We start from the raw sequence: 109,750 nt of genomic DNA on the forward strand, positions 1-109,750 counted from the left end.
TATGGGTGAGGCCAGCCCCTTGGAAGCTGGGCACCGGCAAAGGTCTCAGGACAGGATTTCGGGTCTGGGGCGTGGACATGCGCGCCTCGATCAATGCCGGTGGGGCTCGGCGTCAATGCGGGTTTACCTGCCCCGCCTTTCCCCCGAAAATAGCTGTATTCAAACAATCGCCATGCTACTCTTTTTTCAGCATTCGAAAAACCTTTTTCCAAGGGAGGTGAATATGCTTTTGAGAACGACTTTGTTTTCCATGTCCTGTCTCTGCGCGCTGGCGATGCCGGCGCTCGCGCAGGATGAGCTTTCCGTCGACGAGCTGACCGAGATCTTCCAGCGCCAGAAGCAGGTCTTCGAAGAGGCCGAGACCAGCGGCCTCGGCCAGACCCGCGGTCTCAAGCTGATCACCGTGCAGGATGTCACCGCCGAGAGCGCGGCGCCCGAAGTGGCCGCGACGGAGCCGGCGGCTCCTTCCGCGCCCGAGCTGCAGCAGACCGCGCCGCAGGTGGCGACCACCGCGCCGGAGCTTGCCGCACCGTCGGGCAGCGGGCAGGGCGTGTCGATCTCCGCCTCGAGCGACAGCGCCCCGCAGCGCCCCGCCGATCCCAACAGGCCGCTTCTGGCGGCGGCCAGCGACGCGCCGATGGTGTTCGGCCAGCTCGCGCCCGAGCTGCAGGTCAACCTGCATATCGAGTTCGGCTTCGACAGCGCCGCGATCTCGGACGACCAGAAGCCCAAGCTGCAGACGGTCTGCATGGCGCTGATGGCGGCCGATGTCGGCAAGATTCGCATCGTCGGCCACACAGATTCCGCCGGTTCCGACGCCTATAACGAGACGCTCTCGGTGCTGCGCGCCAAGGAAGTCGCGCGCAACCTGATCGAGGAATGCGGCCTGCCGCCGTCGCGGCTCGAGACCGTGGGCATGGGCGAGCGCTTCCCGTTCAACGAGGCCAACCCGCGCGCCGACGAGAACCGCCGCGTCGAGTTCCAGGCGCTGAGCTGAGGATTTCGCGCGGGCGGGGCATCGACCGCCGCCCGCGTCAGCACACCGGAGCCGACAGGGAGGTCGGACAGATGCAGGTATCGGAGCGCATTCAGGGCGTGATCATCGGGCTGCTGCTCGGCTTCGAGGACGGCCTGCCGCTGGTGGTCTTCGCCGGCAATCCCGAAGACCGGGCGGTGCCGGCGCGCAGCCTTGCCCATCTTGGACCCGACGATGTCGGATCCGAGGTGGCGCTGCTCTACGAGGATGGCGACAGCGCGCGTCCACTGATCGTTGGCAAGATCGTCGAGCCGCGCCTGCGCGAGGATGCGCCCGAAGTTGTACGGGACGGCGAGCGGGTGAAGATCACCGCCAACGAGCGCATCGAACTGCGCTGCGGCAAATCCTCCATCGTGATGGAGAAGGACGGCCACATCACCATCCGGGGCACCTATCTTGTCAGCCATGCTTCGGCCTCGAACCGCATCCGCGGCGGATCGGTGAACCTGAACTGATGCCCGCACCGGTCCTGCCCGAAATGCTGCGTCAGCACGCCGAGCAGGCCGCGTTCCTGTGGTCGGTCTACGATCACGCGCTGCTCAACCCCGACGACAATCCCGACATGGATGCCGAGCGCATCGAGCGGCTGCTCGAACGGCTCGAGGCGCATATCGACGGGCTGAGGGTGGCGGGCTCCGAAGGGCTGAAGGTCGCCGAGGAGCGCTATATCGAGTACCCGGAGGCGGGCGAGCTCTTCGTGGTGCGGATGCTGCAGCCAAGCGCCGCCGGCCTGACCGTGGCGGCGCTTGATCTCGACAAGGTGCGCGCCTTCCTGCTGGGCTCGCTGCCGGCGTGAGGCCGGTCTGTGATCAGGCGAGATCGGCGATCTCGGTCAGCCGCCAGCGCCCATCCTTGAGCCGGAAGATGCCCTCCAGATCCGTGGCCCAGAGCACCGAGCCCGTGACCTTGAGATGGGTGAGATGCTCGGGCTCGCGCTCGCAGCCGGTCTCAACCGGCGCAAGCTCGCCATCCTCCAGAGTGAACAGGCAAGGGCCCTCGTGGTCGGGATCGAGCCCGGCGCCGATATAGCGCGTACCGCCATGCCGCGCGGTCAGGTGCAGCGCCGGGTTGTCGTCCTGAAACAGCTGCTCGAAACCCTCGTCGATGGTGCCGCGATAGATCCCGGCGACGGGATCGTCGCCGCACAGCACCGCCGCGCCGTCCTCGTCGAAGCCATGTACCAGCCGCGCGCCGGTCTCGAGCCACTGCTCGTCGGTGGCGCCGTCCTTCAGGCGGATGACCCGCCCCAGCGCGCCGCAGAAATAGCTCTCCTGTCCGACCGGGAATGCGCGGTACATGTCCGGAAATCGCCGGGCGTGGTCGTACATCCGAGGGCTGGTGCGGCGGGTATAGCTCTCGGCGGTCTCGCCGCCCTGCCGTGGCGGCAGCTCGGGGCGCGGCTCGGGCACCACCAGCGGCACCCACTCCTCGCGTGGGACATCGTAGTACCAGATGTTGGAGGCATTGCCGCAGACATAGTAGCGATCGCCGATCAGCGTCACGTCGAAGGGCACCATGCCCTCGACCGGCAGCGGCAGCGGCACCGCGATCTCCATCTCGCGCGAGGAGGCATAGAGCTGCCCGGCGGCGACGATCCAGGCCGCATGGCTCTTGGGGTTCACCGTCATCGCCAGCACCTGCCCGCCATGCGGCGTGCGATAGCTGTGATGGGCCGTCGGGTCGAACTCCACGAAATGAAAGACCCAGTCCTCGTCCTCGGAATCATCGATGGCGAGAACCAGCGTGTCGGTGACGGGCAGGGCGTACATGGGCGGTCTCCATCCGGGCGGGTGCCCGGCTCAGGTCAGCGAGGAATGGCGGGTCGGCATCAGGTTCTGGTTCAGCTTGCCATCGCGGCTCAGCCGTTCCTTGGCGTTGTCGAAGCGTTCGTTCGATTTGCGGGTGTTGGCCTTGCAGGTGGGCTGCGGATCCTTGGCGCAGGCATTCTCGAACTGCTTCTCGACGCATTCCTTCCCAGCCTCGGCACATTCCGTGTCGACCACCGCCGACTGGTAGGCGGCGCAGTTGGTCAGCGCCTGCTTTGCGATATCGACGGCGTCGCCGATCGGGCGGGCGTTGTTGCCGAAACTGGCGTCAAAGAAATAGTGCATGTAGCCGTGGCCGCGCCCGGTGCTGAGCGACTTGACCTTCTTGTCGGCGGCGTATTCGTCGGCCTTCTTGGCGATCTTCTTTCCGGTGTCGCTCTGTCGCTCGGCCTGCGACTTGCCGCTCGACTTGCCGCCGACGCAGATCGCGCAGGCATCGTCGATGGGCGGGAAGCTCTCGTGGGCGGGCTTCGACTCGTCGCGGGTGCCGTCCCGGAGATATTCGTCCGGAATGATGTGGTGGGCCTCGCCGCCGCGCTCGTTGCACTTGTCCTTGATCTCGCCATAGCTGCCCACGAGGCAATTGTCGGTGTCGCGAAAGCCCGGCATCCCCGGCTTGCCGACGATCAGCCAGGGCGCATCGTTGCCGGTGTTGCTCTGGTGGTTGGTGGTGGCGAGGTCGGTGAAGCGCACCACGCCCTTGCCCTCGGCCTTGACGTCCATCGACCATTTCTGGGCATAGGCCTTGCCCATGTTCTTCGAGGTGATGATGCCCTTCTTCGGGGCGCAGCCGGCCTCGTCGCCCGAGATCTTGGAGTATTTCGAGCTGTTTTCCTGGCTGATCTCCTTGCCGCCGATCTTCACCGTGCCGGTGCCGGAGGTGAGGTCGCTGTCCATGCCGAAATTGGGGTAGGGGATCGGAACGCCCGGCGGGGTGGCCGGGGTCTGCGGCGGGGTGAAGCAGGTGTCGGGGAAGGCGGCGATGATCTTGCAGCCCTGCGCCTTGGCTGAGATTTCCAGACAGTTCGCGAAGACCGTCATGCCGCTGCCCTCGCCACAAGTGCGCCACAGGCGCCGTCATCTCCAGAGGCCTCGATCAGCACCGGGCCCTGCGGTCCGTAGCGCTTTTCGGCGGCTGCCAGCGCCCAGCCCAGCATCAGGGGCACCACTGCCGCGCCGATATTGCCGAGGCTCGCACCCACCGCCCAGATTGGCTGCACCGCGCTGCGTTTGCGCTGGGTGCGCATCATCGCCAGCGCGGTCTGGCGGAACCAGAAGCTTTCGCCCGGCAGGTCGCCGATCTTGAGCACGATGTCGGAATGCGCGAGCCCCGCCTCGGCGAAGGCGTCGGTATAGGCGCGCACCATGCCGTCGCCGCGCAGCGGCAGGTCGAACCCGTCGCTGTCCTTGCCATTGTAGATCGGCGCCGGCTCGCGCGAGAGGCCGAGCCCGGTGATCGCCAGTCCGCCCGGATGGCGGGCCGAACACAGCACCGCCGCCGCCGCCTCGCCGGGGATGAAACCGTCGGGGGTGGTGGGGGTGAGCAGCCGCGACTGCGAGCGGTACTGGCCGACCGCGGGTGCGCTGAGGTAGCTGTCGACGCCGAGGATCATCACGTAGTCCGAGCCGTCCGACAGCATCCGCCGCGCGGTCTGCAGAGCCACGAAGCCCGAGGGACGGCCATGCGGAACCAGCCGCACGCGCTGGCGGTCGGACAGGCGCACGATCTCTGCGATCATCCGCACGAAGGCGGAACCGTCGTTGACCAGTCGGCCCTGCCGGCTGTCCTCGGCGAGGCAGAGGATCAGGTCGGTCGTGTCCGCGGCCTCGGGCACGCGCTCGAAGACCTCGCAGATCGCCGCGGCGCACATGTGGGCCAGCCGCTTGGTGCCCATCCAGTTGCGCGGCATCGGCACAGGCGCGCCGACCAGCCACTCGCCGCCACCACGCGGGAATCGGGTCTCCTGGAAGCCGTCGAGCCGGGCACGCAGCGCGGCGCAGGAGGAGGGCGCGTCGAGCCCGACCGCCGTCACCATGCCCGAGGTCAGGATTTGCAGCGCGCCGCTCATTCGGAGGCCTCCCCGCCATCGCCGGAGCCCACGGCGCGGATATAGCGACGGCCCTCGCGCTTGGCGCGCGCCATGGCCTCGGTGGGCGGGCCGACCCAGGCCTCGGAAAACTCGAGGAAACCGCGCCGCATCGGCAGATCGACACGCCAGACCAGCGCGAACTTGCGCGCATCGGTGTCGAACAGCACCGTGTCGGGCAGCACCTCGCGGTCGAGGGCGGGCTGCGCGCCACGAAAGATCGTGAGCGGCAGCTCGCAGTCGATGAGCCGGAAGGACTCGCGCCCGCGATCGGTGAGGTTGAGCAGGATGACCTCGGTGCCCGAGCGCGGCGGAGGAACCTGCTGGTCGGGCGGGGCGCTCTGGTAGTAGCGCTCGTCGAAATCCTTGGGCAGGAACGGGAAGACGTTGTCCTGCCATGCCTGATCGTAGGTGCCGGCGTAGCGCCGACGCTGCGGCCAGCCGCGGCCATAGGGGCCAAGCGCCATGGGGGTGTAGCTGCCGAAGGGCGAGGAGATGTCCTCGTCGGAGGCCTGCGTATGGGGCAGCCTCATGCCGTTGATCCGCAGGTGGTTGCGCCGCGCCGCCCAGCCGGTGCCCACGGGGTTGTCGTCATAGGCGCCGGGCTCGGGATCCTCGGGGTCGAGCCTGTCGGTGCCGCCGAAGGCGTGGTCATAGCTGATCGGGTGGCGGCGGAACGGCGCCGGATCGGTGGCGACGAAGGCAGGCCCCACCGCCATCCAGTGCCGCTCCCCGAAGACATCGAAGGATTTCGACCACTGTCCCAGCCGGATGCCGACGCGCAGCTTGGTCGCGACCTCGCCGCGCGGGGCATGGGCGGCGCCGTTCACGATGACGTCGCAGCGGGCCTTGCGGAAGGCGAAGTCGGTCTCCCAGCGGCAGGCAGAAAGCCCCGGCTCGCCGTGATACTGGTCGGCATGGACCAGCGGTGCCTGCGTCTTGCTGGGCACCGGGGCGCCGCCCGCGGTGTCGGGGAAATCGAAGGTCCGTTTCACCACGAGCGACAGGTGGTCCCGGCCCGCCGGGTCCTGTCCCATGGTGAAGTCCGCTTCGCAGGGGAGTTGTCGGTAAATCTCCAAGTCGCCCTCGGGCTCCGTTGTCAGAACATGCAAAAATCAGTCGGTCTTCAATCGTCTTCTGCCCTCGGGAGCTCCGCGGAGGCGGTTGGGCGCGCGCATCGGGCGGTGTGAGGGGCCGCCGCGCCCGGAGGTGTCTTGCGCGGCCCGCATGACCGGGCCGCGACGCTCAGTTCAGCGCGCTGAACTCAATGCGCCGGTTGCGCGCCTTGTTGGCGGCGCTGGTGTTTTCAAGCAGCGGCTGCGCCTCGCCGTAGCCCACCACCAGCATGCGGCTCTCGGGAATGCCCTTGCCCTGCAGGTACTCCTTCACCGATGCCGCGCGCAGCTCGCTCAGCCGCAGGTTGGCGGCATCGCTGCCGTCGCTGTCGGTGTGGCCTGCAATCTCGATCTTCAGGTCCGGGCAACGGCTGACCACGTCGTAAAGGTTCTCGAGCAGGGGGACGCTCTCGGCGCTGAGCCGGGCGCTGCCGGCGCCGAAATAGATGTTGCCCGCCCGGCTCAGGATCTCGAAGCGTCCGATGCAGGCCTCGCGGTCGAACGCGCCCTTGGTCTCGAGCGCCGCAGAGGCGCCGCCGCCGGCAGCAACCCGCGTGACCTCCGCCGTTGCTACCGGGGTGCCGGGGCTCGAGCGGTTGAAGACGAAGTCGAAGCTGACCATGCCCACCGGCACGATGGTGACCTCGGCGGCTTCCTGCAGCTTCTGCCGGCCCTCTTCGAGGTTGAAATCGGCGAGCTTCAGCGCGATCGGCTTGGTGGTCGAGACATTGACCCGGTCGTTGTCGATCAGGGCGACGGCGACCTCGGCGCTGCGCTCCACGGTGACGCCGTGCAGATCGAGAGTGAACGGCACCTCGACCATCTTGCGCCGGGTCTGGTGCAGATCCTGCAGGGTCGCGGGATCGAGCTGGGCGGTGATCAATGCCTCGGGGTACTTGAAGGATTCGAAGAACAGGAAGCGCATGCGCACGTTGCGCAGGTCGACATGGGTGTCGACCGAGTCCATCAGCACCCGAATCTGCGCCTTTCCATCCTCGGTGATCAGGCCCGACAGGGTGGCAAAGCGGCTGTCCTCGGCCACGTCGCCCTTCTTGATCGACATGAAATTCAGCTCGGAGCCTTCGGCATCGAGGGTCCAGCCGTTCTCGAACGGGTCGATGGTCTGGGGCGTGGCGAGGGTCGCAATAAAAAGCAGAGCGGCCACGGAAACTAGAAAATCGAGACGAAACAAACGGGTTTTGGTACGAAACATAGTAATGACCTTCCCTGCGTGACGATATGAATGCTAGTATAGGGTCGGTTAGCGAATAAGATTATTATCCTGAATATTGGTCGCTCAGGCAACAACGGTTATCGGAAGCCCTTCACTTTCGCATCTCGCGAGCTTTCGGACCTCTCAAATCACACCGCGCGGGGCAGGTGCGATCATGCGTGAGCGGCACCAGACACAGAGATGACTGCATGGTTCTACGCACGCTCGTTTTCCCGATTGTCACGCTGCTCATCACGATGACCGGGGCGCTCCACGCCGAGAGCCGCATCGCGCTGGTCGTGGGCAATTCCGAGTATCAATCGGTGTCATCACTCGACAACGCCTCGAACGACGCGGGGCTGATCGCCTCGACCCTGAGCGGGCTCGGCTTCGACGTCCACGACCTGATCGATGCCGACCGCGAAGAGCTCACCCGTGGCATCGCGCAGTTCGGGCGGGCGCTGCGACAGGCCGGGCCCGAGGCCACGGGGCTGTTCTACTACGCAGGGCACGGGGTGCAGTCGTTTGGGGTGAATTACCTCCTGCCGGTCAGCGCCGAGCTCAGCGATGCCGCCGATCTCAGCCTCGTGGCGGTCGAGGTGCAGTCGGTTCTGCGGCAGATGTTCTCGGCCGGCAACCGCACCAACATCATGATCCTCGACGCCTGCCGCAACAATCCGTTCAGCAACATCCCGGAATTCAACGACAATGGCCTTGCCGAGATGAAGGCGCCCACCGGCACGTTCCTGGCCTATGCCACGGCACCCGGCGCGGTGGCGATGGATGGGGGCGGCGAAAACAGCCCCTTCACCCGCGCCATGGCGGACCTGATGCCGACTCCGGGCCTGCCGATCGAGCAGATGTTCAAGCAGGTCCGTGTCGAGGTACTGCGCGAGACCGGCGGCCTGCAGACGCCGTGGGACAGCTCGTCCTTGGTCGGAGATTTTTCCTTTGCCGAGGGCGAGAAACTGACCGCGCGCGACCTCGAGGCGCAGCAGTTCTGGGAGTCGATCAAGGACAGCCGTGACCCGGTGCAGATCATGCTGTTCCTGCGCGGCTACGGCGACACCGCCTTTGCCGGCGAGGCGCGCGGACTGCTGACCACGGTCATGGAAGAGGAGCTCGCGGGCGTCACCTCGGCCCAGCCCGAGGCCGCCCCCGAGGAACCGCCAGCCGACGAGCAGGCCTTGTTCGAGGCGGCGCAGGCGGCGGGCACGGTCGCGGCCTACGAGCGCTACCTCGCGGCGTTTCCGAACGGTACCTTCGCCGAGTTCGCCACGGGCGAGATTGCGGCCCTGCGCGACGCCTCGGGGCTCGATCCGGATGGCGATGGGCCGGTTCAGCCCGAGCCGGTGAGCGAAGCGCCAGCCGTGGCGGCGGGGGGGCCCGAGAACGAGACCATCACCTTCACCAGCGCCCTGATTTCCGACGACCCTGCACTCAACGGCCGCTCGATTGCCAATCTCATCGAGGCGACGCCGTTTTTTCCGCCAATCGAGGATCTGCCCGAGGAGTTCTGGAAGGGGCAAAGCTGCGGCAATTGCCACAACTGGACGCAGGAACGCATCTGCACGCAGGCGCAGACCTATGTCGGCGCGGGAGAGGAGGCGCTTCAAAAGAAGCACCCCCTCGGCGGCGCGTTCAAGCGCAAGCTGCAGACCTGGGCAGCCGCTGGCTGCGAGTGAGGCCTGAGCCTCAGTCGAGCGCCTTGTCGCTGCCGCCGGCGTCACCACGGACCCAGTAACCGGCGGCCTTGAGATGCTGCGCCGGATGACCGCGCTCCTTGAGGAAGTGCTGCTTGAGCGTCCGCGCAACCTGAGCCTCGGCGGCGATCCAGACAAAGCCCTTGCCCTCGGGCAGGTCGAGCGCCCGGACGGCGTCGAGCAGGGTGCCGGCCTCATGGGCCTCGGCGATCGGGCGGTGCACCCAGTGGCTCTGCAACGCGGCGCCGGTCTCGAATCGCTGCTCGTCCTCGGCGCCGGGCACGGCGGCAAGCGTGATGATCCGCGGCCCGGCGGGCGTTTCCTCGACGCGGCGTCCGATGGCGGGCAGGGCGGTCTCGTCTCCGATCAGCAGCCACCAGTCGAAGACCGGGGCGATCACTGCAGAGCCGCGCGGCCCACCGATGTTGAGCGTGTCGCCGGGCGCGGCCTTGATCGCCCAGTCCGTCGCCGGACCGGCATCGTGCACGGCGAAATCGAGCACCAGCTCGCAGCGCTCGATGTCGAAGCGGCGCGGCGTGTATTCGCGCATCTCGGGTTTCTCGTCGGTGCCGGGGAAGATCAGCTTGATGTGGTCGTCCGCTCCGAGGCTGGTGAAATCGGCGAGCTCCTCGCTGTGCAGCACCATGCGGATCATGTGCGGCGTGAGGTAGCCTGTCTCGCGCACCGTGAGGGTGCGGCGTTTGAGCTCGTGGCGGTGCCTCGTGATGATTTGGTCCATGGGAATTCCTGTGTCTGAATGGGGGCTTGCGGCGTCTAGTTCGCGCCGCTGGCAATCTCATGCGCGGTCTTGCGCAGCGTCTCGGTCAGGGCCTCGATCACCGCGGCGTCGTTGCCGCAGGCCGCGAGGCGCTGGCGCAGCGCCAGCTTGATGTCGTCCATCGCGGCCACGATCTCCTCGGGCGCGTTGGCGCGGTGATTGGGCGGAATGGTGCGGGTCAGCAGCTCGTCGGCGGCGGTGCGGTTGGCCTCGATGAAGGCCGCGCCCTCGGCGGTGATGCGCGACAGCTTGCGGGCGTTCTCGTCGGGCTCCACGGCGATGTAGCCCATCTCCTCGAGCCACGACAGGCTCGGGTAGATCACGCCGGGGCTGGGGCAGTAGCCGCCGTTGAAACGCTCTTCGATGGCCTTGATGATCTCGTAGCCGTGGCGCGGGCTCTGGGCGATCATCGCAAGGATCAGCAACCGCAGCTCACCATATTCGAACAGCCGCCTCGGGCCGCGTTTCGCTGGTCCCTTGTGGCGCTCGGATGAGGGCTTGGCATGAGGGCGGGCAGGCCCGGAGGGTTTGCGTTTCATCGCACGGGGTCCATGGCAGACTGAACTCGATATATCGTGACTTTAGATATATCGAGATGTGCGGTTCACACAAGACCCGGGCCCGCGGTCAGCAAACTCAGGCGAACGGAGCTAAGTGACTGTTTGGACGTGTAAAAGATGTGCGATTCGACCCCGTGTCAGGGCGCACGTTTACGTGAGCCGCGGCGCGGCGCCGGTCGGCTGTCTTGCGGCCAGTCAGCGGGCCGCCTGTCGGGTCAGGCCGTGATCAGGTAGAGCTGCACCGGTGCGGGTCGCTGGCGTTCGGCCAGCCGCTGCTTGGCGGTGGCGAACTTCACCCGCGCGGCCTCGAGCCGGACAAGCGCGCGGGCCCGGGTCTCGTAGAGTTCGCGCATCCGCGATCCGGGATCGCCGATCGCTGCGCGGTAGGGCCGCGCCCCGGTCGGAAACCATCGCTTCATGTCCGAAAGGGCAAGCGCCCAGGCGCGGTCTGCCTCGAGATAGCGCTCATATGTGAGGCGCAGGACCCGGCGTCGGGTCATCAGTTCTGACTGCATCGTCTCCTCCCTGAGTTCGGATCCAGTACGGAGGGAGTATAGCAGGGCGTCGGCCTCGCGCAAAATCGCATCTCGTCGCAGATGGGCTCCGGACATGAAAACGCCCGCATCCCGAGGAGGGGGATGCGGGCGTCGGCGGCCGGTCTTGGGGAGGAGATCAGACCAGCGCGAGGGAGAGCGCGGGGATGAAGGTGACCATCATCAGCGCGACCAGCAGGGCCAGCAGGAACGGCCAGCCGCGTTTGACGAACTCGGCAAACGGTGTCTCGGTCAGGTTGCAGACCAGCAGCATCACCGTGCCGACCGGCGGGGTCAGCGTGCCGAGCGCGAGGTTGAGGATCATCACGATGCCGAAATGCACCGGGTCGATCCCGAGCTGCATCACCACCGGCTTCAGCAGCGGCACGAGGATGATCAGCAGCGCGTTGCCCTCGATGAACATGCCCAGCATCAGCAGGATCACGTTGACGATGAGCAGGAACAGCCACGGGTTCTGGGTCAGCGACATGATCCACTCGGCCAGCGCAACGCCGGCCTGCTCGAGCGAGAAGATCCAGCCCAGCGCCGAGGACATCATGATCACCAGCAGCACCGCTGCGGTCTGTCGCGCGGTCTGGCTGAAGGCGTCGGTCAGGTCGCGGAGCTTCATCTCGCGATAGACGAAGAGACCGATCACGATGGTCACCACGGTGGCGATGGCGCCGGCCTCGGTCGGCGTGAAGATCGCCATCCGGATGCCGCCGATGATCACCAGGATCAGCAGGAAGGCGGGCCAGGCACTGGCCAGCGTGCTGGTCGTCTCCTTGGCGGTGGGCCAGGTGGTGCGCGAGGGCTTGTAGCCCTCTTTCTTGGCGACCCAGTAGGTCGCAGCGATCAGCAGCGCGGCACAGAGCAGGCCGGGCAGGATGCCGGCGACGAACATCGAGCCGATCGAGACATCGGCCACCAGCCCGTAGATGATCAGCGCGATGCCCGGCGGCAGGATCGGGGTGATCAGCGCCGAGGCGGCGGTGATGGCGGCGGCGGTGCCGCGGTTGTAGCCGGCCTTGAGCATGTCCGGCACCAGCATCCGGCACATCATCGCGGCGTCCGCGAGGTTCGAGGCCGAGAGCCCGCCCATCAGGGTCGAGAGCATGATGTTGGTGTGGCCAAGCCCGCCGGTAAGCTTGCCGACCAGCAGGTCGGCGACCTTGAGCAGCCGCGAGGCGATGCCGGTGGTGCCCAGAAGCGTGCCCAGCAGGATGAAGAACGGGATCGCCAGCAGCGACGGGTTCTGCGTCGGCGCGATCAGCCGCTGCACCGCGATCTGGATCGGGATCTGCTGGAAGAACAGGAAATAGCCGAGGATCGCCGCGAACATCGCGAGGTAGATCCGCATGTTCAGGGCAAACAGCAGGAACATGATGGGGATGATGATGAACCAGTCCATGTCGCGCGCCTCAGCCCAGATCTTCGGAAGTGTCGTCGACGGGCGTGACGGGGCGGTTCAGGATCAGCATCCCGACCTTCCACAGCATCACGAGCGCGATGCCGATGGCGCCCACGGTCACGGCGATGTCGATCCAGTACCACGACATGCGCAGGATCTGCGTCTTCTTCAGCGCGGCACTGTCGGCCAGCCGGTAGCCGAGCCATGCCATGTAGCCAAGCAGGCCCACCGAGGCGAGCCCGACGACGATGCCGAGCCAGCGGTTGAGCGTCTCGGGCAGCATCATGGTAACGACGTCGATCTTGAGGTGATGGTCCTCGATCTCGCAGGCGATGGCGCCGAAGAACACGATCCAGATCAGCAGGAACGCGGACATCTCCTCGGTCCACTGGATCGGATTGCCAAGCAGGTAGCGGGCGATCACGGCGGCGGCGGTGATCGCGATCAGCGCGAAGACCAGCAGGCCGGCCAGCGCCGAGACGAGTTTGTAGGAAAGCTTCACGAGGGACCTTCGGAATAGGGGCGGCCCGCGCGACAGAAATCGCGCGGGCCGGGATTGGATTACTGGCCGAGTTGCTCCTGGATCTCTTCATAGAGACCCTCGGACCACTCGGGGAACTGGTCGTAGACCGCCATGGCCTTTTCCTTGAACGGTGCCGTGTCGGGGTAGGTCACGGTCACGCCGGCGGCTTCCATGTCGGCGAGGATCTGCTCGTCGGCTTCCGCGGCGAGTTCCTGGCTGTAGAGGCCTGCCTCGTAGCCGGTCTCGTGCAGCATCTCGACGACTTCCGGGTCGAGCGTGTCGAAATAGGCCTGACCGCCCAGCCACAGCGACGTGTTCTGCAGGTAGGAGATCATCGACAGCTCCTTGGCCTGCTCGTGCAGCTTCTGGCCGAACAGCACCGGGAGCGGGTTCTCGACACCGTCGATCACGCCCTGGGTCAGCGCCGGGTAGACATCGCCCAGCGGCATCGGCGTCGGCGTGCCGCCCATCGCCTCGATGGCGCGGATCTGCATGATGTTGTTGGGCGTGCGGATCTTCATGCCCTCGAGGTCCGCCGGCGTCTCGACCTTCTTGGTCGAGAGCAGCTGGCGGGTGCCGTAGAGGTAGTTCTTGATCACGATGTGGATGCCCTGCTCCTGCAGCGCGGCCTCTTTTTCCTTGAACCAGTCGGATTCGTAGATGTCGAACAGGCTCTGTGCGTCCTCTGTGAGGTACGGTCCGAAGAGGATGCCGAGATCGGGGTCATAGTCGGTCAGGAAGCCCACGTCGGCGATGGTGATGACGTTGACGCCGAGCATGCCCTGCTCGATCACGTCCTTCTTGGCGCCGAGCTGCGAGGAGGGGTAGAGCTCGAGCACCACTTCGCCGTCGGAAGCCTCGGCCACGAGCTCTTTCCAGCGGTTCATCACGAGGTCCGCGGGCTCGCCCGGGTTGTTCTCGTAGGCGATGCGCACGGTGGTTTCCGCCAGTGCCGGCATTGCCAGCATCATCGCGGTGGTGGCGCCAAGCAGGGCCTTGGTGAGAGTTTTCATGGGTCTCCTCCGTATCACGGTTGTTGGGTCGGATGGGGGGTGCGCTGAACCGGCCAGATGGTGATCGGTTCGGAACGCTGCTCGCGGGAGGTCAGCCAACTGGCCAGAACCTCGCCGGAATGCTGGAAATGGTCGGAAAGTGCTGCGCCGAGTGCCGCGGTGTCATGGGCTTCGAGCGCCGCGATGATGCGGTCGTGCTGAGCCTTGGCGGTCGCGGTGTTGAGCTCCTGCGACTTGCCGACCTCGAGGTAGTATTTCAGCGGCACCGAGAGCACGTCGTACATGCGGCTCAGCACCGTGTTGCCGGCGGCCTTTACCAGTCCGTAATGGAAATCGTAATCCGCCTGCGCGGCTTCGGCGGCGGTCAGCGCGCTGACCATGCGGTCGTTGGCGGCGCGGATCGCGGCGAGCTGGTCTGGCGTGACATGGCAGATCATCAGCGGCGCCGCGCCGGTCTCGTTGATGCGGCGGAAGTTCAGCACGTCGGTGAAGCTGCGCGCCGAGGTGTCGAAATAGTCGGTCAGTTCCTGGAACATGATGCCGAAATCCGGCGTCCGCACCTTGGCGCCGCGCTTGGTCTTTTCGATCAGGGAAAGGGCTTCGAGGTGGATCATGGTCTCGCGGATGGTGTTGCGCGACACGTCGAACCGCTCCGCGAGCTCGCGCTCGTTGGGCATGAGATCGCCGGGCCGATAGCCTTCGGCAATCTCGCGGCGCAGAACGTCGCGTATCTCCTCCACTGTCGATTTGGCCACCTGCTCCTCCCACAGATCGTGACTTTGGTTGGACCATAGGGCCACAGAAAAAGCGTCGTCAAGCGGTCATAATCCTGTTTGCGCAAACATCACGGGGAGGTCAGGACCAGTTGACCGAGGCGAGCAGGGTCTCTCGTGCGGTCTGCAGATGCTGGTCGAACGCCTCGCGCGCCTCGTCGCTGCGGCCCTGCAAAACCGCTTGAATGACAGCGAGATGCTCGCGGATCGCCTCGCGGTTCCGCACCGTCTCGTCGCGCTTGTTCCACTGGTAATGGTAGTGGACGATGATCGAGATCCGGTGCGCGAACTCATCGTAGAAGCGGTTGCGCGCGGCGGCGCAGACCAGCCGGTGAAACCGCGCGTCGAGGGCGGGAAACTCGGTCATCGCCGAATCGTCGCGGGCGAGAAGATTGATGTGCAGCCGCTCCATCTCGACCATGCGGGGCAGGGCGGGATGGTCGGGGTCGGCACAGAGCCGGCGCATCGCCTCGCGCTCGATCAGCTCGCGCATGTCGCACATCTCGAGCGCGTAGTCGCGGGTGAAACCGCGAAACGTCCAGTGTTTGTTGGGGTTCTTCTCGACCAGCCCGCTGACGCGGAAGTTCTGCAGCAGGTCGCGCACCAGCGCCACCGAGATGCCAAGCTGTCGCGCCAGCTCGCTTTCGTGGATCTGCGCATTGGGCGGCAGATCGGTGCGCAGGATCCATTCGTGGAACTGATGCTCGGCGCGCTCGGCCGGCAGCGCCACGTCTTCGGGCGGGAACCGGTCGGCCACGGTGGGCGCCCTCAGGAGCACCTTGCGGCGCCCTTCCCATTCGAGAATCCCGAGGCCTGCCAGATGCGACAGCACGTTGCGCGCGGTGGTGCGCGAGATCGCGAGCTGCTCGCAGAGCTCGGCCTCGGTGCCAAGCTCGCTGCCCGGCTCAAGCCCGGAAAACAGGTCCATCGCCTGGTTGGTGGCGGCCTTGAAGGTCTGGTTCTGTCGCGACATCTTGCGCGCCTTCCCGGATGATCCGTATTTCAACTTGAGCTGAATGTATTTTATTTATAAAAAACCGTAAAGGGGCGCGCGACTCCCTGATCGCTTCCGCGCGCCTTCAGCCGACGGAGGATTCCCATGACCGCGACCGAAATGAAGGCTCTGCTCTGCGACGAGCCGGGCAAACTGACCTGCGTGACCCGCCCGCGTCCCGAGGACAAGCCGGGCCATCTGCGCATCCGCATCGAGGCCATCGGCATCTGCGGCACCGATTACCACATCTACGGCGGCAACCAGCCCTTCCTGCAATACCCGCGCGTCATGGGTCACGAGCTCTCGGCCCGCGCCATGGCCGACAGCGCCGACGGTCGCATCAAGGAAGGCGACCTCGTGGTCGTGAACCCCTATCTCACCTGCGGCAAGTGCCGCGCCTGCACCATCGGCAAGCCCAATTGCTGCGAGAACATCGCGGTGCTGGGCGTGCACACGGATGGCGGCATGTGCGAGGAGATCGTCGTGCCCGAGGGCAACCTCTACCCGGCCGGCGACCTGAGCCCGCAGGCGGCGGCCATGGTCGAGTTCCTCGCCATCGGCGCGCACGGCGTGCGCCGCTCGGGGCTGGGTGAGGGCGTGACCGCGCTGATCGTCGGGGCTGGCCCGATCGGCGTGGGGGCAGGGCTCTTCGCCCACATCGCCGGCGCCGAGGTCACCCTGCGCGACACCTCGCCGGACCGGCTGGCGCTGGCCAAGGAGATCATCCCGGCCGCCAAGACCGAGCTGGTCTCGGAGATGGCCGACACGCTCTATGATAACGTCTTCGACGCCACCGGTAATATCGGCGCGATGAATGCCGGTCTGACCTATCTCGCCCATGGCGGCAACTACGTGCTGCTCTCGGTGGTGAAGGGCGACCTGAGCTTTGCCGACCCGGAATTCCACAAGCGCGAGACCACACTCTTCGCCAGCCGCAACGCGCTCAAGGTCGATTTCGAGCACGTCATGGACTGCATGGCCAAGGGGCTGGTCCCGGTTGACAAGATCGGCACCCACCGCACCACCATCGAGGGCGCGGTCGAGGATCTGCCGAAATGGGCCGAGGACCGTGGCAGCGTGGTCAAGGCGCTGATCGAGGTGACTGCATGAGCGACGTGAAAACCCCCATCGTGCAGTTCGGCACGTCGCGCTTCCTGCAGGCGCATGCCGATCTGTTTTTCTCCGAAGGCACGCCCGCGCGCGCCATCACCGTGGTGCAGAGCTCGGGCGATCCCGCCCGCGCCGCGCGGCTCGGAGCGCTGGCCGCCGAGGGCGGTTTCCCGGTGCGTGTGCGCGGCCAGCAGGACGGCAAGGTCGTTGATGAAGAGCGCCGCGTGACCTCGGTCAGGCGCACGCTCTCGACAGCCTCCGACTGGGCCGAGCTGTCGCGCGTTGTCACCGAGGAGGCCGAGGCCATCCTGTCGAACACCGGCGACTCGGGCTATGAGCCCAAGCCCGCCGACGATCAGGCGCGGCCGGATCAGGCGATGTCCTATCCGGCCAAGCTGTTCCACCTGCTGGCGGCGCGCCAGGCGGGCGGGGGCAAGCCGCTCACCGTCTTCCCGATGGAACTGATCCCCAACAACGGCAAGGTCCTGAAGGCGCGCGTGCTCGAGATCGCCGCCGGCCAGAAAGCCGACCCGCTGCTGATCGAGTGGCTGGACGCCTGTCTGTGGGTGAACAGCCTCGTGGACCGCATCGTCTCCGAACCCATCGATCCGGTGGGCGCGGTGGCCGAGCCGTATGCGCTCTGGGCCATCGAGGCGCAGGACGGGCTCGAGCTGCCGGTGGTACACCCCTCGGTGCAGCTGGTCGAGGATCTCGAGGAGATCGAGCGGCTGAAGCTGCACATCCTCAACCTTGGCCACACCGCGATGGCGTCGTTCTGGATGGCAGGCGCAGCCGATCCCGACGCCATCGTGCGCGATCTGCTTGCGGGCGAGGTCGGTGAGCAGGTGAAAGACGTGATGACGACGGAAGTGCTGCCGGGCTTTGCCCTGCGCGGACTGGGCGACAACGCCGAGGTCTATCTGGCAGTGACGCTGGAGCGCTTCGCCAACCCGTTCCTCGACCATCGCATCGCCGACATCGCGCAGAACCACGGCCAGAAGCTCGAGCGCCGCATCGGCGCGTTCCTCGCATGGGTCCGCGAAGTGCAGCCCGACTATGCCGCGCCCACGCTCGATGCGCTTTGTGCGCGCGAGGAGGCCTGACATGGGGGCTCCCACGATCATGGTGCTCGACCCCACGGATACCGTGGCCGTCGTGCTTTCCGACATGGAGGCCGGTGAGACCCGCGATGGCCTCACCGCGCAGGAGCCGATCCCGCGCGGCCACAAGATCGCCCGCAAGGCGATGGCCGCCGGTGAGCCGGTGCTGAAATACGGGCAGGTGATGGCGGTGGCGAGTCGCGACATTGCCGTGGGCGACCATGTGCACGTGCAGAACTGCGCGCTGCCCGAGGGAAGTCACGGCGTCAGCGCCGTGCAGGCGCGGCTGCCGGAAGCACCGGCGCGCACCACCTTCCAGGGCTTCGCCCGCCCTGACGGGCGGGTGGGCACGCGCAACTATATCGGGGTGATCGCCTCGGTGAACTGCTCGACCACGGTCTGCGACGCCATCGCCGCCGAGGCGAACCGCACGTTGCTGCCGAAATATCCCAACGTGGACGGCTTCGCGCCCATCGTCCACGATCAGGGCTGTGGCATGGCCAACCAGGGCGAGGGGTTCGACGCGCTTGTCCGCACCCTCAAGGGGTATCGCGACCATCCGAATTTCGGCGGCGTGCTGATCATCGGCCTTGGTTGCGAGGTCAACCAGCTGACGCTCTACAAGCCGACCGAGTGGACCAAGGAGCGCTTCAAGACCTTCAACATCCAGGAGGTCGGCGGGTCGCGCTCGGCGGTGAAGCGGGCGCTGGAACTGCTCGAGCCGATTGCCGCGATGGCCAACGCGGATACGCGCAGCGAGCAGCCGGTTTCGGCCCTGACGCTCGGGATGCAATGCGGGGGCTCTGACGGGTTCTCGGGGATCACCGCCAACCCGGCGCTCGGCGTGGCCTCGGACATGCTCGTCGCCGCGGGCGGCACCTCGATCCTGTCGGAAACGCCGGAGATCTACGGCGCCGAGCATCTGCTGATCGCGCGCGCCGACGAGGGCACCGGCCACAAGATCGAGGACATGATCGCGTGGTGGCGCGACTACGCCACCAAGAACGGCGCCTCGCTCGACAACAACCCCAGCCCCGGCAACAAGAAGGGCGGTCTGACGACCATTCTCGAGAAATCTCTGGGGGCTGTGGCCAAGGGCGGTCTCGCGCCTTTGGCCGGGGCTTATGCCTATTCCGAGAAGATCGACCGGCACGGCTTTGTCTACATGGACAGCCCCGGCTACGATCCGGTGGCGGCGACCGGGCAGGTGGCCTCTGGGGCGAACCTCATCGCCTTCACCACAGGGCGCGGCTCGTGCTTCGGTGCCAAGCCCGCGCCGTCGATCAAGCTGGCGTCGAACTCGGATCTGGCGCGCTCGATGCCCGAGGATATCGACATCGATTGCGGCGGCGTGGTCGAGCAGGGCGTGTCGCTGACCGAGATGGGCCAGCGGATCTATGACCTGCTGCTCGACACCGCCTCGGGCAAGAAGACCATGTCGGAAGAGTTCGGCTACGGCGACAACGAGTTCGTGCCTTGGAAGATCGGCGCGGTGCTTTAGGGCGCGACCAGACGGATGCTTTCGAGAGGCGCGGTGCGCGGAGCGCCGCGCCTCTTGCTTGTCGGTTTCCTTGAAGATTGGCAGATGCTGTTGCTGGGGGCTGAGCCCGTCGGGTGCGGACCCAAGCCGCAGGCGATAGGTGCGAACAAGCGTGACTGCGGACTATCGTGACGACGGTGACGCCCGACGCGCAATCGCCGGCTCGCGAGATGGCGATCCGTGCTTCGAGCCTTTCGATTTATCCCTGCCAAATCCGAAAGATCTCGACACGAGGCACCCGGTCCGACCAAATCGCCAGCCCGGGGGGCGGGTCATGCCAAAGGCATGCTTTCAGCATGACGATGGCGCGGCGGCCTGCGGCCTTGATTCCGCGCGGTCACGCACAGCAGACCGGGCAGATACGACCGTTGCGACATAAAAAGGGCCGCCCCGAGGGACGGCCCTTTCCACATCCAGTTCGCTCGGGCTCAGCCGAGCGCCGCGACGCCCGGCAGGACCTTGCCTTCCATCCATTCGAGGAAGGCGCCGCCGGCGGTGGAGATGTAGGTGAAATCGTCCGACGCGCCGGCCTTGTTCAGCGCGGCCACGGTGTCGCCGCCACCGGCGACCGAGACCAGCTTGCCCGAGGCCGTCGCCTTCGCCGCATGGGCGGCGGCGGCGTTGGTCGCGGTGTCGAAGGGGGCGATCTCGAAAGCGCCGAGCGGGCCGTTCCAGATGAGAGTCTCGGCCCGGTCGATGGCCTGCTCCACATGCGCCACGCTGTCGGGGCCCGCGTCGAGGATCATCGCGTCCGCCGGGCACTCCTCGGCCTTCACGACCTCGGACGGCGCGTTCTCGCGGAACTCGCGGGCGACGACCACGTCGCGCGGCAGCAGGATCTCGCAGCCGGTCGAGGCGGCCTTCTCGGCGATTTCCTTGGCGGTGCCGGTCATGTCATGCTCGCAAAGCGATTTGCCCACGTCGAGGCCCTGCGCCGCGAGGAAGGTGTTGGCCATGCCGCCGCCGATCACGAGGATATCGACCTTTTCGACGAGGTTGCCGAGCAGTTCGAGCTTGGTCGAGACCTTGGCGCCGCCGACCACCGCCAGCACCGGGCGCTTGGGCGTGCCGAGCGCCGCTTCCAGCGCCTCGAGCTCGGCCTGCATCAGCCGGCCGGCACAGGCCGGCAGCAGGTGCGCCAGGGCTTCGGTCGAAGCATGCGCCCGGTGCGCCGCCGAGAAGGCGTCGTTGCAATAGACATCGCCGAGCTTGGCATAGGTCTTGGCGAGCTCGGGGTCGTTCTTTTCTTCGCCCGGCTCGAAGCGGGTGTTCTCGAGCAGGACCACATGGCCCTTGTCGCAGGCGTCAATCACGCCCTCGGCCTCGTCAAGCGTGGCGAAATGCACCTTGGTGCCGAAGGCGGCCTCGAGCGCCGGCAGCAGCATCTTGAGCGACATCTCGGGCACCACCTTGCCCTTGGGGCGGCCGAAATGGGCCAGAAGCACCGGGGTGCCGCCGCGCGCGAGAATGTCCTGCACCGTGGCGCAGACGCGCTCGATGCGGGTGGCATCGGTGACCTCGCCGTTTTCCACCGGCACGTTGATGTCGACACGGGTCAGCACGCGCTTGCCGTCCAGTTCCATGTCGTCGAGGGTCTTCCAGGCCATCTTGTCCTCCTGTCAAAGCGTTGCCCAAGGTCTGCCCCGAAGCGCCGGCGGGGTCAATGTGCGCGCGTCCCTTGGCATTCGCGCAGGCGCGGATTAAGTCTCGGGGCGTAATATGATGCGCAGGGAGTGATGCGACATGGCCGAGATCAAGGACCCCGAAAACACCATCCTCATGGAGCTGAAAGACGGCACCGTGACCATCGAGCTGCTGCCCGACGTGGCACCCAAGCACGTGGAGCGGATGAAGGAACTGGCGCGGTCGGGCGCCTATGATGGCGTGGTGTTCCACCGCGTGATCGAGGGCTTCATGGCCCAGACCGGCGACGTGCAGCACGGCAACAAGGACAATGGCTTCAACATGGGCCGTGCCGGCACCGGCGGCTCCGATCTGCCCGACCTGCCGGCGGAATTCTCCAAGCTGCCGCATGACCGCGGCACGCTGGGCGCGGCCCGGTCGCAGAACCCGAACTCGGCCAACTCGCAGTTCTTCATCAACTTCAAGGACAACCATTTCCTCAACGGCCAGTACACCGTCTACGGCCGTGTCATCGACGGCATGGCGCATGTGGATGCCATCACCCGCGGCGAGCCGCCCGCGGATCCCGACAAGATGGTCAGCGTCAAGGTGGCTGCCGATGCGTAACCTGATCGCAGCGGCGCTTTGCACCCTCGCGGCACCGCTCTCGGCGGCGGGGCTCGACGTGACCGTGTCGGGCGAGGGCGCCAACGGCACCTTCCATATCGACCTGTTCGAGGACGTGGCGCCGAACCATGTGGCCCAGATCACCGCTCTGGCGGAAGAGGGCGCCTATGACGGCGTCGCCTTCCACCGGGTGATCGACGGCTTCATGGCCCAGACCGGCGACGTGCAGCACGGCAAGATGGGCTCGGACATGCGCATGGCGGGCATGGGCGGCTCGGACCGGCCGGATCTCGCGGCGGAATTCTCGGATCGCGACTTCGGTCGCGGCGTGGTCGGCATGGCCCGGTCGCAGAATCCGAACTCGGCCAACTCGCAGTTCTTCATCATGTTCGCGCCGGCGCCGCATCTCAATGGCCAGTACACGGTGGTGGGCGAGGTGACCTCGGGCATGGACGTGGTCGAGGCGATCAAGCGTGGCACCGGGCGCAATGGCGCCGTTGTGGGCCAGCCGGACCAGATGGCGACGGTCACCGTGACCGAGTGATCTCTTGCGGTGCGCGCCTCCTGGGGCGCGCGCTGGCTGAAGCCGGCCCGCGCCTCTGGCGCAGGCCGGCGGTTCAGGAGGGCGCTGCCCTCCTCTTGCCCCGGCAGGCCGGGGCAATTCACCTCCCGGGATATTTCTGGCCAGAAGAAGCGGCGGGCTCAGCGTGATAGCCGGTCCGGCAAGCGGCGTGCCAGCGGCGCGAGCATCGGCTGGTGCAGCCAGGTGCCGCTGAGCCGGTGCGGCTTTGCGCCGGTGCCGAGCTTGAAGCGGGTGAGGCCGGGGGCGGCGTCGCAATTCAGCATGCCGAGATCGAGCGTGGTGTGACCCTTGCGGGCGAGCCAGCGCATGGCGGCCCAGAGCAGGGCATTCATGGCGCTGCAGGCGCGGCCTTGGGCGCGTGAGACGCCGATCTGCCAGGTCGCGGTGGGGCCGTGGCGCAGGATCGCGATGGCGGCGGCGGGCTGGCCATCGTGGCGGGCTTCCCAGATCTGCGCGGCGCCGGGATTGGCCTTTGCGAAGGCGGCGACGAGGGCCGGGGGCAGGGCGCGGTAGCGTTTGCGGCGTGCCTGCTGCGCTTCGGCCGACAGCAGCCAATGGCTGGCGCTGAACGGCAGGCGGCGGATCTGCAGCCCGTGCGCGGCGCTGCGGTTCAGGCGGTTGCGCCATTTCCCGAGCATCGCGGCGCGCATCTCTGTCTCTGTCGAGAGCGGAAGCATCGCCAGCGTGGCCGGGGTGAGCAGCGGCCAGAAGCCTTCGGCGCGCAGCCTGTCGGGCGGCAGCCCGTCTGCGTTGAGCAGAAGCGGGCCGCGGCTCCCCTCGCGGCAGAGGGCGAGCCAGTCAGGCGGCAGCGCGGCGGCGCCGAGGATCGGGCCGCGGGAGATCAGCGAGACCGTGCCCACGAGCGGCAGGCGGCGGGTTTGCAGGAGCCAACGCATGCCGTGCCCCTCGCCACAGCGCAGCCCAAGGCCGAGCGCGCGCAGGGTGCGGGCATATTCCGGCGACTGCTGCAGCGGCAGGACGGGGACGATCATGATCTGGATTAAGGACTTGGAAAGTGAATCCGTGGTTAACTCGGGCCATGGCACAGAGATTTCCCCCGCGTCGCGAGGCGCCCCGTTCGATCGCCGTGGTGGCTCCGGCACCGCGGCCCACGCTCGCCGCGGCCCTGCTGCTCGCCACCGGCTTGTCGTTGCCTTTCGCGGCGCTGGCGCTGTTGCAGGCGGTTTTCTGACGCGTCGGGCGGGCATAGAAAAAGGGCCGGCGCGATGCCGGCCCTCCAAAGGTCGTGACGCCGTGCGGCGGCGCGCTTAGCCGAGCTTGACCAGGGCGTGGCGCTTCTTGCCCGCCGACAGCTTCACCGGGCTCGCCAGCGCTGCCGCATCAAGCATGAGCCCGGCATCGGTCAGCGGCGCGTCGTCGATGCGGGCGCCGTTCTCGGCGATCAGGCGCTTGGCCTCCTTGCCGGATTTCGCCAGGCCGGCGCGCACGATCAGCTGCACGATGGAGATGCCGTCGCCGCCCAGCTCCTCGGCAGAGAGCTCCAGCGTCGGCAGGTCGTCGCCCACGCCGCCCTTCTCGAACACCTCGCGCGCGGTGGCCTCGGCGGCGGCCGCGGCCTCGGCCCCGTGGCAGAGCGTGGTGACCTCGTTGGCGAGGATGATCTTGGCGGCGTTGATCTCGGAGCCCGAGAGCGCGCCGAGACGGTCGCATTCCTCGACCGGCAGCTCGGTGTAGAGCTTGAGGAAGCGGCCGACATCGGCGTCGGTGCTGTTGCGCCAGAACTGCCAGAACTCGTAGGGCGAGAGCATGTCGGCGTTGAGCCACATGGCACCGCCCTGGCTCTTGCCCATCTTGCGCCCATCCGAGGTTGTCAGCAACGGCGAGGTCAGACCGTAGATCTCGTTGTCGAGCACCCGGCGGGTCAGGTCGATGCCGTTGACGATGTTGCCCCACTGGTCCGAGCCGCCCATCTGCAGTAGGCAGCCGTAGCGGCGGTTGAGCTCGAGGAAGTCATAGGCCTGCAGGATCATGTAGTTGAACTCGAGGAAGCTCAGCGACTGCTCCCGGTCGAGGCGGGATTTCACCGACTCGAAGCTCAGCATCCGGTTGACCGAGAAATGCCGGCCGATGTCGCGCAGGAACTCGAGATAGTTGAGCCCGTCGAGCCATTCGGCATTGTTGAGCATCAGCGCCGGCGTCTCGGCGCGGTCGTAGTCGAGATACTTGGCGAAGACCTGCTTCATGCCCTCGATATTGTCGTCGATCTGACCGGGCGTCAGCAACGGACGCTCGTCGGCGCGGAAGGAGGGATCGCCCACCTTGGTGGTGCCGCCGCCCATCAGGGTGATCGGCTGGTGGCCGGTCTTCTGCAGCCAGCGCAGCATCATGATGTTGAGCAGGTGGCCCACGTGCAGCGACTTTGCCGTGGCGTCATAGCCGATATAGGCGGTGACCACCCCCTTGCTCAGCGCCTCGTCGAGGCCCTGGTAATCGGTGCAGTCGGCCAGATAGCCGCGCTCGATCATGACGCGCATGAAGTCCGATTTGGGATGGTAGGTCATGGGGCTTCCCTCTTATAGTCCGCACGTTCCTATAAGGGCGGGGCGAGCAGAGTTGAAGGACAAGTTGAAGGCGGCGCCGGTGTGGGCGCTTGGGGCGATGTCGGGGACATCGCTCGACGGGGTCGACGCGGCCCTGGTGCAGACGGACGGACGGCAGATCCTGGCATTCGGAGAGAGCGGCTACCGCGCCTATACGGGCGAGGAGCGTGCCTTGCTGCGCGCGGCGCTGGGAGGCTGGCCGGGGGACGATCTGGCAGCGGCGGGCGAGGTGGTGCAGCGTGCCCACGCGGAGCTTCTGGCGGGGTTTCCGCAGGCGGAACTGGTGGGGTTCCACGGCCAGACGCTGGCGCACGAGCCACGCGGGCGGGGCACGCACCAGCTCGGCGATGGCGACGCGCTGGCCGCGGCGCTGGGGCGCGACGTGGTGTGGGATTTCCGCTCGGCCGATGTGGCGCTCGGGGGCGAGGGGGCGCCGCTGGCGCCGTTTTTCCACTTCGCCTGCGCGCAGTGGACGGGGGCGACCGCGCCGGTGGCCTTCCTGAACCTCGGCGGGGTCGGCAATCTGACATGGGTCGATCCCACGCGCGCCACACCTGAAGCACCGGGCGCGCTGCTGGCCTTCGACACGGGGCCAGCCAACGCGCCTCTCAACGATCTCGTGGCCGAGCGGCGCGGCTGGGACTGCGACCGCGACGGTGCTCTGGCGGCGCAGGGCGAGGTCGTGGATGGCGCGCTCGAGCTCTTCCTCGACGAGTCATACTTCCGAAAGATGCCGCCCAAGTCCTTAGACCGGGACGACTTCTCGCTGATGTTGGACCTCGTGCGCGAGCTGGACGATGCCGATGCCGCGGCGACGATGACGGCGATGGCAGCCACCGCGGTGATGCTCGGGCTTGAACACTGCCCACAGCCGCCCGAGCGTCTGCTGGTCACGGGAGGCGGGCGCCACAACCCGGTGATGATGGCGATGCTGGCCGCCGGGATCGACTGCCCGGTCGAGCCGGTCGAGGCGGTCGGGCTCGATGGCGACATGCTCGAGGCGCAGGCCTTCGCCTATCTCGCGGTGCGCGTGGCGCGTGGCCTGCCGACCTCCGCGCCGGGCACGACGGGGGTCGCTGCGCCGGTGAGCGGAGGGCGCATCAGCCGGGTGTGACCGGCGGCCCGGACCTTGGGACACAGCGCCCGCGTCACCGTCCGGCCTGCCTCCGGCGGGAGTATTTTTGACGAAGAGAAGCCAGGGGCGCGGCGCTCCTGGCTTCTTTGGTTTCTAAATACCTCGGGGGTGAATTGGCGCACAGCGCCAAGAGGGGGCAGCGCCCCCGTCCGCCCCCTCCGCAAGCGCCTCGGTCACGCCGAGGACAAGCGCGTGCCCCCTTGACGCCGTACGCGCCGCCACATAGCGCGGGGGCATGGCACAGGCACCGCTTCTCCAGCTCTCCGACATCTCGCTGACCTTCGGGGGCGAGCCCGTCTTCGCAAATCTCTCGCTCATCGTTCAGCCCGGCGACCGGGTGGCGCTCGTGGGGCGCAACGGTTCGGGCAAGTCCACGCTCATGAAGGTTATGGCAGGCATGGTCGAGCCCGACACGGGCACCCGCGTGGTGCCGGCGGGCACCTCGGTGGGATACATGGAGCAGGAGCCCGATCTGAGCGGCTTCGAGACACTGGGCGAGTATGCCGCCCAAGGGCTCGGACCGGCGGAGATGTATCTCGTGGAAGCCGCGGGCGAAGGGCTGGGCTTCGATCCCGAGCGTCCGGTCGCCACCGCCTCGGGCGGCGAGCGGCGCCGCGCCGCGCTGGCGCGGCTGATGGCGCAGGATCCCGACGTGATGCTGCTCGACGAGCCCACCAACCACCTCGACATCGCCGCGATCCAGTGGCTCGAGGCCGAGCTCAAGCGCACCCGCAAGGCCTTTGTCCTGATCAGCCACGACCGCCGCTTCCTCGAGGAGCTGACCCGCGCCACCCTGTGGATCGATCGCGGCGCGGTGCGACGGCAGGAGCAGGGCTTCAAGGGGTTCGAGGACTGGCGCGACAAGATCTGGGCCGAGGAGGACGAGGCCCGGCACAAGCTCGACCGCAAGATCAAGGCCGAGGCGAAATGGGCGGTCGAGGGCATCTCGGCCCGGCGCACGCGCAACCAGGGCCGGGTGCGGGCGCTCAAGGCGCTGCGGCAGGAACGCTCGAACATGATCCGCCGGCAGGGCACCGCGGCGATGGAACTGGCCTCGGCGCCGGTCTCGGGCAAGAAGGTGATCGAGGCCGAGGGCTTGACCAAGATCTTCGGCGACAAGATCATCGTGAAGAATTTCTCGCTCACCGTGCAGCGCGGCGACCGGGTGGCCTTTGTCGGCCCCAACGGCACCGGGAAGACGACGCTGATCCGCATGCTGACCGGCGAGATCGAACCCGATGAGGGCCGGGTCAAGCTTGGCACCAATCTCGAGATCGCGCTGTTCGATCAGACCCGCTCGCAGCTCGACCCCGAGATGAGCCTCTGGGAGAGCCTCACCGGCGACAAGGACATGCGGGTTTCGGGCAAGGCCGACCAGGTGCTGGTGCGCGGCCAGCCCAAGCACGTGGTGGGCTATCTCAAGGAGTTCCTCTTCGACGAGCGCCAGGCGCGGGCCAAGGTCGCCTCGCTCTCCGGCGGCGAGAAGGCGCGGCTGCTGCTGGCCAAGTTGATGGCGAAGGAATCGAACCTGCTGGTGATGGACGAGCCGACCAACGATCTCGACGTCGAGACGCTGGACCTGCTGCAGGACCTGCTGGGCGAGTACGACGGCACCGTGCTGATCGTCAGCCACGACCGGGACTTCCTCGATCGCATTGCCACCACCACCGTGGCGATGGAGGGCAACGGCCAGGCGGTTGTCTATGCCGGTGGCTGGAGCGATTACCGCGCCCAGCGGGCCGAGACCGCCACCGCCACCGCGCCCGCCGAAAAGACGGCGAAGCCCGCCAAGGAGGCGCGCGAGGCGTCCAAGCCCAAGCCGCAGCAGGCGGGGCTGAGCTTCACCGAGAAGCACCGACTCGAAGAGCTTCCCGACGTCATCGCGCGGCTCGAGGCCGAGATTGGCAAGCTCGAGCAGCTGCTCGCGGATCCCGAGCTCTTCACCCGTGAGCCGGTGAAGTTCCGCAAGGCCACCGAGGCCCTGACCGAGCGGCAGGACAAGCTCTCGGCGGCCGAGGAAGAGTGGCTCGAGCTCGAGGAAAAGGCCGAGGCCGCCGGCTGACCGACGCGCGCGCGTGGCGGGGTCAGTCGCGGCTCAGGTCGAGACGGCGTTCCGCGAGGCCCATGAAGACCACGGTGAACAGGATGCGCACCACGTGGTGCAGGCTGACCAGCGCCGGGTTGGCGGCAAGGCTCAGCGCGATCACCGACATCTCGGTCACCCCGCCGGGCGAGTAGGAGATCATCAGCTGCAGGAAGGGCAGACCGGTGGCGAGGCTGAGCCCGGCGGCAAAGCCCGCGCCGAGGATCAGCATCCACAACACCGAGATCACGCTCAGCCCGGCGCAGCGCCGCAGCATGGCGCCGGTCATGCCGGAAAAGCGCAGCCCCAGCGAGCAGCCCACCACCACCTGCGCCACCGCGATCAGCCAGAACGGCAGGTGCAGGTCGACGGCGCCTGTCAGCGTGACCGCGCCGGCCAGCAGCAGCGGGCCGGTGATCTGGCCCGCGGGCAGGCGGATGACCTTGGCGATGCCAAGCCCTGCGGCGGCGGCGAGCGCGATCAGCAGCAGCGCCAGCGGCGTCACCGGCTCGGAGGCGCTTGGCGTCAGGCCCGCGGCGCTGCCCACCGGATGGCCGAGCCAGAGCGACAGGCCCAGCGGCACGAAGGTGATGACGATGATGATGCGCAGGAATTGCTGCGCGGTGAGCAGCGGCAGCTCGGCCCCGGCGCGCTCGCCCATCACCAGGCTCTCCATCAGCCCGCCCGGCATGCCCGCGAAATAGGCGGTCGCTTTCTTGTAGCCGCCGAGACGGCGGAAGATCATGTAGTTGCCGAAATGCGCCAGCACCACGAACACCGCCAGCGCCGAGAGCGTCAGGATCAGGTCGCCGGCCTCGCGCAGCAGCTCCGGTTCCACCTGCGTGCCGATCATCACTCCGATCAGCCCGATGAAGCCGGTGCGGAAGCGCATCGGGAAGCGGTAGTCGCGCAGCGCGCCATGCTGGAACAACGCCACCGCCAGCGCCGCACTGGCGAGACTGCCCAGCATGAAGGGCATTGGCAGACGCAGGAACTGCGCCAAGAGGCCGCCAAGCCCGCCAAGCGCCAGCAACGCCGCTGTGAGAACGATCATCCGGAGGGTGAGGGTGGTGCCTTGCATGGCGCGACCTAACCCCAGAGGCGGGGAAAGTGCAACGTGGGGCGCGGCTTGCGCTTTCCGAGGTGGCGCCTCTGCCCTAGATCCCCGGCCATGCAGCGCGCACTCTTCATCGGCTCAGAGATCTATCGCGGATCGAAATACGGCACCCGCCATCCGCTCTCGATCGAACGGGTGCCCGCCGCCACCGATCTCGCCGCGGCGCTGGGGCTCATGCCGCGCCGCCTTTACCGCACCAGCCCGCGCGCCAAGCCCGAGGCGTTGGCGGCGTTCCACACGGCCGATTACATCGCCGCGTTGCAGGCGGCGGAGGCCGAGGGTGCGGTCAGCGACGAGACCCGGGCGCGCTACGGCCTTGGCACGCTGTCGAACCCGGTCTTTCCCGAGATGTATCGCCGCCCGGCGACGGCGGTGGGCGGCGGGCTCCTGGCAGCCGAGATGGTGATGTCGGGTGCGGTGCGGGCGGTGCACAATGCCGGGGGTGGCACCCATCACGCGCTGGCCGGGCAGGCGGCGGGGTTCTGCTTTCTCAACGAGCCCGTGCTGACCATCCTGCACCTGCAGCGGCTGGGGGCGCGGCGGGTGGCCTATGTCGATATCGACGCGCATCACGGCGACGGCGTAGAGCTCGCCTTTCACGGCTCCGAGGGCGTGCGGGTGATCTCGGTACACGAGGACCGGCGCTGGCCCTTCACCGGGGCGCTGGAGGACGAGGGCGGCGGGGCGGCCTTCAACCTGCCGGTGCCGCGCGGCTTCAACGACAGCGAGTTCGCCTACGTCCTGGACGAGATGATCCTGCCCGCAGTCGCGGCGTTCCGGCCTGACGCGGTGTTCCTGCAATGCGGCGCGGATGCGCTGACCGAGGATCCGCTGTCGCGGCTCGAGCTGTCGAACAACAGCCATTTCCGCGCGGTTCGGGCGCTGTTTGATCTGGCGCCACGGCTCGTGACTTCGGGCGGCGGCGGGTACAATCCGTGGAGCGTGGCACGCTGCTGGGCCGGGGTCTGGGCAATGCTGTCGGGGCAGGAGCTTCCCGACGAGCTGACGCAAGAGGCGCGTGCGCTGCTGGCGGGTCTGACATGGTCGCGCAAGGGGCGGCCGGGCCCCGAGCTGCTCACCAGCTTGCGGGATGCGCCGCGCGAGGGGCCGATCCGCGACGAGATCCGCGCGGGTGTGGCCCATCTGAAACGCAGGCTCTGACGCTCAGAGGTATTTTCCGGCTTCGCGCCGGGCGAAGGGCTTGAGCCGAGCGCCATGCGCCTCGAGGAAGCCCTCGGCGCGGGCGCGGTCATGCTTCGAGAGATCGCGGATCCACCAGCCGACCGCCTTCTGGATGAACCAGTCGCGATCCTCGGCATAGCTTGCAGCCCAGCCAAGCACCCGGTCGCGGATCGCCAGATCCTGCTCGGAGGGAAAGTTCATCTTGGCCCAGGGCAGGGTGATGACCAGCGCCGCGCGGCGGGTCCACATATGCGGGCTCTCGGTCCAGTGCGCCACGGTCTCGAGGCGCGACGGATCGGCGGTGAGCCGACGCTGCCCGGCCATGCAGGCGTGATCGGCGATGGCCCAGCTGTCGAACTGGGGCACCCAGTCGCAGATCAGCCGCCACGCCGCGTCATCGGGGCGGATGCGCGCTTGGGTCAGCAGCTTGGCCGCCGCAAGACGGGCCTCGAACACGTCCGTCAGCCACAGATCGCGCGCCAGTGCCACGCGCTCGTCGACCGGAAGGGCCTGCCGCCAGCCGCGGGTGATGTCGTTCAGTGCAGGGTTCGGCACGCCAAGATAGGGGCGGTCGATCTTATGATAGGCGCGCATGCCTTCCGCGCGACCGGGCTCGGCGTGGCGCGCGATCTCGGCAAGGGCCTCGTCGGCGGTCATCTGTCGTGGTCCTTTGTGCCGGTGGGGCGGCGGTTGCGTGGCGCCGGGCGGAGGCCGCCGCAGCGCGCATCGAATCGGTTTGCCATGAGAAAGCCCTCCGAACGGCTCGGGTGCAGGGTACGCTCCGGGCAGCGCGGAGCCAGCAAAACCGGCAATCGCTGCGGTTACTCCACCGTTACCGATTTCGCGAGGTTGCGCGGCTGGTCCACGTCGGTGCCCTTGGCGACGGCGGCGTGATAGGCCAGCAGCTGCGCCGGCAGGGCGTAGAGCAACGGCGCGAGGCGGTCGTCGACCTCCGGCAGGGTGATGACCTGCCAGACGCCTTCGCCGGCCTCGGCGGCGCCGCGCGCATCGGTGACGAGGCAGATCTTGCCACCGCGCGCCATCACCTCCTGCATGTTCGACACGGTCTTGTCGAAGAGCCCGTCATGCGGCGCCATGACGATCACCGGAACGGTCTTGTCGATCAGCGCGATGGGGCCGTGCTTGAGTTCTCCCGATGCATAAGCTTCGGCATGTATGTAGCTGATTTCCTTTAGTTTAAGGGCGCCCTCATAGGCGATTGGATACATCAGGCCGCGGCCAAGGAAGAGAACGTCGCGGGCCTCGGCGATCTTCTGCGCCGCGGCCTCCATGGTGCCGTCGCGGTCGAGCGTGGCGTTGAACAGCCCCGGCAGCGCGCGCAGCTGAGCCAGCAGCGCGGCCTTGTCGGCGGCATCCATGTGGCCGCGCTCTGAGGCCGCCTTGATGGCCAGAAGCAGCAGCGCGTTGAGCTGACAGGTGAAGGCCTTGGTCGAGGCCACGCCGATCTCGACCCCGGCATGGATCGGCAGCGCGAGGTCGCTCTCGCGGGCGATCGAGCTGGTCTCGACATTGACCACCGAGACGATGCTGTCGGCCTTGTCACGGCAGTAGCGCAGCGCGGCGAGCGTGTCGGCGGTCTCGCCCGACTGGCTGACGAAGAGCGCCACGGTGCCCGGCAGAACCGGCGGTTCGCGGTAGCGGAACTCGGAGGCGACATCGACCTCGACGGGCAGGCGGGCGAGCTTTTCAAACCAGTATTTCGCCGTCAGGCAGGCGTAATAGGCGGTGCCGCAGGCCACCAGCACCAGCCGGTCGACCTTGGTGAAATCCAGCGCCGTCGCGGGGATCTCGATGCGGTCACCGTCGAGATAGGCGCTGAGCGCGTCGGCCAGCACTGTGGGCTGCTCGGCGATCTCCTTGGCCATGAAGTGCTTGTAGCCGGCCTTGTCGACGCGCGCGGCGTCCATGCGGATTTTGCGCGCCTCGCGGTTCACGCGGCGGTTCTCCATGTCGAAGATTTCGGCACCCTTGCGGGTGATCACCGCCCAGTCGCCTTCCTCGAGATATGTCAGCGTGTCGGTCATCGGCGCCAGCGCGATGGCGTCGGAGCCGATGAACATCTCGTTCTCGCCATGCCCGATGGCCAGCGGCGAGCCCTTGCGGGCGGCGATCATCAGGTCTTCCTCGCCGTCGAACAGGAAGGCAAGCGCGAAGGCGCCCTCGAGCTGCGCGATGGTGGCCTGCGCCGCCTCGACGGGGCTCTTGCCGGCGTCGAGATGCATCTGCGTCAGCATCGCCACGGTCTCGGTGTCGGTGTCGGTCTCGGGCTGGTAACCGGCCTGGGCGAGGATGGCGCGCAGCTCGCGGAAGTTCTCGATGATCCCGTTATGGACCACCGCCACCGGTCCCGCCTTGTGCGGATGGGCGTTCTTCTCGTTGGGTTCGCCATGGGTGGCCCAGCGGGTGTGGCCGATGCCGGCCTTTCCGGGCAGCGGTTCGTGCACCAGCCGGTCGCTGAGATTGACCAGCTTGCCCACCGCGCGGCGACGGTCGAGCTTGCCCTCGTTCACCGTGGCGATGCCGGCGCTGTCATAGCCGCGATATTCGAGCCGCCGCAGCGCCTCGACCAGGATCGGCGAGGCCTCGTGACTGCCCAGCACTCCGACGATTCCACACATGCCCGTTACCCTTTGTTCTGTTTTGCTTTCTTGGCCTTCAGCATGTCGAAGAGCCGGGTTGCGAAGCCGGCTTTCTCGACCTGCTTGGCACGCCCCAGCGCCAGCGCGCCCGGGGCTACATCGTCGGTGATCACCGAGCCCGAACCGGTCATCGCGCCGTCGCCGATGGTGACCGGGGCGACCAGCATGGTGTCGGAGCCGATGAAGGCGTTGCGCCCGATGGTGGTGCGGTGCTTGAACACGCCGTCATAATTGCAGGTGATGGTGCCGGCGCCGATATTGCTGCCCTCGCCGATATCGGCATCACCGAGATAGGTCAGGTGGTTGGCCTTGGCGCCCTCGCCGAGATAGGCGTTCTTGATCTCGACGAAATTGCCCACGTGGGTGTGCTCGGCCAGCTCGGCGCCGGGGCGCAGGCGTGCGAAGGGGCCGACGATGGCGCCGCGGCTCACGTGGCAGCCTTCGAGATGGCTGAAGGCACGGATGCGGGCGCCGCTCTCGATGGTGGCACCGGGGCCGAAGATCACGTTGGGTTCGATCTCGGCATCGCGGCCAATCACTGTGTCCCACGCGAACCAGCAGGTCTCGGGGGCCTGCAAGGTGACGCCGTCGGCCATCAGCCGGGCGCGGATCGCCTGCTGGAAAGACGCCTCGGCACCGGCGAGCTCGGCGCGGGAGTTCACCCCCAGCGTCTCTGCCTCGGCGCAATGCACCACGCCCGCCGAGAGACCACGGGCGCGGGCAATCTCGACGATGTCGGGCAGGTAGTATTCGCCCGCCGCGTTGTCGTTCTTCACCTCCGCGAGCAGGCTTTGCAGGGTCGCGGCGTCGGCGGCAACAACGCCGGAATTGCAAAGGCTTATGGCGCGCTCTTCATCCGTCGCATCCTTGTATTCGACGATGCGGATCAGCGCGTCACCTTCGGTCACGAGGCGACCGTAACGGCCCGGGTCGGCGGCCTCGAAGCCCAGCACCACCACGTCGTGCTCGGCACGGGCGCGGGCCATGTCTTCGAGCGTGTCCTGGCTGATGAAGGGGGTGTCACCGTAGAGTACGATGGCGTCGCCATCAAAGCCCTCCAGCTCGGGACCAGCCTGCAGAACCGCATGCGCGGTACCGAGCTGTTCGGACTGGATCACCACCCGCGCCTCGGGGTCGCACGCCTGCGCCGAGGCTGCAACTTGCTCGGCCTCGTGGCCGGCGACAACGATGCTGCGCGCAGGCTCGAGGCTCTGTCCGGCGCGCATGGCGTGCCACAGCATCGGCGCGTGGGCGATGCGGTGCAGCACCTTGGGCAGGTCGGACTCCATGCGGGTGCCCTTGCCCGCAGCAAGGATGATCAGGGCGATGCTCATGCCGGTTTCCCGTTTGTGTTCTGTCTTCGCCCGTTCTATCGGCTCAGGGGGCAGGAGCAAGATCGCATCCATCACGTTGAATGTCGTGATGTGTCAGCCGGAGGATTCCCCATGCGCACGGTCATCTTCGATCTCGACGGCACGCTGGCAGATACCAGCGGCGACCTGATCGCCGCCGCCAACTGGTGCTTTTCGGAAATGGGATCGCAGGCGCGCCTCGACCCGGTGGACGATGCGTCGACCGCCTTTCGCGGCGCGCGGGCGATGTTGAAGCTGGGGCTTGAGCGGGCGGGCGCTTATGAGGCCGAGACGGTCGAGCGCTGGTATCCACAGCTGCTCGCCGCCTATGGCGAGGCGATCGACGTGCACACGCAGCTCTACCCGGGCGCGGTCGAGGCGGTCGCGGCGCTGCGCAATGACGGCTGGCGCGTCGGCATTTGCACCAACAAGCCCGAGGGGCTGGCCGAGACCCTGCTGCAGCGGTTGGGTGTGCGGGATCTTTTTGGCGCACTGATCGGTGCTGATACGCTGCCGGTGCGCAAGCCCGACCCGCTGCCCTATACCGAGGTGGTGGCGCGGCTCGGCGGCGACGTGGGCCGGAGCTGTCTCATCGGCGACACCGACACCGATCGCAAGACCGCCGCCGCGGCCAAGGTGCCCTGTATCCTCGTGACCTTCGGGCCGGATGGCGAGGCGGTGCGCGATCTCGGTCCCGAGGGCCTTATCGGCCATTTCGACGAGCTGCATGGCGAGGTGGCCCGGCTGGTCTCCTGAGCGCGCTCGGCACGGGGGAAATCTCCGGAGAAAATCTTTCATGCGAAAGATTTTCGGGATCGGGTCCGGAGGCGAAGATTTTTCGAACGAAAAATCTTGAACCGCGGGGTGATTGACGTGGCGGCCGGCGGGGCGCAGAAACGGCGCATGACAGAGCGCTTTACCGGAAGTTTCACCCAGCAGGAGCCGATCCCCGAGGACGGCATCGAAGCCGCGCTCGCGGTTCTGCGCCATGGCCGCCTGCATCGTTACAACACCGCTCCCGACGAGCTGTCGGAGACCGCGCTGCTCGAGCAGGAGGTCGCCGCCATGACGGGCGCGCGCTATGCGCTCGCGGTGGCCTCCGGCGGCTACGCGCTTGGCTGCGCCCTGCGCGCCGTTGGCGTGCAGCCGGGCGACACGGTGCTGACCAACGCCTTCACCCTCGCGCCGGTCCCCGGGGCCATCGCGTCGGTCGGCGCCAAGCCGGTCTTTGTCGGCGTCACCGAGGATCTGGTGATCGATCTCGACGATCTGGCCACCAAGCTGGCTCAGGCCCGCGTTCTGATGCTCAGCCACATGCGCGGGCACCTGTGCGACATGGACCGGCTGATGGCGCTCTGCGATGCCGCCGGCGTCACGGTGATCGAGGATTGCGCTCATACCATGGGAGCGGCGTGGAACGGCGTGGCGTCCGGGCGGCACGGCGCGGTGGGCTGCTACTCGACCCAGACCTACAAGCACGTCAACTCGGGCGAGGGTGGTTTCCTCGTCACCGATGATGAAGAAATCGCCGCCCGCGCGGTGATCCTGTCGGGCTCCTACATGCTCTACGAGCGCCACCTTGCGGCCCCGGGCCCGGAGGTGTTCGAGCGCGTCAAATACCACACGCCCAACGTCTCTGGTCGCATGGACAACCTGCGCGCGGCCATTCTGCGCCCGCAGCTGCGTGATCTGGACACGCAGGTCGAACGCTGGAATGACCGTTACCGCGCGGTCGAAGACGGTCTCCGCGACGTGCCCGGCCTGACGGTGATCGACCGCCCCGCGCCCGAGCGCTATGTCGGCTCCTCGATCCAGCTTCTGCTGCTCGACTGGGCGGCGGAGGCGGTGCAGGAGGTGCTGCGCCGCTGCGCCGCCCGTGGGGTCGAGCTGAAGTGGTTCGGCGGGGCCGAGCCGGTGGCGTTCACCTCGCGCTACGACAGTTGGCGCTACGCCGAGAGCGTGCCGCTGCCGCGCACCGACCGGGTGCTGGCGGGGCTCTTGGACATGCGCCTGCCGCTGACCTTCAGCGTTGATGACTGCGCCCAGATCGCCCGCATCATCCGCGCCGAGGTTTCGGCAGTGCATCAGCGGGGCTGAGCCGCGGCATCACACCTTTGGAGGAGGGCGGCCCGCGCCGCCCCGTGCCAGACTGGACAGACGACACCGGGGGAGAGACAGATGACCGGCAGTGATCTTAGCGACAGCATTCCCGAAACCGCGCTTGGCTGGCACCGCGAGGGCAAGGGCGCCGTGCTTGCCACGGTGATCGAGACCTGGGGCTCGGCGCCGCGGCGCGTCGGCGCGCAGCTGGCGATCTCGGGGGCAGGCGAGATCGAGGGCTCGGTCTCGGGTGGTTGCGTCGAGGGCGCGGTGATCGTCGAGGCGCTTGAGGCGCTCGAGGAGGGGGCCGCGCGCGAGCTTGAATTCGGTGTCTCCGACGGCGACGCCTTCGCCGTGGGGCTGGCCTGCGGCGGCACCATCCGGGTGCTGGTCGAGCCGGTGGGCAGCGTGCTGCCCGAAGCGCTGCTGGCCGATCTCTGCGCCGCCCGCGCTGCGCGGGCGCCTGTGGCCTACGTGGTCGATCTCGACACCGGTGCGCGCCGCCTCGAGCGTGATGGCTTTGAGACCCGCTTCCGCATGGACCGCTCGGGCTTCGAGGAAGGCAGCCGGACCTTCGTGGCCATCCACAACCCGCCGCTGCGGCTCATCGTGGTGGGCGCGGTGCACATCGCCCAGGCGCTGGTGCCGATGGCGCGCATTGCGGGCTACGACCCGGCGATCGTCGACCCGCGCGAGACCTTCGGCGCGCAGGCCCGCTTTCCCGGAGAGACCCTGCTCAACGACTGGCCCGACGAGGCGGTGGAACAGCTCGGCCTCGACAGCCGCACCGCGCTGGTGCTGCTGACCCACGATCCCAAGCTCGACGACCCGGCGCTGACGCTGGCGCTGCGCTCGGGCTGCTTCTACATCGGCGCACTCGGGTCCACCCGGACCCATGCCAAGCGCGTGGCGCGGATGCAGGAGGCGGGCTTCTCCGAGGCCGAGATCGCCCGCATCCACGGCCCGGTCGGGCTCGACATCGGCGCCGCCGGCCCGTCCGAGATCGCGGTCTCGATCCTGGCCGAGATGACAGGCGTGCTGAGGAAAGGCGCGTGAAGTTCGGCCCCGTCCCGGTGGCCGAGGCGGCGGGCCACATCCTGGCCCATTCCGAGGCGCTGCCCTCGGGCCGCCTGCGCAAGGGCACGGTGCTGAGCCCGGCCAACCTCGCCTCCCTCGAGGCGGCGGGCCTGACCGAGGTGGTGGTGGCCCGGCTGGAACCCGGCGACGTGGCCGAGGACGACGCGGCGGCGCGGCTGGCGCACGCGATGCTGCCCGAGCCGGAGGCCTCGGGGCTGCGCATCGGCAAGGCCGCCACCGGCCGGGTCAACCTGCACGCCACGCAGATCGGCCTGGTCGAGGTCGATGCCGCGCGCATCGACGCCATCAATGCGGTGCACCCGATGATCACCGTGGCCACCGTGCGCCCGTGGCAGAGTCTGCCCGAGCGCGGCATGGCGGCGACGATCAAGATCATCTCCTACGCGGTGCCCGGCGACGCACTGGAGGCGGCCTGCGCCGCAGCGCCCGGCGCGCTGATCCTTCGCCCGGTGACCCGCAGGAGTGCCCAGCTCATCGAGACGGTGATCGGGGATGGCGCGCCGCAGAAAGGCCGCCGCGCCGTCGCTGGCCGGCTGCAGCGCATGGGCGTCCCGATGCTGCCTGACGTCGCGGTTCCGCACGACATCGCTCCCCTCGCGACCGCCATCTCCCAAAGCGAGGCCGAGGTCATCCTGATCCTCACCGGCTCGGCCACCTCCGACCTTTACGACACCGCTCCCGAAGCGCTGCGTGCCGCCGGTGGCGAGGTCACCCATTTCGGAATGCCGGTCGATCCCGGCAACCTGCTGTTCTTCGGCAAGCTCGGGGAGCGTCCGGTCATCGGCCTGCCGGGCTGCGCCCGCTCGCCTGCGCTCAACGGTGCCGACTGGGTGCTCGAACGCATGCTCTGCGGCATCGAGGTCAGCCCTCGGGAAATCAGCGCCATGGGGGTCGGCGGTCTGCTCAAGGAGCCGCCCTCCCGGCCGCGCCCGCGCGAATCCTGACGCGCGGCGCCCGCATCTTCTTCTGGCCGAAAATATCCCGGGGGAGGCCGCGCCTCGCGCGGACGGGGGCAGCGCCCCCCTGACACCCCGGCCCGGCCGCGAGACGCCGCAGATCGAAAATGCGGGCAAAGAAAAACCCGCCGGAACGCGGCGGGTTGCTCTGTCGCTCTGTCGGGCGCCTTACTTGGCGACCGGTCCGATCATCATGATCATCTGGCGGCCTTCCATCTTCGGCATGTTCTCGACCTTGCCGAGTTCCTTGACGTCTTCGGCAACCCGCTCGAGCAGCTCGCGGCCAAGGTTCTGGTGCGCCATTTCGCGGCCGCGGAAGCGCAGGGTGATCTTCACCTTGTCGCCCTTCTCGAGGAACTTCAGCACATTGCGCATCTTGACGTCGTAGTCGTGGATGTCGGTCCCGGGACGGAACTTCACCTCTTTGACTTCGATGATCTTCTGCTTCTTGCGAGCTTCGGATTCGCGCTTCTGCTGTTCGTACTTGAACTTGCCGAAGTCCATGATCTTGCAGACCGGCGGATTGGCATTGGGCGAGATCTCGACGAGATCGAGCCCGGCCTGCTCGGCCAGCTCCATCGCGCGTCGGGGGGGCTGGACGCCCAGGTTCTCGCCTTCGGCGCCGATCAGACGGATTTCAGGGGCCCGGATGCGATCGTTGACGCGGGGGCCGGTGTCGCGCGTTGGGGGCGCGTTGTGAGGTCTGCGAGCTATGGTATCGGTCCTTTTACCGTGAATACTTTGGTGGCGCAAAATAGTCCTGCGCCAGCGTTGTTTCAAGCGCTTAATCCGGCCCGTTGCGGCAATCCCGCGACCGGCCGCGCCGCGATCCGGGCAGGTGCCGGGCCGAGTGGCGCAGCGGGCCTTGTTGTTGGCGGTAACGGAGCGAGGGGCGAGCCCGACCGGCGCGCTCGGCGCCAGAGCCGATTCTCCGCATGGGCCGCGCAAGCCTCGGGGCAGTCCGCCTCTGGTTGCGACGCCATGGGCTGCGCTGCCGAAAGTGTCGGTTCGACGGCGCGGAGGCGCAACGGCGCGATTGCGTGAATCGCGAGGCTGGGCTAATTCTGTAAGACCGTTTCGGATTTTTTCAGAACAGGTTTCTTGGCGATGCAAAGCGGCCGTCTCTCTCAGATCTTGGTGTCGCTCGGGGCACTTTGGATGTGTGTCATCCTGGTGGGCTGGCTCACGGGCTCCGAAGAACTTTCGCGCATCGCTGCGCATCGCGCCAGCACGGTTCCCAGCACCGCGATCGGCATCGCCTTCCTGTTTGTCGCTATGATGGAGTTCGAGGACGGCAACCAGCGATCGGTGCTGGTCAGCCGCAGGCTGACTTCGGTTGCGCTGGCCATTGCCGCCGCCAATCTGCTGCTCTCGCTCGCCGGGCGGGTGGATATCGATCACTGGCTGTTCGACGCGGTCATCCGTCCCGAAGACCGCATGTCGCCGGGCACGGCGCTTGGCATCATCGTCGCCTGCGCCACGATCTGGCTGGCAGGCGCGCACCGGACACGCCGCCTCAGCGGGGCGGTCGCCATCGTCGGCCTCTCGGGGCTGAGTGCCATCATCCTTGGCAACTCCTTCGTGCCCGGGGCCGTTTTCGGAAAGGCGCTGCTGTCGGGCATGTCGATCTTCACCGCTCTGGCGCTGGCCTTGTTCTTTGTGGCCCATCTTCTGAAGCTCGACTCGCTTGAGCCCGCCGCGCCCGCCGTTTCCGATTGCGACTGACCGTGCCCGCCTTGCCTTGAGGCCGGCGCACGGCCCCGAGGATGGCAGGCCCCGGCTCATCAGAAGATCAACCCATGACAAGATCAAAGCAAAAGACCCCCGCCGCGAGGCAGGGGTCCTGAAACTGTGTCGGCACGTCTGACCAGAGGTCAGTCGAGGAATGCCTTCTCGACCACGTAGTGCTTGGGATCGGAGTTCGCGCCTTCCTCGAGCCCGTATTCCTCGAACATCTCCTTGAGCTCGAGGTTGAAGGCGAGGTTGCCGCAGATCATCGCACGGTCGGTCTCGGGGTTGAGCGGCTCGACGCCGAGATCGGCAAAGGCCTCGCCCGAGCGCATCAGGTCGGTGATGCGGCCCATCTTCGGGCTCTCTTCGCGTGTGGTGGTCGGGTAATACTTGATCTTCTTCCAGAAGCCCTCGCCGATCACCTCGTTGAGCAGCTCGTCGGTCTTCAGGCTCTCGATCAGGTCGGCGCCATATTTCAGCTCACCGGCCTCGCGGCAGGTGTGGGTGATGATGACCTCGTCGTAATCCGCGTAGGTCTGCGGCTCGCGCAGCAGCGAGGCGAAGGGCGCAAAGCCGGTGCCGGTGGCGAAGAACCAGATGCGCTTGCCGGGCAGCAGCGCGTCATGCACCAGCGTGCCCACGGGCTTGGGCCGCAGGATGATCTCGTCGCCGGGCTGGATGTGCTGAAGCTTCGAGGTCAGCGGACCGTCCTGCACCTTGATCGAGTAGAACTCGAGCTCCTCGTCCCAGGACGGCGAGGCGATCGAGTAGGCGCGCAGAAGCGGTTTCTGCTTGCCGGTCTCGGGGTGCGGATCGCCCATCAGGCCGATCATCACGAACTCGCCAGAGCGGAAGCGGAGGCTCGCCGGGCGCGACACCCGGAACGAGAACAGGCGGTCCGTCCAGTGCTTGACCTCGGTCACGGTCTGGGCGTCGGGCAGCACCATCTTCTTCGGCGCGTCGTCTGCGGCTTTGGTCGCGTTGGTGTCGGTCACGGGGCTCATCTCGGTCATGGTGTTCACATCAAGGTCCGTTGCGACTGCATAGCGCAAAAATCGTTTGTAGGCAAACGAACCTCGAGTCCCTTTCTAGAGCGTTGTCGTATGGATTGGAAGATGACTCAACCGCGCATGCGGCTCTGGTAGTCGTGCTGCTGCCAATTTGAGCGGAACAGCCACTCGGCCTCGGGCTGGCGCGCGGCAAGCTCGTCCGAGATCTCGACCTCGTCGAAGCCGGAGCGCCGCGCCATGGCGTACTGGTCCGAGATCACGTGGCCCTTGGCGCGCAGACGGCCCTTGTAGCCGCGAAGGCGCAGCAGGCGGGCCAGCGTGAAGCCGCGCCCGTCGGCAAAGCTCGGGAAGTCGACGCGGATCATCTGCGTGTCCGCATCGAATTCGAGCGCCTCGGGATCGGTGTCGGAGGGCAGGTCGAGCGCGGTCTCGGTCTCGAAGCCGGCGCTCCAGTCATCGGGCGCGAAGCCCGCGTCGGTGACGATGATGCTCATGTGCTCGGTCCTTGTCTCACCATGCGGCCATTGGCGAAATGAATGCCGCATTCCACTTTCTCTTCGCCGCGCCAGCGCCCGGAGCGCGGGTCCTCGCCCTCGGCCACCGGCGAGGTGCAGGGGGCGCAGCCGATCGACGGGTAGCCCTGTGCCACCAGCGGATGCCGGGGCAGGCGATTCTCGTCCATGTAGGCGCGCACGTCCTCCGGCGCCCAATGCGCCAGCGGGTTGACCTTGATGCGCCCGGTGGCGTCCTCGAGCTCGAAGAACTCGAGCGTCTGCCGCGTGGCCGACTGGAAGCGCTTGCGGCCGGTGATCCAGCCATCAAAGCCCGACAGCGCCTGCTCGAGCGGCACGGTCTTGCGCAGGGCGCAGCAGGCGTCGGTGCTGTGATTGCGCAGGTCGTCGTCAGGATCGCGCTGCGCCAGCAGGGCCTCGTCGGTACGGATCACCCGCACGTCCTCGAGATGCAGCCGCTCGGCCACGTCCTGCTGGTAGACCAGCGTCTCGGCAAAGAGCAGCCGCGTGTCGATGAACAGCACCGGCGTCTTGCGGTCGATCATCGCCACGAGATGAAGCAGCGCGATCGACTCGGCCCCGAAGGACGACACCATCGCGATGTCGCCGGCCTCGGGGTCGCGCAGAGCGCCCTCGAGCACCGCGACGGCACCGTGATGGCGGTAGCGCGCGTTCAGCGCCGCGACCCGCTGGCGCAGATCCGCCAGCGCATCGGCACCAAGCGCGGGCGCGCCGGACGCCTGCGTGTCAGGGAGAGATTGAAAGCTCATGCGATCACGCAGCCCGGGACCGCTTGCCCGTGTCCTCGCCGTAGAGCGCCAGCTTGAAGGGCGCCATGCCGAGACGGCGATAGGTCTGCAGGAAGCTTTCCTCGGGTCCTTCTCGATGGTCCATGTAGGCCCCCACGATGCGTTCGATCGCGGGCACAACCTCTTCGGCCGGGAAGCCCGGCCCGGTGCGCTCGCCGAGGCTCGCGGTCTCGGTGGCATCGCCGCCGAGGGTGATCTGGTAGTTCTCGACGCCGGCACGATCAAGGCCGAGAATGCCGATATGGCCCACGTGGTGGTGGCCGCAGGCGTTGATGCAACCGGAGATCTTGATCTTCAGCTCGCCGATCTCGTTCTCGATCTTCAGCTCGTCGAAGCGGGTGGCGATCTCCTGAGCGATCGGGATCGAGCGGGCGGTGGCCAGCGCGCAGTAATCCATGCCGGGGCAGGCGATGATATCCGAGATCATGCCGATATTGGCGGTCGCCAGACCGTGCGCCTTCAGGATCTTGTGGATCTGCGGAAGGTCGGACTTGTGGACATGCGGCAGCACCACGTTCTGCTCGTGGGTGATGCGCAGCTCGTCATGGCCGAAGCGGCGGGCGAGGTCGGCCATCACGCGCATCTGCTCGGCGGTGGCATCGCCCGGCGTCTCGCCATGGGCCTTGAGGCTGATCTGCGCGATGGCATAACCGCCGGCCTTGTGCGCGGTGAGGTTGCTGTCGGCCCAGGCGCGGAACACCGGATCGGCCTCGTAGGCAGTATCGAACGCCTCGGTCGGAGCGTTGCGGAAGGCGGGCGGGGCGAACTGCGCCGCGATCTCGTCGAAGAGCGCGAGATCGGCGCCGTTGAACGCCGCCTTGGTCTCGGCGAAGCGCGACGCGACACGCTCGCGGATCTCGTCGATGCCGTGCTCGTGCACGGTGATCTTGATGCGGGCCTTGTACTTGTTGTCGCGGCGGCCGAGCAGGTTCCAGACCGAGACCACGGCCTCGACATACGGCAGCAGGTCTTCCTGCGGCACGAAGGGGGCCAGCTCCTTGCCGATCATCGGGGTGCGGCCAAGCCCGCCGCCCACGAGGACGCGGTAGCCGATCTCGCCGTCATGCTCGACGACCTGGATACCGATGTCATGCGCCTTGATCACGGCGCGGTCGTTCTCGGCGCCGGTGACGGCGATCTTGAACTTGCGCGGCAGGAACTGGAATTCCGGGTGGTCAGTCGACCACTGGCGCAGCAGCTCGGCCACGGGGCGCGGATCGGCGACCTCGTCGGCGGCGGCGCCGGCGAAGTGGTCCGCGGTCACGTTGCGGATGGTGTTGCCGCTGGTCTGGATGGCGTGCATCCCGACCTCGGCCAGAGCGTCGAGCATGTCGGGCACATCACGCAACTCGGGCCAGTTGTACTGGATGTTCTGCCGGGTGGTGAAGTGGCCGTAGCCCTTGTCCCACTTCTCGGCCAGCAGCGCGAGCTGGTCCATCTGCGCGCCGTTGAGCGTGCCATAGGGGATCGCCACGCGCAGCATGTAGGCATGCAGCTGGAGATAGAGGCCGTTCATCAGGCGCAGCGGCTTGAACTCGTCCTCGGTCAGTGCCCCGGAGATGCGGCGCTCCACCTGCTGACGGAACTGGCGGTTGCGCTCTGCAACGAAGGCTGTGTCGAACTCTGTGTAGCTGTACATCTGTCAGTCTCTCCCGCGGGGGTACGTGTGGACCCCGCAAATGTCTTCGAGAAGGTGCGGCGCGGCCTCAGCCGGCGGCCTGCTTGCCGTGGTGGTAGTTGGACGGGCCGGTGGCGCGGAACTCCTCGCGGAAATGCGTGGGCTGGGGGCCGTCCTCGGTGGGGGCCATGTCGGCGAGGTAAACGCCGACCGCCTCGGAGGCGCGGGCCTGCGCGTCAAGCAGGCGGAGCTGCGCGATGGCCTCGTCGGTGATGATCTCGGCCTCGTCGAGGCGCCGCACCCAGCGGTCATCGGAGGCGAGGTAGATCACGTCGCCCTCGAGCAGGGCGTTGGCGGTGACGACTTTCGGGGTAAAGGCCTTGGGCATCAGGAAACCTCCTGTCTTGCAAATGCGATGGCGCGTGCGGCGCGCGGGGCGAGCCCCAGAAGAAGAACGGCGGGGCCGTCGAGATCGGCGGCGTCGAGATCGGCGGGCAGGGTGGCCAGCGTCGAGGGCAGCTGGCGCTCGTTCGGGCGCGAGGCGTTCGCCACCACGGTGATCGGGGTGTCAGGGGCGCCGCCATGCATCATCAGCCGGCCCTGCAGGAAGCGCGCGGCGCGCTTGCCCATGTAGATCGCGGCGACGGCACCGGGGCGGGCCAGCGTGCGCCAGTCCTGCTCGGCGAAGCCTTTGACGTCATGCCCGGTCAGCAGCCGCAGGTCGGAATTGCGCCCGCGCTTGGTCAGCGAGACGCCGAGGCTTGCGGCAGCGGCGGTCGAGGCGGTCAGGCCCGGCGTGACATGGTAGGGGACGCCGGCGGCGTCGAGCGCTTCGGTCTCCTCGTCGAGCCGGCCGAACACGCCCGGGTCGCCCGCCTTGAGGCGGACGGTGCGGGCACCGCTCGAGGCGTGGGCGATGATCAGCGCGTTGATGTCGTCCTGCTTCATCGACGGACCGAAGCCCTTTTTGCCTACGGGCAGGAGCGTGGCGCCCTCGGAGGCCAGCGACAGGATTGCTTCGGGCACCAGCTGGTCGTGCAGGATGACCTCGGCGGACTGGATCTCGCGCATGGCACGGACCGTCAGAAGCTCCGGGTCGCCGGGGCCGGCGCCGACGAAGGCCACGTGCCCGCGCGGCGGGGTCTGGGAAGGATGTGCCATCTGGATCAGTCCGCTGTGAGTGTTTTGCTTGTGCAAATATAGAACATCGTCCCCCTGGATCGCTAGGAGGGGGCGGTTTTAAAGAACTTTGTTCTCAGTAGTGACGGTGTTATGAAACAACGTCTACGGATGGACAGGAAAGAGGAAAACCCATGCAGCTCGATGGCACCGACCGGAAAATCCTTCGCGAACTGCAGCTCGATGCGGGGCGTTCGCTCGACGAGATCGCCCGCGCGGTCGGCTCGTCCAAGACCCCTGTGTGGAACCGGATTCGCAAGATGCGCGAGGGCGGCGTGATCGGTCCTCAGGTGGTGATCGCCGACGCCGACAAGCTGGGTTTCGAGGCCTGTTTCTTCGTGCTGGTGCGGACCTCGGAGCACGATGCCGACTGGCAGGGGCGGTTCCTGCACGCGGTGCGCTCGCGCCCCGAGGTGATGGAGGCGCACCGGCTGGCGGGCGATATCGACTACATCCTCAAGGTGCGGGTGCAGAACGCCCGGGCCTATGATGTGTTCTACCAGGCGCTGATCTCGGAGGTGAAGGTGCACAACGTCACCGCGCTGCTGTCGATGGAGGAGATCAAGAACACCACGGCGCTGCCGGTGTGAGGTCTGGCGACAGTGTGCCCGGTTCGATTGCATCAGGGGAGGAAGACGCGCAGCGTCGGGCCGCGGATTGGCGATCCATGCATGGAATCCCTCGATTTATCGCGGCCACATCCGAAGGACCTCGAAGCTGAGCGCCTAGCGTCACCAGATCGCCGGTCCGGGGGGCGGCCCGGCGATGCGCGGCGGCCTGCGGCCTTGATTCCGCGCGGGCACGCGGCTCAGGTGATACGGAAACACACGAACAGCGCGAGGCGCCGCCTCACCGCGCCACCACCAACCGCTCCAGCCCGTGGAACGGGTAGAGGTCTGCATAGCGCGGCGTCTCCGCCAGCCGCAGCCCCGGGCAGCGCGCAAACAGGATCGGCAGCGCCACCTGCAGCTCCAGCCGCGCCAACGGCGCCCCGACGCAGAAATGCGGACCGCCGCCGAAGGCGTGATGCGCAGGCCCCTCGCGCATCGGATCGAACCGCCGTGGATCGGCATAGACCTCCGGATCACGCCCTGCCGCGCCCAGCAGAAGACCGACCTGCTCGCCGCGCCGGAAGCGGTGGCCGAAAAGCGTCACCTCCTCGTAGGCATAGCGCATGAACAGATGCAGCGGCGGGTCGTGGCGCATGATCTCCTCGCAGACCGGCGCGGCATCGGCCTGCGATATCGAACGGCCGGTCTCGAGCAGCGTCTTGATGCCGTTGCCCATGGTGTGCACCGTTGCCTCGTGACCGGCATTGAGCAGCAGGATGCAGGTGGTGATCAGCTCTTCGGTCGAGAGTTTCTCGCCCGCCTCCTCGGCGGCAATCAGCTGCGACAGAAGGTCGTCGCGCGGATCGCTGCGGCGGGCATCGATGTACTCGGTCAGGAAGGCCGAGAAGTCGGAGGCCGCACGCGAGGCCGCCTCTTCGGTCTCGCGCGTACGTCTTGCCTGATACATCGCCACCATCGCGTTCGACCAATCGAGCAGTTGCGGCGCCATTCTGTCGGGCACCCCCAGCAGCCGCGCGATCACGATCACCGGGATGGGCTGGCAGAAGGCGGGCAGCAGATCGAACTCGCCCGCGGGGAAGGCATCGATCAGTTCGTGCGCCAATGCCTCGATCTCCGGGCCCAGAGAGGCGATGCGACGCGAGGTGAAGGCGCGCAGCACCAGCCCGCGCAACCGGGTGTGGCGTGGCGCCTCAAGCTCGAGCATGGAATGGTTCTCGACCGCGTAGAAGGGCGCAAGATGCTCGGGCACGGGCTGGGCCATCTCGGAAGGAATCTCGCGCCCGAAGCGGCGGTCGCGCAAAAGCGCATGCACCGCGCGATGCGAGGCGGCACAGACCATGCCGTAGTCCTCCCACCACGCCAGATCGCCCGCCGCGCGCAGGCGGTCGTAGAACGGGTAGGGGTCTTGCACGAAGGCGGGATCGGTCGGGGCGTGGGAGAAGCGCTGCATGTGCGCGACCCTGCCTCCGCGCCGCTTCCCTGACAAGACGGCGCTTGCTATGTCACGACGATGACGCGGACCCTGTATCACAGTCGCGGCGCGCTGCTGGCGCTTGCCCTCATCACCACCGCCGCGCTCTCGGGGGCGGTCTGGCACTATGGGTACGTGCAGGCGCTGGGCCCGCTTGCCGCGCGCGGGCAAAGCGATCTCGAGCTTGCCTCCGAGCGCCTTGTCACCCAGCTGCAGCGCTTCCGCGAGTTCGCCGTGCTGAGCGCCGATCATCCGGCGCTGAGCGGGCTGCACCATTTCGGCTCGCGCCGTGCCGCCGAGGCGACCCTGCTGCGCGGGGCCGATCGCTCGGGTGCGGCGCTGGCGGCCTATGTCGATGCCACGGGTCGAATTCTTGCGGCCTCCGAGCCGGGTCTGCCCGAGTGGGTGCTGCAGGGAGAGCCCTTCAACCGCGCGCTCGACGGGGCGCTGGGCATCGCGCATGGCGCGGGACCGGAAGGCATCGATCGCGCCTTCTATTTCGCCGCACCGAGCTTCGGCATCGACGGGCGGGTGCGCGGGGCGCTGATCGTGGTGGTCGACATCGCGCGGCTGGAGCAGGATTGGCGCGGCTCGCTGCCGGCGGTGTTCTTCACCGACAGCGGCGGCGAGATCTTTGCCACCAACCGCTCCGAGCTTCTGGGCTGGCGCCGCACCGGCCCGACCGAGGTGGTCACCGCCGACGGCACACGGCGCGAGGTCACGTTGCGTGATCCCGGTGGGCATATCGTCTGGCAGCAGCGCTTCTCGCCCTATGTGCCGGCCCATGCGCTTCGGCTCGAGAGCGAGTTGCCGGTGATCGACATGACCGGCGTGCTGCTGATGGACACCGCCCCGGCCACGCGTCTTGCCGGGCTGCAGGCGGCGGTCGTGGCCTCGGTGGTGCTGTTCTTCGGCGCGCTGCTCTGGCTGGCGCTCGAACGACGGCGCGCGCTGGCCGAGGCCAACGTGGTGCTCGAGGAGCGGGTCTCGGCCCGCACCCGGGCGCTGCAGCAATCCAACATCGCCCTGCGTCGCGAGATCGCCGAGCGACAGGAGGCAGAGGCCGCGCTCAAGCGCGCGCAGGCCGAGCTGGTGCAGGCCTCGAAGCTGAGCGCGCTGGGCAAGATGAGCGCCGGGATCAGCCACGAGCTGAACCAGCCGCTGATGGCAATCCGGTCCTTTGCCGAGAACGGGACGGCCTTCCTGGATCGCGGCAAGCAGGAGCGCGCGGCGGAAAACCTCGGGCGCATCTCGGACATGGCGAACCGCATGGGGCGGATCATCAAGAACCTGCGCGCCTTCGCCAAGGCCGAGCCCGAGCCCGCCCGCCGGGTCGGGCTGGCGGCGGTGGTGGAAAGCGCGCTCGAGGTGCTGGCGCCGCGCATCGCCGAGACCGGAACGGTGATCGACTGGCAACGCCCCGAGACCACAACGGTGGTGATGGCGGGCGAGGTGCGGCTGGGGCAGGTTGTCATCAACCTGCTCTCGAACGCGATGGATGCCATGGCCGACAGCGAGACCCGCGCCATCACCATCCGCGTCACGCGTGACGATGACGGCGGGCGGGCGATGCTCAGCGTGAGAGACACCGGCCCGGGGATTGTCGATCCGTCGCGCATCTTCGATCCGTTCTACTCCACCAAGGAAGTCGGTGCCGAAGAGGGGATGGGCCTCGGGCTGTCGATCTCTTATGGCATCGTGGAGGGGTTCGGCGGACGCCTGCGCGGCGAGAACGTCTCGGGCGGGGCCTGTTTCACCGTCGAACTGCTGCAGGCGAAGGAGATGGCATGAACGTGCGCAGGGTGCTTCTGGTCGATGATGACGCGGCAGTGCGCGAGGCGCTGGGCCAGACCTTGGAGCTGGCCGAGTTCGATGCGATCACCGCGGGCTCCTTCGTCGAGGCCAAGGACCGCATCGCCGCGCAATTCGAGGGGGTGGTCGTCTCGGACATCCGGATGCCGGGGCGCGACGGGTTCCACCTGCTCGATTACGCCCACGAGCAGGATGCCGAGCTGCCGGTGATCCTGCTCACGGGCGAGGGCGACATCCCGATGGCGGTGCGGGCCATGTCGGCGGGGGCCTTCGACTTCCTCGAGAAACCATGCGCGCCGCAGGACCTGATCTCGGTCATTGAGCGCGCGCTGCGCACCCGCGGGCTGGTGCTTGAGAACCGGCGCCTCAAGGCCCAGCTCGAAACCGGCGACCCGGCGGCGCGGATGATCTTCGGCATCTCGCCGCAGTCCGAGACCCTGCGTGCACAGGCCCGCGCCGCCGCCCGTGCCGGCACCGATGTGCTGATCCGGGGCGCCCGCGGCTCGGGCATCTCGAAGGTGGCCGAGGTGGTGCACCTGTGCTCGACCCGGGCCAAGGGGCCGTTCGAGAAGCGCTCGGCGGCGGGTCTCGGGCGCGAGGGGCTCGAGGCGGTCTGGCAGGGCTGCGCCGGCGGCACGCTGTTTCTCGACGAGATCGCGCAGCTGCCGCTCGACACCCAGCTGGCGCTGCAGGACCGGCTCGAGGCGGGCGGCGCGCGGCTGATCGCCGGAAGCGTCGAGGATCTGGGGCAGGCGGCGGACGAGGGGCGGTTCTCGGCCGAGCTCTATTACCGGCTCGAGGTGATGCAGCTGCGCATTCCGGCGCTGGCGGAGCGGCCGGAGGACATCCCCGTGCTGTTTCGCCATTACGTCGCGCAGGCGGCGGAGCAGTCTGGCCTGACACCGCCCGAGATCGGTGAGGAGGTCATCGCCGGGCTGATCGCGCGCGACTGGCCGGGCAATGCGCGGGCGCTGATGTCTGCGGCGATGCGCTTCGTGCTGGGGCTGGGCGACGAGGACGCCGCCGGCGAGGGGCTGGGGCTCACCGAGCGGCTGGCGCAGGTCGAGCGCTCGCTGCTGGCCGATGCGCTCAAGCGCACCGGCGGGCAGGCCAGCGCGGCGGCCGAGATGCTCAAGCTGCCGCGCAAGACCTTCTACGACAAGCTGGCGAAATACGGGCTGAAGCCCGAAGAGTTCCGCTGAGCCTCTCGGGCGCGTCGAACTTTGCCTTGGCGAATCACGGGCGTCTCGACGGCGAATCGGATTTGTGCGGATTTCCGCACAAGCCGCGCTGAACGACGTGCGGAATTTCGCACATGTTAGCGCGCCGCAGTTCGCCAAGGTTTGGGGTGTCACCGGTCAAGTTGCTGTTTGAAATGAAAAATATCGGAAATTGGCTCGCGTTTGAGCAATGCCTTGATGCGTCTGGCGCATGGCTGTCTTGTGCCTAGCGAAGGGCCGGCAGGGGAGCGGGCCCTCGCTCATCATCATCTCGGGAGGATACCGATGAAGAAGTTTCTGATGACCGCCGTGGCCGCTGCGGCCCTGACCACCGGCGCCACCAGCGCGATGGCGGCTTGCGACGATGGCGAAATCGTCATCAAGTTCAGCCACGTCACCAACACCGACAAGCACCCCAAGGGCATCGCCGCCTCGCTGCTGCAAGAGCGCGTGAACGAGGAAATGAACGGCAAGGCCTGCATGGAGGTCTATCCGAACTCCACGCTCTACAACGACGACCAGGTGCTCGAGGCGATGCTGAACGGCGACGTCCAGATGGCCGCACCCTCGCTGTCCAAGTTCGAGCAGTTCACCAAGGTGTTCCGCATCTTCGACCTGCCGTTCATGTTCTTGAACATGGAAGCCGTCGACGCGTTCCAGAACTCGGAAACCGGCCAGGAGATGAAGGAATCGATGGTCCGTCGCGGACTGCTCGGCCTTGGTTTCTGGCACAACGGCATGAAGCAGATGTCGGCCAACAAGCCGCTGATGATGCCCGAGGACGCTGCCGGGCTGAAGTTCCGCGTGCAGCCCTCCGAAGTGCTCAAGGCGCAGTTCGAGGCGCTTGACGCCAGCCCGCAGCCGATGGCCTTCTCGGAAGTCTACGGCGCGCTGCAGACCGGCGTGGTCGACGGCCAGGAGAACACCTGGTCCAACGTCTATGGCCAGAAGTTCTTCGAAGTGCAGGACGGCACCACCGAGACCAACCACGGTGTGCTCGACTACATGGTCGTGACCTCCGCCGACTGGTGGGACAGCCTCGACGAGGACGTGCGCAGCCAGCTCGAGACCATCGTCAACGAAGTGACCGAGACCCGCAACGCGGCGATCGCCGAGGTCGACGCCGAGAACCGCCAGGCGGTTCTGGATGCCGGCGGTGAGATCCGCGAGCTGACCCCGGAGCAGCGTGAAGCCTGGGTCAACGCGATGAAGCCGGTCTGGGAGCAGTTCACCGACGATGTCGGCCAGGAGAACATCGACGCCGCGCAGGCGTTCAACTCCGAAGTCCAGGGCTGATCACCAGCCACGGCACCCGACCGGCCCTTGGAGACAGGGGCCGGGCGGGGATCAGGGGACGCGAGGCCGTCCCCTTTTTCATATCGTCCTGAACAACGGACAGATGGCGCCGGGGCCGGGGCCCGGACGCGGAATGGGGGACGGCATGTCCAGTCATTATCAAGGCCAGAGCGCGTTTGGCCGCTTCGTCAACGAGATCGAGGAGACCGCCATCGCGGTGATCCTCGGGCTCATGACACTCATCACCTTCGTCAACGTCGTGCTGCGCTACGGCTTCAACACCGGCCTGATCTGGGGCCTCGAAGCGGTGACCATCCTCTTCGCCTGGCTGGTGCTGTTCGGCATCAGCTACGCGGTGAAGGTCACCGCGCATCTCGGCGTCGACGCGGTCATCAACCTGGTCCCGCCGACCGTGCGCCGGGTGCTGGCGCTGATCGCGGCGGTGATCTGCATCGTCTACGCGGCGCTGCTGCTCAAGGGGGCCTGGGACTACTGGGCCAACTTCGCCAACCTGCCACAGACCACCGGGCGCTTTTTCCCCACCGGCTTCGAGGAGATGAAACGGACCTCCTACCGCTCGTGGTACGAGGTGGTCGACATCCCGATGCCCGACTGGCTGCGCTTCATCGAGCCGTGGATCAACAACGGCGATGCCTACGAGAAGCTGCCCCGCTTCATCCCCTACGCGATCCTGCCCTTCGGCGCCGCGCTGCTGCTGTTCCGCTTCATCCAGGCCGGAGCGCGGATCTGGCGCGGGGACCAGCAGAGCCTGATCGTCAGCCACGAGGCCGAAGACGCGGTCGACGACGTGGCCCACATGAACCGCGAGGACTGATCTGATGGACGTTCTTCTTCTCTTCGTTTCCGTCATCGGCCTGATGCTGATCGGCGTGCCGATCGCCGTGTCGCTCGGCCTGTCGTCGATCGTCTTCCTGCTGGTGCTGTCGGACACGTCCCTGGCCTCGGTGGCGCAGAGCTTCTTCCAGGCCATGGCCGGGCACTACACCCTGCTGGCGATCCCGTTCTTCATCCTGGCCTCGAGCTTCATGTCCACGGGCGGCGTGGCACGGCGGATCATCCGCTTCTCGATCGCGCTGGTGGGCCACATGCATGGCGGCCTCGCCATTGCCGGCGTCTTCGCCTGCATGCTCTTCGCGGCGCTCTCGGGCAGCTCGCCTGCGACCGTGGTCGCCATCGGCTCCATCGTCATCGCCGGCATGCGCCAGGTGGGCTACACCAAGGACTTCGCCGCCGGCGTGATCGCCAATGCGGGCACGCTGGGCATCCTCATCCCGCCGTCGATCGTGATGGTGGTCTACGCCTCCGCGACCGATGTCTCGGTGGGCCGGATGTTCCTTGCGGGCGTGATCCCGGGCCTGATGGCCGGCACCATGCTGATGATCACCATCTACGCCATCGCGCGGGTCAAGAACCTGCCCAAGGGCGAGTGGCTGGGCTGGGGCGAGGTGCTGTCCTCGGGCCGTGACGCGCTCTGGGGCCTGTTCCTGATCGTGATCATCCTGGGCGGCATCTATGGCGGCATCTTCACGCCGACCGAGGCGGCTGCGGTGGCGGCGGTCTACGCCTTCTTCATCGCCAACTTCGTCTACCGCGACATGGGCCCGCTGGCGGGCCGGGACGGCGAGCGCAACCTCACGCTGCTGCGCAAGCCGATCGCGCTGGTGACCGCGTTCTTCCACCGCGACACCCGTGACACGCTGTTCGACGCCGGAAAGCTGACGATCACGCTGATGTTCATCATCGCCAACGCGCTGATCCTCAAGCACGTGCTGACCGACGAGCAGATCCCGCAGCAGATCGCGGCGGCGATGCTCGACGCTGGCCTCGGCCCGGTGATGTTCCTGGTGATCGTCAACGTGATCCTGCTGATCGGTGGCCAGTTCATGGAGCCCTCGGGCCTCTTGGTGATCGTCGCGCCGCTGGTGTTCCCGATCGCCATCGAGCTCGGCATCGACCCGATCCACCTTGGCATCATCATGGTGGTCAACATGGAGATCGGCATGATCACCCCGCCGGTCGGCCTGAACCTCTTCGTGACCTCGGGCGTGGCCGGCATGCCGATGATGAGCGTGGTGCGCGCCGCACTTCCCTTCCTCGCGGTGCTCTTCGTGTTCCTGATCATGGTGACCTATATCCCGATCCTGTCGACCTGGTTGCCGACCACCTTCATGGGGCCGGAGATCATCACCCGCTGATCCGGGGACGAGATCGCTGAAACGACAAACGGCGCCCTGCTTCGGGGCGCCGTTTTGCGTGGAGAGGGCGGGATCGCCTCCGGCGGGAGTATTTGCCAACATGAAGAAGCAGGGGGCAGCGCACCACACCCCTGCTTCTCTACGTTTCTAAATACTCAAAATCCGAAGCTGTCAGCTTGCTGCGGCGTTCAGGGCCTCGATGATCGGCACGAAATCCGCGGCCTTCAACGAGGCGCCGCCCACGAGCGCGCCGTCGACATTGGAGACCGCGAAGATCTCCTCGGCGTTCGACGCCTTGACCGAGCCGCCGTAGAGAAGCCGCACCGAGCGGCCCACGCCCTCGCCGAAGCGTTTCTCGAGCCGGGCGCGCATGAAGTCATGCACCTCGCCGATCTGGTCGGTGGTGGGCACCTTGCCGGTGCCGATGGCCCAGATCGGCTCGTAGGCGATGACGAGGTTGTGGCCGGTGGCGCCGTCGGGCACCGACTTGGCGAGCTGGCCGCCGATGATGTCCAGCGTGTTCGAAGCTTCGCGCTCCTCGAGGCTCTCGCCCACGCAGAGCACAACCATCAGCCCGGCCTCCCAAGCCGCCTCGCACTTCGCGCGCACGTCCTCGTCGTGTTCGTCATGGTCGGTGCGGCGCTCGGAATGGCCGAGGATCACGTAGGTCGCGCCGGCATCCTTCAGCATTCCGGCTGACACGTCGCCGGTATGGGCGCCGGAGGCGCTCGCGTGGCAATCCTGACCGCCGATGGCGATGTCCCCGGAAGCGGCTCCGGAAGCGGCGGCGACCAGCGTGGCCGGCGGGCAGATCAGCACCTCGGAGGTGCCCTTGGCGGCCTCCGCCATGCCCTCGAGTTCCGAAAGCGAGGCTTTCAGACCGTTCATCTTCCAGTTGCCGGCGGCGAGTTTCGTGCGCATGGTCTCTCCCTCATTCGGTGTGCGCCCATCATCGGGGGCGGGGCGGCGGCGTCAAGGGCGCCGCCCGGGGAGAAATGACGCAGGGGCCTGATTTTGCAAGGGTCCGGCCAGCCCCGGAGCGTCAGTTGGCCTGACGGTCGGCCTCGAGCTCGTCGAGATCCTTGAACTTGATCGATTCGCCGCAGCCGCAGGCGTCGGCGACGTTGGGGTTGTTGAACTGGAAGCCCGACTCGAGCAGCGAGACCTGGTAGTCGATCTCGGTGCCAAAGAGGAACATCTGCGCCATCGGCGCGATCATCACGCGGGCGCCGTCCTGTTCAACGACCTCGTCATTGCCGTCGGCGGTGTCGACGAACTCCATGGTGTATTCCATGCCGGCGCAGCCGCCCTTCTTGACACCGATGCGCAGCCCGGCGCGCCCGTCGCGCTCCATCAGCTTGCGCACCTGCGTCACTGCGGCAGGGGTCATGGTGACAGCCTGTTTGCCTGGAATGCCGAACATTTCGCGTCTCCTTATTCACCCGCCAAGGTAATATGCCAGCCCTGCCGTCACAAGGGGGGCGGCGGCGGGCGTCCTTGTGCGCCAGCGCTCAGGTCTCTTTCGCAGCAGCGCGCAGGGGTCTTGCCGGGTTTCCGGCCACGGTGGCGCCCGGGGCCACGTCGCGCGTCACCACGGCGCCGGCGCCGATCACCGCGTCATCGTCGATGCGGACGCCGGGCAGGAGGATCGCGCCGCCGCCGATCCAGACGTTTGCGCCGATGCTGATCGCCCGCCCGAATTCGAGCCCCGCGTCGCGGGTGGCGCCGTCGCGCGGGTGATCGGCGGTGAGGATCTGGACGTAGGGGCCGATCTGGGTCTTGGCGCCGATGCGGATCGGGCAGACGTCGAGGCAGACGCAGCCGTAATTGAAGAACACGCCCTCTGCGAGGTGAATGTTGTAGCCGTAATCGACGTGGAACGGTGCCCTGAGCGCCACCGCCTCGGGGCAGGTTCCGAGGAGCTGCCGCAGCAACGCCGGCCGGGCATCATCGCCGTAGATGGTGGCGTTGTACTCGGACATCAGCCTCTGTGCGCGCTTGCGGTCGGCGGCAAGCTCGGGATCACCGGGATCATAGAGATCGCCGGCCATCATCTTCTGCTTCTCGGTTGTCATGCCGCCCTCCGCCGCTGCGAGACCCCGAGCCTGTCAAAGCCCGGGGCAGGGCGCAATGGCGACGCTCAGGCGGCCTCGGCGGGCGTGGCCTCGGGGAAGATCGCCTGCGCCTCGTCGTCAAGCTTGCGCGCCTCCTTGAGCAGCGCCTCGCGCACCTCGCAGGCCATCGTCCAGGCGAGGTTGGGATCGGGGGTCGGCACGAGGAAGACCACCTCCTGCCCGAACACGTCGTGGCCCTTGACGTAGACGCCGCGGTCCTCGGCGCGATCCTCGGGGACGTCCATGTCGTCGAGGATCTGTTCGTATTTCCTGCGCAGCGCTTCGATATCGGCCTTATGAGACAACCGCAGCACCACCTGCTCGATCAGGAAATGCTCCTTCATGGTCCAGTTCTCGAACGGCTCGGAAACAAAGTCCACCACCGGCACCACCAGCCGAGAACCGGTCCAGACGCGCAGCTGCACGAAGGTGAAGTGGATGCGCTCCACGGTGCAGAAGCGACCCTGGTAGATCACCTTGTCGCCGATTCGGGCCGACTGGTTGAGGGCGATCTGGAGCGACGCCATTATATTGGTGAGCACGTTTCGCCCGGCATAGGCGAGAATGATGGTCGCCGTACCGGCACCGGCCAGCAGCGACACCCCGAGCGAGCGCATCACGCTGGCCTCGTTGATGGTGATGCCGGCCCCCACCAGCACCACGATGACGATCACCGCGCGACGCGCTGCCGAGATCCGCGTGGCGACGTTGCGGCGCTGCTCCATGCCGTCGCCCATGGCGGCGAGTTCCTCGTCATCGAAGTTCACCAGCCGTGACAGGATCACGTCGGCGACGTTGACGATGAGCCAGAGCGTGGCGACCACGAAGCCGAGGATGATCAGCGGCGACAGGACGGTGTCGATGCGGCCGGAGAACACGAAGACCTTGCTGGTCAGCACCGACATGGTCAGCGTCACCACGGCCAGCGTCAGCGGACCGCGGGTGGCCACCAGCATCGAGGTCGGCGAGTCGCGATGGGTGCGGCCGAGCCCCTTGGACATCGCCTTGTTGAACAGGAAGCCCACCAGCGTGGTGATCAGAACCACCAGCGGGAAGGCGCCCACCTCGTACCAGCGCAGGCCCCAGAAGGCCTTCTGGCGCAAGGGCTCGGGCAGCATGAGCTCGAAATCGGTCGGTCCGTAGGCCTCGGCCAGCGCCGGAAGCGACATTACGGTCTGCCGCGACACCAGCCAGACCGGCTCGCCGACCGCAGGCTTGATTCGATTGATGCGGATTGGCACCGGACGGTCGCCAAGCTTGACGTACCAAAGCAGCAGCGAGCGCCGCGGCTCGCCCGCCATCGGCGCGTCGGTGGTACGTGCATCGACGGCGTCGGGCCGGTCGCGCAGGTCGTACCAGTCGATGATGATGCGGCGATCGAGCAGAGTGGCGAACTGCTCGGCGCGTTCCGGACCGACCTTGGCCTGCTCGTCGGGCGGGATCGCCGAGAGGTCGAGCATGTGCGCCGCCTGGCCCCATTCCTCGGCGTCGGCCCGGAACAGGAAACTCTCGAGGCTCGAGCGCGGCGTGGTGCGGTCGATATTGCCGGGCGGCGCGCCGAGGCCGGGATTCACCTCGGTGACACGATACCAAGAGTCGAGGCCGCTTTGCTCCTGCGCGTGCGCGCCGGGCGCCTGCAGGAGCAGCGCGGTCAGCGCGCAGAGGGCGGGGAGGAGGGTACGGACAAGCTGCAGCATCGCGATCAAACGGCGAATGCGGCCGGTTCGTTCCCGTTTGTGGTAAAATAAAACCGCCGGCCTCTGACGGGGCCGGCGGGCGGTTTACATGAAGCCGAGTTCGAGGCGGGCCTCGTCGCTCATCATGTCCATGCCCCAGGGCGGGTCGAACACCATCTCGACATCGACCTCCTTCACGCCGGGGACGGCGCCGACCGCGTCCTGCACCCAGCCCGGCATCTCGCCGGCGACGGGGCAACCCGGCGCGGTCAGGGTCATGATGACCTTCACGGCGTTCTCGGCGTCGATCTCGATCGTGTAGATCAGGCCGAGATCGAAGATGTTGACCGGAATCTCCGGGTCATAGACCGAACGGCACGCTTCGACGCATGCCTCGTGCAGCGGGTGCTCGGTCGAGGAGGGCGCGATCAGCGGGGCGCCTTCGAGCGGTGCGTCATCCATGGCCTGTCCTTTGTCTGCTTTCCTGAGGGATTATATAGGAAATCAGACCGGGAGGGTAAAGGCCGCAACCGCATGTGCCGCCTGTGCGGAGCCGCTCACAGCACGTGCGTGGCGATCCAGTGCCGCACCGTCTCGAGCCGGCCGCGTGCCACCGGGATCACGCTCTCGTCGGTGAGGCGCAGCACCGGTTTGCCGGCGTCCCGCCCGAGCTCGCGCACCGAGTGCCGAGGCACCCACCAGGAGCGGTGCGGCTGGATGCCGTCCTCGTCCCGGGTCTGGGCGACGATATCCGAAAGCCGCGCGCGTTGGCTCAGGGTGCCGTGATGCATGCGCACGTGGACGTGATGCTCGCGCGCCTCGATGACCGAGACCTCGCCGAGGGAAATCGGCTGCGATCCGATGTGTATCTTGCGGTCTTCCGAGTCGGGGGCAGGCTCGGCGAAACCGGGCTCGGCGCTTGCCGCGTTCTGGGGCGCTGGTGCCGGCGCGGCCGCGCGGTCCGTCGTGGTCGCGGAAGGGGCCACCCTCGGCAGCACGAAACGCGTGAAGATGGTCTCGAACATTATCACCGTCACCGCGACATACCAGATGCGTTTCAGAAGCAGCGGGCGCAGCGCGTCGCCTGCGGCCCAGCTCAGGCTCGTCTCCATCGCCACAAGGGTCGGGGCAAACGCCAGAAGGCTGACCACAGGCCAATAGATCGCGGGCTCGGTGCGCCCGCTGAGGTAGCGCAGCGCCGCCAGCCCGAGCATGATCGCGGCGTGAACGCAGATGTAGAGGATGAAGGCCGCCACCCAGGCGATCGCATAGAGTCCCAGCGGCACCGACGCGAACAAGTGACTCGGATCGGAGACCAGCAGAATCACCAGCACGAATCCAAGATAGATCCACGTCAGGCGGTGCTCGAACAGCGCCAAGAACTGCCGGATGCTCAGGTCGATTGGCTCCAGCGTGGTGGCCCGCAGGTTCAGATTGGTTCGAAGAAAATCATGCACGTCAAAATATCCGGCTCAACTGCGCCTCGCTCAGAAATGCATGCGATTGTCAGGGAAATCAAGGCGCTCCACGGGCGGTGACGCGAGCCATAGGGGGAGGCGTGGTACGCTTGGTCAGGGCATGTGCCGGCCGGGGGCGCGCACCCACGTGGCTCTCTGACGGCACAGGATCATTTCGCGAGGGGCGGCCCGGTCCCTGCCGTGCATCAAGTCGCGCTCAAGACCATGGGGCAGCGCCGAGGGCGGGGCGTCCCCGGCGCCCGCGCGGGTCCGGCGCCTCGTGGCAAATATCTGTTAACCCAAGAAAATATGGCGATCCGAGCTCGCGGGGCAGGGGCCGGGAAGCGGGGCTCCCGGCTTTTCTGAGAAAATGCACATTTCCCTCGCCGAAACCGCTTGACGGCATCCGGACCTCCGCCTAGAAGGGCCTCCACGTTCGGGGAGGCACTCCTCGGAGGGCAGTGAGCGGTTGTAGCTCAGATGGTTAGAGTACCGGCCTGTCACGCCGGGGGTCGCGGGTTCGAGCCCCGTCAACCGCGCCACCACTGCCCCCCTAAGATGCCGCCCCGCGGAAAGCGCGGTTGTAGCTCAGTTGGTTAGAGTACCGGCCTGTCACGCCGGGGGTCGCGGGTTCGAGCCCCGTCAACCGCGCCACTTTCCCCACCCACGATGGACGAGAAAAATCACCCCCACCGGGGGCACCGGGCGTTCGCTTCTTATCTTCTCTACCTCGTCAAATACTCCGGGGTGAATTGGCGCGCCTGCGCGCCAAGAGGGGCAGCGCCCCTTTGGCACTCCCCCCACGCGCGCACCGCTTGAGAAACGCCGTCACGCAGGTTAAACCGCGCCGGATCGCGCCCTCATTCCCGAACGGACCAGACACATGAAATTTCTCGATCTTGCCAAGGTCTATCTCCGCTCCGGCAGCGGCGGGAACGGCTGCATCTCGTTCCGGCGCGAGAAGTACATCGAATTCGGTGGCCCCGATGGCGGCGATGGCGGCGGCGGCGGCGATGTCTGGGCGGAAACCGTGGACGGGCTCAACACGCTGATCGACTTCCGCTACCAGCAACATTTCTTTGCCGACAATGGCCGTCCCGGCATGGGCCGGCAACGGACCGGCAAGGATGGCGATGACATCGTGCTGCGGGTCCCCGTGGGCACCGAGATCCTCGACGAGGACGAAGAGACGGTGATTGCCGACATGACCGAGCTTGGCCAGCGCGTGCTGCTGTGCAAGGGCGGCAATGGCGGCTGGGGCAACCTGCACTTCAAGACCTCCACCAACCAGGCCCCGCGCCGCGCCAACCCGGGCCAGCCCGGTGTCGAGCGCACGGTCTGGCTGCGCCTGAAGCTGATTGCAGATGTCGGTCTTCTCGGCCTGCCCAATGCCGGCAAGTCGACCTTCCTCGCCGCGACCTCGAACGCGCGGCCGAAGATCGCCGATTATCCGTTTACCACGCTGCACCCGAATCTCGGCGTGGTCGGCGTCGACGGCAAGGAATTCGTCGTGGCCGACATCCCCGGTCTGATCGAGGGCGCCCACGAGGGCCGCGGTCTCGGCGACCTCTTCCTCGGCCATGTCGAGCGCTGCGCGGTGCTGTTGCACCTGGTCGATGGCAGCTCGGGCACGCTGCTCGAGGATTACGACACCATCATCAACGAGATCGAGCAATATGGCGCCGGCCTCGATGACAAGCCGCGCGTCACCGTGCTCAACAAGATCGACACCATGGATGACGAGGAGCGCGCCTTCCTGCGCGAGGAACTCGAGGCCCGCTCGGGTGGCAAGGTGCTGCTGATGTCCGGCGCCTCGGGCGAGGGCACCACCGAGGTGCTGCGGGCCCTGCGCGCCTTCATCGACGAGAAGCGCCTCCGCGAGGCCCCCGAGGATGACAGCGAATGGCGGCCCTGAGCGGGGCGCGCCGGCTGGTCGTCAAGATCGGCTCGGCGCTGCTGGTCGACAAGCAGACCGGTGCCTTCCGCGGTGACTGGCTGCACTCCATCGCCGAGGACATTGCCCGGATCAAGGCCCGCGGCACCGACGTGATCCTGGTGTCGTCGGGCTCCATCGCGCTGGGGCGCGGCATCCTCAAGCTGCCCCCGGTGGCGCTGCCGCTCGAACAGAGCCAGGCCGCCGCCGCGGTCGGCCAGATCCGGCTGGCGCGCGAATGGGAAGACGCGCTGGCGCCGCACGGGGTGGTCACTGGCCAGGTCCTTGTGACCCTCGAGGACAGCGCCGATCGCCGTCGCTACCTCAACCAGCGCGCCACCATGGAGACGCTGCTGGGCTTCGGCGTGGTGCCGATCGTCAACGAGAACGACACCATCGCCACCGACGAGATTCGCTATGGCGACAACGACCGCCTCGCGGCGCAGGTCGCCGTCACCGTGGGGGCCGACCAGCTGATCCTGCTGTCGGATGTCGATGGCTTCTACTCCGCCAACCCGGCGCAGGACCCGACCGCGCATCGCTACGAAGTGATCGACGAGATCACCCCCGAGATCGAGGCGATGGCCGGCGATGCCGGTTCAGGGCTGTCGAAGGGCGGTATGAAGACCAAGCTTCTGGCGGCCAAGACCGCCACCGCGGCGGGCTGCGCCATGGCGATCACCGAGGGCTCGGTGCTGCACCCGCTCTCGGCGCTCGAGGCCGGCGCCAACGCCACTTGGTTCACCTCGCGGCTCGATCCGCACGCGGCGCGCAAGCGCTGGATCGCGTCGATGAAGCCCTGCGGTGCGGTGATCGTCGACGATGGCGCTGCAAAGGCGCTCGGCGAGGGCCGCTCGCTGCTGCCGGTGGGGGTGACCTCGGCGGTGGGCGAGTTCGGCCGCGGCGATCCGGTGGCACTTCTTGATGCCCGCGGTGTCACGCTGGGGCACGGGCTCACCCGCTACACCTCCGACGAGGCCCGGCTGATCACCGGCCGCCACTCTTGGGAGATGGAGGAGGCGCTTGGCTATCCCGGCCGCGCCGTGCTGATTCACCGCGACGACATGGCGCTCTGACCCACGGCCCGCCTCGCCACGCCACGCGGATCGCCCTCCGAAACCCCGATGCGAGACGCGTGCCGCCCGCGTGCGTGGCCGTTCTTCTCTGGTTCGAAAATACCTCGGGGGAGTCGCAGCCCTGCTGCGACGGGGGCAGCGCCCCCTCCTTGCGCCCGGGCTCAGACCGCGCGCCGCCGGGATCGTCGCGGCGATCTCTCCGGGGCCCCCAACTTCCCCTAGGCCCCGCCCGCGCGAGGCGCTATAGGGGAGCCCTCTGAAACCGGAACCCGAAGGGTGAACAGCGATGAACGACATGAGCGACATTCCTGCCGTCATGACCGAAATCGGCCGTCGTGCGAAAGCGGCCGCAGCCGAGCTCGCCTTCACCCCGCCAGCCCGCAAGACCGCGGCGCTCGAGGCCGCCGCCGACGCGGTCTGGGCCAACCGCGCGCAGATTATCGATGCCAATGCGCAGGATCTGCAATTCGGCCGCGACAAGGGGCTGACCGACGCGATGATGGACCGCCTGCTGCTCGACGAGGGCCGCATCAAGGGCATCGTCGACGGCCTGCGCGCCATTGCCGGGCAGGACGATCCCGTGGGCAAGGTCATCGCACAGTGGGAGCAGCCCAGCGGGCTGCAGATCGAGCGTGTGCGCACGCCGCTGGGCGTTGTGGGGGTGATCTACGAATCGCGCCCCAATGTGACCGCCGATGCCGGTGCGCTGTGCCTGAAATCGGGCAACGCGGTGATCCTGCGCGGTGGCTCCGAGAGCTTCCATTCCTCGCGCGCCATCCATGCCTGCCTCGTCGAGGGTCTGGTCAAGGCCGGCCTGCCGGAGGATGCGATCCAGCTCGTGCCGACCCGTGACCGGGGCGCGGTGACCGAGCTTTTGCAGATGACCGACTATGTCGACGTCATCGTGCCGCGCGGTGGCAAGGGGCTGGTTGGCCTCGTGCAGCGCGAGGCGCGGGTGCCGGTCTTTGCCCATCTCGAGGGCATCGTGCACATCTACATCGATGCCTCGGCGGACCCGGTGAAGGCGTTGGCGGTGGTGCTCAACGCCAAGACCCGGCGCACCGGCATCTGCGGCGCTGCCGAGTGTCTGCTGATCCACCGCGACGCGGTCGACACCATCGGGCAGGGGGTGATCCGCGCCCTGATCGAGGCCGGGGTCGAGGTGCGTGCCGATGCGGCGCTTCAGGCCATCGAGGGTACTTCGGCGGCCAGCGAAGAGGACTGGGGCCGCGAGTATCTCGACAGCATCATCGCCGCGAAGGTGGTCGAGGACGAGGATGCCGCCATCGCCCATATCCGCGATTTCGGCTCGCATCACACCGACTGCATCCTCGCCGAGGACCCGGCGGCAACCCAGCGCTTCATCGAGCGCGTCGACAGCGCGATCGTGATGGTCAACGCCTCGACCCAGTTCGCCGATGGCGGCGAGTTCGGCATGGGGGCCGAGATCGGCATTGCAACCGGCAAGATGCATGCCCGTGGCCCGGTGGGCGCCGAGCAGCTGACCTCGTTCAAATACGTGGTCCGTGCCGACGGCGCGCTGCGCTCCTGACCCTCAGGGCAGGCTGACGGGGCAGGGTGTCGGGTCAGGTCGTCGGGATGGTGGTCAGGAGATGGCCACCGACACCGCCGCCTCCCCGGTACTGACATCAAGCTTGCGCCCGCGCTCGGGCGCAAGCGCCCCGAGCAGCGCGAAATGCACCCGCGCCGGCGGCAAGTCGTCGGGCAGGGCACCGCCCGAGAGCATGGCCCAGGCAGCGGCCTCTATGTTGAGCCGCGGCCCGGTTCCTGTGACACGCCAGCCGCCGCCGTCTTCGGCGACGGCGACCTTTCCGCCAAGCGGCAGGGCACTCTCGCAGCACAGCGCTGCGAGCATGGCAAGCTGCATGTCCTGGCGCTCGGCATCGCCGGAGGGCAGCCAGTCGATGCTGAGCCGGCCTCCGGCGCAGTAGCCCGCAAGCAGCTTGCGCGCCTCGGCCCCGCCGATCTGCTGATCCGCCGAGGCTGCGCCGAACGCCATGCGAAAGAGGTTGATGCGGGCGGTGGCGGAGCTGCAGCTCTGCGATATCAGCGCCATTTCTTCGGGGCCGGGCTGGCCCGCCAGCGCGATCAGCTCGAGCCCGTTCGAGATCGCGCCGACCGGGCTCACCAGATCGTGACAGATGCGCGACCCTACCAGACCGGCGATCCGCGCGCTATCGTTGCTCATAAGAGGTTCCTCACAGCATGACAGGGTGGACATAGGCATCATGGACGAACTCAACGCATTACTCGAGCCCGGGATGCTGGTCTCTCACCCGGAGCAGCCCGACTGGGGTGTCGGACAGGTTCAGTCCAATATCGGTGGCCGCATCACGGTGAATTTCCGCGAAGAGGGCAAGGTGGTGATCGATGGCAGCCGCGTCACCCTGCTGCCGGTCTTCGGAGACTGAATAGGCCATTCTCTTTAGGACAGGTCGTCTTAACGAGAAGTTAAAGCCACCGCGCCGCACTTGGCGAGGCGAAACCGGTTTTCCTTTGTTGTGGCCCGGATTATGAACGGGCGGAGGATGGGAAGAGGGGCGCGGATGGCTCTGGACGACGCTGATTTCACCGTGCGGCTGGCCAGCGACGAGGCCGATCTTCGGGCCGCGCAACGCCTGCGCTACGAGGTTTTCGTGGCCGAGCTCGGCGGTGGCGGGACGATGGTCGATCACGACGCCCGGCTCGAGCGCGACCGTTTCGATCCGTTCTTCGATCACCTGATCCTGACCGATGCGCGTCGGGACGACGCGGTCGTGGGGGTCTACCGGCTGCTGCGCGACGATCAGGCCGCGGCGGCGGGGCAGTTCTATTCCGAGGACGAGTACAATCTGGCGCCGCTGCGCGCCTCGGGCCGGCGGCTGCTCGAGCTCGGACGCTCCTGCCTGCATCCCGACTACCGCGGCGGCACCGCGATGATGCACCTGTGGAACGCGCTGGCCGACTACGTGCGCGCGCATGGCATCGAGATCCTGTTCGGCACCGCCTCGTTCCACGGCACCGACGTGGCAGCGCTGGCGCAACCGCTGTCGCTGCTGCATCACCGGCATCTCGCGCCCGAGGCGCTGCGGGTGCGCTCGAAGCACTTCCAGCGCATGGACCTGCTGCCCGAAGATGCCATCGACCGCCGCCTCGCCATGCGCGACGTGCCGGCGCTGATCAAGGGCTACCTGAGGCTGGGCGGCGTGGTGGGCGAAGGGGCCTTCGTGGATCATGCGTTCAACACCACCGATATCTGCTTGGTGATGGACACCGCGCGGCTCAACGAGAAGGCGGCGGGGATTTACACGCGGGGCCGCGGATGAGCGGCCCGACCTGGCGCGGAGACGCACCGGAAGAGGTGCGGCTCTCCGCCGGAGACTGGGCGCGGGTGACGCTGCGCGGGCCCGCGCTGGTCCTGCTGATCGTGCTGGGCGTGCTGGTGAAGCTGCCACTGCGGCTGATCGAGCGCCCGCTCTGCGGCCAGCGCCGCCCCGTGACGCCGTGGATCACGCAAGGCGTCTCACGGCTGGCGCTCGTGATCCTCGGGATCGGGCTGGACGCGCGAGGGCCGCGGCTGCAGGGCGCCGGGGCGCTGGTGGCCAACCATGCGAGCTGGCTCGACATCTTCGCGCTGAACGCAAGGCGTAACGTTTATTTCGTCTCCAAGGCCGAGGTCTCGGGCTGGCCCGGGATCGGCTTCCTGGCGCGGCTGGCGGGGACGGTGTTCATCACCCGCGACCCGCGCGCTGCAGTTGAACAGAAGCGGGTCTTCGAAGAGCGACTGCTGCACGGTCACCGGCTGCTGTTCTTCCCGGAGGGCACCTCGACCGACGGACAGCGCGTGCTGCCGTTCAAGCCAACACTGTTCGCCGCCTTTTTCGGCGACCCCCTGCGCCACCAGATGGCGCTGCAGGCGGTGACGGTGATCTGGCACGCGCCGGCGGGCGCGGATCCGCGGTTCTATGGCTGGTGGGGCGATATGGGCTTCGGGCCGCATCTGCTTAAGGTGCTGGGCGCGCGGCGGCAGGGCCGGGTGGCGCTGGTCTATCACCCGCCGGTGCGGGTCGACGATCATCCCAATCGCAAGACACTGGCGGCCCATCTCGAGGCGCAGGTGCGCAGCGCCCATCCGATGGGGCATTGACCCGGGCCTTCGGTGTCATGCCAGAGGGATTGCGCCGCGGATTGCGTCCGCGTCGCCGGGGGGCGCGCCGCTGGCGCGGCGCGCGGCCTGTGGCTCGGGTGCGTTTCCCGACGAACGCGTGTGCGTGTGGCGCCCTCAGCCCATCGCGGCGATGAGGTCTTTCAGCGCGGCGGCGGGATCGTCTTGCGACCAGATCTCCTCGCCGATGCCGAAGAAATCGGTCAGCGGGGTCAGCGTGGCGACCAGCTCGGGGGTGAGCCCGCCCTCGGCCACCACCGGCAGTTCGATCATCTGCGACCACCATTCGAAGAGCTCGGGCTCGGCCAGCGTGCCGTCGCCGAGGGAGGCGCCGCCCACCGGGCCGAACGAGACGTAATCAGCGCCGGTCTCCCCGGCGGTCATCCCGTCATGGCGCGAGGCCGCACAGAAGGCGCCGACGATGGCGTCGGGGCCGAGCTCCTTGCGGGCATGGCGCACCGAGCGCGCGCCGTCGGTCAGGTGCACCCCGTCGAGCCCCAGCCGTTGCGCCAGCACCACGTGGGTGTCGATCACCAGCGCCACGTCATGGGCATGCGCCACCTCGCGCACGGCATCGGCGGCGCGCATGATGCGGTCCTCGTCGCGGGTCGCCAGCGCCAGGCGGATGCAGGCGATCGGCGCCGCCTGCAGCACCGCGTCGAGCTGCGCCGGGAAGGCGGAGAGATCGAACTCCGGCGGGGTGATCAGGTAGAGCTGGGGCAGATCGGTGTCGGTCTCGGCCATGGGGGTATTCTCCGGAAAGCTCCGGCGTCCATACACCGAGTGACGGAGCGGTGCCAAGGGGCTGCCTTGTGGTGGCGGTTCGGTGGGGAGCGGCGTGGCGCTGATGGCAGCGTGGGATGCCTCCGGCGGGAGTATTTTTGACGAAGAGAAGAGGGGGGCGATGTGATGGTGGCGGTTCGGTGGGAGCCCGGCGGGGTGTTGGTGGCGGCGTTGGATGCCTCCGGCGCGAGTATTTTTGACGAAGAGAAGATGGGCGCGACGTGGCGGTGGCGGTTCGGTGGGGGCCCGGCATGGTGCCGGTGGCGACGTGGCGGGAGCATGTGCGGCGGGCGTGTCGGGACGGTGGGGGTGGGACGTTTCTTGAGGTTGCGGACAGGGACGAGGGGACGGCGTTGGCGATGCCGGCTTGCCCTTGTTTTGCGGGGCGCTTAGGGATGCGCGCGAGACAAAGGAGAGGCCATGCCGAGCGATGTGAAACAGCCCGCCTTCGTGCTGGTGCGCCCGCAGATGGGCGAGAATATCGGTGCCGCCGCGCGCGCCATGTGGAATTTCGGGCTCGATCGCATGCGGCTGGTAAGCCCGCGCGACGGCTGGCCCAACCCGTCGTCGGTGGCCATGGCCTCGGGGGCGGGACGGCTGCTCGACGACGCGGTGCTCAGCGAGGACGTGGCCGGCGCGGTGGGCGATTGCGACCTGGTCTTCGCGACCACCGCCCGCCAGCGCGGCATGACCAAGCCGGTCTACTCGCCGGAAGAGGCAATGCGGGCCGCGGCCGAGCGCATCGCCCAGGGCGGCCGCGTCGCGGTGATGTTCGGCCCCGAGCGCGCCGGCCTCGAGAACGCCGACGTGGCGCAGGCCAATGCCATCATCTCGGTGCCGGTGAACCCCGAGTTCCCGTCGCTCAACCTCGCGCAATGCGTGCTGCTCTGCGGCTACGAGTGGCGCCGGGCCAGCGCCGGGATCGAGGCGCGGCGCGACGAGATGGCCGGTGCGGCCTGGGCCAGCGGCATCGAGGTCGAGAAGCTCGCCGAGCATTACGAGCAGCGGCTCGAGGAGGCGGGCTTCTTCTTCCCCGACCACAAGGCGCCGGCGATGAAGCTCACGCTGCGCAATCTCTGGTCGCGCATGCCGCTGACCAGCGAGGACGTGCGCACCCTGCACGGTATCCTGCGCCAGATGGTGCGCTGGAAGGAACGCGGCTGAGGCCGCCTGCCGGAGCGTTGCGTCACAATGGCGCGCGCAGGTTGAAGCAAGACTGGGGCGGCCCTATCGTCCGCTCCACATCAAGGAGAGGTGAGGCATGGCCGGACAGCGAAAGCTCTTCGAGGAGGTCGGCGCGGAGACGCCGAAGGCGCAGCCCGCGGGCGGCATGATCGACAAGGGGCGCGGCGGCGCGCGCGGCGCCATCCGCGTCTGGCTGATGCTGCTCTTTGCGCTGGTCATGGCGATGATCGTGGTTGGCGGCATGACCCGGCTCACCGACAGCGGGTTGTCTATCACCGAATGGAAGCCGGTCACCGGCGCCATGCCGCCGCTCGACGCCGCCCACTGGCAGGAAGAGTTCGAGCTCTACCAGCAGAGCCCGCAGTACCGCATCATGAACAACCAGATGACGCTCGAGGAGTTCAAGAGCATCTACTGGTGGGAGTGGGGCCACCGCCAGTTGGGCCGGGTGATCGGGCTGGTCTGGGCGCTGGGATTCCTCGGCTTCCTCGTGACCAGGAAGATCCCCACCGGCTGGACCGGGCGGCTGCTTCTGCTGGGCGCGCTCGGCGGGCTGCAGGGCGCGATCGGCTGGTGGATGGTGGCCTCTGGCCTCGTGGGCGAGATGGTCTCGGTCGCCTCCTACCGGTTGGCAATCCACCTGGGCCTCGCCTTCGTCATCCTCGGCTTCATCGCCTGGTACACCTTCGCGCTGAAGCGGCCCGAGCGTGAGCTGATGCAGGCGCGGCGCGGCCGCGAGGCCAAGCTCTTTTCCATGGGCACGGGCCTGATGCACTTCGCCTTCCTGCAGATTCTGCTGGGCGCGCTGGTGGCTGGGATCGACGCCGGGCGCAGCTACACCGACTGGCCGCTGATGGCGGGCGGGTTCTTCCCGCCGCAGCCCTTCGACATCGAGCCCGTCTGGCGCAACTTCTTCGAGGATCCCGGACTGGTTCAGTTCATGCACCGCATGGCGGGATACCTGCTCTTCGTCTTCGGAATCTTGACCTGGCTCAGGGCGCGCAAATCCGCCAACCCCGACACCCGCTTCCGCTTCAACGCGGTGATGGCGATGATGCTGGTGCAGGTGGTGCTGGGTATCGTCACGGTGCTCTACGTGGCGCAGATGCACATCGCGATCACCCACCAGATCGGCGCCGTGGTGCTCTGGGTGCTGATCATCCGTGCCCGCTTCGGAGCACAATATCCCAAGGCTCAATCCATCCGGGGGACCGCCGCATGACCGCCTTCGAGACTCTGATGAACTTTCAGCGCGAGACCGGCGCGCTGGCGCAGGTCGCCGGCCGACTCGGCTGGGATCAGGAGACCATCATGCCGCGCGGCGCCGGAGAGCAGCGCTCGGACGAGATCGCCGCGATGGAGTCGGTTCTGCATGCCCGCCGCACCGATCCCCGTGTCGGGGAGTGGCTCGACGCCATCGACGCCGGAGCGCTGGACGACGAGGGCAGGGCGCAGCTGCGCCACATCCGCCGCTCCTACGAGCGCAGCTTGCGGGTGCCGGCCAAGCTGGCCTCCGATCTCGCGAGGCTGACCAGCCGGGCGCACCGGGTCTGGGCGGAGGCCCGGGCCGACGACAATTTCGCCGCCTTCGCGCCGGTGCTGCGCGATGTGGTGAGCCTCAAGCGTGAGGAAGGCGCGGCGCTGGCGGCGGGGGGCGATGTCTATGACGCGATGCTCGAGGATTACGAGCCCGGTGCCACCGCTGCTCAGCTGGCTGAGATGTTCGGCGCCCTGCGCCCGCGCCTCGTGGCGCTGCGGCAGGCGGTGCTCGAGAAGCCGCAGCCCCGGGCTCTGCGCGGCCCGTTCGACGAGCAGGCGCAGATGACGCTGGCGCAGACCGTGGCCAAGACCTTTGGCTACGAGATGTCGCGCGGGCGGCTCGACAAGTCGGTGCACCCGTTCAGCTCGGGCTCTGGCGACGACGTGCGCATCACCACGCGCACCAATGCGCTCGACCCGTTCAACTGCCTCTACTCGACGATCCACGAGGTCGGTCACGCCTGCTACGAGCAGAACGTGCGGCGGGCCTACCGCTTCACGCCGCTCGGGGCGGGCGTGTCGATGGGCGTGCACGAGAGCCAGAGCCGGATCTACGAGAACCAGCTCGGCCGCTCGCGGGCTTTCACCGGCTGGCTCTTCGAGCGCATGACCGAGGCCTACGGCGATCTCGGGCTCGACGGACCGGAGGCGTTCTACGCGGCGGTGAACCGGGTGCAGAACGGCTATATCCGCACCGAGGCCGACGAGGTGCAGTACAACCTCCACGTCCTGCTGCGCTTCGATCTGGAGCGCGCGCTGATCGCCGGCGATCTCGAGGTCGACGATCTCGAGGCGGCGTGGAACGAGCGCTTCCTCGCGGATTTCGGCTACGAGGTCGACAAGCCTTCGGACGGCGTGCTGCAGGATGTGCACTGGTCTGCGGGGCTATTCGGTTACTTCCCGACCTATTCGCTCGGCAATGTCTATGCTGGCTGTCTGCACGCGTCGCTGCGGCAGGCTGTGCCGGATCTGGACACACAGCTCTCACAGGGCGATCTGCGCGCGGCGACCTGCTGGCTGGCCGAGAACGTGCAGCAATATGGCGGGCTCTACGAGCCGCGCGAGGTCATCACCCGCGCCTGCGGCGGAGCACCGTCGGAGACCGCGCTGCTGGATTACCTCGAAGCGAAGTTCGGGGCGATCTACGGGCTCTGACAGAGGCCTATGCGCGGCGCGCGAATGAGACGCGCCGCGGGTGGCACATCATGTGCCGTGGCGGATGGTCAGGACGCGCTTGCGTCCGCTTCGGTGCCGTCGATGTCTTCGAAGCAGCGAATGATCCAGTCGACCGCGCGGCGCATCCCGGGATCGTTGCGGCGGCTCTCGTGGTAGAACAGCCAGCAATTCTCGGTGCGCACCGGCGAGTCGGGAAACAGCGGCACAAGATCGGGGTCGCGCTGCGCGATCAGGTCGGGAAGCGGTCCGGGCAACTCGGTCACCTTCATCAGACGGTGCAGCGCCATCAGGCTGTCGACCCGCAGCTTCGGCTCACGGCCGAACTGGTTCTGCCCGTATTGCATCAGCGGATTGTCGTCATGGGCCTCTCCGAGCCCAGCCCAATCCTCGCCCGCGGGCGCGTCCGCGAAACGATAGAAACGGAAATTCATCTCGCCGACCTTGCGGGCAATGATCCGGCCCTGGTCGGGACGGTTGTATTGCAGCACGAGGTCGTGGTCGCCGAGCCCCTCGCGGAAGATCCGGTCGGAGAAGTTCAGCCGCACGCCATCAAGCATTTCGGCGTGCTTCGTCAGGCCGGGGAACAGCACCAACGAGGACAGCGCGGGCAGGCTGCCGACATTGATCGTCACCGGCTCGGAGTCGGTGTTGGTGGCTTGCGTGTTCAGTGCTGCCTGCAACTCGCCGTCGAAGCTCTGTGCCAAGGTGATCAGCGAGGCCACGGCCTCGGACGGGCGCCAACCGTCAGATGTCTTGACGAAGGCTGGCATCCCGAGGGTTTCGGAGAGTCGTTCGATCCGGCGCGACACCGTCGCGGTGTTGGTGCCGAGGCTCTTGGCTGCCGCGGTCATCGTGCCGGTCTTCGATAGCGCTACCAGAAAGCGCAGATCGTCCCAGTTGTTCATTGTCGTCTGCTCGGAACCCTACAGAAACAGGTGGATCATTAACCGCAAGGATCTGCGGGCGGAGACAGACAGGGGCATCGGCTCGGCGCTGTCGGAATCGATACCAGACTATCTACTAAACACGTCTTTAAGATGCGTAATTTGTTTTTGCAATAGTGCCATTACATATCTGCAAGAGCACTAAGGTCTTGATTGCGGGCAAGAGTTTATCAAAGTGAAACGCCCGCCGCTCCTGATGGAGCGACGGGCGTGGCTTTATCGCAATCATAATTCCCGTTAGCCGGGAGATCTTTCTGATCGCTCCTCCTGAGCGGTCAGCCGAACACGGCGCCAAAGCTGCTGCGGAAGATCTCGGAGAGCTCCGACAGCGGCGCATCGCTGCCGCCGAGCTTGACGCTGTCGCCGTGGAAGCGGCCGACGGTCTCGATGGTGACACCGGCCTGGCCGGCGGCAATCATCAGCGCTTCGGCGGCATCGAAGCTGCAGGCGATCAGGTAGCGGCCCTGGTCCTCGCCGAACAGCGCGGCGGTATCGGCGCTGTCGAGCTGGACGCCGACGCCCGAGGCCTCGGCCATCTCGAAGGCGGCCAGCGCAAGCCCGCCGTCGCTGAGATCGGTGCAGCACTTGATCCACTCGCGGTTGGCGCGGATGAACTCGCCGTTGCGCTTCTCCTCGGCCAGATCGACCGCCGGCGCGTCGCCGTCCTCACGGTTGAAGACCTCTGCCAGCAGGGCGGACTGGCCGAGATGGCTGCCGGTCTGGCCAACCATGAGCAGCACGTGGCCGTCGCGGGCATAGCCCAGGATCGGCTCCTCGTCAGCTGCGATCAGGCCAACTGCGCCGATGGTCGGGGTCGGCAGGATGCCCTGTCCGTCGGTCTCGTTGTAGAGCGAAACGTTGCCCGACACGATCGGCATGTCGAGCGCCGTGCAGGCCGCGCCGATGCCGCGCAGGGCCTCGACGAACTGGCCCATGATCTCGGGCTTCTCGGGGTTGCCGAAGTTGAGGTTGTCGGTGGTCGCCAGCGGCAGAGCGCCGACGGCGGTCAGGTTGCGATAGGCCTCGGCCACCGCCTGCTTGCCGCCCTCGACCGGGTTGGCCTTGACGTAGCGCGGGGTCACGTCCGAGGTGAAGGCGAGCTTCTTGTCGGTGCCATGCACGCGGATCACGCCCGAGCCGAAGCCGGGGATGCGCATGGTGTCGGCCATGACCTGGCTGTCATACTGCTCGTAGACCCATTCGCGCGAGCAGTAGTTGGGCGAGGCGATCAGTGCCTTCAGCCCGTCGATCGGATCGATCTGCGGCACGTCGGCGAGCTCGGCTGCCGGCTCGGAGGGCTCCCACGGGCGGTCGTATTCGGGGGCGGAGGAGGACAGCCGCGACAGCGGCATGTCGGCTTTCACCTCGCCGTTGTGGACGATGAGGAAGCGGTCTTCCTCGATGGTCTCGCCGACGATGGCGAAGTCCAGATCCCACTTGTCGAACACCGCCTTGGCCTCGGCCTCCTTGGAAGGGTCGAGCACCATGAGCATGCGCTCCTGGCTTTCCGAGAGCATCATCTCGTAGGCGGTCATGTTCTTCTCGCGCTGCGGCACCTTCTCGAGGTCGAGCCGCACGCCGAGACCGCCCTTGTCGCCCATCTCCACGGCCGAGCAGGTCAGGCCCGCCGCGCCCATGTCCTGGATCGAGATCACCGCGCCGGTCTGCATCAGCTCGAGCGTGGCCTCCATCAGGCGCTTTTCGGTGAACGGGTCGCCGACCTGAACGGTGGGGCGCTTTTCCTCGATCGTCTCGTCGAACTCGGCCGAGGCCATGGTCGCGCCGCCGACGCCGTCGCGGCCGGTCTTGGCGCCGAGATAGACCACCGGCATGCCGATGCCCGAGGCGGCGGAGTAGAAGATCTTGTCGGCATCGGCGAGGCCCGCCGCGAAGGCGTTGACCAGGCAGTTGCCATTATATGCCGAGTGGAAGCGGACTTCGCCGCCGGCGGTCGGCACGCCGAAGCAGTTGCCGTAGCCGCCCACGCCTTCGACCACGCCATGCACGAGGCGGCGGGTCTTGGGGTGGTCCTTCTCGCCGAAGCTCAACGAGTTCATCGCGGCGATCGGGCGGGCACCCATGGTGAACACGTCGCGCAGGATGCCTCCGACACCGGTGGCCGCGCCCTGATAGGGCTCGATATAAGAGGGGTGGTTGTGGCTCTCCATCTTGAAGACCACCGCCTGACCGTCGCCGATATCGACCACGCCGGCATTCTCGCCGGGGCCGCAGATCACCTGCGGGCCGGAGGTGGGAAGGGTCTTCAGGTGGATCTTCGACGACTTGTAGGAGCAGTGCTCGTTCCACATCGCCGAGAAGATGCCGAGCTCTGTAAAGGTCGGCTCGCGATTGAGGATCTGAAGGATGCGTGCGTACTCATCCGGCTTGATGCCGTGCGCCTCGATCAGCTCTTCGGTGATGGCCGGTTCCTGCATGCTCATACCCCTCTGGCAATCCTGCGCGCTCTTTAAGGCAAGGGTGACGCAGTGGGAAGGGGGCTGAGGGCCGCTCAGGGCCGGGTTGCGGAGAAAAGGTTGATGCGGGCGGGGATATGGCAGCCGTCAGCGTCGTCATAGGCGGCGAAGACGGTGCGCATGTGCTCGAGAAGCGCTGCGCGGTCGGCCTCGCTGCCGTTCTTGGCGCGAAGCTGGGCCGAGATCGGGCCGATATACTGTGTCAGCTCCGCCGCCTCGGCGCTGCCGCCGGGCATCTCGAGCGTGGTGTCGACCACCCGCGCCTGCGGGGTGTCGAAGCCGGCCTGCGAGAGCAGCGCAAGGACCCGCGCGGCGTTGGCAAAGGCGGTGGGGCCGGGGGCGTGGGGATCACCGGGCTCGGAGGGGCCGAGTCGCTCTGCCGCGGCCCGCTTGGCGAGGTCGAACCACGGGTTGTGATCGGCGGCCGCCCAGGCGGCGAAGACCAGCCGCCCGCCGGGGCGCAGGTGGCGCTGGATGTTGGCGAAACCGGCCACCGGGTCGGCGAAGAACATCAGCCCCATCCGCGACAGGCAGAGATCGAAGGGGGCGCCCTCATGTGCCCAGGTCTGGGCGTCGGCCACGAGGAAGTCCGGCGCGCAGGTCAGCCCTTCGGCGCGGTCACGCCCGACCTCGATCAACGGGGCCGAGATATCCAGCCCCAGCACGTGGCCCTCGGTCCCGACCCGCTGTCCGGCGGCGATGGCCACGGCCCCCGCGCCGCAGCCGATGTCGATCACCCGCTCGCCGGGGCGCGGAGCGGCGGCGTCGAGCAGGATGTCGGTGAGCCGCGCGTGCAGGGTGTCGAGCTCGTGGTGCAGCCGCACCCAGTGCTGGCCGGGGCCGGTGCTCCAGAAGGCCTGCTGCCCTGCGTTCGGCCCGTCTGTCATGCTGTCGGTCATGTTTGCGCTCCCTTGCTGCGAGCCTACCCAGGAATCCGGATGGGCGCGGCCAAAAAAAAGGCCGAGCACAAAGCTCGGCCGAAGTCCAACAGGGAGGTATGAAGATGATGCGCGCTAGGGCGCTTCAAGCTTCATCTGCCGAATATGTTATCAGTTCTGAGTCGATCAAGGGAGAAGACGCCGCAGGCGCAGCATTGCCGCCATGAATGTGGCGCATAGCTCACACTTTTAGGGCGAGTTTAGTCGGCTCCCATAGCCCGAAGCTGACGGCGGTGGGCAAAGATTTCTTCCTGCACGAAGTCGCGGAAGGCCGCTACACGCTTGGAATGGCGCAACTCTTCCGGGTATGCGAGGAACACCGGCACCTCGTTGCTCTCGATTTCCGGGAGCACGCGGACCACCGAGGGGAAATCTTCGATGATGTAGTCGGGCAGAACCCCGATGCCGAGATTTGCGACCACGGCCTGCAACACGCCGAAATAGTTGTTGACCGTAAGCGCTGTCTGGATGTCGTAGGTCAGCAGCTCCTGCACCAGAAGCTTGCCCGCGGCGACCTGCGAGGAGGCGGGATTCTGGCAGATCAGGCGGTGCTGCGACAGCTCGTCGAGCGAGCCGGGCACGCCACGATCGGCGAGATACTCGGGCGAGGCATACATGCGCATCCGGATCGACATCAGCCGCTTGCGGATCAGATCGGCCTGGCTCGGCTCTTTCATGCGGATGGCGACATCAGCTTCGCGCATCGGCAGGTCGAGCACGCGTTCCTCGAGCATGAGGTCGATCTTCAGATCGGGGAACTTCTCATAGAGCTTGGTCAGGCGGGGGGCGAGCCAGAGAACGCCGAAGCCATGGGTGGTGGTGACCTTCAGTTCACCGAACACCTCTTCCTCGCTGTCGCGGATGCGCGCGGTGGCGGCATCGATGCGCTTGACCATCGAGGCGGTGGCATCGAAGAGCAATTCGCCCTGTTCGGTGAGAATCAGCCCGCGGGCATGTCGGTGGAACAGGGTCGTATTCAGCGACTCCTCCAGAGAGCGGATCTGCCGCGACACCGCGGATTGAGACAGATGCAGCGCATCGCCCGCATGTGTCAGGCTGCCCGCATCCGCAACCGCGTGAAAGATTCTTAGCTTGTCCCAGTCCATTTCGGTACCCATGCCTGCTCGCGGCGCCTGTATACGACAGATATCATAAATAGGAACCTATCCTTTCAGGACAGCCTGAAAACACGAAAAAAATGATATCAAGGTCAGCGATTTTGACCTATTATGTGGGGGATATGCCACGGGATGAGCGTTGGGAGGCGCGCATGACGAAGCAAGAGATCTCACTCCAAGACCGATTTGACCTCGAGAAGAGCCCGGTGCTGCTCAACGGCACCCAGGCGCTCGTGCGTCTCATGCTGATCCAGAAGGCGCGCGACGTTGCCGCGGGCCTCGACACGGCTGGCTACGTCACCGGCTATCGCGGCTCGCCGCTCGGCGCGGTGGACCTGCAGATGCAGCGGGCCGGGAAATATCTCGCCGCCGCCGACGTCACCTTTCAGGAGGGGCTGAACGAGGATCTCGCCGCGACGGCGCTCTGGGGCAGCCAGCAGGCCGAGCTGCGCGGCGAGGGCAAATATGACGGCGTGTTCGGGCTCTGGTACGGCAAGGGGCCTGGGGTCGACCGCTCCGGTGACGTGATGCGCCATGCCAACATGGCCGGGACCTCGCCGCATGGCGGTGTCATCATGGCGATGGGCGACGACCACACGGGCGAGAGCTCGACCGTGCTGCACCAGTCGGAATGGGCGATGGTCGACGCCTACATGCCGGTGGTCTCGCCGGCAGGCGTGCAGGAGATCCTTGATTACGGCGTCTATGCCTATGCGCTGTCGCGCTTCGCCGGCGTCTGGGTGGGGCTCAAGACCATGAAGGACACGGTCGAGGCCACCGCGGTGGTCGATGGCCGCCCCGATCGCATGTCGCTGGTCACGCCCGAATTCGAGATGCCGCCGGGCGGGCTCAACATCCGGCTTGGCGACACGCCGCACGAGCAGGAAAAGCGCATCATCGATTACAAGCGCTTCGCGGCGGAGGCCTTCTCGCACGCCAACAAGATGGACAAGCGCATGTGGGGCAAGCCAGGCGCCAAGATCGGTTTCGTCGCGGCGGGCAAGAACTGGCTCGATCTGGTGCATGCGCTGTCGCTGCTGGGCATCGACGAGGCCGAGGCCGAGCGGCTGGGGATCACCACCTACAAGGTCGGCCAGACCTTCCCGCTCGACATGCTGGGCTTCCACGACTGGGCCGAGGGGCTCGACCTGATCGTCGTGGTCGAGGAGAAGCGCAAGCTGATCGAGGTGCAGGTCAAGGAGGCGATCTTTGACGACCGCCGCGGCCGCCGGGTCTATGGCTGGCACAAGGGCGGCGGCGCGGGCTCGATGCACGGGCCCGAGCTGTTCCCGACGCAGGGCGCGCTTGATCCGATCATGATCGCCGAACGCCTCGGCACCATCCTGATCGACGAGGGCCGGGACACCGAGCGCCTCAAGGCTGCGCTGCAAACCCTTGCGGATGCGCGGAAATCCGACAATGCCGAGGATATCGCGGCGCGGCTTCCCTATTACTGCGCCGGCTGCCCGCACAACACCTCGACCAAGGTGCCCGAGGGCAGCCGCGCCTATGCCGGTATCGGCTGTCACTACATGGTGCAGTGGATGGACCGCGAGACCACCGGCTTCACCCACATGGGCGGCGAAGGCGCCAACTGGATCGGCGAGGCGCCGTTCTCCAAGCGCCCGCACGTGTTCCAGAACCTCGGAGACGGCACCTACAACCACTCGGGCGTGCAGGCGATCCGCGCGGCCCTCGCGGCAAACACCAACATTACCTACAAGATCCTCTACAACGACGCCGTTGCGATGACCGGCGGGCAGGCCAACGAGGGCGGGCTCACCGCCGACCGCATCGCCCGCGAGCTCGTCGCGATGGGGGTGCAGCACATCGCCGTGGTCTATGACGAGAAGGAGGACGTGAATTTCGACCTCTTCCCGCATGGCATCGAGAAGCACGAGCGCGCCGAGATGGAGGCGGTGCAGAAACAGATGCGCGAGGTCGAGGGCGTCTCGGTCATCCTCTACATCCAGACCTGCGCCGCCGAGAAGCGCCGCCGCCGCAAGCGCGGCCTGTTCCCGGACCCGGACAAGCGCGTGTTCATCAACACCGATGTCTGCGAGGGCTGCGGCGATTGCGGCGTGCAGTCGAACTGCGTCGCCATCGTGCCGGAAGAGACCGAGCTTGGCCGCAAACGCGCCATCGACCAGTCGAGCTGCAACAAGGATTTCTCCTGCCTCAAGGGCTTCTGCCCGTCTTTCGTGACGCTCGAGGGCGCCAAGGTCCGCAAGGGCGCGACCACCGAGCTTGCGCTGCCCGACATGCCCGAGCCGGCGCTGCCGCGGATCGACGGCACCCACAACGTGGTGATCACAGGCGTTGGCGGCACCGGCGTGGTGACCATCGGCGCGGTGCTGGCGCAGGCGGCCCAGATCGCAGGCCTTGGCGCGGGGATGATGGAGATGGCGGGGCTGGCCCAGAAGGGCGGCGCGGTGCATATCCACCTCCGGCTTGCCAACCGGCCCGAGGATATCTCCGCGGTGCGCGTGGCAATCGGCGAGGCCCATGCTCTGATCGGCGGTGACCTCGTGGTCAGCGCCGGGGCCAAGACACTGGGGTTGACCGCCTCGGGTCGCACCGGCGCGGTGGTGAACAGCCACGAGATCGTCACCGGCGAGTTCACCCGCGACACGGAGTTTGCCTTGCCGAATGACCGGCTGAAGCTGGCCATCGAGGCGCGGATGCAGGACCGGGCCAAGCTCTTTGATGCCACCGAGCTTGCCAAGGCGACGCTGGGCGACTCGATCTTCTCCAACATGATGATTCTCGGGGCCGCGTGGCAGCAGGGGCTCGTGCCGCTGCCGCATGACGCCATCGCCGAGGCGCTGCGCCTCAACGGTGCCGCGGTGGAGAAAAACCTGCGCGCCTTCGAGATCGGACGCTGGGCGATGCTGCATCCAGAGGCGGCCGCAAAGCTCCTGAGCCCCACGGTGATCGAGAAGCCGAAGACGCTCGAGGAGAAGATCGCCTTCCGCGAGGCGCATCTGACGGCCTACCAGAACACGCGCCTGGCCAAGCGCTATCGCCGCATGGTCGACCGGGCGGACGATGAGCGCCTGCGCGAGGCCATCGCCAAGGGCTATCACAAGCTGCTCGCCTACAAGGATGAGTACGAGGTCGCGCGGCTGCATCTCGACACCGAGGCCAAGGCGCGGGCGCAGTTCGACGGCGATTTCAAGATGAGCTTCCACCTCGCGCCGCCGCTGCTGTCGAAGACCGGCTCCGATGGCCGCCCGGTGAAGAAGGCGTTCGGCGAGGGGATGCTGCGCAACTTCCGCCTGCTGGCCAAGCTCAAGGGCCTGCGCGGCACGCCGCTCGATCCGTTCGGGCGCACCGCCGAGCGCAAGATGGAGCGGGCCTTGATCGCGCAGTACGAGCGCGACATGGACGAGGTCCTGCCCAAGCACACCCCCGAGACCCATGACGCAATCGTGGCGCTGGCTGAGCTGCCGCTGAAGATCCGCGGCTTCGGCCCGGTCAAGGAGGCCAACGAGCGCGAGGCGGCCAAGCGCCGCGAGGAGTTGCTGGCGGTGATCCGCGACGGCGGAGGGGCGATGGCACGGGCGGCGGAGTGATCCGCCGCCGGCACCGTTCGGCCTAGGTCTACGGTCGCAATGGATTTTCGCGCCGAAGCGCCTTAAGAGCAGACAATACCGCGCAACGAGTCGCGGGCTTGGGCAGTGGCGGCAGGAGACAGGCCGATGGCGGTTGGCGTATTCGATTCCGGGCTTGGTGGGCTCACGGTGCTGGACGCGGTGAGCAAACGCTTGCCCGAGGTGCCCTTCGTCTACTTCGCCGACAGCGCCCACGCACCCTACGGCGTGCGCGATGCCGACGATATCTACAACCTGACCACCGCTGCGGTCGAACGTCTCTGGGAGGCGGGCTGCGACCTCGTCATCCTCGCCTGCAATACGGCCTCGGCCGCCGCGTTGCGGCGGATGCAGGAAAGCTGGATTCCGCGCGACAAGCGGGTGCTGGGCGTCTTCGTTCCCTTGATCGAGGCGATGACCGAGCGCCAGTGGGGCGACAACTCTCCTCCGCGCGAGGTCGCGGTGCAGCACGTGGCGCTGTTCGCCACGCCGGCCACCGTGCGCAGCCGCGCCTTCCAGCGCGAGCTGGCCTTCCGCGCCATCGGCGTCGATGTGGAGGCGCAGGCCTGCGGCGGGCTCGTCGATGCCATCGAGGAGGGCGACATGATCCTCGCCGAGGCGCTGGTGCGCAGCCATGTCGATGCGCTGAAGCGCAAGATGCCCTCGCCGCAGGCGGCGATCCTCGGCTGCACCCATTACCCGCTGATGCAGGAGACCTTCCAGGAGGCGCTGGGAGAGGATGTCGCGGTCTATTCGCAGGCCAACCTCGTGGCCGAGTCGCTGGCCGATTACCTGCAGCGCCATCCGGGGATGATCGGCACCGGTACCACGAGCCGGTTCCTGACCACCGGCGATCCGCGCAAGGTCTCGGGCCACGCGACGCGCTTCCTGCGCCGCGAGATCACCTTCGAGGCGGCCTGAATCGCACCGCAACACCGCGTCCGCTCGCCGCAATTTGATCTGCAACACTTACATGCGCGGCCTTGAATGCCATATAGTCTAGGCTGACAGCGCGGAACGCATCGGGCAGGCTGGCGCCGTCCGGTCGGAAGAGGAGAAACCATGTCGCTCAAATCGCTCAAGAAGCAGCGCCGTATCCAGGTGGTCGCGCTGGCTGCGGTCGCGCTGGTGGTCTCGACGGTGCTGATCGGCTACGCGATGCGCGACGGCATCAACTTCTTCCGCTCCCCCAGCCAGGTGATGGAGGAGCCGCCCGCGCCGAACGAGACCTTCCGCATCGGCGGCCTGGTCGAAGGTGGGACGCTGATCCGTGGCGAGGGCCACGAGATCCGCTTCAGCGTCACCGATGGCGGCGCCTCGGTACCGGTGGTGTTCGCAGGCGTGCTGCCCGATCTCTTTGCCGAGAACCAGGGCATGGTGGGCACCGGGCGCTATGTCGAGGGGGTCTTCGTGGCCTCCGAGATCCTCGCCAAGCACGACGAGACATACATGCCGAAAGAGGTCATGGACGCGCTGAAGGAGCAGGGCGTCTACCAGGATCCCAACAGCTGAGGCTAGGGGCGCGCTGTCGAGATGGGTGCGTTTTGTGCAGACGCGCGAACGTTCGCGGCGCGAAATCAAGGCCGAAGGCCGCCGCACATCGGTCATGCTGGAAGCATGCCTTCGGCATGACCCGCCCCCCGGGCCGGCGATTTGGTTGTGCTGGGTGCACAGCTTCGAGGTTCTTCGGACCTGGCTGATATAAATCGCGGGATTCCACGGAAGGATCGCCCCCCCCGCGGACCGGCGATGCGCGGCGGCTTCCGAGTTCGGATGTTCCTGCGAATTAAAAGCGCTCGGTGCGGAGCGTAGAGCGCCTTCGGACCTTCCGTTCCATGCCCTATCACAGGCTACACAGGCAGCGCGGTGTCCCGCGGCCCGGCGATGCGCGGCGGCGTCGATGCGCGAAACGCCGCAAGAGACCGCCCGCCAAAAGAAAAAGGCGGGCCCGAGGGCCCGCCTTTCCAAGTCTTACCAAGAAGACCGGATCACGCGTTGGCTTCGCGGATTTTGTCGGCGGCATCCTTGTTGTACTCGACGCCGCTCTGTTCGAAGAGCTGGTCGAGCTCGCCCGAGAGGGTCATCTCGGTGATGATGTCGCAGCCGCCCACGAACTCGCCCTTGACGTAGAGCTGCGGGATGGTCGGCCAGTCGGAATAGTCCTTGATGCCCTGGCGGATCGCGTCATCGGCCAGCACGTTCACGTCGTGGAAATCCACGCCCATGTAGTTCAACACCCCGGCCACGCGGCTCGAGAAGCCGCATTGCGGCATGGTCTTGGTGCCCTTCATGTAGAGCACCACGGTGTTGGACTTCACCGTCTCGTCGATCATCGTCTTCGCGTCGGTCATATCTCTCTCCTATCTGCGCGGTACCTTGGCACCGGCTGGCCCCGCGCGGAGCGGGGACGGTATTTTCCAGAACCCGGACCGGTTTATCGCGGCGTGCCGCCGACGATCCGGGCGCGGGCGTCAGTCCGTGGTCAGTCCGGCGCCTTGGTGGTCAGCGCCAGCGCGTGCAGTTCGCCATGCGCCCCGTCCATCTTGCCCTTGAGGGCGGCATAGACGGCGCGCTGCTGCTGGACGCGGTTCTTGCCACGGAAGCTCTCGTCGATCACCTCGGCGGCGTAGTGGTTTCCGTCACCGGCAAGATCGGTGATGGTGATCTGGGCATCGGGAAACTCGGCTCGGATGAGCTGTTCGATTTCCGTCGCTTCAATGGCCATTGGGGCGTGTCTCCGCTGTCGTCCGTTCCCCCAAGATGTAAGCTCCGTGCGAAGCGGGTGCAAGCAGGCGCTTGGCCGGGCACGGGCCGGGTCAGGCGGCGAGGTCGATCCAGACCGGCACGTGATCGGACGGCTTGTCGCGGCCGCGGATGTCGCGGTCGATCTGCACGTCGGTCATCAGGTCTGCCGCCTGCGGGGTCAGCAGCAGGTGGTCGATGCGGATGCCATTGTTCCGCTGCCAAGCGCCGGCCTGATAATCCCAGAAGGAATAGTGGCCGGGGCCCTGAGTGCGGGCGCGGAAGGCCTCGGTGAAGCCGAGGTTCAGAATGCGGCGGAAGGCTGCGCGGGTCTCGGGGAGGTAGAGCGCGTCCTCGGTCCAGGCCTCGGGCTTGGCGGCGTCCTCGGCTTGAGGGATGACATTGTAGTCGCCCGCCATCACCGCTGGCATCTCGCTGGCCAGAAGTTCGCGGGCGCGGGCCTCGAGCCGTTTCATCCACGCAAGCTTGTAGTCGTATTTCGGCCCCGGCACCGGGTTGCCGTTGGGCAGGTAGAGCCCGCAGAGCCGCACCGCGTGGCTCTCGCCCATCACCGTGGCCTCGATCCAGCGCGCCTGTTCGTCCTCGTCATCGCCGGGCAGGCCGCGGGTGACATCCTCGAGCGGCAGCTTCGACAGGATGGCGACGCCGTTGAAGCTCTTCTGGCCATGGGTTTCGACTTGCCAGCCGCGCTCCTCGAAATGCTCGCGGGGGAAGGCCTCATCGACAGACTTGATCTCCTGCAGCAGCGCGACGTCGGGCTGCGCCTCGTCGAGCCAGTCGGTGAGGGCGCCGATGCGCGCCTTGATGCCGTTGATGTTGAAGGTGGCGATCTTCATTTGGCCCTCCGAAATTTGAGCAAGCTATCGCCGAAGCGGAGCTCAGGGGCAAGACCAGCGCGGTTTTCAGCCGACGATTCGGGTCCGATTCCGGGGTGAAAAGCAGGTTTCAACAAGGCGCAAAAACTTATCCACAGAAAAGATTCCCCTGTGGACAACTTTGAATTGTGTTTTTTCTGTGTCTTTTAGGTCTTAATCTGCATGTGGATAACTCGTGTATAATTCAACCCTAACAAGAAACTATATTGCCAGAAACATGCATTGGAGGAAACCCTGAGCGTGCCAAAACGCAAACGCTACACCAGGAAGGGTTACCCCATGTCTGCACAACTCAAGCATGAAATCATTGAAGAATTCGCCAACGACTTCGGCGGCGACATGTTCGGTGGGGAAGGTGCCTCGATGTTCACCTCCTGCGCCGCACCCGAAAGCTTCGGCAGCGCACTGACCGGCGAGGCTGTGGATATGTTTACCTCTTGCGCCGCACCGGTGACCGGCTCCGCTGCCACAGGTGAGGCAACCGGCCTCTACACGTCCTGCGCCGCGCCGCTGACCGGCTCGACCGCGACCGGCGAAGCCACCGGCCTGTTCACGTCCTGCGCCGAGCCCAAGGCTTCCGAGGCCCTGACCGGCGACGCGGTGGAAATGTTCACCTCCTGCGCCGCGCCGACCACCAGCTCGACCGCGACCGGCGATGTCGTGGGCCTGTTCACTTCGTGTGCCACCCCGACCACCGGCTCGACCGCGACCGGCGAAGCCACCGGCCTGTTCACCTCCTGCGCCGAGCCGAAAGCGTCCGAGACCCTGACCGGCGATGCCGTCGAGATGGTCACCTCCTGCGCCGCTCCGACCACCAGCTCGGCCGATGCCGGCGACGCGGTCGAGATGTTCACCTCCTGCGCGACCCCGACCACCAGCTCGGCTGACGCAGGCGACGTGACCGGCCTGTTCACCTCCTGCGCCGAGCCGAAGGCCTCCGAGGCCCTGACCGGCGACGCTGTCGAGATGGTCACCTCCTGCGCGGCTCCCCGCGACAGCCGTGCCGTCAACGGTGAAGTCACCGGCTCCTTCACCTCCTGCGCATAAGCCAGGATGCCATCGCTGCGGGCGTCTTATGGGGATGAGACGCCCGCGTGCGGCCGGAAACAGAAAGACACAGGGAAATCAGTCATGACCAACGTTATCGCACTTCGCCCGAAGGCCCCCGTCGCGTCGCAGGATGCCGGAGTTGCAGCGCTCGTGAAGAGCTTTGCCACCAGCCGGCGGCGAGAGGATGACGTGTTCTGGCTGAAAGAGAACGCAGAGCTTCTCAACATCCTGGAATGCACCGGGACCTACGTGCCCCGGGCCGCGCTGGCGCCGCTGCGCGGGTTCTACAAATCGGTGGAAGACCGCATGGCCTTCTTCCCGCAATACTACCGCTTCCTGCTCTCGCTCACCCTCGATCTCGAGGATCTGGGCATGGAGGGCGACACCGGCGCCAAGCTCACCGAGCGCGCCGCGCGCCACGGCTTTGCCGATGCCGAGCTTTCGGACCTGCAGCGCATGGAAGCCCGCCGCCTTCTGGCCCGCCGCGGCCATGTGAGCGAGGATGACGAGGGGCTGGCCGACCGCCTGCGCGCCTTCTGCGCCCGCTCGCAGACCTTCGCTCTGCCGAACAAGAAGGCCGCCTACGAGCTGACCCATATCGTGTTCTACCTCAGCGAATACGGCCGTCAGGATCCCGGCCTCGACGAGGAGGCGATCAACAGCCTCTACTTCGCCGGCAACCTGGCCTATCTGGACCAGAACTCCGACCTGCTGGCCGAGATCTGCATCGCCCTGCGCTATGCCCGCGAGGTGCCGCCGCCGCTCTGGACGATCTGGCTCGACCGTGAGACCCATCTGTTTACCGTGGAGAGTGGCGAGACCCTCTCGGTGGCCGATGATTACCACGACTTCCTCGTCTGCAACTGGCACGCCTCGGTGATCGGCGGCAAGCCGTTCCACAAGCCGCTGGAGGGCGGGCGGATGCGCTTCCAGCGGGCACAGCGCGTCGCGCCGCTGCGCGAACTTTCGGAAGCGCTCTTCGCCGAAGGCTCTGCCCGCAGCGCCGACTGGGCCGGGATGCGCGAGCGCATGGGGGCGCGGCTGTCGCCGCAGACCCTTGATGTGGTCGACCAGCTTGCCGATCATTCCCCGCGCTTCGACGCATTCTTCGAGGGCTTCGCCCGGGCAGGTAACGCATGAACGGGACACGCACAGCCATCGTGGGCGCTGCCCTTGTCGCGCTCTACACCGGTGCCATCGCTGCGGCGGACGGCATCACCAAGCTCATCGCCGGTGGCTACGCCGCGCCGCAGCTCTTCGCGCTGTCGGCGGGGCTCGTGCTGCTGATGTCTCTTGGCGCGTCGCGCAAGAACGGCGAGACGCTGCGCACCACGTGCCGCGGCGCCATGGCGTTGCGCGCGCTGCTCACCGTGGTTTCGGCGCTGAGCTTCTTTCAGGCCTTCCGCCTGCTGCCCTTCGCCGATGTCTTCCTGTTCATCGCGCTGGTGCCGCTGATCGCCGCCGCGATGTCGGGCCCCGCGCTCGGCGAGCCGGTGCGTCCGGCGGTCTGGATGGCGCTGCTGCTCGGCGCGGGCGGGCTGCTCTTCGTGATGCCGGCAGGCGAGCTTTCGCTCGATCCGGGCCACCTCTGGGCGTTGTTCGCCGCCTTCACCGGCACCGGCTCGATGATCGCCGCGCGCTACATCGCCCGCATCGAGCGCGTGCCGCTGGCGCAGGTGTTCTGGCCGAACCTCGCGCTGATGCTGAGCATGGCCGTGGCGCTGCCGTTCGTCTGGCAACCGATGCCGCTGTCGGATCTGGGCTGGGTCGTGACCTACGCGGTGTTCCTCTTCGCGGCCCGCTGGCTCTCGGTCGAGGCGCTGCGGCTGCTGCCGGCTTACGTGGCAACGCCGCTGATGAACCTGCAATTCGTCTGGATGGTGGTGATCGGCTGGTTCGGTTTCGGTGAGATCCCCGCCGTGGGCACCATGCTGGGCGTCACGCTTGTGGTCGGCTCGGGCCTGTGGCTGATCTTCGACGAGGCGGTGACACAGGAGCGCCGCAGCTCGGCCAACGCCTGATCATCCGAGAAAGATCGATCCCGCCCCGCAGCGCCAAGCCGCTGCGGGGCGGTTGCGTTTTGAGCGAAAGGGATCGGGTCGGGTGCTCAGGCGGCGTGGCCTTGCAGCACCTCGAGCGGCACGATCTCGAGCGCGCGCATATGGGTCGCCTCGAGCGAGACCTTGGGGGCGCAGCCCTCGTCATGCGCCTGCAAGAAGCGCGCAGCGCAGAGGCACCACGGGTCGCCGGGCTTGAGGCCGGGGAAGTGAAACTCGGGGCGGGGCGTCGACAGGTCGTTGCCGACATAGGCGGAATAGGCAAGAAACTCGGCGGTCATCACCGCGCAGACCGTGTGGCTTCCGGCATCCTGCGCGCAGGTGTTGCAGTGGCCGTCGCGGAAGAAGCCCGTCAGCGGCGCCATGGAGCAGGGCGACAGTGGCCCGCCCAGAACGTTGATCGACTGATCTTTCTGCATCATTGCGCGTCTCCCTTGCGAACAGCGTGGCAAACCGGCGGCGGCCTGTCCAGCGCCGCGCGGTCACGGCGCCGTCAGGCAGCCTCAGCGGAATTTGTCGGCGAGCTTCTGCAGCGGCGAGCGGTCGTCGGGCTGCGGGTCTTGCGCGGCCTTTGCTTCGGGGTCTTTCTTGGGCGCCGGTTTGCCGGAAGCGGGCTCTGGCTTCTCCTGCTTGCCGCCCGAGGAACGCGGCGGGTTGACCCGCAGCGCCACGGCGTTCTGAAACTTGCCGGTATCTCCGCGCGCCAGCTCGCCCGCGCCGTCGGAAATGCCCCGCAGCAGGTCGTCGAGCCAGTCCTCGTCGGCCTTGTGGAAATCGTGCAGCACGTAGGCCGACACCAGATCCTTGCGGCCGGGATGGCCGATGCCCAGCCGCACCCGGTGATAGGCCTCGCCGATATGGGCGTGGATCGAGCGCAGCCCGTTATGGCCGGCATGGCCACCGCCGGTCTTCACCCGGCACTTGCCCGGCGCGAGGTCGAGCTCGTCGTGGAACACCGTCACATCGACCGGCTCGAGCTTGAAGAAGCGCATCGCCTCGCCCACCGACTGGCCGGAGAGGTTCATGAAGGTGCCAGGCTTGAGCAGCAGCACCTTGTCGCCGCCGAGCCGGCCCTCGCTGACCTCGCCCTGGAACCGCGCGCGCCACGGACCGAAGCCGTTATCCTCGGCGATCCGGTCGAGCGCCATAAAGCCGATGTTGTGCCGGTTTCGGGCATATTTGCCGCCGGGATTGCCCAGCCCCACGAAGATCTGCAAGCTCGCCTCCATCTGTTCCGCCCCTAGATAGGGCGGAGAGGGGGAATTCCACAACCCGCAAGGAGACCGCGATGTACCTGACGATGAACCGCTTCAAGGTGGTGCCCGATCGGGCCGCCGAGTTCGAGGCCATGTGGCAGGCCCGCGACAGCCATCTCAAGCAGGTGCCGGGCTTCGTCAGTTTCGCGCTGATGAAGGGAGCGGAGCAGGGCGATCACGTGCTCTATGCCTCGCATACGCTCTGGGCCGACGAGGAGAGCTTCAAGGGCTGGACCCGGAGCGAGGCCTTTCGCGCCGCGCACAAGGGGGCCAAGAGTTCCGAGGGCATGTATCTCGGCCCGCCGGTGCTTGAATGCTTCGACGCGGTGCAGGTGCTGGACTGAGCCTGCGGACCCGGAAAGGGGCGGCGCACGTGCGCCGCCCCTTTTTTTCGCAGCGACCAGATGTCAGACGAAGACGATGTCGTCGACATAGGCCTCGCCGGTGAGCAATCCCTCGCTCCCGAACGCGATGCCGCTCGCGATCTCGGCAATGTGTGTGGTTTCGTCGTCCAAGCTCATCTCTTCGCTCGCGATGAACTGCGCAGTTGCGACGATGCCGTCATCCGTCATATCTGCGAGACGCAGATTGGCGGGGTCCGGACCGTAGAGGCTGCTCAGTCCGCCGGACACGATCGGGTCGAGGCCGAGCTCCTCGGCGAAGACGAATGCCGTCGGCTGATCGCTCACGGTTCTATCGGTGGAGAAGGCCTGCGAGGCGATCCCGTTCCAATCGACCAGACCGTCGGCAGATGCCGCGTCGATCGCAGCGTAGCCAATAATCTCATGCGGGTGCAGCCCATCTTGGCTTTCGGCTTCCTGAACTGTATAGCTGAAGCCGGTCTCGCTGACTTCTCCGACACGCGCGATGATCCAGTCAGGACCGTTGTCGGATTGGATCTGTAGCATGACCACCGGCGCTTCGTCGAATGCGGCGCCGAATTCCACGTTGTGGAATTCGTTCGTCGCACCGCCCGAGAAGACGGTTGTACCTACCTGAAGCAGGCTGCCGTCATCGAGCTCCCAGACGCCGGATTCAAAGGCCGTCAGGCTGACATCTTCAGCAATGTGCATCTGGTCGTAGCCTTCGGGCTCATCAAGATGAAAAGTCGCGCTGGTCGACGTGATCTCGCTGAACCTGACGGTTGCCGCATCCGGCCCGTTCATCGTCACCGGGCTGGCGAAGACGACGGCGTTGTCGAAGGATGCATTCTGGAATGCAGCGTAGCGATCCGTATGGGTCACATTGCTGACTTGCTGAACCGAGCCGATGACATCGTCCCAAGATTCGACGTATTCGATCACCATCTGCATGTCGTAGAGATCGGCCGCATCCTGACGGTCGCCCTTCACGTAGATCGCCGTGTCGAAGACGTTCTGCTCGAGAACCGTGCCGTTCGGCGTCACCGCCGACAGGATCAGGCCCGTGGGCATCGCGTCGCCGGCGCCGAGAGTGCCGTTGACGGCGCTCCAGCCGGCGTCGATCACGCCATCTGCATCGAGATCAAGCCGGGTCGGGTCGATCACCATCCAGCCCTCGCTGGTGGCCAGCGGCGACTCGCCTTCCCAGTCGAGAAGGTTGATCGTGGTCGTGGTCAGCTCGCCGGTGTCGTACTTGATGTTGTCCGACTGGAACGGCGGTTCGCTGTTGGGCTCGAGCGGGATCTCGAGGCCCGGAAGGTCCTGGCCGAACTTGTTCGGCGTCAGGCGCCAGCGCGGACCGGAGACGAGGCTGTCCTCGTAGTAACCCTCTGCGGCCGCGGTTTCGGCATCGGTGAAACTGACGAAGACGTTGGCGTAGGGATCGTCCGGGTACATGTCATAGGACCACTCGAACGGCTCGCGGTCGGTCGAGGTGTACCACGAGTCGGTGAAGCCTTCGGCAAGGTCCGCGGTGCTGAAGTCGAGATCCGCCGCCGCGGCGGCCGCGACCAGCGACATGTCACGCAGCACGGTGCCGACCGCGTTGCCCTCGGCATCCTCGTTGCGATAGCCAACTAGCTCGCCATCAGGGTTGTAGACCGCGGTGCCGCCGACCACGCTCATATCGATCTGGCCGGCCTCGTCGAGCACGAAGTAGCTCGGCAGCGCGTCGCCCAGACCGTTATACGTGTCGACCGGCGAGACCCAGAGCGTGTTGGCCGCGTCATCCGGATCGGTGACGATGTAGTAGGACGGAAGCCGGCCGATGGCGGCCTCGTTCTCATAGTCTTCCGGGCGGATCTGGTCGTTGGGGTTGTTGGTGATCGTGTGGGTCACGATCAGTTCGGCCTTGGTCACGACGAAGCCATTCGAGCCGTCCTCGAGACTGTCGGCAATGCCATTGCCATCCTCGTCGACGGTCCACTCTTCCGGCAGGTCGATATTGACCTCCATGCGGATGTCATTGGGCCGTTTCACCGCCTCGCCCCAGCGATAGAGCAGCTTGCCGTCGTCCTTCAGGGTCACCGAGTAGTCCTGCCCGTAGGCGATGTTGTAGGTGACGCTGGACTCGTTGGGCTCGAGCAGGTCGGTCAGATCGGCCTCGCCGCCATAGCCGTTGAGGAAGCTGTCGACCACGTCGAGCGTGCCGTCGTTGCCGATGTCCACGGCGCCCACGGTGATCGCTTCGGTCACGCCGTCGCCGTCGCTGTCATAGTCGACGGTGGTCTTGGTCAGGCGGTAGGTGTCGAGCGTGCCGTCGCGGTCGAAATCGACATCCGTCAGCACGGTGTCGAGCGCCGGGTCGGGGCTGTCCATCGCGGTCTGAAGCGCCGCCACGGTCTCCTTTACGTAGAAGTCGTTGAGCGGGCCTTCGGTCAGGCTGCCATCCTCGGCGACATAGAGATCGGCCATCTTGAGGTCGTCGTCGAGCCCGCCGATGGCGTTTTCGTCACCGGGATAGGCCTGATCCGAGAGCAGCGCCTGCATGGTGGTGTAATGCTCTGTCGAGGCTTTCACGGTCGAGCCGCCCAGGCCAAGGGACCATGTGCCGAAGGGAGCGCCGGAGAGAAACAGATCGGTTTCCGCGTTGCGCACGGCGATGCCGACGATCTCGCCGCCTTCGCCATAGATATTGCCCGCGAAGCCTTCGGCATAGTCACCGTCGAGCTCCTTCTCCTCGGCACCGATGAAGTCGGTCACGTGGAAGCCGAATTCATTGTCGATGCCATACAGGATGTTGCCCGCGTGGCTTACATAGGGTTCGACCACCGCGCCTGCGGTGTCGAGCATCTCGGGGTAATCGGGGAATTGAAGGCCACTGAACGTTGCTGTCAGGTCATCGACCGAAAAGACGTGCAGGGCCGAGCTGTAAAGTGCCATCGTACCGTCTCCAAAAGGCTCCTCCCGGGACGGCCTTGGTTCTCGCCTGCTTGCAGTCTCCCCCCATGCTGTCCCTCGGCAATTAGGCCATGAAGTTGCATTCGAAAGCCATGATATATGTCAAAGTGAATGTGATGGATTTGGCGGGTGGTCGTTGCGTACCGGTCGGGGCTGGGGCCGCCTGCTGATCTGGTCGCTTTCAGGCCCTTGATCCCGCGCCTCTTTTTCTGGGAAAATGAGTCTGTCTCGCCGGCGCTCGGTTAGATATAAATTTTTCTCAAATCGGGAGTGACGGATGTCCGGACCTCAGAGCACACGGGTCACCTCCAGCCACTGGGGCGCTTTCGAGCTTGATGTCGAGGGCGATCGCATCGTCGCCGCACGGCCCTTCGGTGCCGATCCCACCCCGCCCGAGATCCCGCAGGCGATCCCCGCCGCCGTGCATCACCGTAGCCGGGTGGCGCGCCCCTCGATCCGCAAGGGCTGGCTCGAGGGCCGCAAGCGCGGCGGGCGCGGCAGCGAGCCCTTCGTCGAACTGCCGTGGGACGAGGCGCTCGACATCGCCGCGCAAGAGATCGACCGGGTCCGGCGCGCGCATGGCAACGAGGCGATCTTCGGCGGCTCCTACGGCTGGTCCTCGGCTGGGCGTTTCCACCATGCCCAGAGCCAGGTGCACCGGTTCCTCAACAGCGTTGGCGGCTATGTCGCTTCCTTCGGGAGCTATTCGACGGGCTGCGCGCAGGCGATCATGCCGCATGTCTTTGGTCACAACTTCATCTCGCATCTCTACGACCATCAGGAAAACTGGCAGACGCTGGAGGCCGAGACCGAAACGCTGGTGATGTTCGGCGGCATCAACCCAAAGAACAGCCAGGTCAGCATGGGCGGCGTGACCGAGCATGGCACCAAGGGCTGGATCGAAAAATTCCTCGCCAAGGGCATGTACTGCCTCAATATCGGACCGCAGCGCGGCGACGCGCCCGAGGGCTGCGAGTGGCTGCCGGTGAAGCCGGGTTCGGACACCGCCCTGATGCTGGCGCTGGCCTACGTGCTCGACACCGAGGGTCTGGCGGATCACGCCTTCCTTGAGCGCTACACCACCGGCTACGAGCGCTTCCGCCCCTATCTGCTGGGGGAGAGCGACGGCCAGCCCAAGACGCCTGAATGGGCTGCGCCGCTTTGCGGGGCCGACCCGCAGACCATCCGCGAGCTCGCCCGGCGCATGGCCTCGACCCGCACGATGATCACCGTGGCGTGGTCGTTGCAGCGCGGCGAGCATGGCGAGCAGCCCTACTGGATGTCGGCGGTGCTGGCGGCGATGCTCGGTCAGATCGGCCTGCCGGGCGGTGGCGTGGGGTATGGCTACGGGGCCATCGGTGGCGTCGGCCACGCGTTTCGCCGGATGCGCGGCATGACCCTGCCGCAGGGCGTCAATCCGGTGGGCAAGGTGATCCCGGTGGCGCGCATCGCCGACATGCTGCGCAACCCCGGGCAGCCCTATGATTTCAACGGCAACCGCGAGCCCTATCCCGACATTCGCCTTGTCTACTGGGCCGGCGGCAACCCGTTCCACCACCATCAGGATCTCAACGCCTTCCACGAGGCGTGGCAGCAGCCCGAGACCATCCTCGTCAACGAGCCATGGTGGACCCCCACGGCCAAGCGCGCCGACATCGTCTTCCCGGCGACAACGCCCTACGAGCGCGAGGATATTGGCCGTTCGCCGCTCGACGACTACCTCTTTCATATGCCGGCGATGATTCCGCCGGTGGGCGAGGCGCGCGACGATTACGACATCTTCGCCGGCCTCGCCGCCCGCATGGGCGCGACCGAGGCTTATACCGAGGGCAAGACAAGCACCCAGTGGATCGAGACGCTCTACGAGGGCTATCGCCAATTTGCCGCCGAGGACGGCATCGAGGTGCCGGATCTCGCCGGGCTGCGCGAGGTCAACTGGCTCAAGCTGCCGATCACCTACGAGGGGCCGAACCCGAGCTTCCTGCGCCGTTTCCGCGAGGATCCGGATGGCGCGCCGCTCGGCACGCCCTCGGGGCGGCTCGAGATCTTTTCCGAGACCATCGACGGCTTCGGCTACGCCGATTGCCCGGGCCACCCGGTCTGGCTGCCGCCCTCGGAATGGCTCGGCGCGGCGCGGCAGGAGGCGCCGCTGCACCTCGTCTCGCCGCAGCCGGGCGACAAGCTGCACAGCCAGCTCGAGGCGGCGCTGGCCGATCGCCCGGGCGCGCGTCCCGAGACGCTGGTGATGCATCCCGGGGATGCCGCCGCGCGCGGGATCGCGAGCGGTGATCTGGTGCGAGTGTTCAACACGCGCGGCGCGGTACGGGCGCGGGCCCGGGTCAGCGACGAGATCCGCCCCGGCGTGGTGGCGCTGCCGACAGGCGCGTGGTTCGGCGATCCCGGCGAAAATCTCGATCCGCATGGCAACCCGAACGTGCTCACCGCCGATATCGGTACGTCGAAGCTGGGGCAGGGTTGCAGCGCCCATACCGCGCTGGTCGAGGTGTCGGGTCTCGGTCTCGAGGCGTGAGGATCGCGGGCGCCGGCCTCAGCCGTGCGCCCGTTCCGCGCGCAACCAGCGGAACACCAGCATCAGGATGAAGGTTGTGGCGATCAGGCCGAGAAGGTCGCCCACCGCATAGACCACCAGCACCACCACCGACCATTCCGGCAGGATCGCGCCGGAGAATACCAGCGACTGGCCGACCGAATTCAGCACCGAGGCCAGCGTCCCGACCAGCAGCAGCCATTTCCAGTGCACCCGGAGACGCTCCGTGGCGTAGAGGTTGAGCCCGAAGGCGCGCATCAGCTCGAAGGCCACCGCCGCGGAGGCCGCGCCGACGAGGATCGAGATCAGGATCACCGGTTCGGTCACCGAGCCGATCCCGGCACCGGCGAACATCCATTCAGACAGGAAGGCGCCGACGCAGAGCGGCAGGATCGCAACGCGGCCGAGCAGCCATGTCGCCAGAACCCGCACCCCGTGCGGAAGATAGAGCAGGCTGGCAAAGCTGGTGACATCGGGCAGCAGCCGCGCCTGAAGCGGGGTTATCAGCATGGCGGTCAGACCGTGGGCGAGGATATAGGCCACGACGGTCACACCGAAATATCGGATTTGCATCGGTAACGGGTCTTTCTCATCCGGTCGCGTGCGGCCTCGACCGCGCGGTATGCCTGATGTGTCGGTTGCGGATCAGCTCTGCTGAAGATCCTTGCCGACAAGATCGCTGCGCACAACATAAATGCGCGCCTTGCTCTGTCCGGCCCGTTCGAGAAGCCCGTGGCCCAGCAGGGTGCGGATGGCACGGTAGAGCGTGGCCTGCGCCACCGGCTCGAGCAGCGCATGGTTGCGCATCTGTTCCGTGCTGATCACGTCGCCGACGCGGGCCGTAAGGCTGTGCGCGGCCAGTAGCACATCGCGCTCGGTGCGGCTGAGATCGTCGAGCCCGACATCGCGCTCAAGCTGCCTCAGCATGTCGCGCAGTTCGAAGATCGGAGTCAGCTTGTCCATGTCTTGGATCCCGTTGGGCGCATGGCTCGTTCCTCAACCATAGAAAACTGCGCTTCGTTTCAATGTTTATCACAATGATAAAGCATTGGAAGCCCTCTTCGCGACGTGGTAACATGTCCAAGACGACGTTCCGTGAGTGGTGCCGCCGTCTTGTATTTAGATCAGTATAGCCTCGGTGACTTCGGTCGCCGAGGCGTTTTCTTTATACGCTTCAAGCGTGTATCGAAGCGGTCTTCCGAGATTTTCACTCAACGTAAGCATTGCTCTGTTCAATTTGGTCGCGCGCCTTGCCTCTTTGGCGATGACGGCGCGCCGCGTGCCAGCGACGCCTTGTTCTCGCAACACGCAGAAGGTGAGTGCGCGGGGCCGTGTTCCCGATCATTGACCGAAGCGCCCCGGAGGCCGCCGCGGGCTGCGGATCCCACCCGGTGGTTGCGACCAAGGCGAATCATCGGCGCCCCTGCTTCTGCTGCGCCCGCTGGACCGGAACGAAAACGGCCCTGCCGTGGGGCAGGGCCGTCTCGCGATCTGTCGAAGCTGCGGAGGACTTATTCCTCTGCGGCCTCCTCTTCGCCTTCGTCGCCGTCATCGGCGCGCAGGCCGCGCGGAGCCGAGATGTTGGCGATCACGAAGTCACGGTCGATGGTCGGCTTTGCGCCGTCCGGCAGCGTCACGTCCGAGATGTGGATGACGTCGCCGATCTGCTTGTCCGCCAGGTCCACGGTGATGTGGTCCGGGATGTCGCCGGCGAGCACTTCGAGCTCGACTTCCTGGCGCACGATGGTCAGCACGCCACCCTTCTTCAGGCCCGGCGCGGTTTCTTCATTGATGAAGTCCACGTGGATGAAGAGGTTGATCCGGCTGGTGCGGCGCAGGCGCATCAGGTCGAAATGGGTCGGAAGGTCCTTCACGACATCGCGCTGCACGTCGCGGCAGATGACGCGGACATCGTCGTGACCGTCAACCTTGAGGTTGAACAGGGTCGACTTGAAGCGGCCTGCCTTCAGGCGCTTGAGCAGCTCGTTGAAGGGCAGTTGGATTGCCAGCGGCTCTGCATCGCCACCGAAAACAATGCCCGGAACCATGCCGTCGCGACGGACTTGACGAGCGGCGCCCTTGCCTGTCCCCGTACGTTCCAGAGCCACGAGATCAGGAATCTCACCAGCCATGTTGATATCTCCATAAATAAGGGCAGGGTGCCTCCAAGGCTGTCACCCCGCGTAAGAGCCGCTCCGATAGACCGGATCGCCCGGTTTCTCAAGCCTCTTTTTGTCCCGCGCCGCTCTGCCGCCGTTGCGCCGGGCGCTCTGGACGCCGCCGCGCCGTCGTGGCAGGGCGCTGGCATGGGATTCAAGCACGATCTTCTGGCCAGCCGTGGCCCCGCCGCGGCGTTTGCCGTCATGGGCCTCTACTGGGGCGGTTTCGCGGCCTTGGTGCCGGCGCTGAAGCCGCAGGCCGGGCTCTCGGACGAGGGCTTCGGGCTGGCGATGCTGGTTTCGACCTGCGGCGCGGTGCTTGCCATGTGGCTGGCACCGGTTGCCGAGCGGCGGCTCGGGGCGCTGGCCCTGCCGGTGCTCTCGGTGCTGCTGGCCGGCGCCTTCCTGCTGCCGGGGGTCGCCACCGGCTGGCAGGGCTTCGCGCTGGCGATGCTGGCCGCCGCCGGCGCGGCCGGGCTGCTCGACGTGGTGATGAACGCGCAGGTGGCGGGGCTCGAGGCGTCGATCCGAAGGCCGCTGATGAATCTCAACCACGCGGTCTACTCGCTGGTCTACGCGGTCTCGGCGCTTGCCACCGGTCTGGCGCGCGAGCTGGGTGCGTCGCCGCTGGTCGCCTTCGCCGGGCTTGGACTGGCGGCGCTGCTTCTCGTGGCGGTGATGGGCTCGGCCCCCACCGCCTCTGCCCATGGCGACGGCAGGACGCCGCGCGGCGCCACGCCGTGGCGGCTGATCCTGCCGGCGGGCCTCGTGGTGCTGATCGGCTTCCTGTCCGAGCAGGCCACCGAAGGCTGGTCGGCCCTGCATCTCGAGCGCAACCTCGGCGCGGGGGCTGCCGCAGGTGCGGTCGGCCCGGCCTTGCTCGGCATCACCATGACCGTGGGGCGGCTGTTCGGGCAGGGGCTGGCGCAACGCTTCGCCGAGCCCGCGGTGATCCGCATCGGTGCGGCGGTCTCGGCCTGCGGGGCGCTGCTGGCCGCGCTCGCGGACAGCCTCTGGATCGCCTATGCGGGCTTCGCCGTCCTTGGGCTCGGCGCCTCGGTGATCGTCCCCATGGCCTTCGCCTTCGTCGCCGCCCGCTGCCCGGCCGAGCGCCGCGCTCAGGCGATCTCGCGCCTTTCGGTGATCGGCTATGCCGGCTTCTTCCTCGGGCCGCCGCTGATGGGGCTGGTCTCGGGCGGCATCGGGCTCGCCGCCGCTTTCGCCATGGTCGCGCTCATCCTGCTGCTGATCCCGCTCGCCCTCATCCCCTGGATGCGCCGATCCACACCGGCCTGACCCCGGATCTTCTCTGGTTCAAAAATACCTCGGGGGTGAATTGGCCGCAGGCCAAGAGGGGGCAGCGCCCCCTCCCGTTCCTTCAACACGGTGTGGCGTCAGTCGGACGGGACCTCCGCCCTCACGCCTCCCAGTCGCCCGAGAACCCTTTCGGGATCATCAGGATGTCGCGGTCGACCTCGCCGATGTCGGTGCGCCCGCACAGACCCATCGAGCTGTCGAGCTCCTTGTGGATCACCCGCAGCGCCTCCGACACGCCCTTTTCGCCCATCGCCCCCAGCCCGTAGACATAAGCGCGGCCGATCCAGCAGCCCTTGGCGCCCATGGCCACCGCCTTGAGCACGTCCTGTCCCGAGCGGATGCCGCTGTCGAGATGCACCTCGATCTTGTCGCCCACGGCGTCCATGATCGGCGCCAGCGCCCGGATCGAGCTCAGCGCGCCGTCGAGCTGGCGGCCGCCGTGGTTGCTGACCACGATGGCGTCGGCGCCGACATTGCAGGCCTCGAGCGCGTCGCGCGGATCGATGATGCCCTTGATGATCAGCGGCCCGTCCCACATCTTGCGGAACTCGCGGATGCGGTCCCAGTTCAGCGCCTGGTCGAAGCTCTCGGCTGTCCAGGTCGACAGGCTCGAGGGGTCGTCGACCCCCTTGGCGTGGCCCACGATATTGCCGAAGAAGCGCCGCTTGGTCTGCAGCATCTCGAGCCCCCACGGCACCTTGGTCATCATGTTGGCCACGGATTTCGGCGTCAGCTTGGGCGGGGCGGAGAGGCCGTTCTTGATGTCCTTGTGCCGCTGGCCCAGCAGTTGCAGGTCGACGGTGATCACCGCCGCCGAGCAGTTCGCCGCCTTGGCGCGGTCGAACAGGCGCTGCATGAAATCGTCGTCCTTGAGCGTGTAGACCTGCATCCAGAACGGCGCCGAGGTGTTCTCGGCCACGTCCTCGATCGAGCAGATCGACATGGTCGACAGGCAATAGGGCACGCCGAATTTCTCGGCGGCGCGGGCGGCGTGGATCTCGCCATCGGCATGCTGCATCCCGGTCAGGCCCACCGGCGCGAGCGCCACCGGCATCGCGGCGTCCTGCCCGATGAGCTTCGTGGCGGTGGAGCGGCCGGTCATGTCGATGGCGACGCGCTGGCGCAGGTAGATGTCGTCGAAATCCGAGCTGTTCTCGCGGAAGGTCTGCTCGCTCCAGCTGCCGGATTCGCAATAGTCGTAGAACATCTTGGGGACGCGGCGGCGATAGATCCGCTTGAGGTCCTCGATCTCGGTGATGTGGGGCATGGGGCGGTCCTTCCGGGCAATGCGGTCAGGTTTGATTACCAATCCACGACAGTTTGCGCAATCTCTCGGTCTGGACATTTCCCCGCCATGCCGGGTTAGTGACGGCATGGGAGGACAGTGCGTGCCAGCAGGAGGCGATGCGATGATCCTATGGGGCTTTCTGGCCAGTCTCGGCGCCGGTCTGATGACCGGTGTGGGGGCGCTGCCGGTGCTGTTCGGGCGCGAGATCACGCGCCGGACCAATGACATGATGCTGGGCTTCGCGGCGGGGGTGATGATCTCGGCCTCGTTCTTCTCGCTGATCCTGCCGGGCATCGAGGAAGGCGAGGCGATCTACGGCACGACCGTCGCGGCGGCGCTGCTGGCGGCGACGGGCATCGCGCTAGGCGCGCTCGCGGTCGCCGGGATCAACCGCTGGGTGCCGCACGAGCATTTCGTCACCGGCCCCGAGGGCGCGGATCCCGGCGCGCTGTCGAAGCTGTGGCTGTTCATCCTCGCGATCACCATCCACAACTTCCCCGAGGGCATGGCGGTGGGCATCGGCTTCGGCGGCGGCGACGTGACCAACGGCATGTCGCTCGCGACCGGCATCGGGCTTCAGAACGCGCCCGAGGGGCTTGCGGTGGCGGTGGCGCTGCGCGGGCAGGGCTATGGCCGGTTGCGCAGCGTGTGGTATGCGACTCTCACAGGGCTGGTCGAACCGATCGGCGGCCTCATCGGCGTGGCTGCTGTGTCGGTCTCGGTCTACGTGCTGCCGGTGGGGCTGACCTTTGCTGCCGGTGCCATGCTCTTCATCATCAGCCACGAGATCATCCCCGAGACGCACCGTCACGGCCATCAGAACCGCGCCACGACGGGGCTGCTTATGGGGCTGATCCTGATGATGTTCCTCGATGTGACACTGGGCTGAGGCGGAGCGAGCGCGCATCGGCTCGTAGAGCCTCGCCTCCGCGCGCGCGGGCATCCTCTCGCCGTTTCCTTTTCACCGGCGCTCTGCTATAGGCGGGCCTCGCAACAAAGGAGGCACGACATGGCCCACAAGGTGTTCATCGACGGCGAAGCCGGTACCACGGGATTGCAGATCCGCGAGCGTCTCGAGGCGCGCGCCGATATTGCCCTGGTCCAGGTCGCCCATGAGCGCCGAAAGGACCGTGATGCGCGCTCCGAGGCCCTTGCGGAAGCCGATGTGGCGATCCTCTGCCTGCCCGATGATGCCGCGCGCGAGACCGTCGAGCTGGCAGTGCCGCACGGCACCCGGATCATCGACGCCTCGACCGCACACCGGGTGGCCGATGACTGGGTCTTCGGGTTCGCCGAGATGGCCAAGGGGCAGCGCGAGGCGATTGCCCGGGCGCAATACGTCTCGAACCCGGGCTGCTGGTCGACCTGCGCCATTGCGCTGATCCGGCCGCTGGTCGAGGCCGGGATCTTGGCGGCGGATGCGGGTCCGGCGATCTCGGGCGTGTCGGGCTATACTGGCGGCGGCAAGGCGATGATCGCCGAGTTCGAGGCCGGCGAGACCGACGGCGCCTTCCTCTACGGCGTGTCGCAGGGCCACAAGCACCTTCCGGAGATCTCCAGGCACGGCCTGCTGAGTGCCGCGCCGGTCTTTGTTCCGTCCGTCGGGCACTACGCGCAGGGCATGGCGGTGGCGGTGCAGCTGCCGAGCCTGGGCGCGGAGGGCATTGCCGCGGCGGAGGCGGCGCTGCGCGCGGCCTACGAGGGCGAGCGCTTCGTCTCGGTGGTGGCGGCATCGGTGCACGAGCCACGGGTGATGCCGCAGCGCCTGAACGGCACCAACCGGCTCGAGCTTTCGGTGCATGGCAATGCGTCGAGCGGCGCGGCGGTGCTGGTCGCGGTGCTCGACAATCTCGGCAAGGGCGCGTCCGGGGCCGCGGTGCAGAACCTCAACATCATGCTCGGGGTCGACGAGGGCGCCGGGCTCGAAGGGCCGGAGGCGCGGGCGGCCGAGTAGGCGGCGTTGCGCCTCATTACGGGCGGAGCAGGGGGCGCTGCCCCGTCGCACCGAAGGTGCGCCATTGATGGGAGGGAGGGGGCGCTGTCCCCGTCGGACCGAAGGTGCGCCATTGATGGGAGAGAGGGGGCTCTGCCCCCGTCGCACCGAAGGTGCGCCATTAATGCGAGGAAGGGGGCTCTGCCCCCTCTGGGCCTGCGGCCCATTCACCCCCGAGGTATTTTGGAACCAGAGAAGATGCGGGTCCGCCAAGAGGGGTGGGGACGGCAAGAAAAAAGGGGCGTCCGGCCGGGCGCCCCTTCGTCGTTGGTCGTCTCTCGGCTCAGGCGCGGTGGGCGCCGTCGGCGAGGGATTTCACGAAGGCCAGCACCTCCTCGGTGGGCTTGCCCTCGGCCTGGGCAGCAACGATGGCCGAGCCCACGACGCAACCATCCGCGACACCGGCGATGCTCTCTGACGTTTCGGGGGTCCGGATGCCAAAGCCCACGATGACCGGCAGATCGGTCTTGGCCTTGATGCGCGCCACTTCCGGGGCGACATCGGCGGCCTGCGCGGCGGCGGCGCCGGTGATGCCGGTGATCGAGACGTAATAGACGAAGCCGGACGTGTTCTGCAGCACCTTGGGCAGGCGCTTGTCATCGGTGGTGGGGGTGGCGAGACGGATGAAGTTGAGGCCCGCCTTCTGCGCCGGGATGCAGAGCTCCTCGTCTTCCTCGGGAGGCAGGTCGACCACGATCAGCCCGTCGATGCCGGCCTCGTTCGCGTCCTCGAGGAACCGCTCGACGCCGTGGTTGTAGATCGGGTTGTAGTAGCCCATCAGCACGATCGGGGTGGTGTCGTCGCCGGCGCGGAAATCGCGCACCATCTGCAGCGTGCGCTCCAGCGTCTGGCCCGCCTCGAGGGCGCGCTGACCGGCGAGCTGGATGGTCGGGCCGTCGGCCATCGGGTCGGTGAAGGGCTGGCCGAGCTCGATGATGTCGACGCCGGCGGCGGGCAGCCCCTTCACCAGGTCGAGCGAGCGGTCGTAGTCGGGATCGCCGGCCATGACATAGGCGACAAAGGCCTTCTTGCCCTCTGCGCGGAGCGCGGCGAATTTTGCGTCGATGCGGGTCATGGCGGTCCTTCCCTGATGGTCGCGGCAGGTCTGCCGGAATGACGGGCGAAAATCAATAAGCTGCGCACCGCGAAGGGGGCGGTTTCTTGACACCGGTCAAGGCCGGGCACAGCCTTGGCAGGATAGGGCTGTGAGCAGGACCGAGAGGAAAGGCATCCGATGAGCGCAACGCCACCCGAGACCGACACCGCCGCGCATATCCCGACAGAGCCGGGCACCGACGCCCCGGCGCAGGACGGCGCCGCCGCTGCCGCGCCGCGCAGCGCCCGCCGCGTGGCACCGACGCCGGACGAGATCCGGCTCGCCTTCGAGACCGGCGCCTATCCCTACGACACCAAGATGTCGACCAAGAGCTACGAGCACCAGAAGGCGCAGCTCCAGGCCGAGCTCCTCAAGGTGCAGCTGTGGTTCCAGCAGACCGGCCAGAAGGCGGTGCTGCTGTTCGAGGGCCGCGATGCCGCCGGCAAGGGGGGCACGATCAAGCGCTTCACCGAGCATCTCAACCCGCGCCATGCCCGCGTGGTGGCACTCAACAAGCCCTCCGATTTGGAAAAGGGGCAGTGGTATTTCCAGCGCTATATCGAGCATCTGCCCACCGCCGGGGAGATCGTGCTCTACGACCGCTCATGGTACAACCGCGCCGGCGTTGAGCGGGTGATGGGGTTCTGCGAGCCCAACGAGTATCTCGAGTTCATGCGCCAGACGCCGGATCTCGAGCGCATGCTCGTGCGCTCGGGGATCAAGCTCTTCAAGTACTGGTTCTCGGTCACGCGGGACGAGCAGCGCCGCCGCTTCAAGAGCCGCGAGACCGATCCGCTCAAGCAGTGGAAACTGTCGCCGATCGACAAGGCAAGCCTTGGAAAGTGGGACGATTATACCGAGGCCAAGGAGGCGATGTTCTTCTACACCGATACCGCCGATGCGCCCTGGGTGGTGGTCAAGTCGGACGACAAGAAGCGCGCGCGGCTCAACTGCATGCGGCATTTCCTGTCGACGCTGGACTACCCCGGCAAGGACCGCCACATCGCCAAGCCGGCGGATCCGCTGATCGTCGGCGGCGCGGCGCATGTGATCCATCGCTCGGACCACATCCTCGGCACCGCGCTGCACCCGGGCACCCGCAGGGCCGGGGGCTGAGTGGCGCGCCTCAGAGGTGCCTGGCGAGCCAGTCCTGCAACGGGGAGAGGCGCTCGAAGGTCTGCGTGAGCGTGGCTTCGGGATCCTCCGCCAGCGCCTCGAAAAGCTCGTCGTACCACGCCACGCAACCGCACCGGCGCAGCAGGTCCGCACGCGGATGCGTCGCCGGGTAGGGGGCGGGCACCTCGTCCAGCGTCGCCGGGTCGAGCCGGGCATCCAGCCTCTCGAGCAGGGCCGCGAGGGCCTCACCGGAGACGCCCGCGACCGAGTGCCGCCACGCCACGGTCTGGTCTTCGTCGAACGTCATGACTCCGGCGCCGGCGGTGGCGTAATCCGCCGAGAGCCCGAAGTACCAGCTGCGCCCGCCCGGCAGGGTCCAGGCGGCATGAAGATGGGTGTAGAACGGCGTCTTGTCGTCGGAGAACCGCACGTCGCGATGGGGGCGGAACAGCTTGCCACGCACCGAGCGCCCGGTCGCCGCGGCCAGCCGCTCCGAGAGGCGGTCGACAAGCCTCTCGGCCGGTCGCCTCACCTCGCTGTCGTAGCGCAGCTTGTTCCTGCGGAACCAGTCTCGGTTGTTGTTCGCGGCGAGATCGATCAGAAAACGCCGGGTCTGAGGGGCAAAATGGGTCAGCTCAATCTGCGCGGTCATCGCGCGACTCCAATCTTCGAAAACAAAATGACTCGTACGTAACACGTGATCTTAGCACAGCTCCGCCGACGTGACGCCATGGAACCTTGCCAAGCGCCATCACCGCGGCTAGTCCGAAGGGCATGACACGCTGGATCGCCTGTTTTCCGCTCCTCCTGACCGCGTCGCAGGCGGTGGCTCATCCGCATGTCTTCGTTGACAGCGCCCTGCGGATCGAGACCGATGCCGCGCGGAACGTCACCGGGGTCGAGCTGAGCTGGGCCTATGACGAGTTCTTCACGCTGCTGATCTTCGAGGATATGGGGCTCGACCCGGACGGCGACGGGCAGCTTACCGAGGATGAGCTGGCGCAGCTTCAGGGCTTCGAGACCAACAACTGGCCAGCGGATTTCGAGGGCGATCTCTACCTCGCGTCGCAGGGTGAAACCGTGGCCCTCGGTGCGCCGGAGCCGCGAGAGACCCGCGTCGAGGCTGGGCGCATCATCTCGGGGCATTTCCGCCCCGTGCCCGGCGTGGCAGCCGACGGGCTCGAGATCCGGCAGTACGATCCGACCTTCTACGTGTCCTACGAGATCACCCGCGGCGTCGAGATCGCCGCCCCCTGCCGTGCCGAGATCGAAAAGCCCGACCGTGCCGCAGCCGATGCCTATGTGCAAAAAGAGCTTCAGAGCGTGCCCGAGGACCAGTTCGAGGTGCTCGAGATCGGTGAGCAATATGCCGACAGGATCAGTCTGACATGCGAACCGTCCTCCTGATCGCTGCCGCCACGGTGGCGGCGCTGGCGGTCTGGCTCTGGGGCTTCGGCGGCGCGGCCTGGGTCGAAGCCAGCGCGGCGCAGGGCCAGCGCGAGGCGCAGGTGGCGATGGCCGGCGGGTTGCGGGCGCTGCGCGCGGGCGAGCCCGGGGCGCTGATGGCGCTGCTGGGCCTGTGCTTCGCCTACGGGTTCTTCCACGCCGCCGGTCCGGGGCATGGCAAGCTGCTGATCGGCGGCTACGGCGTCGGGCGCCGCGTCCCGGTTCTGCGGCTGTCGACGCTGGCGCTGCTCTCGAGCCTTGCACAGGCGGCGAGCGCGGTGGGGCTGGTCTATGCCGGCATCTGGGCGCTTGGCTGGGGGCGCGAGCAGCTGACCGATGCCGCCGAGGACTGGTTCGCCCCGGCAAGCTACGCCGCCATCGGCCTGATCGGGCTCTGGCTGGTGCTGAGGGGCGGGCGCAAGCTGCTGACGCGGCCCGAGGCCGGGCACGCGCATGAGCACGCGCATCACGGCCACCACCACCATCACGCGCCCGGCGAGGTCTGCCCGAGCTGCGGACACGCCCACGGCCCCAGCCTCGAGCAGGTCGAGCAGGTCCACTCGCTGCGCGATGCGCTGGTTCTCATCGGGGCCATCGCGCTCCGCCCCTGCACCGGGGCGCTGTTCCTGCTGATCCTGACTTGGCGCATGGGCATCGTCTCTGCCGGCATCCTCGGCACCTTCGCCATGGGCCTCGGCACCGCGACGGTCACGGTGGCGGTGGCGCTGGCCTCGGTCACGCTGCGGGAGGGCGCGCTCAGCCGGCTTGCCACGGGGCCGGCCGCGCTGCGGGTCATGGGCGCCATCGAGGCCGCTGCCGGGGCGGTGATCGCAATCCTCGCCGCGCAAGTGGTGTTGCACGCGCTCTAGGGGCGAACCCCAGTTTCAGGGCTCTCTCAAGGCGGGACTTGCTTGAACAGGAAACGCCCTCTAAAGCGCAAATCATGAGCACTGGAAAAACATATCTGGCCCAGGCGCGGGAGATTCTGCTCCTCGGGTTGCCGCTGATCGGCGGCCACCTTGCGCAGCTTGCCATCATGTTCACCGACACCGCGATGATCGGGCGCTACGGCGTGGCCGAGCTCGCGGCGCTGACGCTGGCCAGCACGGTGTTCTCGTTGTTCTTCCTGTTCGGCTCGGGTTTTGCCTGGGCGGTGATGCCGATGGTGGCCTGCTTCGATGCCGGCAACGACCATCCGCAGATCCGCCGTGCCACCCGCATGGGGCTGTGGCTCTCGGCAGGGTTCTTCGCGCTGGTCATGCCGCTGCTGTGGTACTCCGGGAGCCTGCTGCTGGCGCTGGGGCAGGTGCCTCAGGTCGCAGCCGACGCGCAGACCTATTTGCGCATCGCCGGCTGGGGCCTGCTGCCGGCGCTCGGCGTGATGGTGTTCAAGAGCTTCCTCGCCGCGCTCGAGCACACCCGCGTGGTGTTCTGGATCACCGTCGCCGCCGCGATCGCCAATGCCATCGCCAATTACGCGCTGATCTTCGGCAACTGGGGCGCGCCCGAACTTGGCATCCGCGGTGCCGCGGTGGCCTCTCTGGTCGCGCATGGCTGCTCGCTGATCGGGGTTGTGGCCTATGCCCGGCTGCGCCTGCCGCATTACTCGCTCTGGCGCCGGTTCTGGCGCCCCGATGTCGAGATGCTGCGCGAGGTCTTCGCCCTCGGCTGGCCGATCGGCCTCACCACCCTGGCCGAGGTCGGCCTGTTCGCCGCCACCGCCATCCTGATCGGCTGGATCGGACCGGCGCCGCTGGCCGCGCATGGCATCGCGCTGCAGCTCTCGGGCCTCACCTTCATGGTACATCTCGGCCTTGCCAACGTCGCCACGGTGCGGGCCGGGCAGGCGCGGGGACGCGGCGACACCGAGCTGTTGATGCGCGACGCCCACATGCTCTTCGCGCTCTCCCTTGCCACTGTCGTGCTCACCGTGATCGCCTTCGTGACCATCCCCGAGCTGCTGATCGGCGTGTTCCTCTCTCCCGATGATCCGCAGCGGGCCGAGATCATCGCCATCGGCGTCCTGCTGCTGCTGGTCGCGGCGCTGTTCCAGCTGGTCGACGCGATGCAGGTGATCTCGCTCGGCATCCTGCGCGGCCTGCACGACACCCGCGCGCCGATGATCATCGCGGGACTGTCCTACTGGGGGCTCGGCCTGCCGGCCGCCTACATCCTCGGTTTCCCGGCGGGCTTCGGCTTTGTCGGCGTCTGGTTCGGGCTGGTGATCGGGTTGGGCATGGCCGCCATCCTGCTGATGCACCGCTTCTTCACCCGCGCGACCCCGGGCCCGGCGGCACGGCTCGCCTGAGCCGCCGCCCGAGCCACCACCTGCGGCGCTCTCTTGCGCTTGCACCGATCCGCGCCTAGAAGGCGCCCAACCAAAGCCAGAGGAGCCGCAAGATGGGATTTCGCATGGGGATCGTGGGTCTGCCCAACGTGGGCAAGTCGACCCTGTTCAACGCGCTGACCAGGACCGCCGCGGCGCAGGCGGCGAACTTCCCGTTCTGCACCATCGAGCCCAACGTGGGCGACGTGGCGGTGCCCGATGCGCGGCTCGACAAGCTCGCTGCCATCGCCAAGTCGCAGAACATCATCCCCACCCGAATGACCTTCGTCGACATCGCGGGCCTGGTGAAGGGCGCCTCGAAGGGCGAGGGCCTCGGCAACCAGTTCCTCGCGAACATCCGCGAGACCGACGCCATCGCCCACGTGCTGCGCTGCTTCGAGGATGACGATGTCACCCATGTGGACGGCCGCGTCGATCCGGTCTCGGACGCCGAGACCATCGAGACCGAGCTGATCATCGCCGACATGGAGAGCCTCGAGAAGCGTCTCCAGAACATCGTGCGCAAGGTGCGCGGCGGCGACAAGGAGGCGATCCAGCAGGAGCGCCTGATGAAGGCGGCGCTGGAGATGCTCGAGCAGGGCAAACCCGCCCGCATGGTCGAGGTCGATGCCGAGGACCGCAAGCAGTGGACGATGCTGCAGCTGCTGAGCGCAAAGCCCGTGCTCTATGTCTGCAATGTCGACGAGGACGAGGCCGCCACCGGCAACGCGCTCTCCGAGGCGGTGGCGAAGATGGCGGCCGAGCAGGGCAACGCCCACGTGGTGATCTCTGCCAAGATCGAGGAGGAGATCTCCCAGCTCGACGGCGAGGAGGCCGAGATGTTCCTCTCGGAGCTTGGGCTCGAGGAAGCCGGTCTCGACCGGCTGATCCGCGCCGGCTACGAGCTTCTGCACCTCGAGACCTACTTCACCGTCGGCCCCAAGGAGGCGCGCGCCTGGACCATCCGCAAGGGCACGCTGGCACCGCAGGCCGCCGGTGTCATCCATGGCGATTTCGAGAAGGGCTTCATCCGGGCCGAGACCATCGCCTACGATGACTTCGTGACCCTGGGCGGTGAACAGCCCGCCAAGGAAGCGGGCAAGATGCGCGCCGAGGGCAAGACCTACATGGTCAAGGACGGCGACGTCCTGCACTTCCTCTTCAACACCTGAGCCACGCGCCCTTGAAGGAGCCCTGCATCTTCTTCTGGCCGAAAATATCCCGGGGAGCGCGAGGGGCAGCGCCCCTCGTTCCCGGCGCCCCCGGCGGGCGCGAGCTTCGCTGATGCGGATCTCCGCCAATTTGGGCCTGCTCTACACCGAGCTGCCACTGCCCGCGCGCATCCACGCTGCCGCACGCGACGGCTTCGACGCCGTGGAGTGCCATTTCCCCTACGCGCATGATCCCTCCGAGATCCGCGGGGCCCTCGAGGCCACCGGCCTGCCGATGCTGGCGCTCAACACCCGTCCGGGCGATCTCGAGCTGGGCGAGTTCGGGCTCGCGGCCCTTCCGGGCCGGAGCGGGGAGGCGCGGGACGCGGTGGCGCAGGCGGTGTCCTATGGCGCGGCGATCGGGGCGGGTGCGGTGCATGTGATGGCGGGGCGAAGCCATGCTGGGGCCGGTTCGGAAGAAGCCTTTCGAGACACGCTGGCCCATGCCTGCGATCTTGCGGCGCCGCACGGCATGTCCATCCTGATCGAACCGATCAACACGCGCGACGTGCCGGGCTACCACCTCACCTCGCTCGAGCAGGCCGCCGGAACCATCGCCGCGCTCGGGCGCGACAACCTCAAGATCATGTTCGATTGTTACCACCTGCAAATCCTGCAGGGCGATCTGACGCGGCGCTTTGCGGACCATCTGCCACTGATCGGGCATGTGCAGATTGCCGCCGTTCCGGATCGGGGCGAGCCCGATGGTGGCGAGCTGTGCTATGGGCGCCTGCTGCGCGCCTTCCGGGAGTCCGGATATCGCGGTGCCGTCGGTGCCGAATACCGCCCTCGTGGCGGCGACACGCGCGCGGGGCTCGGCTGGCTGGCCCCGCTCCGCGCCGCGCTCGACGGGCCCTAGGCGGGCTCGAGTCCCGCCTTGCTCACGGCCTCGGCCACGAGCGCGCCGCGGCCCTGGATCACCTGTCCCGCCAGCGCCATCGCGCCGCGTGCCGAGTCCTCCAGCGTCTTGCCACGCGCGAGACCGGCGAGAAGCCCCGCGGCAAAGCTGTCGCCGGCGGCGGTGGTGTCGACCACGGTCTCGACCCGCGTCGCGGGGATCACCCGCGCGCCGCTGTCGCGCTGCCAGAGCAGCAGATCGCCCGGGCCCTGTTTGACCGCGACCAGATCGGCCCCCTGCGCGCGGTAGCGCTCGAGGCTCTGGGCCGGGTCCTCGTCGCCGAACAGCACCTGCTCCTCGTCGAAGGAGGGCAGCACGATGTCCGAGGTCCGCGCCCCCATCATCAGCCCCGCGCGCATCGCCTCTGGGCTCTCCCAGAGCTTGGGGCGCAGGTTGGTGTCGAAGGCCACAATGGCCCCGCGCGCCCGTGCCCGCGCCAGCGCGCCGCAGAAATACTCGCGTTCCTTGGGCGGCAGGATGGCCAGCGTGATGGCCGAGAAATGGATCATGTCGCGGCCCTTGAGCGCCGCGTCGAGCCATTTCAGATCCTGCCCCATGCGCTTGGCAGCCGACTGTCCGCGCCAGTAGGAGAAGCTGCGCTCGCCATCCTCGATCGAGATCATGTAGAGCCCCACCGTCGCATCCGGCAGCCGGCGCACCGCCGAGGTGTCGATGCGTTCGCCCTCCATGTAGGCCAGCATCTCGTGGCTGATCGCGTCCTCGCCGACGCAGGTGGCGTAGCCGACGCCCCAGCTTTCCGGCAGCATCCGGCGCATGTACCAGGCGGTGTTGAACGTGTCGCCGGCGAAGCCGCGGCGATAGAGCCCGTCGCCGGCCTCGGACAGTTCGACCATGCATTCGCCAATGGCGAGAAAGGCGCTCATTGCGTCACTCCTTCGTCTCCGGATGCGCGGGCAGGGCGCCCGTCAGCTTTCCGGCGGTAACAGTTTGCCGGGGTTGAGGATAGCCTGCGGATCGAAGGCCGTCTTGACCCGGCGCATGATGGCCACAGCGGCACCGTG

General features: G+C 67.1%; 105 protein-coding genes and 2 tRNA genes (2 of these 107 only partly in view). 52 read left to right on the forward strand and 55 right to left on the reverse strand.

Annotation, left to right across the window (positions count from 1 at the left end):
• Positions 1-34 carry the beginning of a PP2C family protein-serine/threonine phosphatase gene (locus JF542_RS08770; RefSeq protein ID WP_224886882.1) on the reverse strand. It extends 680 nt beyond the left edge of the window, so only the first 34 of its 714 coding nucleotides appear in the window; it begins with the start codon at positions 32-34; its stop codon lies beyond the left edge, outside the window.
• Between the two features lie 189 nt (positions 35-223).
• On the opposite strand from JF542_RS08770, the gene JF542_RS24390 reads away from it, so the two are divergent.
• From JF542_RS24390 to JF542_RS08785, 3 genes are all read left to right on the forward strand, one after another.
• The gene (locus tag JF542_RS24390; RefSeq protein WP_242533674.1) at positions 224-997 is read left to right on the forward strand and encodes an OmpA family protein; all 774 of its coding nucleotides are present in this window, start codon (positions 224-226) and stop codon (positions 995-997) included.
• A 71-nt stretch (positions 998-1,068) separates the two neighbouring features.
• Complete coding sequence (locus JF542_RS08780; RefSeq protein WP_007799521.1) at positions 1,069-1,491, forward strand: DUF6484 domain-containing protein; 423 nt, start codon at positions 1,069-1,071, stop codon at positions 1,489-1,491.
• Positions 1,491-1,832: a hypothetical protein gene (locus JF542_RS08785; RefSeq protein WP_207075555.1), complete on the forward strand. Its 342-nt coding sequence runs from the start codon at positions 1,491-1,493 to the stop codon at positions 1,830-1,832. The genes JF542_RS08780 and JF542_RS08785 overlap by 1 nt, the downstream gene beginning before the upstream one ends.
• Before the next feature lie 13 nt (positions 1,833-1,845).
• Here JF542_RS08785 and JF542_RS08790 read toward each other — a convergent pair whose 3' ends face one another.
• The 5 genes from JF542_RS08790 to JF542_RS08810 all read right to left on the reverse strand — a co-directional run bounded on the left by JF542_RS08790 (position 1,846) and on the right by JF542_RS08810 (position 7,277).
• Entirely contained in the window at positions 1,846-2,805 is a 960-nt protein-coding gene (locus tag JF542_RS08790; RefSeq protein ID WP_207075556.1) for a hypothetical protein, read from the reverse strand.
• Between the two features lie 30 nt (positions 2,806-2,835).
• The gene (locus JF542_RS08795) at positions 2,836-3,903 is read right to left on the reverse strand and encodes a DUF4150 domain-containing protein (RefSeq protein ID WP_007799527.1); all 1,068 of its coding nucleotides are present in this window, start codon (positions 3,901-3,903) and stop codon (positions 2,836-2,838) included.
• A complete protein-coding gene (locus JF542_RS08800) occupies positions 3,900-4,931 on the reverse strand; it encodes a 3-oxoacyl-ACP synthase (RefSeq protein WP_207075557.1) in 1,032 nt (343 codons plus the stop codon). The genes JF542_RS08795 and JF542_RS08800 overlap by 4 nt, the downstream gene beginning before the upstream one ends.
• Complete coding sequence (locus tag JF542_RS08805; RefSeq protein WP_207075558.1) at positions 4,928-5,986, reverse strand: DUF2169 family type VI secretion system accessory protein; 1,059 nt, start codon at positions 5,984-5,986, stop codon at positions 4,928-4,930. The genes JF542_RS08800 and JF542_RS08805 overlap by 4 nt, the downstream gene beginning before the upstream one ends.
• A 208-nt stretch (positions 5,987-6,194) precedes the next feature.
• Positions 6,195-7,277 carry an OmpA family protein gene (locus tag JF542_RS08810; RefSeq protein ID WP_207075559.1) on the reverse strand — a complete coding sequence of 361 codons (1,083 nt, stop codon included), beginning with the start codon at positions 7,275-7,277 and terminating at the stop codon, positions 6,195-6,197.
• 209 nt (positions 7,278-7,486) lie between these two features.
• On the opposite strand from JF542_RS08810, the gene JF542_RS08815 reads away from it, so the two are divergent.
• The gene (locus JF542_RS08815; RefSeq protein WP_207075560.1) at positions 7,487-8,962 is read left to right on the forward strand and encodes a caspase family protein; all 1,476 of its coding nucleotides are present in this window, start codon (positions 7,487-7,489) and stop codon (positions 8,960-8,962) included.
• A gap of 10 nt (positions 8,963-8,972) precedes the next feature.
• Here the strand turns inward: JF542_RS08815 and JF542_RS08820 are convergent, their stop codons facing one another.
• The 8 genes from JF542_RS08820 to JF542_RS08855 all read right to left on the reverse strand — a co-directional run bounded on the left by JF542_RS08820 (position 8,973) and on the right by JF542_RS08855 (position 15,544).
• Positions 8,973-9,719, reverse strand: coding sequence for a siderophore-interacting protein (locus JF542_RS08820; protein WP_207075561.1), 747 nt, complete (start codon positions 9,717-9,719; stop codon positions 8,973-8,975).
• A gap of 35 nt (positions 9,720-9,754) precedes the next feature.
• Positions 9,755-10,297 carry a PadR family transcriptional regulator gene (locus tag JF542_RS08825; protein WP_207075562.1) on the reverse strand — a complete coding sequence of 181 codons (543 nt, stop codon included), beginning with the start codon at positions 10,295-10,297 and terminating at the stop codon, positions 9,755-9,757.
• Positions 10,298-10,533: 236 nt separating this feature from the next.
• Positions 10,534-10,833: a hypothetical protein gene (locus tag JF542_RS08830; RefSeq protein WP_007799540.1), complete on the reverse strand. Its 300-nt coding sequence runs from the start codon at positions 10,831-10,833 to the stop codon at positions 10,534-10,536.
• A 157-nt stretch (positions 10,834-10,990) separates the two neighbouring features.
• Positions 10,991-12,262 (reverse strand): TRAP transporter large permease, encoded by a 1,272-nt coding sequence (locus JF542_RS08835; RefSeq protein WP_207075563.1) that lies wholly within the window; start codon positions 12,260-12,262, stop codon positions 10,991-10,993.
• Positions 12,263-12,272: 10 nt separating this feature from the next.
• Entirely contained in the window at positions 12,273-12,764 is a 492-nt protein-coding gene (locus tag JF542_RS08840) for a TRAP transporter small permease subunit (protein WP_207075564.1), read from the reverse strand.
• A gap of 59 nt (positions 12,765-12,823) precedes the next feature.
• Complete coding sequence (locus JF542_RS08845) at positions 12,824-13,798, reverse strand: C4-dicarboxylate TRAP transporter substrate-binding protein (RefSeq protein WP_007799546.1); 975 nt, start codon at positions 13,796-13,798, stop codon at positions 12,824-12,826.
• Positions 13,799-13,812: 14 nt separating this feature from the next.
• Positions 13,813-14,553, reverse strand: coding sequence for a FadR/GntR family transcriptional regulator (locus tag JF542_RS08850; protein WP_207075565.1), 741 nt, complete (start codon positions 14,551-14,553; stop codon positions 13,813-13,815).
• Between the two features lie 100 nt (positions 14,554-14,653).
• On the reverse strand, positions 14,654-15,544 hold the full coding sequence (locus JF542_RS08855; protein ID WP_207075566.1) for a GntR family transcriptional regulator: 891 nt from the start codon (positions 15,542-15,544) through the stop codon (positions 14,654-14,656).
• A gap of 126 nt (positions 15,545-15,670) precedes the next feature.
• Here JF542_RS08855 and JF542_RS08860 point away from each other — a divergent pair, with 126 nt between their 5' ends.
• From JF542_RS08860 to JF542_RS08870, 3 genes are read left to right on the forward strand one after another with little or no spacing between them, the layout of a single operon-like run.
• Positions 15,671-16,675, forward strand: coding sequence for a zinc-binding alcohol dehydrogenase family protein (locus JF542_RS08860; RefSeq protein ID WP_207075567.1), 1,005 nt, complete (start codon positions 15,671-15,673; stop codon positions 16,673-16,675).
• Positions 16,672-17,778, forward strand: a complete 1,107-nt coding sequence (locus JF542_RS08865) for a mannitol dehydrogenase family protein (protein ID WP_207075568.1) — start codon at positions 16,672-16,674, stop codon at positions 17,776-17,778. Before JF542_RS08860 ends, JF542_RS08865 begins: the two co-directional genes overlap by 4 nt.
• Position 17,779: 1 nt before the next feature.
• Positions 17,780-19,276, forward strand: coding sequence for a UxaA family hydrolase (locus JF542_RS08870; RefSeq protein ID WP_207075569.1), 1,497 nt, complete (start codon positions 17,780-17,782; stop codon positions 19,274-19,276).
• Between the two features lie 467 nt (positions 19,277-19,743).
• Here JF542_RS08870 and JF542_RS08875 read toward each other — a convergent pair whose 3' ends face one another.
• On the reverse strand, positions 19,744-20,922 hold the full coding sequence (locus JF542_RS08875; protein WP_207075570.1) for a phosphoglycerate kinase: 1,179 nt from the start codon (positions 20,920-20,922) through the stop codon (positions 19,744-19,746).
• Between the two features lie 136 nt (positions 20,923-21,058).
• On the opposite strand from JF542_RS08875, the gene JF542_RS08880 reads away from it, so the two are divergent.
• Both JF542_RS08880 and JF542_RS08885 read left to right on the forward strand, forming a co-directional pair.
• On the forward strand, positions 21,059-21,565 hold the full coding sequence (locus JF542_RS08880; protein WP_007799559.1) for a peptidylprolyl isomerase: 507 nt from the start codon (positions 21,059-21,061) through the stop codon (positions 21,563-21,565).
• On the forward strand, positions 21,558-22,109 hold the full coding sequence (locus tag JF542_RS08885; RefSeq protein ID WP_007799560.1) for a peptidylprolyl isomerase: 552 nt from the start codon (positions 21,558-21,560) through the stop codon (positions 22,107-22,109). The genes JF542_RS08880 and JF542_RS08885 overlap by 8 nt, the downstream gene beginning before the upstream one ends.
• Before the next feature lie 158 nt (positions 22,110-22,267).
• Here JF542_RS08885 and JF542_RS08890 read toward each other — a convergent pair whose 3' ends face one another.
• Positions 22,268-23,140, reverse strand: coding sequence for a GNAT family N-acetyltransferase (locus JF542_RS08890; RefSeq protein ID WP_207075571.1), 873 nt, complete (start codon positions 23,138-23,140; stop codon positions 22,268-22,270).
• A 47-nt stretch (positions 23,141-23,187) separates the two neighbouring features.
• Between JF542_RS08890 and JF542_RS08895 the strand changes: the two genes are divergently transcribed.
• Positions 23,188-23,340 (forward strand): hypothetical protein, encoded by a 153-nt coding sequence (locus JF542_RS08895; protein ID WP_207075572.1) that lies wholly within the window; start codon positions 23,188-23,190, stop codon positions 23,338-23,340.
• Positions 23,341-23,416: 76 nt separating this feature from the next.
• Here the strand turns inward: JF542_RS08895 and tyrS are convergent, their stop codons facing one another.
• Complete coding sequence (tyrS, locus tag JF542_RS08900) at positions 23,417-24,670, reverse strand: tyrosine--tRNA ligase (protein WP_207075573.1); 1,254 nt, start codon at positions 24,668-24,670, stop codon at positions 23,417-23,419.
• 97 nt (positions 24,671-24,767) lie between these two features.
• On the opposite strand from tyrS, the gene JF542_RS08905 reads away from it, so the two are divergent.
• The gene (locus JF542_RS08905; protein ID WP_242533690.1) at positions 24,768-25,823 is read left to right on the forward strand and encodes an anhydro-N-acetylmuramic acid kinase; all 1,056 of its coding nucleotides are present in this window, start codon (positions 24,768-24,770) and stop codon (positions 25,821-25,823) included.
• A 256-nt stretch (positions 25,824-26,079) separates the two neighbouring features.
• Entirely contained in the window at positions 26,080-27,906 is a 1,827-nt protein-coding gene (locus JF542_RS08910; RefSeq protein ID WP_207075574.1) for an ABC-F family ATP-binding cassette domain-containing protein, read from the forward strand.
• 22 nt (positions 27,907-27,928) lie between these two features.
• Here the strand turns inward: JF542_RS08910 and JF542_RS08915 are convergent, their stop codons facing one another.
• Positions 27,929-29,008, reverse strand: coding sequence for an AbrB family transcriptional regulator (locus tag JF542_RS08915; protein WP_242533675.1), 1,080 nt, complete (start codon positions 29,006-29,008; stop codon positions 27,929-27,931).
• A gap of 90 nt (positions 29,009-29,098) precedes the next feature.
• Here JF542_RS08915 and JF542_RS08920 point away from each other — a divergent pair, with 90 nt between their 5' ends.
• A complete protein-coding gene (locus tag JF542_RS08920; RefSeq protein WP_207075575.1) occupies positions 29,099-30,205 on the forward strand; it encodes an acetoin utilization protein AcuC in 1,107 nt (368 codons plus the stop codon).
• Between the two features lie 3 nt (positions 30,206-30,208).
• Here the strand turns inward: JF542_RS08920 and JF542_RS08925 are convergent, their stop codons facing one another.
• From JF542_RS08925 to glmU, 3 genes are all read right to left on the reverse strand, one after another.
• Entirely contained in the window at positions 30,209-30,883 is a 675-nt protein-coding gene (locus tag JF542_RS08925; protein ID WP_207075576.1) for a DNA alkylation repair protein, read from the reverse strand.
• A 164-nt stretch (positions 30,884-31,047) separates the two neighbouring features.
• Positions 31,048-32,865 (reverse strand): glutamine--fructose-6-phosphate transaminase (isomerizing), encoded by a 1,818-nt coding sequence (glmS, locus tag JF542_RS08930; protein WP_207075577.1) that lies wholly within the window; start codon positions 32,863-32,865, stop codon positions 31,048-31,050.
• Positions 32,866-32,870: 5 nt separating this feature from the next.
• Positions 32,871-34,220, reverse strand: a complete 1,350-nt coding sequence (gene glmU / locus JF542_RS08935; RefSeq protein WP_207075578.1) for a bifunctional UDP-N-acetylglucosamine diphosphorylase/glucosamine-1-phosphate N-acetyltransferase GlmU — start codon at positions 34,218-34,220, stop codon at positions 32,871-32,873.
• A 111-nt stretch (positions 34,221-34,331) separates the two neighbouring features.
• Between glmU and JF542_RS08940 the strand changes: the two genes are divergently transcribed.
• From JF542_RS08940 to JF542_RS08955, 4 genes are all read left to right on the forward strand, one after another.
• A complete protein-coding gene (locus tag JF542_RS08940; RefSeq protein ID WP_207075579.1) occupies positions 34,332-34,994 on the forward strand; it encodes an HAD-IA family hydrolase in 663 nt (220 codons plus the stop codon).
• Positions 34,995-35,141: 147 nt separating this feature from the next.
• Positions 35,142-36,335 carry a DegT/DnrJ/EryC1/StrS family aminotransferase gene (locus tag JF542_RS08945; RefSeq protein ID WP_207075580.1) on the forward strand — a complete coding sequence of 398 codons (1,194 nt, stop codon included), beginning with the start codon at positions 35,142-35,144 and terminating at the stop codon, positions 36,333-36,335.
• Positions 36,336-36,416: 81 nt separating this feature from the next.
• Positions 36,417-37,394: an XdhC family protein gene (locus tag JF542_RS08950; protein WP_207075581.1), complete on the forward strand. Its 978-nt coding sequence runs from the start codon at positions 36,417-36,419 to the stop codon at positions 37,392-37,394.
• Positions 37,391-38,380, forward strand: a complete 990-nt coding sequence (locus JF542_RS08955) for a molybdopterin-binding domain-containing protein (RefSeq protein WP_207075582.1) — start codon at positions 37,391-37,393, stop codon at positions 38,378-38,380. Before JF542_RS08950 ends, JF542_RS08955 begins: the two co-directional genes overlap by 4 nt.
• Positions 38,381-38,560: 180 nt before the next feature.
• Here JF542_RS08955 and infC read toward each other — a convergent pair whose 3' ends face one another.
• Complete coding sequence (infC, locus tag JF542_RS08960) at positions 38,561-39,172, reverse strand: translation initiation factor IF-3 (protein ID WP_311135713.1); 612 nt, start codon at positions 39,170-39,172, stop codon at positions 38,561-38,563.
• Between the two features lie 378 nt (positions 39,173-39,550).
• Here infC and JF542_RS08965 point away from each other — a divergent pair, with 378 nt between their 5' ends.
• Positions 39,551-40,117, forward strand: coding sequence for a hypothetical protein (locus JF542_RS08965; protein ID WP_144266911.1), 567 nt, complete (start codon positions 39,551-39,553; stop codon positions 40,115-40,117).
• Between the two features lie 149 nt (positions 40,118-40,266).
• Here JF542_RS08965 and JF542_RS08970 read toward each other — a convergent pair whose 3' ends face one another.
• From JF542_RS08970 to cobA, 6 genes are all read right to left on the reverse strand, one after another.
• Entirely contained in the window at positions 40,267-41,136 is an 870-nt protein-coding gene (locus tag JF542_RS08970; RefSeq protein WP_040545394.1) for a ferredoxin--NADP reductase, read from the reverse strand.
• Positions 41,137-41,243: 107 nt separating this feature from the next.
• Positions 41,244-41,627 (reverse strand): DUF934 domain-containing protein, encoded by a 384-nt coding sequence (locus JF542_RS08975; protein WP_007799597.1) that lies wholly within the window; start codon positions 41,625-41,627, stop codon positions 41,244-41,246.
• Complete coding sequence (locus JF542_RS08980; protein ID WP_007799598.1) at positions 41,624-42,415, reverse strand: phosphoadenylyl-sulfate reductase; 792 nt, start codon at positions 42,413-42,415, stop codon at positions 41,624-41,626. Before JF542_RS08980 ends, JF542_RS08975 begins: the two co-directional genes overlap by 4 nt.
• Before the next feature lie 4 nt (positions 42,416-42,419).
• Positions 42,420-44,093 carry a nitrite/sulfite reductase gene (locus tag JF542_RS08985; protein WP_207075583.1) on the reverse strand — a complete coding sequence of 558 codons (1,674 nt, stop codon included), beginning with the start codon at positions 44,091-44,093 and terminating at the stop codon, positions 42,420-42,422.
• Positions 44,094-44,160: 67 nt separating this feature from the next.
• Positions 44,161-44,460: a DUF2849 domain-containing protein gene (locus JF542_RS08990; protein ID WP_207075584.1), complete on the reverse strand. Its 300-nt coding sequence runs from the start codon at positions 44,458-44,460 to the stop codon at positions 44,161-44,163.
• Positions 44,460-45,233, reverse strand: a complete 774-nt coding sequence (cobA, locus tag JF542_RS08995; protein ID WP_207075585.1) for a uroporphyrinogen-III C-methyltransferase — start codon at positions 45,231-45,233, stop codon at positions 44,460-44,462. Before cobA ends, JF542_RS08990 begins: the two co-directional genes overlap by 1 nt.
• 152 nt (positions 45,234-45,385) lie before the next feature.
• Here cobA and JF542_RS09000 point away from each other — a divergent pair, with 152 nt between their 5' ends.
• Entirely contained in the window at positions 45,386-45,841 is a 456-nt protein-coding gene (locus JF542_RS09000) for an Lrp/AsnC family transcriptional regulator (protein ID WP_207075586.1), read from the forward strand.
• A gap of 259 nt (positions 45,842-46,100) precedes the next feature.
• Here JF542_RS09000 and JF542_RS09005 read toward each other — a convergent pair whose 3' ends face one another.
• The gene (locus tag JF542_RS09005) at positions 46,101-47,273 is read right to left on the reverse strand and encodes a cytochrome P450 (RefSeq protein WP_207075587.1); all 1,173 of its coding nucleotides are present in this window, start codon (positions 47,271-47,273) and stop codon (positions 46,101-46,103) included.
• A 60-nt stretch (positions 47,274-47,333) separates the two neighbouring features.
• Here JF542_RS09005 and JF542_RS09010 point away from each other — a divergent pair, with 60 nt between their 5' ends.
• The 5 genes from JF542_RS09010 to JF542_RS09030 all read left to right on the forward strand — a co-directional run bounded on the left by JF542_RS09010 (position 47,334) and on the right by JF542_RS09030 (position 53,838).
• Positions 47,334-49,085, forward strand: coding sequence for a sensor histidine kinase (locus tag JF542_RS09010; RefSeq protein WP_207075588.1), 1,752 nt, complete (start codon positions 47,334-47,336; stop codon positions 49,083-49,085).
• Positions 49,082-50,308, forward strand: coding sequence for a sigma-54-dependent transcriptional regulator (locus JF542_RS09015; protein WP_207075589.1), 1,227 nt, complete (start codon positions 49,082-49,084; stop codon positions 50,306-50,308). Before JF542_RS09010 ends, JF542_RS09015 begins: the two co-directional genes overlap by 4 nt.
• A gap of 303 nt (positions 50,309-50,611) precedes the next feature.
• Positions 50,612-51,622: a TRAP transporter substrate-binding protein gene (locus JF542_RS09020; protein ID WP_207075590.1), complete on the forward strand. Its 1,011-nt coding sequence runs from the start codon at positions 50,612-50,614 to the stop codon at positions 51,620-51,622.
• A 145-nt stretch (positions 51,623-51,767) separates the two neighbouring features.
• Complete coding sequence (locus tag JF542_RS09025; RefSeq protein WP_207075591.1) at positions 51,768-52,457, forward strand: TRAP transporter small permease; 690 nt, start codon at positions 51,768-51,770, stop codon at positions 52,455-52,457.
• 4 nt (positions 52,458-52,461) lie between these two features.
• Positions 52,462-53,838, forward strand: coding sequence for a TRAP transporter large permease (locus tag JF542_RS09030; RefSeq protein WP_007799617.1), 1,377 nt, complete (start codon positions 52,462-52,464; stop codon positions 53,836-53,838).
• A 171-nt stretch (positions 53,839-54,009) separates the two neighbouring features.
• Here JF542_RS09030 and tpiA read toward each other — a convergent pair whose 3' ends face one another.
• The 6 genes from tpiA to JF542_RS24570 form a co-directional block, all read right to left on the reverse strand.
• Positions 54,010-54,759, reverse strand: coding sequence for a triose-phosphate isomerase (tpiA, locus tag JF542_RS09035; RefSeq protein WP_207075592.1), 750 nt, complete (start codon positions 54,757-54,759; stop codon positions 54,010-54,012).
• 121 nt (positions 54,760-54,880) lie between these two features.
• On the reverse strand, positions 54,881-55,261 hold the full coding sequence (locus JF542_RS09040) for a HesB/IscA family protein (protein WP_207075593.1): 381 nt from the start codon (positions 55,259-55,261) through the stop codon (positions 54,881-54,883).
• A gap of 88 nt (positions 55,262-55,349) precedes the next feature.
• Positions 55,350-55,913, reverse strand: a complete 564-nt coding sequence (locus JF542_RS09045) for a sugar O-acetyltransferase (protein WP_207075594.1) — start codon at positions 55,911-55,913, stop codon at positions 55,350-55,352.
• Between the two features lie 65 nt (positions 55,914-55,978).
• Entirely contained in the window at positions 55,979-57,649 is a 1,671-nt protein-coding gene (locus JF542_RS09050; RefSeq protein WP_242533676.1) for a mechanosensitive ion channel family protein, read from the reverse strand.
• A gap of 84 nt (positions 57,650-57,733) precedes the next feature.
• Positions 57,734-58,090 carry an SUF system Fe-S cluster assembly protein gene (locus JF542_RS09055; protein WP_007799625.1) on the reverse strand — a complete coding sequence of 119 codons (357 nt, stop codon included), beginning with the start codon at positions 58,088-58,090 and terminating at the stop codon, positions 57,734-57,736.
• A gap of 95 nt (positions 58,091-58,185) precedes the next feature.
• On the reverse strand, positions 58,186-59,085 hold the full coding sequence (locus tag JF542_RS24570) for a LytTR family transcriptional regulator DNA-binding domain-containing protein (protein WP_207075596.1): 900 nt from the start codon (positions 59,083-59,085) through the stop codon (positions 58,186-58,188).
• A 465-nt stretch (positions 59,086-59,550) separates the two neighbouring features.
• Between JF542_RS24570 and JF542_RS09065 the strand changes: the two genes are divergently transcribed.
• From JF542_RS09065 to JF542_RS09085, 5 genes are all read left to right on the forward strand, one after another.
• Positions 59,551-59,627, forward strand: a tRNA-Asp gene (locus JF542_RS09065).
• A gap of 35 nt (positions 59,628-59,662) precedes the next feature.
• A tRNA-Asp gene (locus JF542_RS09070) sits at positions 59,663-59,739 on the forward strand.
• A 229-nt stretch (positions 59,740-59,968) separates the two neighbouring features.
• Entirely contained in the window at positions 59,969-61,000 is a 1,032-nt protein-coding gene (obgE, locus tag JF542_RS09075) for a GTPase ObgE (RefSeq protein WP_007799629.1), read from the forward strand.
• Positions 60,988-62,094 carry a glutamate 5-kinase gene (gene proB / locus JF542_RS09080; RefSeq protein ID WP_207075597.1) on the forward strand — a complete coding sequence of 369 codons (1,107 nt, stop codon included), beginning with the start codon at positions 60,988-60,990 and terminating at the stop codon, positions 62,092-62,094. The genes obgE and proB overlap by 13 nt, the downstream gene beginning before the upstream one ends.
• 286 nt (positions 62,095-62,380) lie before the next feature.
• Entirely contained in the window at positions 62,381-63,646 is a 1,266-nt protein-coding gene (locus JF542_RS09085; RefSeq protein WP_207075598.1) for a glutamate-5-semialdehyde dehydrogenase, read from the forward strand.
• A gap of 54 nt (positions 63,647-63,700) precedes the next feature.
• On the opposite strand, the gene JF542_RS09090 is transcribed toward JF542_RS09085, so the two are convergent.
• On the reverse strand, positions 63,701-64,303 hold the full coding sequence (locus JF542_RS09090) for a histidine phosphotransferase family protein (RefSeq protein WP_007799635.1): 603 nt from the start codon (positions 64,301-64,303) through the stop codon (positions 63,701-63,703).
• 40 nt (positions 64,304-64,343) lie between these two features.
• Here JF542_RS09090 and JF542_RS09095 point away from each other — a divergent pair, with 40 nt between their 5' ends.
• The 3 genes from JF542_RS09095 to olsA all read left to right on the forward strand — a co-directional run bounded on the left by JF542_RS09095 (position 64,344) and on the right by olsA (position 66,241).
• On the forward strand, positions 64,344-64,526 hold the full coding sequence (locus JF542_RS09095; protein WP_007799637.1) for a DUF3553 domain-containing protein: 183 nt from the start codon (positions 64,344-64,346) through the stop codon (positions 64,524-64,526).
• Positions 64,527-64,661: 135 nt separating this feature from the next.
• Positions 64,662-65,420, forward strand: a complete 759-nt coding sequence (gene olsB, locus JF542_RS09100) for an L-ornithine N(alpha)-acyltransferase (RefSeq protein WP_207075599.1) — start codon at positions 64,662-64,664, stop codon at positions 65,418-65,420.
• Positions 65,417-66,241, forward strand: coding sequence for a lyso-ornithine lipid O-acyltransferase (olsA, locus tag JF542_RS09105; RefSeq protein ID WP_207075600.1), 825 nt, complete (start codon positions 65,417-65,419; stop codon positions 66,239-66,241). The genes olsB and olsA overlap by 4 nt, the downstream gene beginning before the upstream one ends.
• A 135-nt stretch (positions 66,242-66,376) precedes the next feature.
• Here the strand turns inward: olsA and JF542_RS09110 are convergent, their stop codons facing one another.
• Positions 66,377-67,003 (reverse strand): thiamine phosphate synthase, encoded by a 627-nt coding sequence (locus JF542_RS09110; RefSeq protein WP_207075601.1) that lies wholly within the window; start codon positions 67,001-67,003, stop codon positions 66,377-66,379.
• 459 nt (positions 67,004-67,462) lie between these two features.
• Here JF542_RS09110 and JF542_RS09115 point away from each other — a divergent pair, with 459 nt between their 5' ends.
• The 3 genes from JF542_RS09115 (at position 67,463) to JF542_RS09125 (ending at position 70,921) form a co-directional block, all read left to right on the forward strand.
• Positions 67,463-68,206 carry an RNA methyltransferase gene (locus JF542_RS09115; RefSeq protein WP_207075602.1) on the forward strand — a complete coding sequence of 248 codons (744 nt, stop codon included), beginning with the start codon at positions 67,463-67,465 and terminating at the stop codon, positions 68,204-68,206.
• A gap of 97 nt (positions 68,207-68,303) precedes the next feature.
• Positions 68,304-69,449, forward strand: coding sequence for a heme A synthase (gene ctaA, locus JF542_RS09120; RefSeq protein ID WP_207075603.1), 1,146 nt, complete (start codon positions 68,304-68,306; stop codon positions 69,447-69,449).
• The gene (locus JF542_RS09125; protein ID WP_207075604.1) at positions 69,446-70,921 is read left to right on the forward strand and encodes a carboxypeptidase M32; all 1,476 of its coding nucleotides are present in this window, start codon (positions 69,446-69,448) and stop codon (positions 70,919-70,921) included. Before ctaA ends, JF542_RS09125 begins: the two co-directional genes overlap by 4 nt.
• Before the next feature lie 68 nt (positions 70,922-70,989).
• Here JF542_RS09125 and JF542_RS09130 read toward each other — a convergent pair whose 3' ends face one another.
• The 4 genes from JF542_RS09130 to JF542_RS09145 form a co-directional block, all read right to left on the reverse strand.
• Positions 70,990-71,847 carry a LysR family transcriptional regulator gene (locus tag JF542_RS09130; protein WP_207075605.1) on the reverse strand — a complete coding sequence of 286 codons (858 nt, stop codon included), beginning with the start codon at positions 71,845-71,847 and terminating at the stop codon, positions 70,990-70,992.
• A 314-nt stretch (positions 71,848-72,161) separates the two neighbouring features.
• Positions 72,162-74,321, reverse strand: a complete 2,160-nt coding sequence (gene purL / locus JF542_RS09135; RefSeq protein WP_207075606.1) for a phosphoribosylformylglycinamidine synthase subunit PurL — start codon at positions 74,319-74,321, stop codon at positions 72,162-72,164.
• Positions 74,322-74,395: 74 nt separating this feature from the next.
• On the reverse strand, positions 74,396-75,259 hold the full coding sequence (locus JF542_RS09140; RefSeq protein ID WP_207075607.1) for a class I SAM-dependent methyltransferase: 864 nt from the start codon (positions 75,257-75,259) through the stop codon (positions 74,396-74,398).
• Positions 75,260-75,498: 239 nt separating this feature from the next.
• Complete coding sequence (locus JF542_RS09145) at positions 75,499-76,404, reverse strand: LysR family transcriptional regulator (RefSeq protein ID WP_007799655.1); 906 nt, start codon at positions 76,402-76,404, stop codon at positions 75,499-75,501.
• A gap of 164 nt (positions 76,405-76,568) precedes the next feature.
• Between JF542_RS09145 and JF542_RS09150 the strand changes: the two genes are divergently transcribed.
• The 3 genes from JF542_RS09150 (at position 76,569) to ccmE (ending at position 81,521) form a co-directional block, all read left to right on the forward strand.
• On the forward strand, positions 76,569-79,991 hold the full coding sequence (locus JF542_RS09150; RefSeq protein WP_207075608.1) for an indolepyruvate ferredoxin oxidoreductase family protein: 3,423 nt from the start codon (positions 76,569-76,571) through the stop codon (positions 79,989-79,991).
• Between the two features lie 126 nt (positions 79,992-80,117).
• Positions 80,118-80,930, forward strand: coding sequence for a glutamate racemase (gene murI / locus JF542_RS09155; RefSeq protein ID WP_007799657.1), 813 nt, complete (start codon positions 80,118-80,120; stop codon positions 80,928-80,930).
• A 141-nt stretch (positions 80,931-81,071) separates the two neighbouring features.
• Positions 81,072-81,521 (forward strand): cytochrome c maturation protein CcmE, encoded by a 450-nt coding sequence (gene ccmE / locus JF542_RS09160; protein WP_007799658.1) that lies wholly within the window; start codon positions 81,072-81,074, stop codon positions 81,519-81,521.
• Between the two features lie 476 nt (positions 81,522-81,997).
• Here the strand turns inward: ccmE and grxD are convergent, their stop codons facing one another.
• The 3 genes from grxD to xth form a co-directional block, all read right to left on the reverse strand.
• A complete protein-coding gene (gene grxD / locus JF542_RS09165) occupies positions 81,998-82,360 on the reverse strand; it encodes a Grx4 family monothiol glutaredoxin (RefSeq protein ID WP_007799659.1) in 363 nt (120 codons plus the stop codon).
• A gap of 131 nt (positions 82,361-82,491) precedes the next feature.
• Positions 82,492-82,734, reverse strand: a complete 243-nt coding sequence (locus JF542_RS09170) for a BolA/IbaG family iron-sulfur metabolism protein (protein WP_007799660.1) — start codon at positions 82,732-82,734, stop codon at positions 82,492-82,494.
• A 91-nt stretch (positions 82,735-82,825) separates the two neighbouring features.
• Entirely contained in the window at positions 82,826-83,608 is a 783-nt protein-coding gene (gene xth / locus JF542_RS09175) for an exodeoxyribonuclease III (RefSeq protein WP_207075609.1), read from the reverse strand.
• Positions 83,609-83,926: 318 nt separating this feature from the next.
• Here xth and JF542_RS09180 point away from each other — a divergent pair, with 318 nt between their 5' ends.
• The 3 genes from JF542_RS09180 (at position 83,927) to JF542_RS09190 (ending at position 86,718) form a co-directional block, all read left to right on the forward strand.
• A complete protein-coding gene (locus JF542_RS09180) occupies positions 83,927-84,694 on the forward strand; it encodes a DUF6749 family protein (protein ID WP_207075610.1) in 768 nt (255 codons plus the stop codon).
• 84 nt (positions 84,695-84,778) lie between these two features.
• Positions 84,779-85,837: a DUF6902 family protein gene (locus JF542_RS09185; protein ID WP_207075611.1), complete on the forward strand. Its 1,059-nt coding sequence runs from the start codon at positions 84,779-84,781 to the stop codon at positions 85,835-85,837.
• Positions 85,834-86,718, forward strand: a complete 885-nt coding sequence (locus tag JF542_RS09190; RefSeq protein WP_207075612.1) for a DMT family transporter — start codon at positions 85,834-85,836, stop codon at positions 86,716-86,718. The genes JF542_RS09185 and JF542_RS09190 overlap by 4 nt, the downstream gene beginning before the upstream one ends.
• 86 nt (positions 86,719-86,804) lie before the next feature.
• On the opposite strand, the gene JF542_RS09195 is transcribed toward JF542_RS09190, so the two are convergent.
• Positions 86,805-87,173, reverse strand: coding sequence for a DUF2237 family protein (locus JF542_RS09195; protein WP_423734651.1), 369 nt, complete (start codon positions 87,171-87,173; stop codon positions 86,805-86,807).
• 84 nt (positions 87,174-87,257) lie between these two features.
• Positions 87,258-87,971 carry an aminoacyl-tRNA hydrolase gene (pth, locus tag JF542_RS09200; protein ID WP_207075614.1) on the reverse strand — a complete coding sequence of 238 codons (714 nt, stop codon included), beginning with the start codon at positions 87,969-87,971 and terminating at the stop codon, positions 87,258-87,260.
• 71 nt (positions 87,972-88,042) lie between these two features.
• On the opposite strand from pth, the gene hmuQ reads away from it, so the two are divergent.
• Positions 88,043-88,354 (forward strand): heme-degrading protein HmuQ, encoded by a 312-nt coding sequence (hmuQ, locus tag JF542_RS09205; RefSeq protein WP_207075615.1) that lies wholly within the window; start codon positions 88,043-88,045, stop codon positions 88,352-88,354.
• A gap of 63 nt (positions 88,355-88,417) precedes the next feature.
• On the opposite strand, the gene JF542_RS09210 is transcribed toward hmuQ, so the two are convergent.
• Positions 88,418-91,312 carry a hypothetical protein gene (locus JF542_RS09210; protein ID WP_207075616.1) on the reverse strand — a complete coding sequence of 965 codons (2,895 nt, stop codon included), beginning with the start codon at positions 91,310-91,312 and terminating at the stop codon, positions 88,418-88,420.
• 295 nt (positions 91,313-91,607) lie between these two features.
• Here JF542_RS09210 and JF542_RS09215 point away from each other — a divergent pair, with 295 nt between their 5' ends.
• Positions 91,608-93,860: a molybdopterin-dependent oxidoreductase gene (locus tag JF542_RS09215; protein WP_207075617.1), complete on the forward strand. Its 2,253-nt coding sequence runs from the start codon at positions 91,608-91,610 to the stop codon at positions 93,858-93,860.
• 18 nt (positions 93,861-93,878) lie between these two features.
• Here the strand turns inward: JF542_RS09215 and JF542_RS09220 are convergent, their stop codons facing one another.
• The 3 genes from JF542_RS09220 to JF542_RS09230 form a co-directional block, all read right to left on the reverse strand.
• A complete protein-coding gene (locus tag JF542_RS09220; RefSeq protein ID WP_007799680.1) occupies positions 93,879-94,451 on the reverse strand; it encodes a hypothetical protein in 573 nt (190 codons plus the stop codon).
• Between the two features lie 72 nt (positions 94,452-94,523).
• Entirely contained in the window at positions 94,524-94,841 is a 318-nt protein-coding gene (locus JF542_RS09225) for a hypothetical protein (RefSeq protein WP_207075618.1), read from the reverse strand.
• A gap of 548 nt (positions 94,842-95,389) precedes the next feature.
• Positions 95,390-96,010: a 50S ribosomal protein L25/general stress protein Ctc gene (locus tag JF542_RS09230; protein WP_040544757.1), complete on the reverse strand. Its 621-nt coding sequence runs from the start codon at positions 96,008-96,010 to the stop codon at positions 95,390-95,392.
• 174 nt (positions 96,011-96,184) lie between these two features.
• Here JF542_RS09230 and JF542_RS09235 point away from each other — a divergent pair, with 174 nt between their 5' ends.
• The gene (locus JF542_RS09235) at positions 96,185-97,333 is read left to right on the forward strand and encodes an MFS transporter (RefSeq protein WP_207075619.1); all 1,149 of its coding nucleotides are present in this window, start codon (positions 96,185-96,187) and stop codon (positions 97,331-97,333) included.
• A gap of 121 nt (positions 97,334-97,454) precedes the next feature.
• On the opposite strand, the gene JF542_RS09240 is transcribed toward JF542_RS09235, so the two are convergent.
• On the reverse strand, positions 97,455-98,621 hold the full coding sequence (locus JF542_RS09240; protein WP_207075620.1) for an alpha-hydroxy acid oxidase: 1,167 nt from the start codon (positions 98,619-98,621) through the stop codon (positions 97,455-97,457).
• Between the two features lie 142 nt (positions 98,622-98,763).
• Here JF542_RS09240 and JF542_RS09245 point away from each other — a divergent pair, with 142 nt between their 5' ends.
• On the forward strand, positions 98,764-99,531 hold the full coding sequence (locus tag JF542_RS09245; protein ID WP_207075621.1) for a ZIP family metal transporter: 768 nt from the start codon (positions 98,764-98,766) through the stop codon (positions 99,529-99,531).
• 120 nt (positions 99,532-99,651) lie between these two features.
• A complete protein-coding gene (gene argC, locus JF542_RS09250; protein ID WP_207075622.1) occupies positions 99,652-100,596 on the forward strand; it encodes an N-acetyl-gamma-glutamyl-phosphate reductase in 945 nt (314 codons plus the stop codon).
• A 322-nt stretch (positions 100,597-100,918) separates the two neighbouring features.
• On the opposite strand, the gene trpA is transcribed toward argC, so the two are convergent.
• On the reverse strand, positions 100,919-101,710 hold the full coding sequence (gene trpA / locus JF542_RS09255) for a tryptophan synthase subunit alpha (RefSeq protein ID WP_207075623.1): 792 nt from the start codon (positions 101,708-101,710) through the stop codon (positions 100,919-100,921).
• A gap of 159 nt (positions 101,711-101,869) precedes the next feature.
• Here trpA and ppk2 point away from each other — a divergent pair, with 159 nt between their 5' ends.
• Entirely contained in the window at positions 101,870-102,847 is a 978-nt protein-coding gene (ppk2, locus tag JF542_RS09260; RefSeq protein WP_007799694.1) for a polyphosphate kinase 2, read from the forward strand.
• A gap of 10 nt (positions 102,848-102,857) precedes the next feature.
• On the opposite strand, the gene JF542_RS09265 is transcribed toward ppk2, so the two are convergent.
• Positions 102,858-103,499: a TIGR02453 family protein gene (locus tag JF542_RS09265; protein ID WP_207075624.1), complete on the reverse strand. Its 642-nt coding sequence runs from the start codon at positions 103,497-103,499 to the stop codon at positions 102,858-102,860.
• 122 nt (positions 103,500-103,621) lie between these two features.
• Here JF542_RS09265 and JF542_RS09270 point away from each other — a divergent pair, with 122 nt between their 5' ends.
• From JF542_RS09270 to JF542_RS09290, 5 genes are all read left to right on the forward strand, one after another.
• Positions 103,622-104,254 carry a DUF1007 family protein gene (locus JF542_RS09270; protein ID WP_207075625.1) on the forward strand — a complete coding sequence of 211 codons (633 nt, stop codon included), beginning with the start codon at positions 103,622-103,624 and terminating at the stop codon, positions 104,252-104,254.
• Positions 104,236-105,162, forward strand: a complete 927-nt coding sequence (locus JF542_RS09275) for a nickel/cobalt transporter (protein WP_207075626.1) — start codon at positions 104,236-104,238, stop codon at positions 105,160-105,162. Before JF542_RS09270 ends, JF542_RS09275 begins: the two co-directional genes overlap by 19 nt.
• 74 nt (positions 105,163-105,236) lie before the next feature.
• Complete coding sequence (locus JF542_RS09280) at positions 105,237-106,601, forward strand: MATE family efflux transporter (RefSeq protein WP_207075627.1); 1,365 nt, start codon at positions 105,237-105,239, stop codon at positions 106,599-106,601.
• A gap of 92 nt (positions 106,602-106,693) precedes the next feature.
• Positions 106,694-107,791, forward strand: a complete 1,098-nt coding sequence (ychF, locus tag JF542_RS09285) for a redox-regulated ATPase YchF (protein ID WP_207075628.1) — start codon at positions 106,694-106,696, stop codon at positions 107,789-107,791.
• 112 nt (positions 107,792-107,903) lie between these two features.
• Positions 107,904-108,689 carry a hydroxypyruvate isomerase family protein gene (locus JF542_RS09290; protein ID WP_207075629.1) on the forward strand — a complete coding sequence of 262 codons (786 nt, stop codon included), beginning with the start codon at positions 107,904-107,906 and terminating at the stop codon, positions 108,687-108,689.
• On the opposite strand, the gene JF542_RS09295 is transcribed toward JF542_RS09290, so the two are convergent.
• Positions 108,686-109,612, reverse strand: coding sequence for a sugar kinase (locus JF542_RS09295; protein WP_207075630.1), 927 nt, complete (start codon positions 109,610-109,612; stop codon positions 108,686-108,688). The genes JF542_RS09290 and JF542_RS09295 overlap by 4 nt on opposite strands.
• 42 nt (positions 109,613-109,654) lie before the next feature.
• Positions 109,655-109,750, reverse strand: the final stretch of a protein-coding gene (locus JF542_RS09300) for an FAD-binding oxidoreductase (RefSeq protein ID WP_207075631.1). Its footprint extends 1,278 nt past the window's final position; the window shows 96 of its 1,374 coding nt (coding positions 1,279-1,374); its start codon lies beyond the right edge, outside the window — the gene reads right to left on this strand; the stop codon is at positions 109,655-109,657.

This window comes from Salipiger bermudensis, assembly GCF_017309175.1.
Classification (GTDB): domain Bacteria; phylum Pseudomonadota; class Alphaproteobacteria; order Rhodobacterales; family Rhodobacteraceae; genus Salipiger; species Salipiger bermudensis.

Excerpts from the sequence above, each read along its gene's own strand:
- JF542_RS09290 (WP_207075629.1), top strand. The coding sequence starts at position 107,904 with ATGCGGATCTCCGCCAATTTGGGCCTGCTCTACACCGAGCTGCCACTG.
- JF542_RS09270 (WP_207075625.1), top strand. The coding sequence starts at position 103,622 with ATGACACGCTGGATCGCCTGTTTTCCGCTCCTCCTGACCGCGTCGCAG.
- JF542_RS08895 (WP_207075572.1), top strand. The coding sequence starts at position 23,188 with ATGGCACAGAGATTTCCCCCGCGTCGCGAGGCGCCCCGTTCGATCGCC.
- JF542_RS09235 (WP_207075619.1), top strand. The coding sequence starts at position 96,185 with ATGGGATTCAAGCACGATCTTCTGGCCAGCCGTGGCCCCGCCGCGGCG.
- JF542_RS09085 (WP_207075598.1), top strand. The coding sequence starts at position 62,381 with ATGAACGACATGAGCGACATTCCTGCCGTCATGACCGAAATCGGCCGT.
- JF542_RS09190 (WP_207075612.1), top strand. The coding sequence starts at position 85,834 with ATGAACGGGACACGCACAGCCATCGTGGGCGCTGCCCTTGTCGCGCTC.
- JF542_RS09225 (WP_207075618.1), bottom strand. The coding sequence starts at position 94,841 with ATGGACAAGCTGACTCCGATCTTCGAACTGCGCGACATGCTGAGGCAG.
- JF542_RS09125 (WP_207075604.1), top strand. The coding sequence starts at position 69,446 with ATGACCGCCTTCGAGACTCTGATGAACTTTCAGCGCGAGACCGGCGCG.
- JF542_RS09220 (WP_007799680.1), bottom strand. The coding sequence starts at position 94,451 with ATGCAAATCCGATATTTCGGTGTGACCGTCGTGGCCTATATCCTCGCC.
- tpiA (WP_207075592.1), bottom strand. The coding sequence starts at position 54,759 with ATGCGCACGAAACTCGCCGCCGGCAACTGGAAGATGAACGGTCTGAAA.
- JF542_RS09230 (WP_040544757.1), bottom strand. The coding sequence starts at position 96,010 with ATGGCTGGTGAGATTCCTGATCTCGTGGCTCTGGAACGTACGGGGACA.
- JF542_RS09010 (WP_207075588.1), top strand. The coding sequence starts at position 47,334 with ATGACGCGGACCCTGTATCACAGTCGCGGCGCGCTGCTGGCGCTTGCC.
- JF542_RS08940 (WP_207075579.1), top strand. The coding sequence starts at position 34,332 with ATGCGCACGGTCATCTTCGATCTCGACGGCACGCTGGCAGATACCAGC.
- glmU (WP_207075578.1), bottom strand. The coding sequence starts at position 34,220 with ATGAGCATCGCCCTGATCATCCTTGCTGCGGGCAAGGGCACCCGCATG.
- JF542_RS08880 (WP_007799559.1), top strand. The coding sequence starts at position 21,059 with ATGGCCGAGATCAAGGACCCCGAAAACACCATCCTCATGGAGCTGAAA.
- JF542_RS08830 (WP_007799540.1), bottom strand. The coding sequence starts at position 10,833 with ATGCAGTCAGAACTGATGACCCGACGCCGGGTCCTGCGCCTCACATAT.
- JF542_RS09170 (WP_007799660.1), bottom strand. The coding sequence starts at position 82,734 with ATGGCCATTGAAGCGACGGAAATCGAACAGCTCATCCGAGCCGAGTTT.
- olsA (WP_207075600.1), top strand. The coding sequence starts at position 65,417 with ATGAGCGGCCCGACCTGGCGCGGAGACGCACCGGAAGAGGTGCGGCTC.
- JF542_RS08800 (WP_207075557.1), bottom strand. The coding sequence starts at position 4,931 with ATGAGCGGCGCGCTGCAAATCCTGACCTCGGGCATGGTGACGGCGGTC.
- JF542_RS08795 (WP_007799527.1), bottom strand. The coding sequence starts at position 3,903 with ATGACGGTCTTCGCGAACTGTCTGGAAATCTCAGCCAAGGCGCAGGGC.
- JF542_RS08815 (WP_207075560.1), top strand. The coding sequence starts at position 7,487 with ATGGTTCTACGCACGCTCGTTTTCCCGATTGTCACGCTGCTCATCACG.
- murI (WP_007799657.1), top strand. The coding sequence starts at position 80,118 with ATGGCGGTTGGCGTATTCGATTCCGGGCTTGGTGGGCTCACGGTGCTG.
- JF542_RS09055 (WP_007799625.1), bottom strand. The coding sequence starts at position 58,090 with ATGGATGACGCACCGCTCGAAGGCGCCCCGCTGATCGCGCCCTCCTCG.
- JF542_RS08970 (WP_040545394.1), bottom strand. The coding sequence starts at position 41,136 with ATGACCGAGATGAGCCCCGTGACCGACACCAACGCGACCAAAGCCGCA.
- JF542_RS08925 (WP_207075576.1), bottom strand. The coding sequence starts at position 30,883 with ATGACCGCCGACGAGGCCCTTGCCGAGATCGCGCGCCACGCCGAGCCC.
- JF542_RS09275 (WP_207075626.1), top strand. The coding sequence starts at position 104,236 with ATGCGAACCGTCCTCCTGATCGCTGCCGCCACGGTGGCGGCGCTGGCG.
- JF542_RS09145 (WP_007799655.1), bottom strand. The coding sequence starts at position 76,404 with ATGGACTGGGACAAGCTAAGAATCTTTCACGCGGTTGCGGATGCGGGC.
- ppk2 (WP_007799694.1), top strand. The coding sequence starts at position 101,870 with ATGAGCGCAACGCCACCCGAGACCGACACCGCCGCGCATATCCCGACA.
- JF542_RS09025 (WP_207075591.1), top strand. The coding sequence starts at position 51,768 with ATGTCCAGTCATTATCAAGGCCAGAGCGCGTTTGGCCGCTTCGTCAAC.
- JF542_RS08835 (WP_207075563.1), bottom strand. The coding sequence starts at position 12,262 with ATGGACTGGTTCATCATCATCCCCATCATGTTCCTGCTGTTTGCCCTG.
- ccmE (WP_007799658.1), top strand. The coding sequence starts at position 81,072 with ATGTCGCTCAAATCGCTCAAGAAGCAGCGCCGTATCCAGGTGGTCGCG.
- JF542_RS08910 (WP_207075574.1), top strand. The coding sequence starts at position 26,080 with ATGGCACAGGCACCGCTTCTCCAGCTCTCCGACATCTCGCTGACCTTC.
- JF542_RS09020 (WP_207075590.1), top strand. The coding sequence starts at position 50,612 with ATGAAGAAGTTTCTGATGACCGCCGTGGCCGCTGCGGCCCTGACCACC.
- JF542_RS08885 (WP_007799560.1), top strand. The coding sequence starts at position 21,558 with ATGCGTAACCTGATCGCAGCGGCGCTTTGCACCCTCGCGGCACCGCTC.
- JF542_RS08805 (WP_207075558.1), bottom strand. The coding sequence starts at position 5,986 with ATGGGACAGGACCCGGCGGGCCGGGACCACCTGTCGCTCGTGGTGAAA.
- JF542_RS08820 (WP_207075561.1), bottom strand. The coding sequence starts at position 9,719 with ATGGACCAAATCATCACGAGGCACCGCCACGAGCTCAAACGCCGCACC.
- JF542_RS08860 (WP_207075567.1), top strand. The coding sequence starts at position 15,671 with ATGACCGCGACCGAAATGAAGGCTCTGCTCTGCGACGAGCCGGGCAAA.
- JF542_RS09045 (WP_207075594.1), bottom strand. The coding sequence starts at position 55,913 with ATGACAACCGAGAAGCAGAAGATGATGGCCGGCGATCTCTATGATCCC.
- trpA (WP_207075623.1), bottom strand. The coding sequence starts at position 101,710 with ATGACCCGCATCGACGCAAAATTCGCCGCGCTCCGCGCAGAGGGCAAG.
- JF542_RS09185 (WP_207075611.1), top strand. The coding sequence starts at position 84,779 with ATGACCAACGTTATCGCACTTCGCCCGAAGGCCCCCGTCGCGTCGCAG.
- JF542_RS09040 (WP_207075593.1), bottom strand. The coding sequence starts at position 55,261 with ATGTTCGGCATTCCAGGCAAACAGGCTGTCACCATGACCCCTGCCGCA.
- hmuQ (WP_207075615.1), top strand. The coding sequence starts at position 88,043 with ATGTACCTGACGATGAACCGCTTCAAGGTGGTGCCCGATCGGGCCGCC.
- JF542_RS08945 (WP_207075580.1), top strand. The coding sequence starts at position 35,142 with ATGACAGAGCGCTTTACCGGAAGTTTCACCCAGCAGGAGCCGATCCCC.
- JF542_RS08790 (WP_207075556.1), bottom strand. The coding sequence starts at position 2,805 with ATGTACGCCCTGCCCGTCACCGACACGCTGGTTCTCGCCATCGATGAT.
- JF542_RS09265 (WP_207075624.1), bottom strand. The coding sequence starts at position 103,499 with ATGACCGCGCAGATTGAGCTGACCCATTTTGCCCCTCAGACCCGGCGT.
- JF542_RS09030 (WP_007799617.1), top strand. The coding sequence starts at position 52,462 with ATGGACGTTCTTCTTCTCTTCGTTTCCGTCATCGGCCTGATGCTGATC.
- JF542_RS08855 (WP_207075566.1), bottom strand. The coding sequence starts at position 15,544 with ATGTCGCGACAGAACCAGACCTTCAAGGCCGCCACCAACCAGGCGATG.
- JF542_RS09195 (WP_423734651.1), bottom strand. The coding sequence starts at position 87,173 with ATGCAGAAAGATCAGTCGATCAACGTTCTGGGCGGGCCACTGTCGCCC.
- JF542_RS08975 (WP_007799597.1), bottom strand. The coding sequence starts at position 41,627 with ATGAGCATCATCGTCACCGACGCGGGCTTCGCGCCCGATGACTGGAGC.
- JF542_RS08780 (WP_007799521.1), top strand. The coding sequence starts at position 1,069 with ATGCAGGTATCGGAGCGCATTCAGGGCGTGATCATCGGGCTGCTGCTC.
- JF542_RS08920 (WP_207075575.1), top strand. The coding sequence starts at position 29,099 with ATGCAGCGCGCACTCTTCATCGGCTCAGAGATCTATCGCGGATCGAAA.
- JF542_RS09240 (WP_207075620.1), bottom strand. The coding sequence starts at position 98,621 with ATGCCCCACATCACCGAGATCGAGGACCTCAAGCGGATCTATCGCCGC.
- JF542_RS09245 (WP_207075621.1), top strand. The coding sequence starts at position 98,764 with ATGATCCTATGGGGCTTTCTGGCCAGTCTCGGCGCCGGTCTGATGACC.
- JF542_RS08845 (WP_007799546.1), bottom strand. The coding sequence starts at position 13,798 with ATGAAAACTCTCACCAAGGCCCTGCTTGGCGCCACCACCGCGATGATG.
- JF542_RS08915 (WP_242533675.1), bottom strand. The coding sequence starts at position 29,008 with ATGCAAGGCACCACCCTCACCCTCCGGATGATCGTTCTCACAGCGGCG.
- glmS (WP_207075577.1), bottom strand. The coding sequence starts at position 32,865 with ATGTGTGGAATCGTCGGAGTGCTGGGCAGTCACGAGGCCTCGCCGATC.
- JF542_RS08875 (WP_207075570.1), bottom strand. The coding sequence starts at position 20,922 with ATGGCCTGGAAGACCCTCGACGACATGGAACTGGACGGCAAGCGCGTG.
- JF542_RS09115 (WP_207075602.1), top strand. The coding sequence starts at position 67,463 with ATGCCGAGCGATGTGAAACAGCCCGCCTTCGTGCTGGTGCGCCCGCAG.
- JF542_RS08825 (WP_207075562.1), bottom strand. The coding sequence starts at position 10,297 with ATGAAACGCAAACCCTCCGGGCCTGCCCGCCCTCATGCCAAGCCCTCA.
- JF542_RS08965 (WP_144266911.1), top strand. The coding sequence starts at position 39,551 with ATGTGTGTCATCCTGGTGGGCTGGCTCACGGGCTCCGAAGAACTTTCG.
- JF542_RS09150 (WP_207075608.1), top strand. The coding sequence starts at position 76,569 with ATGACGAAGCAAGAGATCTCACTCCAAGACCGATTTGACCTCGAGAAG.
- JF542_RS08990 (WP_207075584.1), bottom strand. The coding sequence starts at position 44,460 with ATGCCCAAGGCCTTTACCCCGAAAGTCGTCACCGCCAACGCCCTGCTC.
- JF542_RS09015 (WP_207075589.1), top strand. The coding sequence starts at position 49,082 with ATGAACGTGCGCAGGGTGCTTCTGGTCGATGATGACGCGGCAGTGCGC.
- ctaA (WP_207075603.1), top strand. The coding sequence starts at position 68,304 with ATGGCCGGACAGCGAAAGCTCTTCGAGGAGGTCGGCGCGGAGACGCCG.
- JF542_RS09005 (WP_207075587.1), bottom strand. The coding sequence starts at position 47,273 with ATGCAGCGCTTCTCCCACGCCCCGACCGATCCCGCCTTCGTGCAAGAC.
- proB (WP_207075597.1), top strand. The coding sequence starts at position 60,988 with ATGGCGGCCCTGAGCGGGGCGCGCCGGCTGGTCGTCAAGATCGGCTCG.
- JF542_RS09280 (WP_207075627.1), top strand. The coding sequence starts at position 105,237 with ATGAGCACTGGAAAAACATATCTGGCCCAGGCGCGGGAGATTCTGCTC.
- JF542_RS09210 (WP_207075616.1), bottom strand. The coding sequence starts at position 91,312 with ATGGCACTTTACAGCTCGGCCCTGCACGTCTTTTCGGTCGATGACCTG.
- tyrS (WP_207075573.1), bottom strand. The coding sequence starts at position 24,670 with ATGACCTACCATCCCAAATCGGACTTCATGCGCGTCATGATCGAGCGC.
- JF542_RS08985 (WP_207075583.1), bottom strand. The coding sequence starts at position 44,093 with ATGTACAGCTACACAGAGTTCGACACAGCCTTCGTTGCAGAGCGCAAC.
- JF542_RS24390 (WP_242533674.1), top strand. The coding sequence starts at position 224 with ATGCTTTTGAGAACGACTTTGTTTTCCATGTCCTGTCTCTGCGCGCTG.
- ychF (WP_207075628.1), top strand. The coding sequence starts at position 106,694 with ATGGGATTTCGCATGGGGATCGTGGGTCTGCCCAACGTGGGCAAGTCG.
- JF542_RS08870 (WP_207075569.1), top strand. The coding sequence starts at position 17,780 with ATGGGGGCTCCCACGATCATGGTGCTCGACCCCACGGATACCGTGGCC.
- JF542_RS09180 (WP_207075610.1), top strand. The coding sequence starts at position 83,927 with ATGTCTGCACAACTCAAGCATGAAATCATTGAAGAATTCGCCAACGAC.
- JF542_RS09215 (WP_207075617.1), top strand. The coding sequence starts at position 91,608 with ATGTCCGGACCTCAGAGCACACGGGTCACCTCCAGCCACTGGGGCGCT.
- JF542_RS09090 (WP_007799635.1), bottom strand. The coding sequence starts at position 64,303 with ATGAGCAACGATAGCGCGCGGATCGCCGGTCTGGTAGGGTCGCGCATC.
- JF542_RS08980 (WP_007799598.1), bottom strand. The coding sequence starts at position 42,415 with ATGAGCTTTCAATCTCTCCCTGACACGCAGGCGTCCGGCGCGCCCGCG.
- grxD (WP_007799659.1), bottom strand. The coding sequence starts at position 82,360 with ATGACCGACGCGAAGACGATGATCGACGAGACGGTGAAGTCCAACACC.
- JF542_RS09095 (WP_007799637.1), top strand. The coding sequence starts at position 64,344 with ATGGACGAACTCAACGCATTACTCGAGCCCGGGATGCTGGTCTCTCAC.
- JF542_RS09050 (WP_242533676.1), bottom strand. The coding sequence starts at position 57,649 with ATGCTGCAGCTTGTCCGTACCCTCCTCCCCGCCCTCTGCGCGCTGACC.
- JF542_RS08810 (WP_207075559.1), bottom strand. The coding sequence starts at position 7,277 with ATGTTTCGTACCAAAACCCGTTTGTTTCGTCTCGATTTTCTAGTTTCC.
- JF542_RS09110 (WP_207075601.1), bottom strand. The coding sequence starts at position 67,003 with ATGGCCGAGACCGACACCGATCTGCCCCAGCTCTACCTGATCACCCCG.
- JF542_RS08905 (WP_242533690.1), top strand. The coding sequence starts at position 24,768 with ATGTCGGGGACATCGCTCGACGGGGTCGACGCGGCCCTGGTGCAGACG.
- argC (WP_207075622.1), top strand. The coding sequence starts at position 99,652 with ATGGCCCACAAGGTGTTCATCGACGGCGAAGCCGGTACCACGGGATTG.
- xth (WP_207075609.1), bottom strand. The coding sequence starts at position 83,608 with ATGAAGATCGCCACCTTCAACATCAACGGCATCAAGGCGCGCATCGGC.
- JF542_RS08950 (WP_207075581.1), top strand. The coding sequence starts at position 36,417 with ATGACCGGCAGTGATCTTAGCGACAGCATTCCCGAAACCGCGCTTGGC.
- olsB (WP_207075599.1), top strand. The coding sequence starts at position 64,662 with ATGGCTCTGGACGACGCTGATTTCACCGTGCGGCTGGCCAGCGACGAG.
- JF542_RS09140 (WP_207075607.1), bottom strand. The coding sequence starts at position 75,259 with ATGACCGACAGCATGACAGACGGGCCGAACGCAGGGCAGCAGGCCTTC.
- JF542_RS08785 (WP_207075555.1), top strand. The coding sequence starts at position 1,491 with ATGCCCGCACCGGTCCTGCCCGAAATGCTGCGTCAGCACGCCGAGCAG.
- JF542_RS09295 (WP_207075630.1), bottom strand. The coding sequence starts at position 109,612 with ATGAGCGCCTTTCTCGCCATTGGCGAATGCATGGTCGAACTGTCCGAG.
- JF542_RS08890 (WP_207075571.1), bottom strand. The coding sequence starts at position 23,140 with ATGATCGTCCCCGTCCTGCCGCTGCAGCAGTCGCCGGAATATGCCCGC.
- JF542_RS08865 (WP_207075568.1), top strand. The coding sequence starts at position 16,672 with ATGAGCGACGTGAAAACCCCCATCGTGCAGTTCGGCACGTCGCGCTTC.
- purL (WP_207075606.1), bottom strand. The coding sequence starts at position 74,321 with ATGCAGGAACCGGCCATCACCGAAGAGCTGATCGAGGCGCACGGCATC.
- cobA (WP_207075585.1), bottom strand. The coding sequence starts at position 45,233 with ATGGCACATCCTTCCCAGACCCCGCCGCGCGGGCACGTGGCCTTCGTC.
- obgE (WP_007799629.1), top strand. The coding sequence starts at position 59,969 with ATGAAATTTCTCGATCTTGCCAAGGTCTATCTCCGCTCCGGCAGCGGC.
- JF542_RS09000 (WP_207075586.1), top strand. The coding sequence starts at position 45,386 with ATGCAGCTCGATGGCACCGACCGGAAAATCCTTCGCGAACTGCAGCTC.
- JF542_RS09130 (WP_207075605.1), bottom strand. The coding sequence starts at position 71,847 with ATGAACAACTGGGACGATCTGCGCTTTCTGGTAGCGCTATCGAAGACC.